A 93783-nucleotide genomic window follows, 5' to 3' on the forward strand; every position below is an offset into this window, starting at 1 on the left:
CATCCCCGCATTTCCTAAGAAACTTCAGAGCGAGTTCGTCGGTCGCCAGCAGCGCCGCCGCCCTCGTTGGTGAGCGGGTTATAGTCCCCCACCAACGAAATAGTCAACAGGGTTTTTCAGAAAAAATGACAGTTTTCTGACAAGGCCCGGATTTCCAGGGATTTGAGGGGCAAAAAAGTTTCGAGGCCCTCTGCTTGGATAATTTACCCCCCTCCCCTCTTATATAGGGGCTTCTCTGCCCTCAGTTTTTCACAATCACCGCCTCTAAGCAGAAGGGTACAGTGAACGACCGCTTCATTTCCCCTATGCCGAGCCGCAAGTTTGACTCGCCGGGCCGAAAGATGCACAAGTTTGCGACAACCGACAGAGACCATAATAAAAAACGGCTGCAATAGGGACCCTGCTTTATTGGCATGACCACGGATAGGAACACGATCCGGTCGCTCGGCAACGAGCCTCCGATCCTGGCGGATGGCCGCAAGGCACCTGACCGGCGCGAGATTTCATTGCGCTGGCTGTCGGGTACGTTCCTGACCGGCATCACCTCCAGCCTTCTTATGGGTGTCGCTCTTTTTGCCGCCCTCGACGGCCGCCAGCAGCTCGCCATTCCGGCTGAAGCCTATGCCGCCCTCGATCCGGGTGTTCGCGGTAGCCAGCCGGCCGCCTCCGCCAAGCGCGGCAACCGCATTCTCTCTCCCAGCATCGTTGCCAAGCCTTCGGATCGCACAATCCTCGAAGTCTCGACGATGATCCACGACGGCGAGAAGGAAGTGGTGCGCCGCCAGCCCTTCTCCCATGTGAAGATGACGCTGGCCGCCAATCATCAGCCGTCCGAGAATTATCCGAGCTTCGATCCCCTGGCGATCTTCTCTTCGGACGAAGCCGAAGCCGCCCCGCCGGTCAGCCGTACCGGCACGATCTATGGTTCGGACGTCGAATCCGAAGTGGCGCTCAAGACCCTCGATTTCCCGCTGAAGGGAACGAAGCTCGCCTTTGCTCCCTCCATGACGCTCGATGAAGTCGAGGAAAATGTCCGGACCAACGGTTCGGTCCTGACCGAGGGCAACACCCAGGTCGCCTCCCTCTTCTATGTCGACCCTCGCCGTTTCGCTTCGGATGCGTCGGATCTCGATCTGCTGCAGGGGCTTTCGGCGCGCGTCGTTGAAGAGAATATGTCGGTTTCTCCATCCGAGACGATCACCGACCAGACGACCGAATACGCCGACGACGTCATTCCCGTGCGCCGCACCACCCCGATCGCGGCTGTCATGATCAATGCCGGCTATGCCAAGGCTCAGGCCGAGGATATCGCCGGTTACCTGCGCCCGGCGCTCGGTGCCACCGACCTGCAGGAAGGCGACGTGTTGCGCATCGGCGTCATCCAGAAAGGCGAGAACGGCGAGGCCAAGGTCGTGCGCGCCACCGTCTATTCCGGCGGCCGCCACGTCTTCACCATGGCGCTCGACGATAGCGGCAGTTTCGTCAAGGCTTACGAGCCGCCTGCACTCGATGCGGTTGCGACCGCCTTCGACGACAGCGGCATGCCGACCGTGAGCGCCGGCCGCGATCTGCCCCGCGTCTATGACGGCGTCTATCGCGCCGCGCTCTCCTACGGCATGAATTCGTCGATGATTGCGCAGATGATCCGGCTGCTCGCCAGCAACGTCGATTTCCAGGCGCAACTGAAGCCAACCGACAGCCTCGAAGCCTTCTTCTCCGTCGCCGACGAAAGCGGTCAGGCAACGGACGAATCCGAGCTGCTCTATGTGAACGCGAAATTCGGCGACACGCAGACCCGCTTCTATCGCTTCCAGGACCCGGACGACAATTCCGTCGACTACTACAACGAGGAAGGCAAGAGCATCCGGCAGTTCCTGCTGCGCAACCCGGTCCCGAACGGCACCTTCCGTTCCGGCTTCGGCATGCGCCGCCACCCGATCCTCGGTTTTTCCCGCATGCACACCGGCGTCGACTGGGCAGCCCCCCGCGGCACGCCGATCATCGCGGCCGGTAACGGCACGGTCGAAAAGGCCGGCTGGGATTCCGGCGGCTACGGCAACCAGACCCTGATCCGCCACGCCAACGGCTATGTCTCCTCCTACAACCACCAGAGCGCGATCGCCAAGGGTGTGAAGGTCGGTTCGAAAGTGGTTCAGGGCCAGGTGATCGGCTGGGTCGGCACCACAGGCCTCTCGACCGGCCCGCACCTGCACTACGAACTGCTCGTCAACGGCAACCGTGTCGATCCCCTGCGCATCCGCCTGCCCGGCGGCAAGACGCTGGACGGCGGGGCGCTCGCCCAGTTCGAAAAGGAACGAAGCCGCATCGACGCGCTCCTGAGCAAGGACAACGGCAACGAAGTGGCTGCCGCGCAGTAAGGCGCCAATTGCCCATCCAAACTCCAGATACAAAAAGGGCCGCTCCGAAGAGCGGCCCTTTCTTTTTCATCGCAAGCCTTAAGCCGCTTCCTTCGCGGCACCATCCCGCAGCTTGAAATTCAGTCGGTCCGAACCGGCCAGCACCTTGATGTGCGACCCGTCCGGGAAATCGCCCTGCAGGATCTTTTCGGCAAGCGGGTCCTGCAGATACTTCTGGATCGCCCGCTTCAGCGGCCGCGCGCCATAGGCCGGGTCGTAACCCTTGTCGGCCAGGAAGGTGCGGGCCTCGTCTTCGAGTTCCAGCGTGATCTTGCGATCGGCGAGCAGCTTGCGCAGCCGCTCCAGCTGGATTTCGACGATCGCCCCCATCTCGTTCCGCTTCAGGCGGTGGAAGAGGATGATCTCATCGACACGGTTCAGGAATTCGGGGCGGAAATGACCGCGCACGACTTCCATCACCTGATCGCGCACCACATCGCTGTCATCGTTCTCGCCAAGCTGGGTCAGATATTCAGCCCCGAGATTGGAGGTCATGATGATCATCGTGTTGCGGAAGTCGACGGTGCGACCCTGACCATCGGTCAGGCGACCGTCGTCGAGAACCTGCAACAGAACGTTGAACACGTCCGGATGCGCCTTCTCGATCTCGTCGAACAGCACGACCTGATAGGGCCGGCGCCGAACGGCTTCCGTAAGAGCCCCGCCTTCCTCATAGCCGACATAGCCGGGAGGCGCACCGATCAGCCGGGCCACGGAGTGCTTCTCCATGTACTCGGACATATCCATGCGGACCATCGCCGTTTCGTCGTCGAACAGGAAGCGGGCGAGCGCCTTGGTCAGCTCCGTCTTGCCCACCCCGGTCGGCCCGAGGAAGATGAACGAGCCGATCGGCCGGTTCGGGTCCTGCAGACCAGCGCGCGAACGGCGAACCGCACGCGAAACGGCCTGAACCGCATCCCCCTGCCCGACGACCCACTTCGCCAGTTCGTCTTCCATGCGCAGCAGCTTGTCGCGTTCGCCTTCCAGCATCTTATCGACCGGAATACCGGTCCAGCGGGAAACGACGTGGGCAATTGCATCCGGCGTCACGACTTCCTGAACCATGGAATTCGTGGACGAATCCTGCGCTTCGGCTTCTTCGATTTCCTTCTCAAGCTTCGGGATCACCCCATAGGCAAGTTCCCCTGCCCGCTGGAATTCACCCTTGCGCTGTGCGATCGCCAGCTCGTTGCGGGCTTCGTCCAACTGCTTCTTCAAGTCTGCGGCCAAGCCGAGCTTCTGCTTTTCCGCCTGCCAGCGGGCCGTCAGCGCATCGGCTTCTTCCTCGATCGAGGTCAGGTCGAGTTCGAGCTTTTCCAGACGATCCCTGGACGCACGATCGGTTTCCCGCTTCAGGGCCTCGCGCTCGATCTTCAACTGCATGATGCGGCGATCAAGCTCGTCAAGCTCTTCGGGCTTGGAATCCACCTGCATGCGCAGACGCGACGCCGCCTCGTCCATCAGGTCGATCGCCTTGTCCGGCAGGAACCGGTCGGTGATGTAGCGGTTGGAAAGCGTCGCAGCCGCAACCAGCGCGGAATCGGAGATCCGCACCTTGTGATGCTGCTCGTATTTTTCCTTCAGTCCGCGCAGGATCGAGATCGTATCCTCGACCGTCGGCTCCTCGACCATGACCGGCTGGAAACGCCGGGCAAGGGCCGCATCCTTCTCGACATGCTTGCGGTATTCCTCAAGCGTGGTCGCGCCGACGCAGTGCAATTCGCCGCGGGCAAGCGCCGGCTTCAAGAGGTTCGATGCATCCATCGCCCCATCCGCCTTGCCGGCCCCGACCAGCGTGTGCATCTCGTCGATGAACAGGATGATCTCGCCAGCTTCCGCCTGCACCTCGTTCAAAATGGCCTTCAGCCGCTCTTCGAACTCGCCGCGATACTTCGCACCGGCAATCAAGGCACCCATGTCGAGCGCCATTAGCTTCTTGTCCTTCAGGCTTTCCGGCACATCGCCATTGACAATGCGCAGCGCCAGACCTTCGGCGATCGCCGTCTTGCCGACGCCGGGTTCACCGATCAGGACAGGATTGTTCTTGGTGCGGCGCGAGAGTACCTGGATCGTGCGGCGAATTTCATCGTCGCGGCCGATCACCGGGTCGAGCTTGCCTTCGCGGGCATCCGCCGTCAGGTCGCGCGCATATTTCTTCAGCGCGTCAAAACCGGCTTCGGCATTGGCGCTGTCGGCCGTGCGTCCCTTACGGATCTCGTTGATCACCTGATTGAGCTTGGTCGGCGTCACACCCGCCTGCGCAAGGATCTTGGCCGTCGGCGAAGAGCTTTCGACAGCCAGCGCCAGCAGAAGCCGTTCGACGGTAACAAAGCTATCTCCCGCCTTCTTCGCCGCCTCTTCAGCCGTGGTGAAAACTTTGGCCAGCGGCTGCGCCAGCGAAATCGAGCCGTTCGAGCCCGTCACCTTGGGCAGCTTGGAAAGCGCCAGATTATTGGCCGTGCGCGCCGCCTTGGGATCGCCGCCGGCCCGTTCAATCAACGAGGACGCCATGCCCTGATCGTCGTCGAGCAGCACTTTCAGCACATGCTCGGCCGTGAACTGGGGATTGCCCTCGGAGAGCGCATGGGTTTGCGCGGATTGCAGAAAACCGCGAACACGCTCGGAATATTTTTCGATATTCATCAATTTACCTCCGTGGATCGGAGAGCCCTGATTGCGGCGCTCACCGATGGTTCAGGATCAGGCTCCCAGAAGAGGCAAGCCTGTCATATCGACCGACATTCGCATTGCGCGAGGTCAATCGCTTGGTGAGAATATGGGAGGGGCAAGAAGGAAATTAAAGGGATGAATAGCGGGTCCGATAACGAAATCGTGAGCGACGTTTCCATCCTCAGCCACGACCCATGATCGAACAGAAGAACCACGTAAAACACCCATCAGCTTTGGCTTTGCGCAGTCTTCATTTCCATCGGTGTTTTCCGTAAACCTGAAACTCGCGACATACAGGATACGAAACGGAATGGCACGAAGAAATCAGTTCAAGGGGATTTGTCACGATCTCCTCGAGACATTTGTCAGCAGGTACAACGATCTGAATGGATACTGGGCGCTCGGTCAGTATCAGGCGTATGTGTTGGACAAGAAGCTTGAACAGCTTGACTTCGACCTCATTGGCGGCACGAAAGATATGGATGCTTCCCCATTCGCCGACACCATCACCTATTACAGAGGTGCCGTCTTTCGATTGATGCGCGCAAACGCGATGGCAGACGCGTGGATGAAAAAAGCCAGCATAACATTCAAATCCACCGGACCGGAACAGGCCCTTTGTGCCACCCACCTGACATGCGATCTCGACAAGGTCTTCCGACACGAGCAATTGGTCGAAGTGAGGCGCCACGATCCGCTGATGGAGTATCGAAGAGGGGCATACGGACCATCCAATCAGAAAGGACAGTGAGCCCGAAAGAGTGCCTGTTTCGAAAAGCAAAAGGCCCGGAACACCGTCCGGGCCTTTCGAAAACCAAGCAGAGAAAGCTTACTCGGAAACCTCGGCCATTGCCGGAGCTTCGCCACCCTCAGGCGCTGCACCCTCTTCCGCATTCGCTTCGCCGCGACGCGGCTGGCGGCGGGGGCGCGGGGCACTGCGGCGGCGCGTGGGGGCCCGGCCTGCGGGGGCAGCGGCTTCCTCTTCCAGTGCCACTTCGGCCGGAACGCCTTCGATCACCGGCTGCGGGCCGGAACCATCGACGACGGGCTGCGGCTGCGGCTGAGCTTGCGGTTGGGGCTGCTGCTGGCGAACCTTCGGCTGCGGTGCGGGCTGGACCGGCTGAACAACGGCAGGTGCCTCTTCGGTGTAACCCTGATCCTGATCGTCCTGATCGTTCGTGTCCCGATCCGAGTTGTCACGCTCGTCGAAGCTGTTGCGGTCGTCGCGCTGGAAGCGCTCCTGCATCTGCGCCTGAGCGGCGGCAATGATGCGGTTGTAGTGCTCTGCATGCTGCAGATAATTCTCGGCCATGACCCGGTCGCCGGAGCTTTGCGCGTCACGGGCAAGGTTCATGTATTTTTCGGCGATATGCTGGGCAGTGCCACGAATCTTCACATCCGGGCCTGAGCTGTCATAGGTCCGCGTCAGCGGATTCTGGCCCTTCCGGTTGTGATTGTTGTTGTTACCGCCGCCACCGCCGCCGCCATTGTTGTTGTTATTGTTGTTACGCCCACGGCCGCGCTTGTTTTGCTGTCCTGGCCTCATCGTGTTATTCACCTGGATTCTCTTGATAAGTGATGATCATGTGGCTTCGTGGCCTGATCGGTCAATGCCGGATCAGGCAAACACGCGCCGCGAACCAGCCGCTTCATGGCGGCACCTTCGCCGGTTAAAGTCAAAATAACAGGTACCCGCACAAGGCACTGTCGAACCTTAGCAACTCTTTTGTGAGAGCAATCTCTGCGGCCAGGTCAAACCGGAACGAATCTTGGTCGAAGACCTTCTGCCCAGTGCGTGGCCGCAACCTAACCGTCTTCCCTCGCGATTCCAAGCTTTTTCTTGCAAGTGCTAACAGAAGACGGCCTTTCCGCCCCCTGCTGATGCCTTATTGCATCATCCCGTCGTGAACAGAATAGCCCTGTCGTTTCCACTAAGATCGCGAATGCTCTCAAGCACCGTAAAACCATGTTCCTCAAACACAGCCCCGACAATCACCAGTTGGTCATAGCCGATTTCGACGCCGACAAGCCCGCCCTCCTTGAGGTGGCTCCGCGCTCCCGCGGCAATCCTGCGATAGGCGTCAAGCCCGTCCACACCACCATCGAGCGCGATATCCGGATCGTGATCACGCACTTCCGGCGCAAGCGACAAGACGACATCGCTGCGGATATAGGGCGGGTTGGAAACAATAATGTCGAAGCGGCCATCGACGGCTTCGAACCAGTCGCTCTCCAGGGTCTCAAAGCGCGACCCGAGACCATTGAGATCGGCATTGGCGCGCGCCGTTTCAAGGGCCTCCGCCGAAATATCCGTCCCGACCCCGTGCGCGCCTTCGACCGCGCTCAGGATGCCCAAGCAGATCGCCCCGGTCCCCGTGCCGAGATCGATGATCCGGCACTCGCCTTTTTCCATCATTCTCCGCCGCGCAAAGGGCACCAGCCCCTCGACGATCATCTCGCTGTCCGGCCGCGGCTCCAGCGTCGCTTTCGACATGGTCAGCGTCAGCCCATAGAATTCCCGCCGACCGAGAATCCGGTAGACCGGCTCATGCGCCGCCCGCCGCTCGATCGCCGCGCGGACCCGTGCTGCATCCTCCGCCGAAACGGCCACATCGCCGCGCACCATCAGATCGGTTGCGGAAAGCCCGAGCAGCCCGGAAACCAGCACCCGCGCATCGAGCGCCGCCTCGCCGATATGGGCCTCAAAAAAACGTTTCTTCGCTTCGGCAAGCAGGCTTTCGCGCGTGTCGCTCATCCCTTCATCTCGCCAAGCTGCGCCAGCTGGTCGGCCTGATAGTCGGCCAGCAGCGCGTCCACCACCTCGTCGATTTCACCCATCATCATCCGGTCGATCTTGTAGAGCGTCAGGTTGATGCGGTGGTCGGTCACCCGCCCTTGAGGGAAATTATAGGTGCGGATACGCTCGGAACGGTCCCCCGAGCCGACCTGGCTCTTGCGTGAGGCGGAACGTTCGCTATCGGCCTTCTGTCGCTCCATGTCATAGAGCCGCGAACGCAGCACCTGCATCGCCTTGGCGCGGTTCTGGTGCTGGGATTTTTCCGAGCTGGTGACGACGATGCCGGTTGGCAGGTGAGTGATGCGCACCGCCGAGTCCGTCGTATTGACGTGCTGACCGCCGGCGCCCGAGGAGCGCATCGTATCGATGCGGATATCCTCGTTGCGGATTTCGATATCGATATCCTCGGCCTCCGGCAAAACCGCAACCGTCGCCGCCGAGGTATGGATGCGTCCCTGCGTTTCCGTATCAGGCACCCGCTGCACCCGATGCACACCGGATTCGAACTTCAGCTTGGAAAACACCCCGCGCCCGGTGACGTTGGCGATGATTTCCTTGAACCCGCCGGCATCGCCTTCGCTGGCGGAAAGAACTTCCACCTTCCAGCCCTTGTCGGCAGCATAGCGCTCATACATGCGAAACAGATCGCCCGCAAAAAGCGCCGCCTCGGAACCGCCCGTTCCGGCGCGGATTTCAAGGATCGCGCTCTTCTCGTCGGCCGCGTCCTTCGGCAGGAGCAGGATTTGCATATCCTTCTCCAACGCCTCGATCCGCTCTTCGATCTCGGGCTTTTCCATTTCGGCCAGATCGCGCATCTCGCGATCGGTGGCCTTGTCGGACAAGAGCGCCTCGATCTCGGCCAGTTCCTTCTCGGCCTTTTCATAGGCGCGTATCTTGGTCACGACCGGCTGCAGCTCGGAATATTCCGAAGCGAGCTTCACATAGACATCCGCTGCCGGCCCTTCGGCCATGCGCGCTTCGATCTCTGCGAACCGACGCTCAAGCTCGCGCATTTTTTCGACGGGAAGTGTAGCCAAGATTTACTCCGCAGGTGCCAGTTCATCGGGCAGCGGCGACCTTTGAGCCGGAATGAATGTGAGGTCAAGCGACCTGACCTCGTGAACCAGCCGATTTTCGACAATTGCGACGATGGTTTCGAGAACGCACGTGCGTTGTTGCAAAACACAGGTGTTCCAGAAGCGCGCGACGCTCCAGCCATCCGCGCTCATATAAGCATCACGCCTTGCATCATGCTGGCTGCCGTCCACCTCAATGACGAGACGACCGTGCCGGCAGGCGAAATCAGCAAAATAAGGCCCGATCGGCAATTGCCGGACGAATTTGTAACCATTCAACCGGCGCCCTCGCAATTCGGCCCAAAGAGCAGCTTCCGCATCGTTGTCTATCTTTCGCAGAGTGCGGGCGCGTTCGGTCTTTCGCTCGTCGGGTCCTCGCACGGTGACACCTCCCAATGCCCCTCACCCTAGCCCTCTCCCCGCACGCGGGGAGAGGGGACGACGAAATATGCCGCTCCTTGAGCGTAGCACAACTTAGAGGGGAGTGAAAAAGCGAGAGTTGGCCATTTGTCCCTTCTCCCCGCAAGCGGGGAGAAGGTGCCCGACAGGGCGGATGAAGGGCAGCGTTTATAAAGGAACCCCATTCTCGGCAGCAAATTCGACCAGCATCTCCCGCACCGGCCGCAATCCCTTGTGCTCGTCCAGCGCCGCATGCAGCATGCTGGCCAGTTTATCGACATCGAGCGCCAAGAGCATGGCCTTCACAGGGCCGACCGCCGTCGGCGACATCGAAACAGAGCGGAAACCGATCCCCATCAAGGCCATGGCCGAAAGCGGTTTGCTCGCCATCTCGCCGCACAGCGTGACGCTCGTGTCGTTGCGCTCTCCGGCCCTGACGATATCGCGCAGCATCCGCAGAAACGGCCGCCCGAGCACGTCGAAACGATCCGAAACCCGCGCATTGCCGCGATCGACCGCCATGGCGAACTGGAAGAGATCGTTCGAGCCGACGGAAACGAAATCAACCTCGCTCATCAGTTCGTCGAGCTGCCACAGCAAGGCCGGCACTTCCAGCATCGCGCCGAACTGCAGCTTGCGCGGCAGTTGCTCGCCGGTCTTGGATTGCCGCTGGATTTCTTTCTGCAACAGCTCGCGCACCTGCCGAAGCTCCGAAACCTCGGTCACCATCGGCAGCATCAGCTTCAGCTCTTCGCCCGCCGAAGCGCGCAACATGGCCCGAAGCTGGGTGCGCAACAACCCCGGACGATCGAGCGAAAGGCGGATCGCCCGCCAGCCCAAAGCCGGGTTTTCTTCCTCGGCCGCGCGGAAATACGGCACCACCTTGTCGCCGCCGATATCGAGCGTACGGAAGGTCACGGGCTTGCCGCCCGCCTGCTTCATCACATTGCGATAGAAGGCTTCCTGCTCTTCCATCTTCGGCATGGTGGAGGCGATCATGAATTGCAGTTCGGTGCGGAACAGCCCGATACCCTCGGCACCGGATTCCGCCAGTTGCGGCAGATCGACCAAAAGGCCGGCATTCATCTGCAGCCTGATGCGCTTGCCGTCCCTGGTCACCGGCTCGACATCGCGCAGCGCCCGGAATTGCTCCTGCCGGCGTGCCCTGAGCCGTACCTTCTCCGCGTAAGCCCGCTGCAGATCGGCCATCGGCCGCAAATGCACCTTGCCATCGTCGCCATCGATGATGATGGCGTCGCGATTTTCCGCCAGCGCCACGGCACCCGCCGCCTGGCCGACGACCGGGATGCCCATTGCCCGCGCCACGATGACGACGTGGCTCGTGACGGCGCCCTCTTCCAGCACCAGCCCGCGAATGTTTTCGCGCGGATAGTCGAGCAGCTCGGCCGCACCCATGGCCCGCGCCACGACGACGGCATCCGACGGGAAATCGGATGCCGAAAGCTTGGCGCCATACCCCGTCAGCTGCCGCAGCAGCCGGTTCGCCAGATCGTCGAAATCGTGCATGCGTTCGCGCAGATAGGGGTCCGTCAGCCGGATCATCCGCGCCTTGGTCTCGCTCTGCACCCGCTCGACCGCCGCTTCCGCGGTGAGGCCGTTGCGGATCGCCTCTTCAAGCTTCCTCACCCAGCCGCGGTCATGGGCGAACATCCGGTAGGCTTCCAGCACCGCCCGGTGCTCGCCTTCCATTGAAACGTCGCGCCGCGACAGCATGTCGTCGATGGAGATGCGCAGCGACCCCAGCGCCTCGGCCAGCCGACCGAGTTCGTGCTCGGTGTCGTCGTTGAGCAGATTGGTCACGACGATGCGCGGCTCGTGCAGCACGACGTAACCGAGGCCGACGCCTTCGTTGAAGCTCGAACCCTCGATCGTCACCGGCCGCGACAGGTCGAGTTCGAGGCCCGGCCGGGTGATTTTCTTCAGCTCGCCCGTCGCCACCATCTCGGCGAGCACCATCGCCGTGGTTTCCATCGCCTCGACTTCGTCGTCGCGATAGGTGCGGCTCGCCTTGTTCTGAACGACGAGAACGCCGAGCGAGCGGCCAGTGCGCAGGATCGGCACGCCGAGGAAGGAGTGGTAGATCTCTTCGCCGGTCTCCGGCAGGTAGGTGAAGGCGGGATGCGATTGCGCGTCGGAAAGATTGAGCGGTCGCGCCGAAGCGGCAATGGTGCCGACGAGGCCCTGCCCCATCTGCAGCTGCGCCAGGTGCACGGCGTCCTTGTTCAGACCTTCCGTCGCATAAAGTTCGAGAATGCCGTCGGAGCGCAGCACATAGACGGAGCACACTTCCGCGACCATGTTCTGCGCGATCTGGCGAACGATCTGGTCAAGGCGCTCCTGCGGCTCGAGCGGCTCCGCCATCAATTCGCGCAGCCGCTTGAGAAGAACGCGTGGACCCGCCGAGAGGTCTCTCATCGCGTAACGTCTCCCGAATGTTGATCATCGACTGCCGGTATCCGGCAGCGGCATGGTTTGGATGCCGCCACCTTACGCAATCGCTTCGATCAACTCTTATCGAGACCGTAGACAGAATGCAAAGTACGAACGGCCAATTCGGCATAAGCACCGTCGATCAGGATGGAAATCTTGATTTCCGAGGTGGTGATCGCCTTGATGTTGATGCCTTTTTCGGCAAGTGCCCGGAAAGCGGACGCAGCCACGCCGGCGTGGCTGCGCATGCCGATGCCGATGACCGAGACTTTGACGAGGCCCGATTCGTTCTGGATAACGTCGAAACCGATCTTGTCCTTGGCTTCGCCGAGCACCTTCATCGCCTTGTCGACGTCGGTTGACGGCACGGTGAAGGTCATGTCGGTCTTGGAGCCGTCTTCCGAAATGTTCTGGACGATCATGTCGACATTGATGTGCGCTTCGGCCAGCGGTCCGAAGATCGCGGCCGAGACGCCCGGCCGGTCGGCGACGCGCCGCAGCGAAATCTGCGCTTCATCCTTGGCATAGGCGATGCCGGTCACGACTTCCTGTTCCACGATCTCATCCTCATCACAAATCAGCGTACCGGGGGGATTGAAGAAATCGCCCATGCCCGGCGCATCGGGGTCTTCGAAACTGGAGCGCACGAAGGTACGAACCTTGTGCACCATTGCAAGCTCGACCGAGCGGACCTGCAGGACCTTGGCGCCGAGGGAGGCCATTTCGAGCATTTCCTCGAAGGCAATCTTCTTCATGCGCCGCGCCTTGGGCTCGATGCGCGGATCGGTCGTGTAGACGCCATCGACGTCGGTATAGATGTCGCAGCGATCAGCCTTGACGGCCGCCGCAATCGCAACCGCCGAGGTATCGGAACCGCCGCGGCCCAGCGTCGCGATGCGGTTGTCCGGGCCGAGCCCCTGGAAGCCGGCGATGACAGCCACCTGGCCTTCCTTGAATCGGCGGATGAGGTCCGTGCCGTCGATATCGAGGATGCGGGCGGCGCCGTGGGCGTTGTCGGTGCGGATCGGGATCTGCCAGCCCTGCCAGGAGCGGGCATTAATGCCGATATGCTGCAGCGCGATGGCGAGGAGACCGGAGGTCACCTGCTCGCCGGAAGCGACGACCGCGTCGTATTCACGGGCGTCATGCATCGGGGAAGCGTCGCGCGTCCAGGCAACGAGTTCATTGGTCTTGCCGGACATGGCCGAGACGACGACGGCAACTTCGTGGCCGGCATCGACCTCACGTTTCACATGGCGGGCGACGTTGCGAATGCGATCCATATCCGCGACGGACGTTCCGCCGAATTTCATGACGATGCGTGCCATATGCCTCTACCAGTAGAATACCGCGGGCGCCCGCGCCTGCGAGGAAGTTGGCGGTCTCTTAGCGAAATTGTCCGGCAGGCGCAACGGCTGAAAAGAAGAGAGGTGGCGGAAGGATTTTTTGTGATGGATTTTACCGCGGCCGCGCAATAAACCGTCACATTGCTCGCCCCACAAAAGACCGACCATGTTGGCAACCGGCCTGCGGGATCATAAGCTCTGCCTGCCGGTTTTCGAGGAAGACGCATTTCACGCAACCGGAGAGGAGGTTTGGCATGCATGAAGCCCTGCTGTCGCTTGGCGTTGCGATTGCGCTTTGCGTCGCGTCCATAGGCTCGCTGCTTCTTTATCCGAAGCTTCATGTGCGGCATCGGGATGAGGAAACCAACCTCGTCGTCCGTCTCGTCGCCAATCTTTTCGTGGTCATGGCATCGCTTGCCTTCGGGCTGATGATCAACTCCTCGAAAAACACCTTCGAGAATATCGATGCCAATGTGCATTCCTACGCGACCAACCTGATCCTGCTCGATCAAAGCCTCAGAAGTTATGGGCTGGGAGGAGATGCGGGTCGCCAGAGCCTGATCGCCTATGTCGAGGAGGCCATTCGCAACCCGATCCGCGCTGACAACGATCCGCTGGCGCCCGATTCCGCCCAGATCCGGCTGGACAATCTCGGCCAGACGCTGTTTGCCCTGACGGCGCAGGAGCCCTTCCACCAGTCGCTGCTGACGGAAATCCGGGCGCAATACAACAGAATCGTCGAACAGCGATGGGCGCTCGCCGAGCAATCCGAGGGCGTCATCCCCTCGCCGGTGATCGCGCTGCTGATTGCGTGGCTCGTGCTGATTTTCGGCAGCTACGGATATCGCGCGCCCAGAAACGGCATCGTCATCGTGATGTTCCTGGGCTCGGCAGCCCTCATCGGCCTGTCGATCTATGTGGTTCTCGACATGGATATCCCGTTCGAAGGCATCATCCAGATATCCGATGCGCCTTTGCACCGCGCCCTTGCCGAAATGTCCCGATAGCCGCCGCAATCCCGTCCTCAGTTCGTCAGGTCATACGGGATCCGGTAGCCGTTCGCTTCCAGCCACTTGATCGCCGCTGCCGGTTCGTCGGTCTGGAGGATGGTGACGCCGCGGTCGATCCAGAAGCCGTAGCTGTCTTCCGGGCGGTTGTCGCGCACCGCGAGTTCATCGCCGCGGCCGCCGGCGAGCATGCCGGGCGGGCGGTTGACGATCGGATAGGTGTTTGCCCACATGTGCCAGTTGCCGTTGATGGCGGCTGCATGGGCCTTGGCGCTGAAGAGCGGGCCGCCCTTGTCGGTCAGCGGTGCGTCGTCCTTGTGCCAGTTGATCAACTCGGCGGCCGGCGCGGAAAAGGCCGATGTCGCGCGATCCATGAAGCCGGCATTGTCGATGGCATCATCCGCCAGGATCGGCATGAAGGTCACGTCGTCGCCGACGGTGTTCATGACGGCGCGCACCTCGTCGATGCGCTTGGCGCTCCAGAGGTTTTCCTTCATCACGATCTGATGGGCGGCACCGATGGCGCGGGCTTCGGCTGCGACGTCGGGCAGGATCTCCGGTCCGAGCTTGTTGTCGATATTGACGAGGATCTGGTCCTTGGCGACGGCCAGCAGTTCCGAAAGGGTCGGTACGACCTCGTCGCTGATCTCGCCGGTGCCTTCGGTGACCAGATGGCATTTGCGCAGTTCGGCGAGCGTATAGGTATCGGCTTCGCCGCGGCAGGTGGTGGTGCGGTCGAGCCAGCTGTCGTGCATGACGATAAGCTTGCCATCGGCGGATTTGCGCACGTCCAGCTCCACCATTTCCGCCCCCAAGGCAATCGAGCGCCGGATGGCGGCGCGGGAATTTTCCGGCAGGATGGTAACGCCGTTTTCCTTCCACCCGGTGCGGTGGGCGACGACCATCACGTGCTGGCGCCAATTGTTAGCATGCTTGAAGCGGTCGAGGATCAAGCGCGCCCGGCTCGTATCGGCCGCCTGGACCGAAAGCGCGTGGGCGGCGAGCCCACAGGCGGCAAAAAGCGTCACGGTGGCGATTGCAAGCATCCGGCGCATCAGCGGTTTCCCTGGCCATCAACGATGCCAAGGCGGATAGATGACTCGGATGACATGCCGGTGAAGCGGCGATGACACCTTGATGAAGGCGGCCTATTTGAACATGCCCTCCCGCAGGTTGATGCCATGTTCCAGCCAGGCCTTCAGGCAGCACAGCATCTGCATCCAGCCCTGGCAGTTGCCGTAGGAGGCTTTGAGGCCACCGGGCGTTTCGCGCCAGCCCTCCTCCGTGATGGTGACTAGTGTGCGCCCATCCTCCAGCGCCTCGAACCCGATGGTGACGGTGGTATCGTAAGGTGCCCCGGCATCCGGGCCTTCGTTCGCGCCCCATTGGAAGGCGAGTTTTTCGTTTGGCACGGCGTCGATGATACGGACGGGGAATTCACCGGGGAAATCATGGAACGACCAAGTGACGGTCGTTCCCTTTTCCATGCGGCCGCGCGCGCCGCCGGTGGTGAAGTAGCGTGACAGTTTCGCGGGATCGGCCACCGCCTCGAAGACTTCGGCCACGGGTTTTGCAATGCGGCCGGATACGTTGAATGTCAGTTCCATGATCCATTCCTCCCTGCTTTCAGTTGGTTTTTTCGCCCGAATGCCGGGCGACGACGGCGAGATAGGCGGCCTGCAACTCCGCCAGCACCGAGCGCGCGGGGCGTTCCGTACCGAGATGGATGAAGCGCAACTCGTCCATGAAGGCATCCCACATATCAGGCCCGCCTTTTTCCAGAAGCTCGGCGCGGATCGACAGCGCTTCGGAAGGCTTCGTATGCCGCCGGCCCCAAGCGCCCATATGGGCGAGCAGCGGCAGAAGCTCGATGGAGGCTTCGGTGAGGCTGTAGATCGCCTTTTGCTTATGGCTGGGATCATCGACGCGCGACAGCAGGCCGTTCTGCACCAGCCGCTTCAGGCGGTCTGCGAGAACGTTGGAGGCGATGCCCTCCTCCGAACGGCTGAGCAATTCGCGGAAGTGGCGGCGGTTGCCGAACATCACGTCGCGGATCACAATCAGGCTCCAGCGGTCGCCGAGCATTTCCAGCGTCAGGTTGATCGGGCATCCCGAACGGTGGCCGTGGCTCGCATCCATGGGGCATCTCCTTATCCGGTTGCATTTTAGGAGCAGGCAGGCTACAAAACAACCGGTTGCATTTTAAAATCAGTTTGGAGGAAACGATGACATTGCAGCTTTTCGCCCATCCTTTCTCGTCCTATTGCCAGAAGGCGCTGGTCGCCTTTTACGAAAACGACATTCCCTTCGAATGGCGCACGCTTTCGCCCGACCAGCCGGAAAACGGCGCCGAATGGAGCGCCGCGTGGCCGGTCAAGCGCATGCCGATGCTGAAGGATGGCGACAGGACCGTGCTGGAGGCGACCGTCATCATCGAATACCTGCAGCTTGCCCATCCCGGCCCGGTGCGGCTTTTGCCCAAGAACGCCATGGATGCGCTGGAAACGCGGATGATGGACCGCTTCTTCGACTGCTACATCATGACCCCGATGCAGAAGATCGTCTTCAACGCCATCCGCCCGGAAGAGGACCGCGACCCCTACGGCGTCGAGGAGGCCAGACGGCTGATGGACGATGCCTATGGCTGGCTGGACGGCGTGATGGCGGAGCGCACCTGGGCGGCGGGCGAAGATTATAGCCTTGCCGATTGTGCCGCGTCTCCCTCGCTGTTCTATGCCGACTGGGTGCATGAGATCGATCCGCGTTTCGAGCATGTGCGCGCCTATCGCGCCCGGCTGCTGGAGCGGCCCTCCTTCGCCCGCGCCGTCGAGGAAGCCCGGCCCTATCGCAGCTTCTTTCCGCTCGGTGCGCCGGATCGGGATTGAGCATAGCCTGAAGGCGAAGGCCGGGGATTGTGGGGGATGCCACGAGGGGGTCTCTTCGCGATTCCGGCGCCAGCCGCCCCCTCATCCGGCCCTGCGGGCCACCATCTCCCCGCTGGGGAGAAGGGAAAAAGGTCGGCCCTAGCCCGACTTGGTTCTGCTGCAGGCTTTTGCGATCAGCCGCCGCAGATCGGCGACTTCGGCTTCGGTGAGCGGCCGGACGGCACCCTTTTCCAGTTCGCCAAGAGCGAGATTGCCGATGGCGACGCGAACCAGACGCAGGCAGGCGATATCCAGCGCCTCCAGCATGCGGCGGATCTGGCGGTTCTTGCCTTCGTCGAGCACGATTTCGAGCCAGGAATTGCGGCCGCCCTCGCGCAGCTTGACGGCGCGGGTGGCGCGCAGGAATTCGCCGTTATCCTCCACGCCTTCGGTGAGGGCGGCGAGCATCGGCGCGTCGGCGATGGCGTCCATCTGCACGTGGTAGGTCTTGGAGACGTGGGTTTCGGGATCGAGCAGCGCCTGGGCGAATTCGGTATCGTTGGTGAAGAGCAGCAGGCCTTCGCTCGCCTTGTCGAGGCGGCCGACCGGGGAGAGATGGGCGTGGCCGGTGTCCTTGAGGCAATCGAACACCGTCGGGCGGCCTTCGGGATCATGGCGGGTGGTGACCAGGCCGCGCGGCTTGTTCAGCATCAGATAGACGGGCGCTTCGGCGACGACCTGCTTGCCATCGACGGCGATGGTCGCCTGGGTGAGGTCGATCCAGCTTTCGGGATCGCGGATGACGCGGCCGGCGACGGTGACGCGGCCGGCGCGGATCAGTTCCTCGGCCTGGGTGCGCGAGCAGAAGCCGAGCTTGGACAGCGCTCGCGGCAGGGTGACCCGCTTGCCGGCGGGGGCGGCCTCGCGTTTGCGGGCCGGGGTCTGCCGCTTGCGGCCGTCTCTCATGGGGTCAGGCCTGCAGCGGCCGCTTGGCGACGATCATGTAGTTGACGTCCATGTCCTTCGACAGGTTCCACTGGTTCGACAACGGGTTGAAGAAGACGCCGGTGCGGTCGGTGACCTCCATGCCGTTGGCCGTGATCGGCTTTTCCAGCTCTTCCGGGCGCACCAGTTTTTCATATTGATGGGTGCCGCGTGGCAGCCAGCGCAGCACGTTTTCCGCCGCGAAGATGGCGAGCGCCGCCGCCTTGACCGTGCGGTTGATGGTAGCGACGAACATCAGGCCGCCGGGGCGCACCATCGAGGCGCAGGTGGTCATGAAGAACTCGACATCGGCGACGTGTTCGACCACTTCCATGTTCAACACGACATCGAAGGTTTCGCCGGCTTCCGCGAGCGATTCCGCCGTCACCGCGCGGTAATCGACCTGGACGCCGCTGCCACTCGCATGGGTTTGCGCGATGCGGATGTTCTTTTCCGAGGCATCGGCGCCGACGACTTCGGCGCCCATGCGGGCCATCGGCTCCGACAACAGGCCGCCACCGCAGCCGATATCGAGCAGGCGCAAGCCTTCGAGCGGTTTCGGGGCCTTCGGGTCGCGGCCGAAATTTGCCGCGACGCGGTCGCGGATATAGGCGAGGCGCACCGGATTGAATTTGTGCAGCGGCTTGAATTTTCCGCGCGGGTCCCACCATTCGGCGGCCATGGCAGAGAAACGGTCGACTTCCGCCTGATCGATGGTGCTGCGTTCGCTCATGGGTCTTCTCCGTGATGGGACGAGGGTGAAGTCGGACGATCGGCTTAGAAAGTCAAGGGTCTGGCGCATCCGGGCGACAGCGATCGAGACGCAGGAGGCGAAAGCCGGTGCCGTCGATCAGGCCTTGGCGGAAGGTGTCCATCAGGCTTTCCAGTTCGGCAAAGTCCGCAGGCGAGGCGTTCGCGACGCAGAGCGGCAGTTTGGCGCAGGCTCGACCGGAAAGGCCGAGGGCCTGCTGGACCTTCAACTGGGCGGCAAGGCAGGGAGCATTCAGCATCGGGCCGGTGCAGACGCCGTCGCGCCGGCACTTGCGCCGCCAGCAAACGATATCGAGATGGCTGAGCAAAGCGCGCCAATGGCGTTCATGATCGATGGCGCGGCGTTTTTCGTATGCGGTGAACTCGGTCATGACGGTCTCCGTTCGGGCAGCCGCATGCCTTCACGCGGCGGGTTTCGCCCGTGGTTTGGGGATCAATCGGCCGGGACACATCGGGTGCCTCAGGGATTGGTAAAATGGTGACACGCGATGTGTCCCGTCTCGGCGGTTTTTACCTGCAACTCCGGTTTCTCTGCGAAAGCGGCTGTTTGGCCGTTTTCCTGTGTGCCCCACAGGCCTGCAGGCCCCTCCGATCGTGTCTGCGTTTCAAACACAGACCGAAGGCACCGGCCCCGCCTCGCCGGCAACGCTCTCCGGTGTATCCGATGGCGGGACGAGAGGAGTGTGGCACGGGCGGATGGGGCGGGGATTTGCGGGGAAAAAAATTTGGGGCGAACCTCTAATCCGCCTGCATCAGCTCGATGCGATTGCCGAAGGGATCGCTGACATATCGCCGGGCGTAGCCTTCGAGCGGCTGACCCGACACTGTTTCAAAACCAGCCGCTTCCAAGGCGGAGCAGAGGCGCGCGAGATCATCGACAAGGAGGCCGGGATGGGCCTTGCGGGCAGGCGTGAAATTCGGGTCGATGCCGAGGTGGATTTTGATGCCGCCGTGCCCGAACCAGCAGCCGCCCCGCACGACAAGATGGGGCGGCTTTTCCACTTCCTGCATTCCGAGAAGATCGCGATAGAACGTCCGGGCCGTGTCTTCCTGTCCGGCCGGCATGGCCAGCTGGATATGGTCAAGGCCGAGGATCGTCATCGTGTCGCTCCTCTTACTCCACCCCAAGCGCTTCGGCGGAAATCCAGAAGACCGAATCGTCCGCTTCCGTCGTTTCCAGCCAGAGGAAGTCGAGGTGGGGGAATTCGGCTTCGAGGATTTCGCGGCCGCGGCCGATTTCGCAGATCATGCCGCCGCCGGGATTGAGGTGCTTGGGGGCTTCGGCGAGGATGATGCGGACGAGATCGAGGCCGTCGACGCCGCCGTCATGGGCCATGGCCGGTTCGGCCAGGAATTCCGGCGGATATTCGTCCATCGCGACGTGATCGACATAGGGCGGGTTGGTGATGATCAGGTCGTAGGTCTTGCCCTGAAGCGGCGTGAAGAGATCGCCGTGGTAGAGGGTGACCTGCTGTTCGACGTCGTGTTCGTCGACATTGATCTTTGCGACTTCCAGCGCATCTTCCGAGAGATCGACGGCATCGACTTCGGCGTAGGGGAAGAATTTGGCCGCCAGAACGGCGAGGCAACCGGAGCCAGTGCAGATATCGACGGCGCTTTCGACGATCGACGGATCGGGCAGGAAGGACGAGCCTTCGGGATTGCCGTATTCGGCAAACAGGATTTCGCCGATATGGGAGCGCGGTACGATGACCCGCTCATCCACATGGAAGCGCACGCCCTGGATATAGGCGCGCCCGGTGAGATAGGACGACGGTTTGCGGGTGGTGACACGGGCTTCGATGCGCTCCGCGAGCAGCTTGCGCTCTTCCGGCAGAAGGCGGGCGTCGAGGAAGGGATCGAGCGTGTCGATCGGCAGTTCGAGACTGTCGAGCAGGAGATAGGCGGCGTCGTCCGTGGCGGTAGAGGTGCCGTGGCCGTAGCTGAGGTCGGCCGCGTTGAAACGGGAGATCGCGTAGCGCCAGTAATCGCGCAGGGTGACGAGTTCGCTGGTGATGTCGGTCAAGGTCGTCTCGCTTCGGGTTGTTGCGGCCTGGGTTTGCTGTAGGCGACCCCCGTTCGCAAGGCAAGCGGGGTGGCGGCAATCCCTTCTCCCCCGCGGGGAGAAGGTGCCCGAAGGGCGGATGAGGGGGTTTCTCCGCTTGCTCAGAGCCAGCCGGCCCCCTCATCCGGCCTTTCAGGCCACCTTCTCCCCGCGGGGGAGAAGGGAAAACCCGGCCGCACGTAAGGGAGAGGGGACGACGGAGTGCGGCTCCGCGTCCGTGAGCCTAATTGATATCGTCCGGCAGCACCGGCAGCGGCGCGACTTCGATGCCTTCCTCCAGAAGCGACTCGACTTCCTTCAGCGAGGCCTGGCCGATCAGGCCGCGTTGTTCGGCTTCGCCGTAGTGGATCTTGCGGGCTTCCTCGGGGAATTTTTCGCCGACGTCCTCGGAGTTCTCGCGGATGGTCTTGACCATGTCCCTGCTCTTCGAAACGGCCTCGCGGTGGGCTTCGTTGACCATCAGGGTGCGGGTCTCTTCCTTCTTGCGGGCGGTGGCGACGGAGGGGGCCATCAGCTGCTTGGAGATGGCGGCCGAGTTGCAGGTGGGACAGGTCAGGAGACCGCGCGCCACCTGGCCGTCGAAATCGGCCGAGGAGGAAAACCAGCCTTCGAAGGCATGGCCGTTGTCGCAGACGAGCGGGTACTTGATCACGCCGCGAAATCTCCCGACGCGGGTGCTGCGTCTTCCAGCGTGAAGGCGCGGCCGTTCTTGAGGTTCGGGATTTTGGCGCGGGTGGCGGAGACCATGGTCGGGTCGATATCGGCGAGCACGATGGCTTCGCCCTCGCCGCCGGCTTCGCCCAAAATCTTGCCCCAGGGGTCGACGATCATCGAATGGCCGTAGGTGGTGCGTCCGTCCTCATGAAGCCCCCCTTGAGCGGCCGCGATGACGAACATGCCGTTTTCGATGGCGCGGGCGCGCAGGAGGATTTCCCAATGGGCCTCGCCGGTCTGTTTGGTGAAGGCGGCGGGGACGGACATGATCTCGGCGCCGGCCATCGCCTGACGGCGGAAAAGATCGGGGAAGCGCACGTCGTAGCAGATGGAAAAGCCGAGCGTGGCGAAGGGGAGTTCGGCCATCCTCGCCGTCTCGCCGGGGGAATAGGCTGAGCTTTCGCGGAAACTCTCGCCATTGTCGAGATCGACGTCGAACATATGGATCTTGTCGTAGTGCAGGATCTTCTTGCCGTCCGGGGCGAAGAGGAAGCCGCGGTTGGCGATCTTGCCGTCGCCGATACCGATGGCAGTCGAGCCGATATGGAGGTGGATGCTAAGGGTCGCCGCAAGCTCCGAAGCGCGGCGGACGATCAGGTCTTCTTGCTCGGTCTTCAGCATGGCGCGCAACGCCGGGCGGTCGCGCTGCATGGCGCCGGTCATTTCCGGGGTCTGGATATAGGTCGCGCCGTGGCCGGCCGCCTCGCGCACCAGCCGCGTCATCGCCTCGGCATTGGCCGCCGGGTCGATGCCGGAGCACATCTGGATGGCGGCAGCCTTGAAGACCATGTTCGGGTGTCCTTATGCGGCGAGCAGGGCGTCGAGCTTGCCGGCGCGTTCCAGCGCGTGCAGGTCGTCGCAGCCGCCGACATGGGTGTTGTTGATGAAAATCTGCGGGAAGGTCGTGCCACCGTTGGAGCGCGCGACCATCTCCTGGCGGATGTCCGGCGCATAGGTGGCGTCGTGTTCTTCGTATTCGACGCCCTTGGTTTCGAGCAGCTTCTTGGCGGCCGAGCAATAGCCGCAGAATTGACGCGTGTAGATCACAACCGATGCCATCTGAAAATCCATCCTGTCGCCGGCCCGGTGCGACCTCTCCTGCCATGGGCCTTTCTTCGTCATATAAGACCGGTCACGGCTCTTGCAAAGGTCAAAACCGTGACTTCCGTGGCCCCTGCCCGCTTCAGCGCCCGCGTGGCGGCGCTGACGGTCGCGCCGGTGGTGTAGACATCGTCGACGAGGATGAGGCGGCGGCCGAAAATCGCCGGACGCTGGGCTTCGGGCACGGAGAAGGCGCCCTGGACGTTGTCGTGGCGAGCGGCTTTTCCGAGCCCCACCTGCTGGCGTGTGCGGCGGGTGCGCAGGAGGGCGGTGGCGAGGAAGGGTTTTCCCGACAGACGAGCGATGGTGCGGGCGAGTTCGGCGGACTGGTTGTAGCGGCGGCCCCAGAGGCGGAAGGCATGCAGGGGGACGGCGACGATGGCTTCCGAGCGGGCGACTTCACCATCGCCGGCGCGGATCATCCACTCGGCCATCATGACCGCGAGATCGGTGCGGTCACGGTATTTCAGCGCGTGAACGAGGTTGCGGGCGATGCCGTCGTGGATGGCGACGGAGCGCAGGCGATCGAAGACCGGGGGATCGGCGATGGCATCGGCCGAGAGGATGCCGCGGCCGAGATCGTGGGTGAAGGGTAGCCCCAACACCTCGCAATAGGGGCGCTCGATCAGCCGCAGGCGCGACCAGCAGGCGGGGCAGACGCCGCCGTGGCGGGCGACGACGACGCCGCAGCCGGAGCAGATGGGCGGATAGACGAAATCAAGCGTGGCGTTTCCGAGGCGGCGCAGGCCGTCCGTCCAGCGGAGACGCCGGCGGTGCGGTGTCGAGCCCGGAATTTGCCCCTCGTCCCCATCCATGCGGTTGACATTAGGGGCGTGCGGGTCTTTTTGCGAGCCTCAAAGTTGGAGTTCGATGCCGTGGATATCGTTTTCGATCAGGACCTCATCGCTGCCCGGCGCAAGCGCGCCTTGAGACATGGTGACGGCAAGGCAGGCTTTCTTCTCGACATCGCAGCACGGGAACTAGCCGAGCGGCTGAATGTCGTCGAGCGGCGGTTCGATGCAGCTGTGGAGCTGCACGGCTATACCGGGGCGGCGGCGCGGGAAATCCTGGCGACGGGCAAGGTCGGGACGCTGGAGCGGGTGGAAACGGATGCGGGTTTTGCCGGGCCGCATGAGACGATCAAGGTCTCCTCGCTTGAGGTCGTGCCCGTGTCGCCGGAGAGCGTCAATCTCGTGGTTTCGCCGCTGTCGTTGCATCTGACCAACGATACGCCGGGCGTGTTTATCCAGATTCGGCGGGCGCTGAAGCCGGACGGGCTGTTTCTGGCGGCCATTCCCGGCAGCGGCACGTTGCAGGAACTGCGCGAAGTGCTGCTGGCGACCGAGGCGGAGATGAGCGGCGGGGCGAGCCCGCGGGTCATTCCCTTTGCCGATGTGCGCGATATGGGCGGGCTGTTGCAGCGGGCGGGCTTTACGCTGCCGGTTGCCGACACCGAGAACTATACCGTTCGTTACGGCTCGCTGTTTTCGCTGCTCAAGGATTTGCGGGCGATGGGGATGACCAATCCGCTGGCGGCCCGCAGCCGCAAGCCGCTGTCAAAGGCGTTTTTCCTGCGGGCGGCGGAGATTTACGCGGAACGGTTTGCCGATGCGGACGGACGCATCCGCGCCACCTTCTCGATCATCTATGTTTCCGGCTGGGCGCCGCATGAGAGCCAGCAGAAGCCGCTCGCACCGGGTTCGGCCCGCACGCGGCTTGCCGATGCGCTCGGCGTGAAGGAAGGCAAACTGAAGGACGAGGGGCAATGAGCCTGTAAACGGCTCAACTCTTGCCTGCGCCGTCCATGGCCGCGACGATCCGGTCGAAAACGGCCGTCAACGAGTCGGCGAACGCGCCCAGGCCGGCGATCAGCGCAACGGAAATGAGGGCGGCAATCAGGCCGTATTCGATCGCCGTCGCGGCGGTCTCGTCCTGCATAAAACGGATGAACGTCTGCATGGGTCCTGGAGCCTCTCGGTACGAGCAAGGGTCTTCAGTGCCCAAGCTTCCTGTCTAAAAATCCTTAGGCATAGCGGCTCCGCGCGGACGTTCCCGCGTCAGCAGCCGCTCTTGCCGCCGTTGGCGTCGATGATGCAGACGGCTCCGGGCATTTCCTGCAGCACGCTGCGGCGCACGGTGTAGCGCTTGGTCGAGCCGCCCGAGGGAATGGAACCGGTGGAGATATTGTCGTAATCGATCGGCGCGTTGGCGAGCACCTTGCCCGTCGTCTTCGACGACAGCATCGGCGTCAGGATCAGCGTCAGCGCGATGACCGCCGTGCCGAAGAGGAGCGACAGATTGAGAACGCCGGTACGCCGGGACGGGCCTGGGGCCAGTTCCTTGTCCTGTACGGTTCTCCAGAATTCGTCGTCTGCCATTGCCTGCCTCTTTCGATGTATGCGCGATCCGCCGCCTGGGAAGCGACTGCCATGTCCGCACCGACATTCACCCGATGGACGGGAGGGAATCATCCCGCCACCCAAAACCATCGACATTTTCTCAGGCTGGATTTTGCAACAAGGGTGCTAAACGTTCGATTAACGAAGGCAGAAAATCGGGTGATTTTCAGAGCAGATCCATCAGATAAGGGATCAGCGGCTCGTCGGCCGGGGGCATCGGATATTCGCGCAGGGATTGCGGACGCACCCACTTCACCGCCTGCCCCTCGCGGCCATGGGCAACACCCTCGTAGCGGCGGCAGACATAGAGCGGCATCAAGAGGTGGAAATCGTCGTAGCTGTGGCTGGCGAAGGTGAGCGGCGCGAGGCAGGCGACCTTGGTCTTGATGCCGAGTTCCTCGTCAAGCTCGCGGATCAGTGTTTCTTCCGGGGTTTCGCCGGCTTCCACCTTGCCCCCCGGAAACTCCCAGAGGCCGGCGAGCGATTTGCCCTCAGGGCGTTGCGCCAGCAGGACGCGGCCGTCGCTATCGACGAGCGCGCAGGCCGCAACGAGGAGGATTTTCTGGCCGGCGGCGCTCATGGTCATTCTCCAGCGCGACGATAGAGGTAGCGGTAGACGTCGCGGAAACCGAATTTCTTGTAGAGGGCGATCGCGGCATGGTTGTCGGCCTCGACCGCAAGCCAGGCCTGACGGGCACCGCGCAGCCGCGCCCAGCGCAGGGACGCCTGGACGATAGAGGTTGCCACGCCTTTGCGGCGTTCGCTCGGGGCGACGGCGAGCTGTAGCAGCCCGGCGAGATCATTGTCGTGCACGACGAGGGAGACGGCGGTGGGGCCGGTTTCGGCGGTCTCGAACACGAAGAGGCCGGTTTCCGGCTTGATGGCGGCGATAATGTCGGCGAGGCCGGTCTTTTTCGAGGCATCGTCGCCGGTGACATCAAGGCGGGCATCGACGAAGCGGGCGATATCGCGGGTCGGCAGGTGCTCGAGGCCGTCATTGCTTTCGAGCGACTGGATGTCTGATATCATGACGCGGGTTTCGGCGATGCGCGACCAGCCCTTCTCGTCCATGTAATCGATCAGGGCCTGCGGGGTGAGCGGGGTCTGGCGCACGGTCAGCGCACGGCCGCCTTCGGAAAAGCGGCGGGCGGCCTTTTCCAGGCGGGCGACGATATCGCGGCTGTCGGAAGGATCGAGCGGGTTGACGGAGTTCAGCCGGCGCGAATCGTGGTTGGCGGTCAGGCGGATCAGCCAGCTGCCGTCATAGGCGACGGCATCGGCCGGCCAGGCGCGGAAGCCGACCGCTTCCAGACGCCGCACCAGGGGAAGTTCCGGGCCTGTCGTCACGTCGGGAATGCTCATCAGCTGCGGTAGTCCCCGTTGATCTCGACATATTCCTTGGTGAGATCGCAGGTGTAGACCGTCGCGGTGCCGGAGCCGAGGCCGATCTCGACGCGGATGGTGATGTCCTGTTCCTTCATGACGGCGGTCGCGGCGGCTTCCGAATAGGCGGGATCGCGCTCGCCTTCGACGGCGACGCGGACATCGCCGAACCAGATGGCGAGACGGTCGCGATCAGCCAGTTCGCCGGACTTGCCGACAGCCATGACGACGCGGCCCCAATTGGCGTCTTCGCCGGCAACCGCGGTCTTCACCAGCGGCGAATTGGCGATCGACAGGCCGATGCGCTTGGCCGCAGCATCGCTTTCGGCACCTTCGACGACGACTGACACCATCTTGCGGGCACCTTCGCCGTCGCGCACGACCTGAAGCGCAAGGTCCTTCAGGAGATCGTTGAGGGCGGCCCGGAAGCCGGCAAGGGTCGGGCTTGCGGCATCCGAGATCGGGATCTGGCCGTCATGGGCGGCGGCACCGGTGGCAAACAGCATCAGCGTGTCGGAGGTGGAGGTGTCGCTGTCGACGGTGACGGAGTTGAAGGTCGGGCCGACGCCGTCGCTCAAAAGGGCTTGAAGCGCGGCGGGGGCGATGGCGGCATCGGTGACGACGAAGGAGAGCATGGTGGCCATATCCGGCGCGATCATGCCGGCGCCCTTGGCGATGCCGTTGATCGTGACGGTGGTGCCGCCGATCTCGGCGGTTCGGGTCGCGACCTTCGGATAGGTGTCCGTTGTCATGATCGCCTTGGCGGCTTCGAGCCAGAAATCGCCGGTGCCGCGTTCGTTCATCGCGCCGAGCACGCCGGCAAACTTGGTGGCATCGAGCGGTTCGCCGATGACCCCGGTGGAGGCGAGGAAGACTTCGGTCGGCTCGCAGCCGACGGCCTCGGCGGCGGACTGTGCGGTAAGTTCCGTGGCGGCTTTGCCCTTCTTGCCGGTAAAGGCATTGGCATTGCCGGAATTGACGACGACGGCGCGGGCCGCACCGCCGGACAGATGCGCACGGCAGAGATCGACCGGAGCTGACGGGCAGCGCGAGCGGGTGAAGACGCCGGCAACGGCGGCGGGCTCGTCGAACACCATCAGCAGGACGTCGGTGCGGTTCTTGTACTTGATGCCCGCTTCGGCGGTCGCCATGCGCACGCCCCGGATGGACGGCATGGCCGGATAGGATTTCGGAGCGAGAGGAGAAACGGAACCGGACATGATCAATCCCTGCTTGAGCGCCTGCAAACGAAATCCCGAAAAGCGGCGGGCTCTCGGGATCGGTCGGATTCGGAAACGTCTTACACCAGAAAGGCATGACCGTTCAAAGACGAATGGGGCCTGCTGGATCGTGGTTACAACAGAGGTCGGAGTATTCTTGCTCTGTCGTCCCCTCTCCCCGCGTGCGGGGAGAGGGCTAGGGTGAGGGGCCGAAGCTTCGACAAATACGGAGGGAGCGGTGCTGCCCCTCATCCGGCCTGTCGGCCACCTTCTCCCCGCTCGCGGGGAGAAGGGAGATACCGCACCTTCCGCAACCTCCTCGCCTGCTTGGGAAAGAGGCCGCTCTCAGTCTTAGTTGGCCTGTTCAGCCTTGTTGGCTTCATCATAAGCCTTCTTCAGCGCCGGATCGGTGATATCGACGGCCGATTCCTTCTTGGCGGCTTCCAGCAGCGCGACGTACTTGTCGCGCATGACCAGCTGCTTGACCTGCGGCTCGACCTGATCCAGCGTCGGCGGGGCCTGGGTGCGCTTGTCTTCCAGCAGGATGACGTGATAGCCGAACTGGGTCTTGACCGGGGCTTCGGTGTACTTGCCCTTCTCCAGCTTGAAGGCGGCTTCGGAGAATTCCGGAACCATGCGGTCCTTGGTGAAATAGCCGAGATCGCCGCCATCGGCCTTGTTCGGGTCGGTCGACTTTTCCTTGGCGAGTTCGGCGAAATCCTTGCCGCCGTCGAGTTCCTTGATGACGGCCTTGGCTTCGTCTTCAGTCTTCAGAAGGATATGGCGGGCCTTCACTTCTTCCGGCGGGGTGATCTTGGAGATTTCGGCGTCGTAGCGGGCCTTGACCTCCTCGGCGGTGACGGCATCGACGACGTGCTTCTTGAAATAGGCGTTGTGCAGCTCGCGCTCGGTCAGATAGGCGATGCGCTTCTTGAAGGCTTCGTCGTTCTGCAGGCCTTCCTTGTCGGCATCCTTGGCGAGCAGCTTGACGTCGATCAGGCCGGAAAGAGCTGCAGCGCGCTTCTGGTCGTCCGGCAGCTGGGCGAGCTGCGGATCAAGGCCGGAGACGGCGAGATCGACTTCCGACTTGGTGATTTCGGCGGCGCCGACCTTCGCCACGACCGGATCGGCCGCATCTTCAGCAAGCACCGGGGCCTTGCCGGCCATCAATGCAACGAGAGCGACGGCAGCAAGCAACTTGTATTTCGACATTCTCAAACCTTTCGAGAGTGGTCATCCGAAACCGCGATCGGCGGTCGGCATACAGGCTCCACATCACCAGAATGTGGCGGTTCTGTAGCCTTTGCGCACGTCAAGTCCCGTTGACATAATTCGACCCCCCTCTTATCTGTCACGCAACCTCGCGTCCAGAACACATCCGGGCGTTTCGTCTTATTTCGCGGCTTTTGGACGCGGCAATACATGCCGGCTTGCCGGCCAGTAACAAGAAAGGACCATTCATATGGTCAGCTTCGGCGGTCTCGCCCGCAAAATCTTCGGCTCGTCCAACGACCGCCGCGTCAAGGGCTACAAGGCTCGGGTCGATGCCATAAACGCTCTCGAACCCGAGATCAAAGCGCTTTCGGATGACGCGCTGAAGGCGAAGACGGCGGAATTTCGCGCCCAGCTCGCCGAAGGCAAGACGCTGGACGACCTGCTCGTGCCGGCCTTCGCCGTCGCCCGCGAGGCGGCGCGCCGTGTTCTGGGGCTGCGCCCCTTCGACGTGCAGCTGATCGGCGGCATGATCCTGCATGAGCGCGCCATCGCCGAAATGAAGACCGGCGAAGGCAAGACGCTGGTGGCAACGTTGCCGGTCTATCTGAACGCGCTCGCCTCCAAGGGGGTGCATGTCGTGACCGTCAACGACTACCTCGCCACCCGCGACTCGGCGACCATGGGCCGTATCTACGGCTTCCTCGGGCTGACGACAGGCGTCATCGTGCATGGCCTGACCGACGAGCAGCGCCGCGACGCCTATGCCTGCGACATCACCTACGCCACCAACAACGAGCTTGGCTTCGACTATCTGCGCGACAACATGAAGTATGAGCGCAACCAGATGGTCCAGCGCGGCCACTTCTTCGCTATCGTCGACGAAGTCGACTCGATCCTGGTCGACGAAGCCCGCACGCCGCTGATCATTTCCGGTCCGCTCGACGACCGCTCCGATCTCTACAACAAGATCGACAGCTTCATTCCGCTGCTTTCGCCGGAAGATTACGAAATCGACGAGAAGCAGCGCTCGGCCAACTTCTCCGAAGACGGCACCGAGAAGCTCGAAAACCTGCTGCGCGACGCGGGCCTGCTGAAGGGTGAATCGCTCTACGACGTCGAGAACGTCGCGATCGTCCACCACGTCAACAACGCGCTGAAGGCCCACAAGCTGTTCCAGCGCGACAAGGACTACATCGTCCGCGGCGACGAGATCGTCATCATCGACGAATTCACCGGCCGTATGATGCCGGGCCGTCGCTACTCCGAAGGCCAGCATCAGGCGCTGGAAGCCAAGGAAAAGGTGACCATCCAGCCGGAAAACCAGACGCTGGCCTCGATCACATTCCAGAACTATTTCCGCATGTACAAGAAGCTCGGCGGCATGACCGGCACGGCTTCGACGGAAGCGGAAGAATTCGGCAACATCTACGGCCTCGAAGTCATCGAAGTGCCGACCAACCTGCCGATCAAGCGTATCGACGAGGACGACGAGGTCTACCGGACCGCCGACGAGAAATACAAGGCGATCCTGGCCGAGATCAAGGACGCCCACGACCGCGGCCAGCCGGTTCTGGTCGGCACCACCTCGATCGAAAAATCCGAACTGCTGGCCGAGCTTCTGAAACGGACCGGCTTTACCAAATTCCAGGTTCTGAACGCCCGTTATCACGAGCAGGAAGCCTATATCGTCAGCCAGGCCGGCGTGCCCGGCGCCGTCACCATCGCCACCAACATGGCTGGCCGTGGTACCGACATCCAGCTCGGCGGCAATGTCGACATGCGCATCGAGGCCGAACTCGCCGAAGTCGAGCCGGGTCCGGAGCGCGACGCCCGCGAGGCGGCGATTCGGCAGGAAATCGGCAAGCTCAAGGAACAGGCGCTGGCCGCCGGCGGCCTTTATGTTCTGGCCACCGAACGCCACGAAAGCCGTCGTATCGACAACCAGCTGCGCGGCCGTTCCGGCCGTCAGGGCGACCCCGGCCGCTCGAAATTCTTCCTGTCTCTGCAGGACGACCTGATGCGCATCTTCGGCTCCGACCGCATGGATTCGATGCTGCAAAAGCTGGGTCTGAAGGAAGGCGAGGCCATCGTCCATCCCTGGATCAACAAGGCGCTGGAACGTGCCCAGAAGAAGGTCGAAGCCCGCAACTTCGACACGCGCAAGAACCTTCTGAAGTATGACGACGTGCTGAACGACCAGCGCAAGGTGATCTTCGAGCAGCGCATCGAGATGATGGATGCGACCGATCTCGAAGAGACGATCGCCGACATGCGCCATGAGGTCATCGAAGACATCGTTTCCCGCCGCATCCCGGAAAAGGCCTATGCCGAACAATGGGATACCGAGGGGCTGAAGACGGACGTGCAGACCCAGCTGAACCTCGACCTGCCGGTCGTCGAGTGGGCCGGCGAGGAAGGCATCGACGATGCCGATATCCGCGAGCGCATCACGGCGGCTGCCGATGCCGCCGCGACCGACCGCGCCGAGCGGTTCGGGCCGGAAATCATGCGCTATGTCGAGCGTTCGGTGCTGCTGCAGACGCTCGATCATCTGTGGCGCGAGCATATCGTCAACCTCGACCACCTGCGTTCGGTCATCGGTTTCCGCGGCTATGCCCAGCGTGACCCGCTGCAGGAATACAAGGCGGAAGCCTTCGAGCTGTTCCAGGCGCTGCTGGCCAACCTGCGCCAGGCTGTGACCTCGCAGATGATGCGCGTCGAACTGGTGCGCGAAGCGGCTGAAGCGCCGCAGCCGGTGCCGCCGGCGATGGAAGGCCATCATATCGACCCGGTCACCGGCGAGGACGACTTCAGCGAGGGCGCCCTGCCGGTCGTAGCGCCGGAAAACCGCGATCCGAAGAACCCGCTGAGCTGGGGCCGCGTCTCGCGCAACGAGGCCTGCCCCTGTGGTTCGGGCAAGAAGTACAAGCACTGCCACGGGGCTTACGAGGCCTGATACGGGGCTTTGATTGGAATGCGAGATGCCGCCTTCGGGCGGCATTTTCGTTTGTATATGCGGGCGCCCGCGGCGCCGCCACACGCTTTGTTAACGCTGATCTGCCAAAACTCTGATCCTGTTTTGCGTTCTATGCGGGTACGGCTTGTGTTCACGGCGGCATGTCAGACGGCTGGGCGAATTCTTCCGCCGGCGGCCAGGGAGCGGCTGGCAGCGCTTGGCGTCACCCTCCGCACCATCCTGACCGCCAGCGACCCCAGGCACATCGCCCAGCGCATGGCGCTCGTCGCCTTCGCCATCCGCATCGTCAGCGCGGCCATCGCCTTCGCCTCGCAGATCATCCTCGCCCGGCTGATGGGCGAGTTCGAATACGGCATCTATGTCTTTGTCTGGGTGCTGGTGGTGCTGTTCGGCAATCTGTCCTGCCTCGGCTTCCACACCGCGATCATCCGCTTTTTGCCGCAGTATCATGCGCAGGACGCACTGCCGGAAATCCGCGGGCTCACGACGACGGTGCGGGTCTTCGCGCTGGTTTCAGCGAGCGTTCTGGCCTTCGTCGGGATCGTCGGGCTCTGGCTCTTCGGGCACCTGATCGAGGGCTATTATCTGGTGCCGCTTTACCTCGGCATCTTCACGCTGCCGATGATCGCGCTGAACGACGTGATGGACGGTACCTCGCGCGCCCATAGCTGGGCGATCTCGGCCTTGAGCCCGACCTATCTCATCCGGCCGCTGCTGATGCTGGCGCTGATGGTGCTTGCCGTGGTCGGCGGGGCGGAGCCGACGGCGAAGACCGGCATGATCACCGCGATGGCGGCGACCTATCTCACCAGCATCACCCAGTTCTTCATCCTGACCTGGCGGCTGCGGCGGCGCTATGTCGCCGGGCCGCGACGGATCGAGTTCGGCACCTGGATCAGGGTGGCGCTGCCGATCTTCCTGATCGAGGGGTTCGGCTTCATGCTGACCAATTCGGACGTCGTCATCGTCGGGCTCTATCTCGACCCGGAAAGCGTGGCGATCTATTTTGCGGCGGCCAAGACCATGGCGCTGGTGCATTTCGTCAGCTTTTCGGTGAAGGCGGCGGCCGGCCCCCGCTTTTCGTCCGCCATGGCAAGCCCGGATCGCCTGCAGCTCGCCCATATCGCCATCGAGAGCGCCAAATGGACCTTCTGGCCGTCGTTGGCCGTCGGAGGGCTGGTCTTGCTGTTCGGCACCTTCCTACTCTCGCTGTTCGGGCCGGCCTTCGTTGCCGGCTGGCCGCTCATGGCGATCCTCTATGCAGGGGCGATGGCCAAGGCGGTGGTCGGGCCTGCCGAAGCCTTTCTCACCATGGCGGGGCGGCAGAAGCTCTGCGTCGTGCTCTACGCGCTGGCGCTGACGTCGAACCTCCTTCTCAACGTGACCCTCATCCCGCTTTTCGGGCTGACCGGGGCTGCCTTTGCGACTGCGGGCGCCATGGTCGCCGAGGCGATCCTTCTCCATCTGGCGGTGCGCCGCACCTTCGGCTTCAGCCTGTTTGCTTTTGCCGATCCACACGCCAGCAACATCCGTGCGGAGGCAGCATCATGATCGGCAATCCCAACTTTCCCGACGACGCCAACAGCCATGGCGCAAGGCTTCTCGGCGGCCTGATACCGCCCGCGCCGGAGCGGCCGAATGCCGACCGGTCCATCACCGTCGGCAGGCCGGGGCGCGAACTGTGCCTCTACCCCGCCAAGGCGGGATACGACCTGCAGGAGGAACTCGATTTCCTCTCCAACCGGGCGATGGAGCCGAACGTGTTCTTCACCGGCCGTTTCCTCGCACCGGCCATGCCGCGGCTGGAAGACCGCGTCGTGCGCCTCGCGCTGATCCGCGACAATGATGCGCGCCGCAGCCGGCTGCGCTTCCTGATGCCCTATTCCATCGACAAGCCCGGCTTTTCCATCGGCAGCCCGATCATTCGCGCCTGGTCGAACCCGTTCGGGCCGCTCGGCGTGCCGCTGCTCGATGCCGAGGAAGCCGCCGAGACCATCGACAACCTGCTCGAAGGCCTGGCGCTGCCCGCTGCCGGACTGCCGCCGGTGCTGGTGCTGCCGGATATCCGGCTGAAGGGCAAGTTCGCCCAGTTGCTGCGCGCCGTCGCCATCGGCCGCAACCTGCCGCTGACCGTCACCGACACGTTCGAGCGACCGATGCTGGAGAGCTTGCTCGACGGCGATGCCTATCTGCGCAAGTCGATCACCGGCCCGCGGCTGAAGGAGTTGCGGCGGCTGTGGAAGAAGCTGGAGGAACAGGGCAACCTCACCTACACCGTCGCCCGCCAGCCGGAGGAAATCCGCCTGCGCATGGAGGAGTTTCTGGCGCTGGAGGCGGCGGGCTGGAAGGGCAAGGGCCGCACCGCCATGGTGCAGGACCGCTACCACGCCGCCTTTGCCCGCGAAGCCATCACCAATCTTGCCGAGGCCGACAGCGTGCGCATCCACACGCTCGATCTCAATGGCGTCGCGATCGCTTCGATGGTCGTGTTCATGATGGCCGGCGATGCCTATACGTGGAAGACGGCGTATGACGAGACTTTCGCCCGTTTCTCGCCGGGCAAGCTGCTGCTCGCCCAGCTCACCGAATGGCACCTCGACGATGCCAATATCCTGCGCTCGGACAGCTGCGCCGTGCCGGACCATCCGATGATCGGCCGCATGTGGGACGAGCGCGAGGAAATGGGCACGCTGATCATCGGCCTGCAGGAAAACCGGGACCGGGAAGTGCGGCAGGTGGGCGCGCAGCTGCATCTCTATCGCAACACGCGGAACATGGCGAAGCTGCTGCGGGACAAGATAAGGCATCTGGCGGCGCGGTAAGGGCGGCCAGATGCGGGAATGGATGGCAGGCGGCTCAGCCCCTGCGTTTCGCCATGTAAGGCAGGGCAAACAGGTAAAGCCCGCTGAACAGCAGCAGAAACAGCGGCAACAGTGGCGAATAGACGATCCATGCCGGCGGCTGGCCGAAGGCCATGGTGGCGAAATTGGCGGCGACTGTCAGGGTGAAGATGATCGATATCCATCGATGGGCCGGCCGGATGGATTTGTTCCAGCTCATGAATGTGGTCTCCAAATGGGGCACTGGTGCGGAACAGGGTGGGCTCTCACGCTTTTGCGCCCACCATGTTCCGCGTGAGGGTGTCGTTCAATTAAGGGTGGCTGCGAGCCTATCGAGCTTTTCCAGGAAGCCCTGCCAACCGTGGCGAGCGCCGTGGAAGGCCTGCGTCTGATCCGGCAGGAAGCCGGTCTGCTCCATGCGCAGATGGGTGCCTTTGGCGGTCGGTGTCAGGGTCAGCGTCACCACGCTTCTGAGGTTATAGGCCCTGTCTTCGTGGACATGGTTCCAGGTGTAGGACAGCCGCTGGCCGGGCTCGACGACCAGCACTTCACAGTCCAAGACACCGCCCCATTCGCCACGCAGGTTGAAGCGATGGCCGACAATGGGGGCGAAGTCGTTGCTCATCAGCCATTCCGCGATCAGGTGCGGCTGGGTCAGAGCGCGCCAGAGTTTTTCGGGCGGATGCGGCATCTCGCGCTCGACGGTTACGGTTCGGGTTTCGGTCAGCATCTCGGTCATTGATCCATCCTGTTCAGCAAATCTTCGAGGGCGTCGAACTTTTTCTCCCAGAAGCCGGTCATCTCCTGCGCCCAGTCGATGAGGGGAGCCAGCGCGGCATAGTCGGCGCTGTAATGGGTCTGGCGGCCTTCGTGGCGGTCGCGCACGAGGCCGGCGCGCTTGAGGGAGGCAAGGTGCTTGGAGACGACGGGTTGGGACACCCCGGCTCCGGCCGTCAGGACGCCGACCGTCCTCTCCCCTTCCCGGCACAGGCGTTCGAAGATCGCCCGCCGTGTGGGATCGGCCAATGTCCTAAAAATTTCATCGCGCGCGGTGGCCATCGAAATTCATACCCATTCAGCTATGAATTGATATATAGCTGAATGGCTATGAATTTGTCAAGCGACGTTTTGGATGGAAAGAGGGTCTGCTGGTGGTGCCGTATCCGCGAAAACGGAGGCAATGTTCCGGTTCGTCGTCCCATTGACGAGAGCATTTTTCATCGCGATAGGGGCGAGCCGAAAAATGTGCTAAGCGCCAGCGAATAACAACAGGAGTGCAATCGTGAGCGAACCGACCGTAGCAGAGGCAACAAACCGCATTTATGAATCGCTTCAGGCGGACAATGCCGACATCGATGCGCATATCGCGGTTCTCAAGGCAGCATTGACGCGGGCGGGTTTGAAAGAGGCCGTATTCGACCCGGCCAGGCTCGTGCAGAACAATCGCTCTGGCAGAAAGCTGATGCAGGCCTACTTTCGGCAGCGCGGCGTCGTGGTGACATTCTCGGCTTCGTGAAGCCCTGCGATGACGTCGGGTGCCGGTTGAAGTGCCGCATCCATCCCGAGGCGTGAGCTGCCGAAGTCATTCGGCGGCTTTCGGCCTAAATCGGCCTCACCCCGCCAAAAGCCCCTCGCCCGCGCCCTCTGCCGCCGCCTTCTCGCGCAGGAAGCGGCGGATGATCTTGCCGGAGGTGGTCATCGGCAGGTCGGCGACGAATTCGATTTCGCGGGGATATTCGTGCATCGACAACCGGGTCTTCACCCAGTCGCGGATATCTTCCGCCAAAGCCCGTGACGGCGCCTGCCCTTCCCTCAAAACCACGTAGGCCTTGACGATTTCGGTGCGCAGCGCGTCGGTTTTGCCGATGGCGGCGGCCATGCGGATGGCGGGGTGGCCGGTCAGGCAATCCTCGATCTCGCTCGGGCCGATGCGGTAACCCGACGAGGTGATGACGTCGTCGTCGCGGCCGATGAAGGTGACGTAGCCCTCCGCATCCATCGTACCCTGGTCGCCGGTGGTCATCCACTCGCCGATGAACTTGGCGGCGGTAGCCGGCTCGTTCTGCCAGTAGCCGAGAAACATCACCGGATCGGGACGACGCACGGCGACCTGACCGACGGAACCGGGTGGAAGCACCCTGCCCTCGGCATCGATGATTGCAACGTCGTGGCCGGGGGCGGCCTTGCCCATCGAGCCGGGCTTCAGCACGCCGAGATGGGCGGCTGAGGAGAGCACGATGTTGCACTCTGTCTGGCCGTAAAACTCGTTGACGGGAACGCCAAGGGCTTTCGAGGAGGCTTCCCAGGTCTGGCGGCCCAGGGATTCGCCGGCGGAACCGACGGTGCGCAGATCGAAGGCGTAGGATGCGCGCGGGTTTTCCACCGCCTGCATCAGCCGCAGCGCCGTCGGCGGGATGAAGGCATTGCGCACCTTCATTTCTGAGAGAATACGGAAAGCCACGTGCGGATCGAATTTCTGCGCCGGCGAGGAGACGACGGGAACGCCAAGCAGCAGGGACGGCAGGAGTGCGTTCAACAGGCCACCGGCCCAGGCCCAGTCGGCGGGCGTCCACATACGGTCTCCCGGCTGCGGCAGGTCGGCGTGGTGGAACTGGAAGCCGGGGATATGGCCGAGCAGCACCCGGTGGCCGTGCAGCGCGCCCTTGGGCGGGCCTGTGGTGCCCGACGTGTAGATCATCATCGCCGGATCGTTCGGGCCGGTATCGCAGGGAACGAAGGAGCCGGGATGGCCTTCCGACAGAGCCTCGAAGGCGGTCTCGCCCTGTCCTGCGACGAGGATGACGTGGCGAAGGCCGGGCAGGCGATCGCGCACCGCGGCGATCTTTTCCAGGCCGAAGCTGTTGGTGACGACGGCAACGGCACCGGCGTCGCGCAGGCGGTATTCCAGCGCCTCGACGCCGAAGAGCAGCGCCAGCGGCAGGGCGACGGCACCGGCCTTGTAGATGCCGGCATGGGCGATCGCGGCTTCGAAGCCCTGCGGCAGCAGGATCGCCACGCGATCGACGCGGGTTACGCCAAGCGCAGCCAAGCCTGCGGCGAAGGACGAGGATTTGCGGGCATAATCGCCATAGGTCAGCGATTGGTGCGCGCCATCCGGACTGAAATGCTGAAGGCAGATGCGATCCGGTTCGCGCACCGCCCAAGCGTCGCTGACGGCGACGCCGATGTTGAAGCGGTCAGGGATCTGCCAGCGGAAATCGCGCCGGACGTCGTCGTAGGAGCTGCGGACAGGAAGCATGGCACGCTCATCTGGTTTTGCTGCGATGCAGCTAACACGGAGCGGCGCACAAATTCAATGTCCCGAATTCTGGCCCGTCCCTCAGGACTGGAAGACGATGTCGGTGCAATCGCGGTCGCTGAGCGCCCCGAGAAGTTCGTCCTGCGTTTCGTAGCCCGCGAGGAAGAGATCGATGATGGCGCCGGCGGCCTTGACGCCCTCATGGCTGCGCAGGCGGATGCTGCGCTCGGCGCACCAGGAGAACAAGGCACCCGAAAGCGCATCCATATCGTCGAAAGCGGCTGTATGAACCTGAGACATGAGCAACCCCCTTTTTTTGCGGCCGTTCGAAAAACCGTGACGCAAGCCTGACGCAGGATGGCGCATTTTGGCAAATGGCTTGCGTTATGGCGGTTAACACCGCGCTGAAATCCCGTAGGAAAGGAGGGGAAATGGATAGGACCGTGCCGAAACGGGACATTCGGCCCCACGCGCCGCCCGCGAGTTGCCGCCTCCGGGGAAACCTGTCTCGAATCGGCCGGGCCGAGATTGAGGTTTCCGAATTCCGTCCGGCTGGACGGTTTCGTATAAAAGGCATGAAAAAGCCTCCCGCCGGGTCCGGCGGGAGGCTTCGGTTCGTTCGTATCGGCCTTTCGGCGTCTTTCTTAGACGTCGTAGTAGGCGGCGATGATGGCGTCGAGCTGCGGAGTGCTCATCGCCTGCATCTGGGCCGAGGTGAAGGCATCGAGCTGGGTGTTGGTCAGCGTGTTGATGTCGGCAGTCGACAGACCGGCGAGCGCCGAGGTGCCGATCGCCGCGATTTCGGTCGCGTCGAAGGTTGCGAGGTCTTCGGTTTCGAGCGCTCCGATGCCGGTCGCCGTCAGCGAGGCGATCTGCGCCGTGCCCCAGGCAGCAACCTGTGTGGACGACAGCGAGGTGACCTGCGTCGAGCTGAGGCCGGCGACCTGACCCGTGGTCATCATGCCCACCTGCGCGGCAGACAGGGCGCTCATGGCGAGAGCGGTCATCTGCTTGGCCGAGAGGGCGGCGATCTGGGTGCTATCCCAGCCGGAGATCTCGTCGGAGGTCAGCGCACCGATCTGGGTGCTGCTCAGCCCGGCGATCTGGCCGGTGGTGAGGCCGGCGCCCTGGGTGCTGCCGAGTGCCAGCAGGTTGGCGGTCGAGAGGCCTGCAAGCGCCTTGTTGCTGATCGCGGCGATATCGGCGGCGTCGAAGGTCGCCATGTCGGCGGTTTCGAGGCCGGAGATGCCAGCGGCCGAGAGAGCGGCGATCTGTGTGCTGCTCCAGGCGGCGATCTGGTCGGTCGAGAGCGAGGCGACCTGGGCGGAACCGAGCGAAGCGATCTGCGTCGTCGTCAGCATGCCGAACTGGGTCGAGGACAGCTGAGTGATGTCCATCGCAGCGATCTGCTTGACCGAGAGCGCTGCAACCTGGGTGCTGCCCCAGCCGGCGATCTCGTCCGAGGTCAGGGCTGCGACCTGGCTCGTGCCGAGCACCGCGATCTGGCCTGTGGTGAGGCCTGCACCCTGAACGCTGCCGAGGGCGCCGATATTGGCGGCCGACAGGCCGGCGAGACCCTTGTTGCTGATGGCGGCGATGTCGGCAGCGTCGAAGGTCGCCATGTCGGCGGTTTCGAGGCCGGCGACGCCGGCAGCCGAGAGCGCGGCAATCTGGGCCGTCGAGAAGGCAGCGAGCTGGTCGGTCGAGAGCGACGTGACCTGGGTGCTGGTGAGGCTGGCGATCTGCGTCGAGGTCAGCATGCCGGCCTGGGTCGAGGACAGCTGCGTCAGGTCGAGCGCGGCGATCTGCTTGGCGGAAAGGGCGCCGACCTGGGCGCTGGTCCAGCCGGAGATTTCATCCGAGGTGAGCGAACCGATCTGGGTGGAGCTGAGCGCTGCGATCTGACCGCTGGTGAGGCCGGCACCCTGGGCGCTGCCGAGAGCGGCGATGTTGGTGGTCGTCAGACCGGCGATCGCCTTGGTGCCGATGGCGGCGATATCCGCTGCATCGAAGGTGGCGATGTCGTCGGTACCGAGAGCGGCAAGCGCCGTCGAGGTGAGCGAGCCAATCTGCGCCGTCGAAAGCGAGGCAACCTGATCGGTCGAGAGCGCGCCGGCTTGCGTCGAACTCAGGACTGCGATCTGGGCGGAGGTCAGCATGCCGGCCTGAGCCGAGGACAGCTGGGTAACGTCGACCGATGCGAACTGCTTGGCCGTCAGCGCGCCGACCTGGGTGCTGTCCCAGCCGACCATCTGCGCGGTGGTGAGACCGGCAACCTGGGTGTTGCTGAGGGCGCTGATCTGGCCCGTGGTCAGCATGGCGGCCTGGGTCGAGGACAGCTGGGCAAGAGCAAGCGAGGTGACCTGCTTGGTCGAGAGGGCCTGGATCTGGCCGCTGGTCCAGCCGCTGATCTCATCCGAGGTCAACGAGCCGACCTGGGCCGTGCTGAGGGCTGCGATCTGGCCGGTGGTGAAGCCGACGCCCTGGGCGCTGCCGAGGGCAGCGATGTTGGCGGTGGCAAGACCGGCGAGAGCCTTGGTGCTCAGCGCAGCGATATCGGCCGAGTCGAAGGTCGCCATATCGGCGGTTTCGAGACCGGCGACACCGGCAGACGAGAGCGCGCCGATCTGGGCGGTGCTCCACGAGGCGATCTGGTCGGTCGACAGCGCCGAGACCTGGGTGCTGGTGAGACCGGCGACCTGTGCGGTCGTCAGCATGCCGGCCTGGGTCGAGGACAGCTGCGTCAGGTCGAGGGCGGCGATCTGCTTGGCAGAAAGAGCACCGACCTGGGCGCTGTTCCAGCCGGAGATCTCATCCGAGGTCAGCGCACCGATCTGGGTGGAGCTGAGGGCGGCGATCTGGCCCGTGGTGAGGCCGGCGCCCTGGGCGCTGCCGAGAGCGGTGATGTTGGCGGTCGTCAGACCGGCGATCGCCTTGGTGTTGATGGCGGCGATATCGGCGGCATCGAAGGTGGCGATATCGTCGGTGCCGAGGGCGCCGAGCGCGGTCGAGGTGAGCGCTGCAATCTGCGTCGTCGAGAAGGCGGCGAGCTGGTCGGTGGAGAGCGCGCCGGCCTGGGTGGAATTGAGGACGGCAACCTGGCCGGCCGTCAGCATGCCGGCCTGGGCCGAGGACAGCTGGGTGACGTCGAGCGACGGGACCTGCTTGGTTGTGAGCGCTGCGACCTGGGTGCTATCCCAGCCGCCGAGCTGTGCGGTGGTGAGGCCTGCGACCTGGGTGGTGCTGAGCGCGCCGATTTGGCCCGTGGTCAGCATGGCGGCCTGGGCCGAGGAGAGCTGGGCAAGAGCGAGCGAGGTGACCTGCTTGGTCGAAAGTGCCTGGATCTGGGCGCTGGTCCAGCCGCTGATCTCATCCGAGGTCAGCGTGCCGACCTGGGCGGTGCTGAGCACGGCGATCTGGCCGGTGGTGAGGCCGGCGCCCTGGGCGCTGCCGAGAGCGGCGATGTTGGCGGTGGCGAGACCTGCCAGAGCCTTCGTGGCGAGGGCGGCGATATCGGCGGCATCGAAGGTCGCCATGTCTTCCGTCTGAAGACCGGCAACGCCGGAAGACGACAGGGCGCCGATCTGCGCCGTCGAGAAGGCGGCGATCTGGTCCGTCGACAGGGCTGCGACCTGGGCGCTGGTAAGACCGGCGACCTGGGCGGTCGTCAGCATGCCGGCCTGGGCCGAAGAAAGCTGCGTGAGATCGAGGGCGGCGACCTGCTTGACCGACAGCGCGCCGACCTGGGCGCTGCTCCAGCCGCTGATCTCATCCGAGGTCAGGACGGCGACCTGGGCGAGGCTCAGGGCACCGATCTGGCCGGTGGTGAGGCCGGCGCCCTGGGCGCTGCCGAGAGCCTGGAGGTTTGCGGTCGAAAGGCCGGCAAGGGCCTTGCTGCTGATGGCGGCGATATCGGCGGCATCGAATGTGGCGATGTCTTCGGAGGCGAGCGCACCGAGGGCGGCCGACGACAGGGCGCCGATCTGCGCCGTCGAGAAGGCGGCGACCTGATCCGAGGAGAGCGAGGTGATCTGGGTACCCGTCAGGCCTGCGACCTGCGAGGTCGTCAGCATGCCGGCCTGGGTCGAGGAAAGCTGGGTAAGGTCGAGGGCGGCGATCTGCTTGGCCGAGAGGGCGGCGATCTGGGTGCTGGACCAGCTGCTGATGTCGGCGGAGGTCAGAGCGGCGATCTGGGTGGACCCCATGGCGGCGATCTGGGTGCTGGAGAGCATGCCGAACTGGGCGCTGGATAGCTGCGTGACATCCATGGCGGCGATCTGCTTGGCCGAGATGACGCCGATCTGGGCGCTGTTCCAGTTGTCGATGTCAGCGGAGGTCAGCTGGGCCATGACGCCGGTGGTGAGAGTCTTGATCTGGTCGGTCGTGATGTTGTCGAGCCAGGACGAAAGCACGGCGATCTGGTCGGTGCGCAGGCCGGTGATGGCGCTGGCGGAAACCGCGCTCATCGTCAGGGCCGCGATATCCTGGGTCTCCATCGCATTGATCTGCGTGGAGGTGAGAGCGCCGACCTGAGCGGTGCTCATCGCCGCCATGTCGTCGGTCGTCAATGCGCGGATCGACGTGGTGGACAGCGACCGGATCTGGGCGGTGGTAAGGGAGGAAATGATAGACGTCATGGACTCGGGCCCCCAAGTTCTGAACTGAAAAACGTCGTTCTTCCGCCGACCCGTCCCGGATGACGAGGCCTTCAAGCCCAGGCGCGCCTGTCGCGCCAGATCGCCGCGACGCATCATTGCGCCGGGGCTGCAAAAGAACAGTGATGTTGCAGAGAACATGGCTCGAGCGAGCCGGCGCGTGGGAAGGCATCATGCATTCAAAGCCGCTGGCGGCCCTGATCCTTACGCAGGTCGCTGTCGGTTCGTTATCCGGTGTCCCGCCCTCTTCATCGAGGCATCGAACCACCAGGGCATGAGCAGACGCTATTGACCTGTGATACACTTAGGACCTCGCTTTTAATTTTAAGTTAATGGTGGCCCCCGACTTCTTCCAAAAGGTGTCGTTTCGAGGCGACGCCCCTACCGCCGGATGTCGAATCGCTCCTTCAGGGCGGCCCCCTCGTACCAGCCCATGGCCTCATTTAATTTTCAAATACAATGAAACCGGGTTATGACACCCGCATCCAGACGGAGCATCGCTGCCGTTTTGCCCTTGCCCTGCGCCTGCTGCTCCGGGGCCGGGTTTCCACGATCACCAAGGAGAACGACATGACCGACAGCCGGCGCCTTCCGTGCGAAGCCACCGAGCTTGCGCGGGAGAAGGGGAAAAGCGGGACAATCCGCCTTGAGCCGCTGCGGCTCGAAAACGGCCCCGCCCTCCATGAAGCGTGGAAAGAGCGGGCGTGATCCGATGATGGTGGAGAAGCGTGATGTTTCCCAGGCGGCGCTGATCGCCGTGGTGATCCTCGTGGGGTTGAACCTGCGGGCGTTTTTGACGGCGGTCGGGCCGCTTGCGCCCGTCATCGCCGAGGCGACGGGCTTGAGCCTGCAGGGCATGTCGCTGTTCACGCTCGCGCCGATGATCCTGATGGGTGCGTGCGCCTTTGCCGGCCCGTGGCTGCAATCGACCTTCGGAGCGCGGGCGGCGGTGCTGGGAGCGCTGCTGATTCTCGGCGTTGCCTGCGGACTGCGCATGGTGGTTTCGGACGGCATGGCGCTGATTGGCACGGCCGCCCTTTGCGGGCTTGGCGTGGCGATCGTCCAGGCGGTTTTTCCGGGCGTCATCAAGACGTATTTTCCGACGCGCTTCGCCATCATGATGGGGCTTTACTCCTCCATGCTGATGGCTGGCGGGGCGCTTGGAGCGCAGATTTCGCCAGCGGTCGCAGCGGCCACCGGCAGCTGGCAGTTGGGGCTTGGCTGGACCGTCATTCCGGCGGCTGTCGCCTTCATCGCCGGGGTGATCGCGCTGCCGCACGGACGGGCGGCAACGATGGGCGGCATGGGGCCGGGCACGCTTTTGCGCCGGCCGCGCACATGGCTGCTGATGGCCTGTTTCGGCCTCGTCAACGGCGGCTACTCGTCGTGCGTCGCGTGGCTTGCGGCCTATTACCAGTCGCTGGGATGGACGAGCACGGAGAGCGGCCGGCTGCTCGCGGTAATGGCCGTCGCGCAGGCGACGGCGGCGCTGGGCTTCCCGATCCTTGCCTCGCGGCGGCGCGACAGGCGCTTGTGGATATGGATCACGCTGCTTCTTCAAATCACCGGTTTTGCCGGGCTGGCTCTGGCGCCGCTGGCGGCACCGGCCTTTCTCGCGGCTGCCGTGGGCGCCGGGCTCGGGGGTTGTTTTGCGCTGTCCATGGTGGTGGCGCTCGATCATCTCGATCATCCGGCCCATGCCGGCGCGCTTTCGGCGCTGATGCAGGGCGGCGGCTTCCTGATCGCGGCGGTGCCGCCCTGGATCGTCGCCGTGCTGCACGATATCAGCGGCAGCTTTACCACGGGATGGTTGATGCACCTCGGCTGTATCGCGGTCGTGCTGGTGCTGAGCTTTCGGCTGGTGCCGGGTGGTTATGCCGTCGCGATGGGGCGGGATGTTGCGGTTTAAGGGCGTTGGCTTGCAGTCTGGCGGCTACGCGGCTGTGCCGGAAGGGCGGATGTGGGGCAATTCCGCGACATCCGCTTTCGCGGCATTGCCCCTTTGCCGGTTCCTGCCGTCTCAAACGATGATAAAATCGGCGTTTGTAATGGCCGGCTTGGTATCGAGGGTCGCAAACAGGACTGCTGCGGCACTGCCGGTACCATCCTTGTCGTAGAATAGCTTGCCGGTATCGGTCTCGTAGATGATCCGGTCCGACGCATCATGCGCGGTGCCGGATGTGCTGGCGTAGAAGGCGGCCGCCGCCAGCGTTCCCGCAGCCGAGATCGCTGCAAAGACGGAATTGCCGAGATAGATCGTATCATCCGCGACCACGAAGTCGGTGATGTGATCGACGTTGGTGGCGCCGAGCGTCGTGTTGAAGTGGAACTTGTCGGCGCCTGCGCCGCCGGTCAGCGTATCGTTGCCGAGACCGCCGTTCAGCGCATCGCCGCCGTCTCCACCGGATATCCTGTTTGCGCCGCCATTGCCGTCGATGGTATTGGCGAGCGTATTACCGGTACCGTTGATGTTGCCGCTGCCGGTCAGCACCAGTTTTTCGACATTGGCCGCGAGCGTGAAGCTTGCGGACGCCTTGACCGTATCGGTGCCGGCGGCCGAGGCCTCGGAAACCACGTCGCTGCTGTTGTCGACGATATAGGTATCGTCACCGGCCCCGCCGGAAAGCGAATCCGCACCCGCTCCGCCATCCAACGTGTTCTTGCCCGACGTGCCGACGATCGTATTGGCAAGCGCATTGCCGGTGCCGTTCAGATTGCCCGTTCCGGTCAACGTCAGTTTTTCGATATTGGCGGAGAGCGTGTAGCTGACGGACGAGAACACCGCGTCGCTGCCGGCATTGCTTGCCTCGACGAGCACATCTCTGGCGTTATCGACATAATAGGTATCGTTGCCTTTGCCGCCTTCCATCCTGTCGGCCCCAGCGCCGCCGTTGAGCCTGTCGTTTCCGGCATCGCCGTAGATCGTATCGATCCCGTCGCCGCCCGAAATGTCGTCATTGCCGTCACCGCCGAAGATATCGTCATCCCCCGCGCCACCGGAAAGCCTGTCGAAACCGGCTCCCCCGTCGACGAGGTCATTGCCGTCGCCGCCGGAGACAGTGTCGTCGCCATCGTCGCCGCTGAGATTGTCGCTGCCTGCATCCCCGGAAATGGTGTCGTCGCCAAGACCGCCGCTCAGGAAATCATCGCCATCGCCGCCGCGTAGCCCGTCGTCGCCGTCGCCGCCACTGCCGCTGTCATCGCCCACCGCGCCGACGATCAGATCATCACCGGTGCCGCCGAACAGCAGATCGTCGCCGCCGCCGCCGTCAAGGCTGTCGCTTCCGCTGCCGCCGGAAAGCATATCGTCCCCGAGATAACCGCGGATGACGTCGTTTCCGCCGTAGCCTTTCAGGGTGTCGGCCTGACTGCTGGCGCCAATGCTGTCATCACCGTATAGCCAGATGCTGGCAGCATTTGCCGTATAATACCAACTCAGTCTGTTCTGATAATAGTTGAACCCGGTGTAATCCGACCATGACACGGAATATCCGGGTGAAAATGCTAACACGGCACCCTCGCTCGAGCCGCTCGTTACCCGTATACTCGAAATAGAGCCACTGTAACTGTATGTATTCGCTCCGGTTCCGGTGAAATTGACCTGGACCTGATTATCGGCGTTGCCGAAATTCCAGACAGATGTTCCATAACTGATAAAAGACAGGGTGCCGGCGCCGAAAAAGTCATCCGTATTGACGGCAATATTGCTATTGGAAGTATAGATACTAACCATGCGTGCCTCCCACCAAGGAAATTTTCTGGCGGGAAGATATCACAGTCGGCCGCCGAAGCTGTATTTTTCCGAGAAATCCGGCGGTCGCGTTTCGGATCGTGGAAACACCGGCGCGGCATCGGGCAGAAAATTGCGAAAACCCGCCGCTGTTCAATCCCGCATCAGCTTTGACAAATGTCAAAGACATCCCCGTGAAGGCCGGTAACCTTTTCCGATCGAAACAGGGAGGTTCCCACCATGCCTATTCGCACAGTCCTATGCATTCTGAACTCCAGGGATTTCCAGGAAGATCTGGAAGCCGCCGTGGATTTCTGCTCGGCGTCCGGCGCGCATCTGACAGCAGCCGTGATATGCCTCGGCTTCGCGGTGATGGATGGCGCATACGGCGCGACATCGGTCGTCTGGCTCGAGGAACGGCAGCGCGAGGTCGATGAGCTTGGCCAGAAGACGGAGAAGGTTCGTGAATTTCTGTCCCGGACCGATCTCTCCTATGACGTGCAGGAAATTTATACCGAATACGCCTTCGCCCAGGACGATATCGCACAACGGGCGCTTTACGCCGACATCGTGCTCATAGGCCGGCAAGCCGCCAGCGATGACGATCTCAGGAAGCGTATCATCGGCGGGACCCTGTTCCAGACCCCGACACCCATCATCATCAATCGGGGACAGCAACCGCTCCAGGCGACCTCGAAATCCGTTCTTCTGGCATGGGATTCGAGCGACGAGGCATCGCGCGCGGCCCGTCAGGCGCTCGACATCCTGAAGGCGGCCGACTGCGTGTATGTCACCATGATCGATCCGGACGCGCACGAAAGCGTCAACGGCGAAGAACCGGGCGCCGATATCGCCACCTTCCTGGCCCGTCACGGCGTCAAGGTCCAGGTGGATCGGGTGGCCAGCGGCGGCAACAGGTCCGATGACGTCATAAGGCAGCATGCCATGGACGTGAACGCCGATCTGATCGTGATGGGCGCCTACAATCATCCTCGCTGGCAGCAGACGCTGTTTGGCGGCGTGACCCGCAGCATGATCGAAAACGGCAGGACAACGCTTTTCCTGTCGCATTGAAGGATGTCCCGACCGGGCAAGACACCTTCGGCACGATCGCTGGTGGAGACGACGGCGGTCGTGTGGTCTCAGCACCCTCGAATCGCTCGAAAGCCGCGACAACCATGAGGCGATTGAACTGGAGCGCGAACAGGGTTTTATCGCCGTTTCCTATCCGGACGATCCGACATTGGTCCTCATAAGCAAGGACCTTCGCGGGACCTGAGGCGCGGCAGCGCCGTGCGGATCATACGCGGGCTAAAGCTCGAATTCCCGGTCGAGAGATACGCCCGCAGGGTAACATTATCTGCGGTCCGCGGTCATGACGCCGCTCATCTCAGCGCTCTCAGGGCATTCAGGATCACCGCAACGTCGATGATCTCCTGCAGGACGGCGCCCTCGACAGGCTTGAGATAACCAAATGCGGCAGCAACCATTGCGCCGAGCGAAAGGGCAAGGCCAACGGATACGCTCTGAAGGGCGATACCCCTGCTGCGACGGGCGATGGCCATGGCCTTGGCCAGGGGGCCAAGCTCATCGACCAGAAGCACGATGCCGGCAGCCTCCGAAGACGAGGCCGTGCCGCGCGCACCCATGGCTACACCGATGTCGGCCGCCGCGAGCGCCGGCGCATCGTTGACACCGTCGCCCACCATCATGACCGCGCCATTGCGCGCCTCCGCCCTGACAACCGCCACCTTTCCCTCCGGCGTCAAATCGCCGAGCACGGCATCCATCCCCAGCTCGGCGCCAACGGCCTGTGCGATATCCGTGCGATCGCCAGATGCAAGAACGATCCTGCGGATGCCAGCCATGCGCAACTGTGCAAGCACGGAGACGGCATCTGCCCGAATTCCGTCCTTCAGCAGGATCACCCCGGCAAGGGCTCCGTCGATGGCCACGGCGACCGTGAGCGCGGATCGCGCCGCAGGCGAGAGCAAGGATCGAGGATTTTCGCATCCGGACAGCCGCTGCACGAAGCCGCTTCCGCCGACGACGACGCTTTTTCCATCCACCTGGCCCGCGATACCGGTGCCCGGTGTCTCCTCGACGTGCTCCGGTTTTGCAAGGAGCATGCCTCTCCCGTTTGCGGCATGAACCAGCGCGGCGGCCACCACATGGCCGGATGCCTGATCGAGGCTTGCCGCCGCCTGCAGAACCTGATCGGCGGAAAAACCGGGAGCCGTCACGACATCGATGACTGTTGCCTGACCGTGGGTGAGCGTACCGGTCTTGTCGAGGATTGCGGTGCGGATGCGAGCCAGCATCTCGAGCATCCCGCCATTCTTCACGAGAACGCCGATCTTCGCCGCGCGCGACATGCCCGAAATGATCGCGACGGGAACCGCAAGGATAAGAGGACAGGGCGTGGCAACGACAAGGACGGAGAGCGCGCGGACCGGCTCGCCGGAGAAAAACCACGCACCGGACGCCATGGCCACGGTCAGCAGCAGAAAACCCATCGCAAATCGATCGGCCAGGCGCACCATCGGCGCCTTGGCCGACTGCGCCGCCTCGACCAGCCGGACAATGCCCGCATAGGTGCTTTCCGCCGCGCTCCGGCTGGCAACGAGATCGAAAGGCGCACCCACGCAGGTCGAACCGCTCAGGACTTCCTCATCGCGCGGGATGCGCCGCGGCATCGACTCGCCCGTCAGCGCCGACATATCCAGGCTCGCGGCGTCACCGGACACGAGACCGTCGACAGGCACGACCTCACCCTGGCGAATGAGCAAACGGTCGCCGGGGCGGACCAGGCCGATCGCGACCTCTTCAAGCCCCGATGGCGTATACCGCATCGCCGAGTGCGAGACGCGGGCCATCAGCGCCGTCATTTCCCTGCGGGCACGCCCTTCGGCATAATCTTCAAGAAGCTGGCCGCCCGCATACATCAGGCCGACGACATTGCCGGCCAGCGGTTCGCCGAACGCGATCGCTGCCGACATCGAAAGGGCAGCAACGATATCGAGCCCGACATCGCCCCGGCGCAAGGCACTGAAAATCTCATGGAGCAGGCTGAGGAGGACCATCAGCGTCGACATACTCCAGACCAGGCTCGACTGACGCGGATATTGCCACGACAACCCCAATCCGACCAAAAGCCCCGCCAACGCCACGCCGACGAGAAACATACTGAACCGCCGCTGTCCGACCGCTTCCGGCATCTGCTCTTAACTCAACGGGCCATGAACACCGGTATGGGGCAGTCCTCGAGGATCGAGGCGGTCACGCCGCCGAAGATCCGCTCCCGCAGGCGCGAGTGGCCATAGGCGCCCATGACGATCATGTCGCAACCAAGCTCTTGCGCAATCTGCCGAAGAATGTGCCCCACATCACGCTCACCGCTCGAAAACTGCCGCACGACGACCTTGCAGCCATGCCGGGACAGATAGGCCGCCATGTCGGCGCCCGGCTCTTCGCCATTCTTGAAATAAGAGGCATCCGGATCGACGACGACGAGATGCACCATATCAGCCGCAACCAGCATGTCGAGCGCCGCCTTTGCAGCATTGGCCGCCTGCGGTCGTGAGTTCCACGCCAACAGCACATTGCCGGGCTTCGCGCCAACCATGCCCGTCCTTGGCATCAGAAGAAGCGGCGTTTCCGCATCGAAGGCCGTGGCCGCGACCGCTGCCCTCCGCAACCCGCTGTCGGAACGGATACCTTGGCCCAGGACGACGAGATCGACATACATGGCCCGTGCGCCGATATTGCTCTCCAGAATGAAAAGGTCGTCGTAGATCGAGCCGATGTCGAACGACAGACCACTCTTGCGGCACTGCTCTTCCACCCGGCGCTGGACCTCCACCAGTTCATCGATTTCCCTTTGGCGCTCTTGGAGCCAGCTTGCCGCGACTGGATAGTCGGCGCCAAGCGGCGATATCGCCGGCCGCACCGCGATCACCGAAAGATGCGCCTCAAGCTCGGCTGAAAGGGTAAGGGCCTTGTCCATATCCGCCTCGGCCCCCTCGGTTCCGATCAGCGCCAATACTGTTTTGAACGGCATGTTCAAGGCTCCCTTTCAGGTTTTCGCGATCAATGAAACGAAGCCTAACCGCCGTCGGAGATCGCGGCCATGATCTGGGTCAATCCCGTCCTGCAAACAGGAAAGTATCCAACATGAACCCGTAGCGAGGAGATTGCTCACTTGCGCTTAGCGGGGAGAGCAAAAAGACAAGGGTTGCTGGAAAGGGGAAACCCACCGCCCCCGAACAGTCCACAAGTCGTTGTTACTGCAGAAGTACTTTGGCCGGCCGGCTGTCGCCGGGCTTTGCATCAGTGGCCGAAACGTCGCGTGGAGGCGGCGTTTGTTCGCTGCCTCCAGAGCCTCGAGAAAGTTGCGATGGTAACCGCCAATGAACGCCTTCTTGTCAGTCCCGTGACGATACGCCGTGCGCCTTCAGCATCGTCCGTGGAAGCATCGAAATAGCTCTCCAACTTCTTGCCAGTGAACATCCCTTGGATCATGCCGTCAAACAGCGAGCGGATAGCGATCGGCATGGTGAGCAACTGGCCGAGACGAGTGGCGCCGAACTTCCGGTGGTTGACCTCCCAAGCGGCCTGCACGAGGCTTCTGCCAAACCAAGGATAGTATTTATTGGAGCGAAGGTATTTTCGCCGCCAGCGGCTTCATCTTGCCGTCGGTTCATGAAAGGCCGTGGCGAGCATATAAGCCAGCCATCGCTTATCCAGCCGCGCTTTTCCCATCCGGTTAGTATCGCGCTCATCCCGTCGATCTGGGATTGTGTCAGCCGACCGCCAACGGAGCGCAGCGAACATAGGCAAAGAAGGTGGTCACATTCATAGGCTATTCTTCCAAGGTGAGCGAAAGCGCCACCGCGGCGATGCGTCGTGTCATGGTGTGTCCTTTTTAGCTAAGCTAAACGTGGCTGAAAAGCCGACAGATGAAAGAATGAATCTTACCGCAATGCGGAAAGCGGGTTTTCAATAAACAGATGTACGGTTAAAGGTGTCCGCCGAACGCGATCCACTATGGAGCAATGAATGTCTCTCGCAATCAGCCCGGTAGCATTTGAGCGCATACAAGCGGCAGGACCGATTGAGCCAAGCCAAGATACGGTTGATATCTTTTCGCGTCAGATGAGAGGTATATCCGTTATACTGCGGTCACGCTCGCCTCGATCTTGAAGAACTATACGGGTGACAAACCAATCCGTGTTTTCGTCCTGATTGACCGATTGCTCCCCGATGAAGAACTAGAGAAAATTGAGGGCCTAAATGCCATTCATTCTTTCTCACTGCATCTTATCCCCGTAGACGCAAGCCTGTTCGAAAACATAAAAACATCAGATGGCATTTCCATAGCGACCTATTATAGGCTGCTAATGCACAAGTTGCTCCCTGACGACGCCAAGAAGGTCATATATCTCGATAGCGATCTTATTATTCGCAAGTCGATCCACGAACTCTTCTCTATGCCTTTTGACGGCGCCTTGTTCGCCGGGGTAGAAGATACGATCTCGCGCGCATATAATACAAAATTCGGCCTTCCCGAAAATGCAGCTCACCCGAATGCCGGTGTCCTGCTCGTCAATGTCGAGCTTATGAGGGCTATCGGTTTTAGCGAACTAGTGGAGCGATATCTAGACGCGAACCGATACCGCCTCGTGCTCGGCGATCAGCAGATTATTTCAGAGATATTCTACCCATCGATAAAGTATGTTCCGGTGAAGTGGAACGTGCACGGCTCCATGTTCCAATCTGGCTGGGTCGATGACGCTGCCGGAACACAAAACTTCATGGACAAGAAAGAAGCCGCCGCTGCCATAGCTGATCCTGCTATCATCCATTACACGCTGAAGCGAAAGCCTTGGATTTCTCTTGAACACCCAAAGTCTTTGGAGTGGTTGACTTATCTGCAGATAACGCCCTACGCGGAAGAAATAGGCGTACCCCCTCTGCCCAAAGCACCAGCCAAGCCTGCTACACAGGTCGCAAAACCACCGGCTGACAGGAGTTGGCGCCATTTCTTCTCAATTATCGTCCCGGCGACAATATTTAGCTTTGCTAACATCCGCAAAACACGCATCGCGGTTGGCAAGCTTGAGAAGAGGCTGACCGCCGTCGAGAAAAAGGCTCCGGAACCCAAGCCAATCGTCGCAAACCCAAGTGTCACGCTGAAAAACATTCTTGTCTCGCGGTCAATTAACCTGCCAGTCGATTTCAATGCGCGTTCGATGATTGAGGGCCTGACGCCGAACTCTGTTGTCATGTCCAACGTGAACAAGAAGGACATGGAGGGCGGCTATGCTGAGAACATTAAAACGATAACGAAAACACCTAACTTTTCGTATTTTACGGACAAGTTGCCGGATTCCGTGTTTCTCCTGTCTCAACGTATTGAGCAGGAAATGTTTTGGCGCTGCGTGCAAACAGCGTACCTGTACGACATCCCCATGTATTTTGTTGAGGTGGCGTTGTTCGGGGCGTTTGCTTCATACTTCGACCCGGAGGCAACGCTAAACGAGCGGCGCGCCCTTGGATTCATGATCGATGATATGGGCTATTACTTCGATGCCCGCCAGCCTTCCCGCATTGAACGGACCCTTAACGATCCATCGTTTTCGCTGTCGGAAGAGGAGCGTGAGCGAGCACGCACTGTGATTGACCGCATCTGCGCCGAAAAACTCACAAAATATAACAAATACGTCGACAGCCCGGATTGTGACATCGAGCCAGGCGCTGTCCTCGTCATAGACCAAAAGAAGGGAGACGCGTCGATCGAATTTGCTGGAGCGAACGACGAATCGTTCCAAAGAATGCTTGACGACGCGGTCAAGGAGAACCCTGGTCGGCCAGTCTATTTTAAGCGTCACCCCGACAGTATCCAGCGGAATATGAACTCTTATCGGAACCGAAACATTTTGGAGATCATCGTTCTCCCAGATGACGTAACGATCGGGTCGGTCATCGATCGATGCGATAAGATTTACACGGTTTCCTCTCAGGTAGGGTTCGAAGGTCTGATGCGCGGGAAAGAAGTGGTGACACTTGGGGCGCCATTCTATTCTGGCTGGGGATTGACTGATGACCGCGGCTCGGTGCAGCGGCGCACACAGAAGAGAACAATTGAAGAGATATTCCACGTCGCATGCATCAAGCAGTCAGTTTATCTAGATCCGAACACAGGAAAGCTGATCGAGATTGAAGACCTGATCGAGATCATCCTCCAGATGCGGTTGGACAATGCGGCTCGCAGAACTTAAAGCGCTCGCTGCATCAGAAACCAGGTTCGCAGCATTGCTGCGTAGAACGGGTTGGAGGGTGGAAAACCCCCTATCCGGTCTCGCCGCAGCCGCCGTCCTGCGCCCGCGCCTCACCTACAAGAACCTTTCTGCGGCATATTACCAGCAACTTCATGATGAGGACGCCGGATATCTCGAAAACAATTGGCTGGTCCCTGAGATCGAGGCTATTCTCTCGAAAAAGCCAGATGTTGTCGTTGAGATCGGCTGCGGCAACGGCGCATTCTCGAAGGAGATCGCTCAATCTGTTTGTGAGGTTCACGCCGTTGATTGGGCGCTTTCCCCGAATTTTGCAGACCGACCCGATAATGTCTTCTTCCACAGCGCCGACTTGACGAAAGACCCAATACCGAAGGGTAGCATTGCTTGCTCTTCGGATGTGCTTGAACATTTCAGCCCCAGCGACCTCCCTCGGGTGATCGCGAAATGCGTGACGTCATCACCTCTACAATATCATGTGATCGCATGCTATGACGACGGTCATAGCCATCTAACTGTTATGCCGCCCGGGGCATGGTTGGCTCATTTTTGGCGCTACTGCCCGAGCGCGCGTATAGAGCGGGTGGAATGCAGACGAAGCAATCCCGACCAAGTTATCTGCGTTATTTCGAATTGAAGGACATCTAATTGCTACCACCCACACTGCCTCCCCGCATCGATATTGATCTTCCTGTCGTGCAGAGGCTTGTGGATGAACTGCTGCAAGGCCATCTGGACGGGACCCTATATCGTCAAGTTGAGCAAATTTCTGGGCGTCCCAGACGGTAACCTGGATCAGTTGTCCCCCTTCCTTTTGCTCCCTACGGCCGGATGCCTATGGTTGATGAGGAAGAACGCTGCCTCGTATGCCAACCAAGTGCGCTTGGAACCGGAAGATTGGATACTTGATCCAGCCGATGTGTGCGGCGAGCTTTCCGGCATTGGACGCCAGAGCGTGATCCGGAATCTGCGACATGAGGCGAAGCTTCTTTAAAACTCCGCTTCCCTGGTTATACGTGGCTGCGTGTTCGTACCGTTCGAGACCCTGAATTGACGTTGGCGATGAAGTATGTAGGGGTTCTATCTGCGATCGCGAGAAACGCCAGTTCTTCCGCAGAAAGCGGCGTGCCTGCTTTGACTTCCCAACCCCACCACATTCTAATTCCGCCAAAACCATAAGCTCATCTCGACCGCACGCCAAAAGGTGGGTTGGGGATCACATAGATCCATTAAAAATTGAACTTTTTTGAAAATAATGGTGCCCCATGCCGGCATTGAATGCGTGTCGCATAGGAAAGCACGTTCTAACAATGGGGCGCCTACCGCCTTATTGGCGCGACAGGTTCTTGTTTCATTCTCATACTTTCAGTAGCATCTTGTCGCGGTGCGTCGCAAAGACATAGGTGGTTAGAAAGGTGGGTAGATGGCGAGGGGCTTAAACAAGCTTTCGGCGCTAGCTGTTAAAGGCGCCGGCCCTGGCAAGTATTCGGACGGTGGTGGCCTCTGGCTCCAGAAACGCGAGGCAGGAGCGGGACAATGGTTCTTCCGTTTTACGATTTACGGCCGGCGTCGCGAGATGGGGCTTGGTTCCATCCATGATGTGACCCTCAAAGCGGCACGCGAAGCAGCCGAGAAATGGCGCGGTGTAGCTGCGCGGGGACTGGACCCGATCAAAGAGAGAGAGCGGGAAAAGCGAGAGGCTGAAAAGCGCCTACATATCCTTCGTGAAGTTGCAGAAGACGCCTATGAGAGCCGAAAGGCTGAATTGAAAGGCGATGGCAAAGCGGGGCGGTGGTTTAGTCCTCTTGAAATCCATATTCTTCCGAAGCTCGGCAAAACGCCTGTTTCCGAGCTGGATCAAACCGCCATTCGCGATACCCTGTCGCCAATCTGGCACTCAAAGGCCGAAACCGCACGAAAGGCGCTAAACCGCCTCGCCATCTGCTTGCGCCACGCTGCGGCGCTCGGGCTGGACGTGGATCTTCAGGCGACCGACAAAGCGCGCGCACTTCTCGGACAGCAGCGACATAAGGCAGAGAATATCCCTGCTCTTCCGTGGGCGGAGGTTCCTGCCTTCTATGCCTCGCTTTCGGATAGGACAGTTACCCACCTCGCACTGCGGCTACTGATCCTGACAGGCGTGCGCTCCGGCCCTCTGCGCTTCATCCATGAAGATCAGATTGACGGCGACGTGTGGACTATTCCCGGCGAGGCGCAGAAGGGCCGCAAGGATAGGACCCCTGACTTTCGTGTGCCGCTTGTTCCCGAAGCCCTTGCGCTCATCGAGCAAGCCAGACCTCTCGCGCGTGACGGCTTTCTCTTCCCCAGTGTTCGCAAGGGTGTGATATCGGACGCCACCATGGCCCGCCTTATGGAGCGGCGAAAGATGCTGGCAAGGCCGCACGGCTTTCGCTCCAGTTTGCGCGACTGGATCGCAGAGACCACCAGCACTCCCTACGATGTTGCTGAAACCACGCTAGGCCACACGGTCGGCGGAAAGGTCGAACGGGCGTACAGGCGAACGGATTTTCTTGAGCAGCGAAGGAAGCTTCTTGAGCGATGGGCCAACTACATCACCGGCAAACATGCTCAGGTCACCCAATTGGCGAGGAATTCGTGATGCGAAAGATATTCATCGAAGCGTATATTCCTGAGACCTGCTGGATTGAAGATGCGGCCCTTTGGGTTGCCTTTGGGACACTTCCCGAGGCCATCACTATTGGCGATGTAGATGCACGGCAAGACCCTGCATATTTTCTCGATAGAGAAGCGGATATGGACACCATCTATTCGCAAGGAGATTTCGAGGCGGCCGGTGTTAACATCGATTACGATCGATATTTGGAGTTTCGACTGCATTACACCCAGGAGCAGGCTGAAAAATTTCTAAGAGAAGCGCGGCTTCCATTTGATTCAGCGGCGATCAATGAGGGGCTAACCGGTGTCCGCTCAATCTTTGAAGGACACGAAGACCTCGAGGAACAAGTTGAATTCTTTGAACGCCATGCGCTGGAGAGCAACCAGCATACCAGTGAAGCTATAGAAGATTTTCGCTCCAATTTTACCTACGCGATGGAGGCCGAAGACGCCCTGTTGCCCTACCTTGACCGCGCTCGATCATTAGTTTTTCAGAAGTTATCCGCAGGCGCACTAAAGGCGCGCGGTTGGATCGACAAGGAACCGGCCGATGCTCCCTATCCTATCCCGGCGGAAGAGTACGGCGCGTTTGAAGACATCCCGGCTACGTCGTGGACCCTCACAAGGCTCAATTGGCCGGCCAGCTCCCTAGGCACGCGCGGCAAGACCTTTAATCACGTCCAAATGCGCACGGACAACCTGTTCGAAATTTTCCCTAATCCAATGGTGCTTGAAGGTTCTCAGGTTGCCGGTACTGCGTATGGCGGTTGCCTAATTCTGGATAATGGGACCTCCCCAGGCATTTCCACGATGCCCCGCGCGGGCCGTGGTCGTCCCTCTATGGGCGGAGGCGATATAAGGACGGCAGTTATCAATAATTTCAAGGGAAAATTCCAATGCGGGGAGTTGCCGGGGACGTCAGCAGAGGCCGCAGTTGCAGAGATTCAGGAGTGGGTTGCGAAGCTTTTCAATAAGCGGCCCGCGCGAGCGACGATCCAAGATTGGATAAAACTCATTGAGGCTGAGGCGCTTAAGGATCATTCGCGACCTTTTGCCGGAAATTCTGCCGGAAAATAACTGCGAATTCATGCCGGAAATAGTGCGTTCGATGCGGGTTAATTCCCGGCTCTTTTATCCCTATTTCTGGCCGCTATCTATTTGAACCGGTTCGATATTTTCAGCATCGTTGCTTCCGTGAACAAATCACGGAAAGGCAACACAATGGAACGCATCCTGTCGCAATCCCTCCCTGTTGATCGTCTGCTGACCGACAAGGAAGTTGCTGAAATTTTCCAAGTCCATCGGGCAACCATTTGGCGCCGCGTCAAGGATGGCACGCTCCCCCGCCCTATCCGCATGGGAACGATTTCGCGGTTTCCCCAATCGGAAATTATTGCAGCACTTGAAGCCGCCAAGCACAAGCGCGCGGCATAAGGGGCGTGCGATGAAAAAGCAAAACCCGGCGGCGCGGGAAGGCGCCAACCGGGTTCCTGAAATCGCAGCAATCACCAAACCGCTCGATATCAAGAACCCTACCGAAATCCACCCTGAAATTCAATCTGAAATGCTGGCGGTTCGCTCCGTCATGCGTCGCTGCTGCGTGAGCTTCTATCACGCCAAGGCCATCTGCCAGCTTTCCGGCCTCGGAGGCTATGCAGCATGAAAAAGCTCACTATCACCGCTCGTATCCTCCCCGATGGGGCAACAATCACGGTCATCGGCCGAGACGCCTGGGCGCTCCGCAACCTCGTCAGGGCCGGCGCTGCCGGATGCACCTCAATTGACCACCCCGGCCCCCGTTGGAGCCACTATGTCTTCAAGCTTCGGGGTTTTGGTTTCCTGATCGATACCATCAACGAGAACCATGGCGGCCCGTTCGCCGGCACGCATGCCCGGTATGTGCTGCGCTCGGCAGTGCAGATCCTGCGCGATTCCGACAAGCAGGAGGCGGCGTAATGGTGAGGCCTGAATTCGTAACAAAGGCGCGGTTCGTTGGCGTCGTGGAGATCAAGGGCAAGCCTGTTTCGTTCTTTTCCCCGCCGCACGAGGAGGCCGATTTTCTCTGGGTTGATCTCGAGCAGTTGGCTCAGGTCTTTGTGCCCGAGGATGCGGCAAAGCGGCTGGTGAAGCACTCCCACAATTTCGGGGTGGCGAGCCGGCCTACTGAAGCGGCAGTGCGGGACGGGAAGATTGTAACCATCGTTCCTCACCCAATGGCGCAGGGTTTCTGCGCGTTCATCGACCAGCAGGAGGGGCACATTGAACTGCAGGAAGACGAATGGAGCCTCGGGCCGGCCAACTTGGAATATGTGAAGGCCTTTGCTGACGCTCATTCCAAATTCATGCCGCTCAGTTTCGAAGCCCTGGCGGCGGCGTACCGCAATCAAGGCGGGCCGCATATACGAGGTGCCGAATGAATATCTCCACACTCGCAAACGCTCTGGGCGGTGAGGTTTCGGGTCGGGACCGTGTTCTTTGCCCCGGCCCTGGCCACTCCGCCAAGGATCGCAGCCTGTCCGTTATCGTTGTTGGTGACGGTTATCTTGTTCATTCCTTCGCGGCCGACGACTGGAAGGATTGTCGGGACCACGTTGCCGACCTGCTTGGGCTTGGGGCCAGCCGCTTCCCGCGTCCTTCCGAAGAGGAGTTGGAGAAGCTTCGCAAGGCGGAAGAGGAGCAGGCGAAGAAGGTTGAGGCCCTGGCTCTCTCCTGCTGGCGTGAGGCGCTACCGATCGGTGGAACCATCGGAGAGACCTATCTGCGAGAGGCGCGGGGTATTACCTGCGCCTTGCCTGAAACCCTGCGCTATCACCCGGCTTGCCGTCATCCATCCACACGACGCCTGCCGGCATTGGTGGCGCTGGTAGAGGGTGCGGAGCGTCTTGCCATTCACCGCACATACCTGCGCCACGATGGCGCGGGGAAAGCCGATATCGAGCCGGCAAAGGCCATGCTCGGCGCCGTGGCAGGCGGTGCCGTCCGCCTTACCCAAAGCGGATATCGTCTTGTAGTCTGCGAGGGCATCGAAACCGGCCTGTCTCTCGCCTCGGGATTGGTCAACGGCACTCCGGCCATCTGGGCGGCTTTGTCCACCAGCGGCATGAAGCGTCTCGTTCTGCCGCCCGATCCCGGCAACCTCCTGATCGCCACCGATGGCGACGATGCCGGCCGAGCTGCAGGCAATGCGCTGGGCGAGCGCGCTTCCGCCCTCGGCTGGAAGGTCTCCCTTCTCCCGGCGCCCGCGGGGCGCGACTGGAACGATGTTCTTTGCATGAAAGGACACGCGGCATGAGCGTGATCGAAATCCCCTTCAAGGCCGATTGGCCAATACCTGATCCGCGCTATCTGCGTGAAGAACTGCCCCAGCCTCCTCGGCTTCCACTTCGGGAGGTGTTCTCGCCGGCTTGGGCGCGATGGATCGAGGAAGCCGCCGAAGCTAAGGCCGCGCCGCCCGATTATGTCGTTGCCGCCATCCTGGCCGCTGCCGGGTCGCTCGTTGGAAACTCACGGTGGTCAACACCATGGCAGGGATGGGCAGAACCGCCGATCCTTTGGGCCGTCGCCATCGGCAACCCGAGCATGAACAAGTCGCCCGGTCTCGATGCTGTGCTTATCCCTATTCGCAAGATCGAAAAGGGGCTCCGCAAGGAAGCCGATGCGAAGGTTGCCGAATGGAAGGCTCGGGCGGAAATCGCAAAGCTGGCTGATAGCGCATGGAAGGAAGCCACAAAGGCGGCAATGAAGGCCGGCGACGACGAGCCTCCGCGCCCCGACGCCTGCGATGCTGGCCCGGCCCCGAACATCCCGCGCCTGGCAGTATCCGACAGCACCGTTGAAAAGCTTGCCGTCATCGTCGCAAGCCAGCCCCGAGGAACCCTGTTGTACCGTGACGAACTGGCCGGATGGCTGCAGGGCATGACCCGCTATTCCGGGGGCGGTTCTGATCGTCCTTTCTGGCTGGAGGCCTATGGCGGCCGTGGGTACAGCGTCGAACGCATGGGCCGCGATCCTGTCTATATCGAGCGCCTGTCGGTGGGAGTGGTCGGCGGTATCCAGCCCGACCGCCTGAAATCCCTGCTGATGAAAACCGACGATGACGGCCTTTTGGCGCGGTTCCTCCCGATCTGGCCTAACGCCGCCCCCATCAAACGGCCCTCTGTCATCTTCGACGATATCTTCATGGAGAATGCTGTCTCCCGGCTGATGGGGCTGGAAATGGTCTCCGACGAGAACGGCGACAAGCGGCCTTGGTTCGTGCCGTTCTCGTCAGACGCTCGGGACCTGCTGGACGAGTTCCGCAAGACGGCTCGGGAATGGGAACAGACTTCGGAAGGATTGCTGCTTTCCTTCATCGGCAAACTTCCGGGCATCTGTGTCCGCCTCTCGCTCTTGCTGGCCCTTCTTGATTTCGCGTCGGGCGAACGCGACGAACCGCGAGAGATTGGATTGGAGCACTTCGGCCGGGCCGCACACTTGGCAGAGGCCTATTTTCTTCCCATGGCTCGGCGGGCCTATTCCGATGGGGCGGCCTCTCCTGCAGAACGTACCGCGCGCCGTATGGTCGGCCTCATCAGGGAAAAAGGCTGGTCGCAGTTTACATCCCGCGATGTACTGCGTGCTGAACGCTCAGGCCTTGCGACTTCCGAGGAAGTGGACCCGGCCTCCAAGCTTTTGATTGATGCTGACGTGATCCGCCTCGTTGACCAGCGCTCCGGGGCGAAGGGCGGGCGTCCACAAAAGCTTTTCACGGTCAATCCGGCGATCCATGGGAGGCGAGTATGACACGGTGGCTGCAGGCGGCCCTTCATCAGGACCCTACCGACAAAACCGACGAAACCGACAAAACCTCTAACCATTTGATTTTGAACGACGAGATGGAGCGGGTATCGAATTTTGAGGTTTCCGACAAAACCGACAAAACCCGACAAAACCCCCTTGAAGCAGCCCGCAGGCCAAATCCGGTGCATGAAATCTGGGGGAAGCTCGAAGGTGACATGGCCTCGTATGCGAGAGCTTTGGGGGCTCACGGCCCTTGTGGCTACGGCGCGATTGCCAAGGCTCTCGGATGGGACGCCACGCGCGCCGGCAGCGCGGAGGAGCAACTGAGGCGGCAAGGTCTCATCGCGTACGACGATGCCGGCCGGGGTACGCTCACCAATGGAAGCAATCCCGATGGATGAACTTTCTCGGGCCGTCGCCGAGGCCGCCGAATGGCTTGCCGCGCAACCCGGCCCGCTCCCACACGCGGTGCCGATGCTGAAAGAGAGATTTGGCCTTTCCGGCCTTCAGGCCTGTCAGGCAATCGCGCTCGCGCGGAACGGACAAATCACGAAGGACGAACCCAATGGACGCAGCTAATGAAGAAGCCATGGAATTCGGCACACCGACCGGCGCCCGCATCGAGGTCATTGCCGGGGTAATTCATGGCTTTGTTCGTGAGGACAAGGCCGGCAACTTCGAATTGGTCGATTGTGTAGCCGGGACGCCCTGTGTCTTTGTCGAATGGGTGGATGCCGAGGGATATCGGCAGGGCCTGTATCATGGCGCGGAAATGCACGAGGCTTACCGACAGGCCGCAATCTGGCAATCAATCATCGGACTGCCGATCTACGTTCCGAACACCGGGGGGCAGAATTGACCGCTGCCCGACCGCTGCCAATCCTGATGCGCTCTGGCGATGTGGTTTCGCTTCAGCAGGCCATAGCCCACGCAGGCAAGTCAGACCGGACCTTGCGCGGATGGTGCCACAAATACGGCATTGGCCGGCAGACCTCGCCCGGCGCTCCTCTGGAAATCTCCATCATAGCACTCGAAATGGTGCTGCACGGTGATTTTGACGCGCTGGAGCAGTTGAGGGCCGGCCAGCGAACATCGTTGCCGGTGCGCCGATATTTCGAGCATCTGGGCGTGCCGGTGTAGACCGAACTGCAGTCGGTTGCCGCACATTGCCGAACTCTTCAAATGCACAGGCGATTCCGGCTGTGCTCTACTCCATTCGATCGAACAGGATGGAGAAGCCGCCATGGGAAAAGTTGCCATAGCCTCAACGGATCAGGAACACCTTGTGCCCGTCCTCCTCCGCGGAGCCACGGTAACAGAAGGTTTTCGAGAAAACCTCTTCGACGCTGCGAACCGTGCGGGCGTCACGCCGAACGAATTTTGCCTGTTGGCTGCGGCCGAAAAGCTGAAAGCATCCGGCCGGCGCTTTTCCGGCCTGTTCCGACCGGGCGACGTGTCCCGGCTCGCTGGGGAGGTATGACGATGGCGCTTACACCGACTTTCGGGGGGCAGTTGATGCCCTGGCTGCGCAACAATAGCGACATGCTGCTGCAGGCAAGTGCCGGGCTTCTCGGCGGCTCCAACCCGCAGGAGCAGATGGCCGGCATGGTGCAGGGCGTGGCCGCAGCGAAGCGGAAGAACCGCACCGTGGAATACCTGCGAAAAAGCGAGCCCGAATTGGCTCAGGCCATTGAGAATGGCGATTTGTCGGGCGCCGACGCCTACCGAATCTATCTTGGAAAGAAGATGGAGGCGGAAAGCCCCGGTAAGCTGTCGTTCGAAACGCTGCCTGACGGCAGCTTTGGCACGTTCAACGACAAATCCGGTCAGTTCAATTCTCTTGGCACGGCGCCGAAACCGGTTACCCCGGAAAAGAGGTCTTTCCAGACACTCGGCAACGGTGACTATGGCTTTGCCGATCCCAATACCGGAAGCTTCACAAAGCTCGGCTCTGCCCCGAAACCTCTCGATGGCGCGAAAGCCCCATCTGGCTATCGTTGGGCGGATGACAGTCAGACGCGGCTAGAAGCAATCCCCGGAGGCCCCGGAACGCAGGTGCCGGGGGAATTGGCTGCGCGCATCGGCATGGCGGAAAACTGGCTTACGAATGACCTACCCACCATCCGCAAGGGGGTGACGGACGGGGATTCCACCGGCTGGTACGACCGGGCGCAAGCTTCCTACGGCGTCGGAAAGCCGGGTGAGCTTGAGCGGAAGTTTCAATCCGGCGTCGAAGTCCTTTCCCGCCTCCTCTCCGGCGCCGGCATGACGCAGGTGGAAATCGACGAGAAGGCAGCCCGCTACATGCCGTCCAAATTTGACACGCCGGATTCTCTGCAAACCAAGATCAACCAGCTTGAAGCTGAAATTCGAGCGGCCGGCAACGCCGCGATGCGAGGTCGCGGCAGCCTGCCCCCGAGCGCCGGAGGAAACGACCTCGACGCCCTGGTGAACAAATACGGGGGTATGTGATCATGGCGACGATGGAGCAGCTTTCCCGCGCCCTGGTAAACGCCGACAAGGCCGGTGATGTCGAAGCGGCAAAGACGCTGGCGAAAGAAATCATCAGGCTTCGCAGCGCGCCCGCCGCCGAGAAGGCGCCTGCGGCGGCTCAGGAGCAAGGCGATGGTATCGCGCTCAATACGACCGCAGGCCTGAACAACGCGATTTACTCGACCGCTGGCGCTCCGGTCGATCTTTCTCGCTGGCTGATCAATAAGGGCATTCAGGGCGCGAACTACGTCACCGGCTCCGAAATGTCGGAAATCCCCTGGGATAGCTTCGGTGGATCGGAGAGCATTTCGCGCATGTTCGGCTCGGTTGGTGTGCCGGAGCCCGAGAACGTTCGTGCTGTTACGCCTGAAGAGCGAATTGCTCGAGGCGTTGGCGAGGGCGTGGGATACGCCGTCGCGCCGCAAGCCGCAGTGGCTGGCATGGCTCGGGCCGGTGCTCTTTCGCCTAGTGTCGCTGAAATGGGCGGCCGGCTCTTCGGTCGGGGCGAGAGTGTCGGCGAGGTCGCAGCTAACGCCGTCACCGGCGGCGCGTCAGGCCTCGGCGCGTCCGCAGCGATGGAAGCGGCCCCGGATGATCTGAAGCCCGTTGCCGGCCTTTTGGGTGGCCTTGCTGGCGGCGGTGTGGGCGCCGTCGCCGCCACTACGCCGCGGATCATACAGGGCGCAGGGCGGGCGGTGGCCGACTATGCCGCGCCGTTGACCAAGAGCGGCCGTCAGCAGCTCGCAGGCAAACAGCTTGCCGAGAACGCTACCGACCTGCCGGCCGTCAAGTATGTGCTCACCCACATGCCCGATGAGCTTGTTGAAGGCTCGCAGCCGACCACGTTTCAGGTAACTGGCGATATGGGCCTCGGTGGCCTGGAGCGCGCCGCCCAGACGCGCAAGCCCGAGCAGTTCCAGCAGCGCCGCGCCGACCAGAATAGCGCGCGGGTGTCCGCTTTGGACAGCGTGCAGCCGAATGGAGCGCCAGAGAAGGTTGCAGAAGCCGCCCGCTCGTTCATCAACGGCGTGGAAGAGCAGTCTGCACGAGCCTACGAGGCTGCTTCGGCCCGCGCGCAGGCCAGAGCGCAGGAAGTTGGCCGGGGCAGGCCTGCCGATCTTGTCGGCGCGGATCTCCGTTCGTCGATCGAGGACGCCCGCGCCGCCGCCAAGGAGACGGAACGGCAGCTTTGGGGCGCCGTCGATCCTGACGGCACGCTCGCGCTTCCGGCCACCAACATCCGCAAGGAAATGCAGACGATTGTCGAGAAAACCCCGAGGTCAGCCAAGCCGCCGCAGGGCGAGGAAGCGGCCATCATGGGCGTTGTCGGCCAGTACGGCGAGGTCATGCCGTTCTCGGAAATCACGGCGCTGCAAAGCCGGATCAAGACCGAAATGCGGACGGAACGTATTGCCAACGGCGAAAGTGCTGCCTATCGTCGCCTCTCGCAACTGAACTCTGCACTACACGCTGACATCGAGGCCGCCATTACCGGCAAGATGCGGCAGGAGGCGCAAGCGGTTGCCCGTGGTGAGATGGAGGTGGAAAACACGCTCGCTGCCGCGATGGAACGTCAACAGCGAGAATGGTATGAGCAACGAGCCCAAGCAACGGGAATGGGGCAAGGAGCTGCAGAAGCTTCTGGAGCCAATGCCGTTGGCCGACCGGGCCGAATTCCTCCAGTATTTGGAACGGCGCAACAGGGCGGAAGGCAATTTCGAAATCCTGCGGGAAATTCAGGAGTACAAGAAACTGGCCTCCTCCCAAACTTCGACGCCGCCGCCGCCGGCCGGCTGAACGAAGCCCGCGAAGCCACCGTTTCCCGCGCCAATATCTTCGACAACAAGGTTATCGGGCCGATGCGCAAGCGTCCGGCCACCAATGCGCCCTATGACATGCCCGCGGCATCGATCCCCGGCCGCATCTTCTCGCCGGGACCGCAGAGCCGGGAAGCTATGCAGGCGTTGCGCGCCGCCGTTGGCGACAAGCAGGCCGTCGAGCAGATCGAAAGGTACGCCGTAGAGCGCCTCCGCAAGACGGCGTTGCGCGAAGACGGCACATTAGACCCGGTAAGGCTCGAGGTCTTCCGCCGCATCCACCAAGAAGCCCTCTCCACGCTGCCGGGGCTCGATGGTCGCATTAAAGATGCTGGGAAGGCTTCCGACTTCATGGCGGCGGTGGTCAAGCGCGACAAGGAAAGGGTGGACCAGCTCTACCGCTCCCGTCTCGGCGCCGTCATGGGCCTTTCGGACCCCGAGGACGTGACGCGGGTTATCGGTGGCATCTTCCAGCGCCAAGACCGCAACGCCGAAATGATGAAACTCCGGTCGGCCATCGCCAGCAACGCGGAAGCGCAACAGGGATTGCGCAAGGCCGTTGTCGACCACCTGATGAACCGGTTTATCGGCAACGTCGAGGGCGCCACCAGCGGACAGGCCCTATTACGGTCGGACGCATATCAATCCTTCGTCAAGCAGCATAAGGGCGCGCTTCGGGCGGCAGGATTTTCCGACGACGAGGTGGACCTGTTGCAGCGTGTCGCAGACGACCTACAGCGGTCCAATCGCTCTTTGAACGCGGTTCGCGTTCCGGGTCAGTCGAATACTGCTCAAGATGTCTTCAAGGTGCAGGAGACTGACGCACCGACGACGGTTCTCGGGCGCATCCTGCTTGCTGCTGGCGGTGCTGGCGGAGCGGCGGGCGGCGGCTTGTCTGGTGGCCTTATCGGTGTTCTCGGCGCGAAGGCTGCGAATGTGCTGCGTGAGCGCGGTATGGAGACGGTCAACGACCTTGTTGCCGACGCGATGCTGAACCCCGGCCGCGCCCGACTGCTGCTGACGGCTTACAAACCCCGCACGGCTCCGCAAATTGGTTCGATGCTGGCGCGCACCTATCGCCATTCCGCCGTCCCGTCGTCCGCGGTCTCCACCGACGACGGCGAAGCGGCTCAGGGCAAAGGGCGCCGGCTCCGTGAAACCACCAATCCCACGGCGATGAAATAGGAGGGCTGCCGATGCCCCGCGCACAATCTGTCATTGATGTCATGTTGGGTGAAGGCGCCTACGGCAACCCGACCCAGCGCTATGCCGATCTAAGGGCGATTGCTTCGACGATTCAGAACCGCGCCCGCGCGCTCGGCGTCACCCCCGAACAGGTGATAGCCAACAGCCGGGAGTTTAACGCCTATGGTCGGAGCCTCCCGGCCGGCGTCGGCAACTGGCGAGGCCTCGCGCAGCGGGCTTGGGATGACGTGCAGACTAACGGCCCGAGCCACACCGGCATGTTTTATGCAACGCCCAATGCGGCCGCAAATCTGCCCCGCGGGCTTGAGCGTGTCACCTCAACGACCGGGCACGTTTATTACAGCGACCCCCAGAACCGCGCTATCGGGACTTCCTTGGGTTATCGTCAGCCTATCCCTCTTTCTGCCGGGCAGCAGGCAATTGAAGGGCTTCTTTCGACCCCCGCCAGCCGGCGGCAGGAAGCCCATGGGCTGCTTGTACCCGCTGGCGCCGACGCCGGCCTGTCTCCTGGCTTTCCCGCGCCCCTGACGCCCGTCGAGCGCGCGCCAATCCCGCAGGTCGAACCGGCGGCGGCGCTGTCCTTTGATATGGCCCGCTTTGGCGAGCCGGCGCCTCAATCCCTGTTCGATACGTCCCGGTTCGGCCCCAGCACGAACACCGCTACGGGGATGAACGAGCTTCGCCGTGGGCTCCTCGATCAGCAGCTATCGACAGGCCTTCTTCCATCACTCGATCAGCCGGCCTATGCGGCGATGAAGCCGCAGCAACCGCAGCCTTCCGCCTACGTTGACCCCATGGTGACGACACAGCAGCCGGCGGCATTCGAAGCGCAGCCGACGGGAATTCAGCCGGTAGAGGAGGCCCAAACCGGACTCTTCCCCGCCGCGCCCGTATCCGGTCCGGTCATGCTCGCCGCTGACCCATACGACCCCGCCAAGCGCAAGGGCATCAAGACAGGCAAGAAGGTTGCCGGCGCTCTCGGCGGCGCGGTGATCGGCGGTCTTCTGGCCGGCCCGCTCGGTGGCCTCCTTGGCGGCTGGGCCGGTCCCAAGCTCGTCGAGAAAAGTCAGCTTCTCAATGGCCGCGATTATTTCCCCGCCGCACCGCAGGCTCAAAACAACTACGTCCAGCGCAACGGGTACGGCGGGCTCAGCGAATACGGCCGGGAAGCCTACGACCGCAGCCAGCAGGTTCGCGATGCGGTCGATAACAACTCGGTCGGTCTCTTTTAGACCTACGCCCGGCCGGCTTATCGAAACATTTCAGAAGTTGGAAATTTCCTCCGCCGCTTCTGAAACGGAAAGCCCGTCTTCCGCTTCAGCGAAAGGGAGAACGCATGTGTGAACTGCCCCACCGTTAATTGGAGTTCGCCTTCATTGGGCGATGCCAGAAAAGAACCCCATCGGGGTAGCGCACGTGCACTGACTTCCCGAAGGAATTGCCATTCCCATCGGACAGAATTGCCCTGGGCCATAAACGCAAATTTGCGCCGGCGGTGGAGTAAATGACATTGCAAGACGGGATCTGTTTTCGCGTTCCCACTGGTAGGCGGAATGCTCCATAGGATGACGGTCGTCTTGGCACCCACCACACTCTGTGAATTGCCTGCTGTAGTCGCAGGCAAAAGCGCCAGCCCTCGACCCCCTGTGCTGCCGAATGTGAACCATTTCATGGCCAAGTAAGCTTGCGAGATCCGCAAGGCTAGCATTCATCATGCCTGTGTTTAAATAGATTCGGCCTCCCTCCGGAGCAATGCCTTGAGCATTTTGTAAGGGACAAAACCGAATTTGGACGCCGTTAAACTCTTGAGCGGCGAAAAGCCCCGTCCCTACTAGCAGGCCTTTCGCTTCTTCAATGCGATTCTGTCCGTCCAGGCGCCCGTTCCAGTTCGAGCACTGTGCAATCACTGAATTGACTATCCCGTAGTAGATGCTGCCACATGCAGCATCACCAAACACCTCGACCTGCTCCCGTGGAGTAATCGGTATTGTCGGTATGGACTGCCCCATCGCACACGCAGCTTTTTTCGCGATTTCACATTTTGCATGACATGTCGGTTCGACAAAATTCACCGGTGGAAAGTCCGTCTTAACCCTGCACTGATCGTGGCAATTTGTGTCGCACGACTCGGCTAAAGCCGTCCCTGTTGGCAACAACAAGCACCACATAATGAACAGTATCATTTTCGCGGACTGTACCACACGCCCCTCCGATCAATTCACAATTACCGCCCCATTCTACCCAAGGTCCATATGCGGGTATTAGTTTACTTCCGAGGGAATTGTTGTCGAGGGCTTGCCGATAGTCCATTTGATGTAGAGTTGACCCAGATCGACCTCAATGCCACGCAGGCGGCGAGACCGAGCCGCATGGTTGACATTTCAACAGCTTAGGTGAATTCAATAGCCGGGCGGCGCGGCTGTGTCATGAAAGGTCTGCGCTCGGCGATCGGGATGAAGAAAAATATTCCGGTTCCCGCTTTTGAGCGTTTTTGCGCTGAAATCGCCCCTAATCCCCTGAAATTTATCACTAAATCGGGTTCCCCTTTGGAGGTGGTTATGCCCCATGGCAACACGGCGGAATTTGCGCGCCCGAATTTGGTCATCTCCCGGCATCTGCACCCCCCTTAAGGTATGCGCAGCGTCTAAATACGGAAAATCCCGTCCAACGCTTGGAGGCTATATGGCCGCACATATAATAGTTAGAATGGCACTGCGCGGTGAATAGACGGCGGGAACGTATCGAAATCATAGTCGACCGGGAGTTCTAGGACACTCCGACGCATGGCGTGGCCAACGTATGCAAGGTTGTCAGGCCCGTGGGCCATCCCTTTAATGCTCGCGAAGGTCGCGCCTCAATATGCTTCGTGGTTCATCTGCCGTTGTGGTCCTTGTATCAGCCAACAACTAAGCCATCGCCATATCCCGGCGCGGATAGCTTTGAATCCGAAGGGCCTCCTTCGGTTCGGTTATCGCGTTTGCGAAACACCGTCAGAACGGCCGCCTACATGTTCTCCAAATAGATAGGTTGTACACCTAATTGGATGAGTTAATATTCGAGTACGGAGATATGTGGGGACAGGTGCCATGAAGTGTCTTATTCCCTTGCTGATTTCGCTTGCTTGCTCTTCCAGTTCTTTTGCATCCGATTTCCCGAATGTCGAGCACCTCGCCTCGCAGAGCCAGATCGAAGATTTCTCTGGCCAGTATCAAGCCGCCCCCGGACTGCAGGCAAGGGAGATTACTGATTTGGCGCTGAGCCTGATCATGGATTTTGAGGGGTGGGAGCCTAAACCATATAATGACCCATCGCGGTACTGTACAATCGGCTACGGGCATTTGATCGCTCTAAAGCCTTGCGAATCTCTCGACCTGGGGGAGCTGGCATCGGGCATCACGCCTGAAAAAGGCAAGCAAATGCTGGAAAAGGATACACGGTCCGCTCGTATTGCCGTAAATGACATGGTGACAGTCGAACTCAACGATGATGAGTTCAGTGCCTTATCATCGCTCGTCTTCAATATCGGGAAGAAAAACTTCTCGGATTCGACCTTACTCGTCTTCCTCAACGACAACCTCAAAAGTGAGGCCGCGGACCAATTCAAGCGCTGGATACGGTCAAAAAAGGTTATATTGCCAGGGCTCGTTTCCCGTCGCTCCTGTGAAAAGAAGCACTTCGAAGGGCAGCTTACATTTGGTAACAATGAACAATTTCAGAGATCGACCTGCCAAGACTATAACGCCGGCGGCGATGTAACGGACCCCATAGACATTGAAGCCGGAGAATAAGGTGACGCTATGTACAGGAGAACTCTTCTGCAAACGATAGCATGCCTCCTTGGTTTTGCCGGCATGCTTATGGCATTCGATGCAAGAGCTTATTCCGCCGTGGCGCGAAGTTGTATTAGAGCTGAACTGAAACACGGGCTAAAAACGGGCATTACGCAAAGCGAAGCCGAGTCGAGAATATATGAGATAGCAAACTCTATCGGCTTGGCTCCCTCTGGGATTGTCGTTGTAGATTGCGGATCGTTACACGACGGCGAGGCGCTCTACTCTGACGGGCAGGACGGGTTTCCTCAAGGTGAGTACATCGTCTACAATGAAAGCTGGGTAAGACTGGCAGCAGGCACAGACCCCACTCAACTGTATTTTATTTTGGGCCATGAGTTTGGTCACCTCGTAAACCGCCATGCGTTAAAGCCCAATGTGAGCCAGCACGACAAGGAACTGCAGGCGGACGCCTTTGGCGCTTGCGCCGTCGCGCGAATGAATGGAAACTGGGATGCGCTCGAAGAGCTGGTAAGAAAATTACGCGGTGATTTCCCGACGAATTATCCAAGTGCGGATGAAAGCGTCGAGGCGGCAAAGCGAAGCTATGCAAGTTGCGGCGGTGTCTTGACTGCGGAGGCAGGCGAACCGCAGGAAGCAAGCGGCTGGATTTACGTCGGGGTCTACGACAATGGCTGGAGCAGCAGCAGTACGCTGAGCGGCCTGGACGCCTACTCGCCAGAAGACCTTGAGGGCCAATACCTCAAACTTAATCGTGGCGCGAATTTGCGAGATGGTCCGTTTAAAGCAACCGCCCAACTCGCGAATGGCGGATGCAAAAATAGTGAAAGCAACATCATCGGTGGGCTCTCGGCGAAAAGTACAGTTAGGATCGATCAGGTTTACAGGCTGGAGGGGGACTGGTGCAGCCACTTTATCTGGGCTCAGGTTTCTCCTGTTCCCTGAGAGGCGCACCAGGTACGTTTCCGCCTGATAGAAGCCGCTTAGTTGCGTCAATGCTAGACGAAGACATTGAGCATTCGCCAAGCTGGCGAACACTTCAGTAGGCTGAGACAAGTCAGATCGGCAACCGATTGAAAATAGGCGAGTATCCGCTTGTGTGGCTCTACGGGATCTCGGCCTCCTCTGCTCTTGCCTGAAAGTTTCTAATCGGGGCGAGTTCAAAGTCCTCCTTCGATGGTATCGCCGAAGGTAGTATTTCCATCATCGTTGCGGTTCGGGGCATCGAGCGAAATTGTTTGTTTCCACTCGCGTTGCCGATAATGATCTCGTGCGTAGCAGTTCACTTTTACTTCGATCTCCGACAGCGGGATGTCTCCCTGCATGAGCGAGAGGATCATCTCGGATGCAATGTCGTCTTGCACATCTGGCGGATAGCCTCGCTTCGAAATCGCACGGATTACACGGCGATAAACTTCGAGCGGCTCTTTCGAGAGTGCTCGTTGATTTTGGGCAATCCATTTATCCCGCTGGGATTCCCTAGCAGCCTGGTCCGCCGCTGCTGCCTCGACTCTGGCACGTTTTAATTTGTCGTAGTGGCGTCTTTTTGCCTCTTTTACTTTTTCGGGATTTCGTTTCACCCAAATCCGCTTGTACTCGCGGTGCCACTCCCAGTTCGATAAGCGGTCGATAGACCAATTTCGAATGCGGGACCTTTTCCTCCACCCCAAGGCCGACCACTCTTCCGAAGAGTAACCCCATTCATTCAGCTCGCAGATTTTCGACACCCGATTAGCCCCCTACGTTGACATGCGCATGCTATGCGGCTCATCGTCGCCGACACACTTCGCTGACACAGGCCTTTTTCGATAATGATCATAAGAAGTTGGCGATTTTAATATGCCCTCGCAGACGAGGCGAAAACAGCGGAAAAGAACCTGCACGACAACTGCGGCAACAACCGATCCCGCTTTTCGGGCGCTGCGCTTCGTGAGCTGAAGAACTACCCCGATGAAGGCGGGGCAGTTAAGTTACGGGCCAAGGCTTTGCATCCAAAGACAAGGCATAGTGGAGACCGAGCCGCATGAATGAAATTTCACAGCTTAGGCGAATTTAATGGCCGGCCGCCGCTACTAGGGAAAACTAGGGATGCCGAGGCGATTTCATCGTTGCTTCCCGTCCCCCGATTTTGGGGAGTGGGTACGCCACGCAGGCAGCGATCCGCGCCGGCTACAGCGAAAAGACGGCAGGTCAGGTAGGGACGGAGAACCTTAAAAAACCTGAAATCGCCGCTGCAATTTCCGCGGCTATGAATTCGCGGGCCGCGCGCACCGAAATAACCGCTGATCGCGTCCTGAAGGAACTTGCAAAAATCGGGTTTGCTTGCCCGACTATTCCGCCCACACTGCACTCCGGCATCGATGACATTCAGACGGCAGCCAGTTGCCTGCACGCCTTGCTTGATGCTGTCTATGCAGCCTCCACGGAAATCCAATATCGCCTTCCAGATGGCGGCAAAGACCGCGCTGCGGAACGCCTCAGTTCGCTTCTCATCATTGCGCGCGACGAAGCCGAGCGAATTGAGCAAAGGATTGAAGCCTATATCGACGCCGCCAGGGCGGAAGGGGCCGGCAAATGAGAAGCCCTGCCATTTACCGCTTCCGTCGAGCGGAGCTTGAGCGCCGGATAGAGGAAATGATTGCGCTCCTCGACCTCATGGACGGCGACCCGGATCTTGAAGACAGCGGCGACGACGAACCGTCGATCGGCGGCCGCGCCATCCGGCTCGGCTGCAACATTGAAGACGATGTCGAGATGGTCGAGAAAGTGGCCAGCAAATGAAAATCATCGCCCTTATGACCGCCATAGCGATGTTGAAAGCCGCCAAGGGGATCGCCTGGGCAGCCGAAATTGTTGCCGATGGCGGGGTATGGATCATCGACCAATACGACCCGAGGACGCCGGCCAATAGGACATCTCATGAGGATTGACATTGAACGGTGCCGCCGACCGGGTGCGCCTGGCGCCGGCTCGTTGCGCCAAGCTCATTCGGTGGGGCTTGTGGAAACGTCGAACAGCGGGGAAACCCGAGCCGAGATGCGCGGATGCTGGCGAGTCGGTGGTCGGCCCTTATCCCCTTCAGCTCGCTCACCTTGCGAGCATCAATTCTTATCCAAGGTGGACGCCGAAGCTCGGCGAGCGCCGATTACTGCATCGATCCTTTCCGTTTGCACTTCCATCAATGTCGAAGGCAACTTGAACGACAAAATAAAAGCCGTCGTAGCAAAGCCAAAATACGCCCGCTCTAGCCAGACAGCGACTTCCGGAAACCGTACTTTCAGAAGGGTGTCCAGAAAAATTAGGCTGAGGGTGACAAGGTATAAGTAGAATAGCCACTTCTGCCTGATCAGCTTTGCTCGAATCGACTCCCGCTTCTCTTGCGCGATGCGCCAGGAACCTGGGATTACCGACTGATCTCCAAGCAAGGTCATTATCGCGATGAGGAAGCCCGCAAGGATCGAAAAAACCGTGACGATGACATCACGCGCATCATCGTTGCCATGAACCAAGTCTTGTCCGAGCCATCCCGCCGCAAAGCCAAGGACAACAGCACACGTCGTATACGCAATTGGTAAAATGCGTGGGTTATTAGTCTTCATTGGCGGTGTCCGCAGGCTGCGTCAGCTCGCGATAGTACACCAACATTTCATTGAAGACCTCAAGGAAAGCAACCGACTTCCCGTATTTCCGAACGCGGACCTTCTTGTTGAGTAGGACGTCATCGGGTCGAATTTTCTGGCCCTTGAGTGTCAGAATTTCAAACCCTTCATCAGCATCGGCGATTGCTTCGGCAACATCTGTGATTTCCGCCTGATCGATTTCGGTGCCGGAACGCTTGTCAAACTTCAGATAGACCTCAACCTTGAGGTTTTCAGTTGCCCGAGCTGGAACCTTTTCCCCGTGAGTAAGTGCGTTGACCTCCTCCATCACAGACGCGATTAACCTCGACACGACCGGCTTCGGTTTTTCAGCCGCCGCATGCTCTGCAGAAGCGGCATTCGCAACGCCGTCGAATTTGATGCAAGCTACACCGTCATTTTGAATTGTACGGAGCTTATCGATGTCCGTTCTGTTCTTAAATACAAATGCAGCATCTTCAGCGTTCAGGCCGGCTCCCGAACCGAGCAGTTGCACATAGGTGTTCAATGAATTTTCGAACAGCCCCAACCGACAAACAATGACTGTCTCGGAAGAGATTAGCGCGATCAACTCGCCGTCAAGGAAATCCGCCTGTTCAGGCGGAGGTAATAGCGAAAGCTCTTCCACGGTATGGGGCACAATGCCTACAGCGTCATTCGGGACGTATCCAACAAGATAGAGACCAATCACGCCGTCTTGTTCACGATAGCCCCGGCATTCAATAGCTTTTGCCCCAGAAATGGCACGTCGCTGAGCAGGCGCCGTAAAGGTCGTGTTGATAGCCTTCACAGCTTCGTAAATGGACAGCCTGGATGGATTGCCATCTCTCAACGCCCTCACTGAGAGTGCCAGCTTCGTCTGAAGAATCTTATCAACTGTTTCCTTCGCCATTCACGCCTCCCGCCCGAATCCCTTGGTGCGACCCCAAGACGAAGAAACATGCGCTTAGGTTGAATGTAAACTCCGCTGTACGCCTTTTCTTAGAATTCTAGCGTTTATCGAAGGTTGCAGTCTTTGGATCTTGTGATGTCTTGCGACGGCGCTCGTCTTTCTCGCTGGGTGCTTTAGAGTCGCTTGCGATTCTTTTCACACGAGAGGCGAATATGGAGAGAGCGTTTGAAAGTCACCTTGATATGGCGAAAGCGGAAATAGCGTCCGCGGACGGGATATCGTTGCCGATGGTGGCGGCTAACCTCAAAGCTTGCTTAGCGAACGCATTCCACTTCGTGAAGCCCAGCAACGTGGCCCTCGCGGCGGCGGAAGACGTTGAAGTGGCATTCCGAAGTTTGGTCATTGAGATTGGCAAGACCCCGTTAGGGATGGGTCGATCAGCCGGCGTGGATAATGCAAAACGGCTGGTCACGCAACGACTCGATATTCTACGCGCGGATCTTTCAAACTGCCCGCCCTCTGAGGAAGCTCGGGCCTTAGGCATAGACTAGGCGTGATCGGTGGATGAAAATTTGCGCGTCTGGAAACCGTCGGTAGCGCCGGCGCTCGCCGGACGGCCGGCTTTCATGATTGTGCCGGAATGTCGTCCTGGGCGACATTTGCCGTCCCACGGTTGCTAATGGGTTTCAGCAGTTCGCACTTTGCGCCACGGTGGCTGGCTTAGTTCGAATATGCCCGTGGGGCATATTTCGTGATCAACCTGTGCAGGGGTGACACCGCTCTTACGTCAGCAGAGGAAGGTTAAGGTGTCCGAAATCCCGCCTAAAAAAGTAATTCCATCAAAATCATCAACGAGAGAACAAATACGACAAAAGCGAAGAAGCAAGTTGCTGCTCGCCATTTAAGATTGTCTCGAAGGAAAGCTATCGGACCGATCAAGCCGAACACCGAAAGTATAAGCACCACCCAAGCAAATTTGCTTGACTGCAGCACGCCTCCAAGCGTGAAGCACGCCGTGGCGAGCGAAAACAGCGACATTGCGACGCCGATCCACTGGATGACGGCATCGGGGATATTAGGATTGTGCTTTTCAAGCCACGACTGTTTTCTTTCAACGTCCAATTTAGTGCCCTTTATGAGTTCGCTTTGAAGGCATGCGGTAGCAGCAAAGCGTGTGCAATTTCCTAACCGCTTGGTACGAGGACGGAGAGCCTGCCGTGCGAATTTAGAGGACAGGTTGCACTTGACTCTATCATGCAATTCAGCATTCTCGCTCGCAGGGCGTGGGGACGTCCTGTCGGGGGAAATTTATGCAGATCCGAATTTTGATGCTGGCGCTTGCGTTCGGCATATCTTCAATACTGTCCGGCTGTTCGACCACGCAGGCTGAATTCCAACGAAATCCAAAAGCTGTCAGCAAGGCCGCTCTATGTAGAGCATTCCTTGAATCCGGTGATCCGTATTTCCGCAAGGATCTGGCGGCAGAACTCTTTCGCCGCGGTTTGAATCCCTATGATTGCGCAGCGATGGTCCAGCAGCAAAATCAAGCTGCGGCCGCGCTTGTGGCAGTGGCGCTGATAGGGACGGCCGTCGCGGTGTGCGCCAACAATAACTGCGGCGGCTCGTCCTATCCCGCCTATCGCGGCAACTGCCAATACGACTGGCAATATGATGCCGCCGGCCGGCGATGTGGCGGCCGCAGCGCCTACTCTCGTCCAGGGGGATATTGATTTGGCGATATTCAACAGCCGCCAGCTATACCATTTGAATTCGGACCGAGAAAAAACCATGCGATTTTTGAAAGTAATGATTACGATGACTTTGATCGCTGGCGCCGCAAACGAGTCTTTTGCGCACGGTGGCGGATGCCGTAAAAGTTCGCCGCCGGGCCAATGCTGTCATATGGATCGCAGCACCGGCAGCGTGCATTGCCACTAGATCGGAGGTGTCTTGCCCCAAGAGAGTGAGAGGTTGGAATGAACCATCCATCTGACAAATCAGGACGCATAGTAGGCAGCATGCTCGTGCTTCAAGCCATGGTGGCGCAGCTATTGGCCCGCCATCCTGATGGTGAAGCTATATTCAGAAGGCTTGAAAACTTCCCGACCGGACTAGAGCCATCGGTAGATCAGTCGAAAGAAACATTCGACTACCTCGCCGATATGTCGGCCGGCGCCCAGGATACAATTGATGAAATCCAGCGAATGATCAACTTGGCGGGCGGTTTCGAGAAGTAGAGTTGTCTTCGTTGCTCACTCGTTAAGGGACGAGGGCATGTTCTGCCACAATTCCTGAAGCAGGCTATGGCACTCTCACCCGATTCGACTTTCCACCAGCGCACCAAGCGTCACATTCCGCTCACGAGGAGTCATCTCGATTGGCTGCTGAGCGTGCCGTGTTGCTTTCTTCCATTCCCGGCTCGCTGCGGGACAATACTCCTTAGTCCTATGCCATCGTCGTCACCGTCACAGACCAGGTACGAGCTGCCGGCGTTTTGGCTGATCCGGTTGCGTTGAAGAAATAGACCGTAACTGTATCAGCAGCGGTCACGGAAGCTTCGATATTAACGCCAGTAATCCTGGCGCCGTTGTAGGTGGCTTGCACAAAAACCTTAGTACTGGGGTTTACGCCTGGCACTGTCACGATGAAGGACTTTTCCACGCCGCCGTTGACCGTGCCTACGTCATAGACCGCCGTCGCGGTGAGCACGGAAAGGACGAGCGATCCAGAACCCCGCAGGTTGTAAAAGCCATCTGCAGAGGCGAGGTTATTCATCTCCGACTTTATCCGCGCCGCTGACCCATATAAGCCCCGCGCTCTCTGGTTCCCTGCCGGCCGGGCAAGTACGCTGATATCTGCGTTGTTGTATGCGAAGTTGGTTCCGATAATAGTGGTTGCTGCATAGTCAATGATGAATTTAAGATTCATCGAGAGACCAGCAGGATCGATGTTGGAGCTGCCGATCCCACGCTGCCAAACTAAGCCGTTTGCTGGTTGAACGCCAATGTGGGCGATTTCCATGTCCAGGTTGAAGACGTTTTTGGGTACGCCAGTCGGACCGGCGTCATCACCCATAGCTCTAGCTCTATCCACATTGTAGAGCGCATCACATTTGAAAGCGGTCGAAACGCCCGGTTCCGGCGGCGCCTTCACACCGCTATCAGTATGTCGAGCACGAATGCTTCCGTTATTCCCCCATCCCTGGATCACCGCGCCGATACCCCCGGACAACCCAGCACCCGCAAACCAAGCCGACACCCCAGATGCGGTTGGCCAAACAGGATTGAAGTCAAAGTCGGTAACGCTATCTAAATCGATGCTGAAATTGGAGGCCTCTGCCAAGACAATGACGCCCGACTTGACATCTCGATTTGAGCTCAGCGGGCGAGAGGTGGCATGGCCGCAATTGCGAGATTGGACTCTTGCGTAAAGAAAGCTGTCATCGCCATAACCGGACGGGTCCATATCTGACGTAATGCCATAAATTCCGAGAGCGCATTCACAGTCCTTTGCGTAGACGCTCAAGCGAATATCTCTCGACCATTCACGGTTGTTCCCTTTAGCTTGGTTCTCTGGGCTGTAGTCCGGGAACGTGCCAGGCGTACCCTGCACGAAAGCCGCCCAGCCGCATCGCTCGCCCTGAACAGTAATATCGAAATTCCGGCAACCCCTCTCCATATTCACCGCCTTGCCGCCGCTACCCCCTAGAAGCCAAGTGGCAGGAAAGTCATATGCTCGAACACGACCAATGATATCGTACGCGCCGCGTGCGAAACCAACAGCATTGTCATTTCCTCCCTCACCAACGAGATATGTGGGGCCGGGTATATTGTCCCAAACACCATTTATCGTTGCAGTTCGCGTCCCCGCATTCCACGTCAGAATGCGGCGATCCTGCCGCGAAATCCCCGTCGGCCCAAAGACGGTAAGCTGCGATACACCCGGTCTGATTTTCCCATCGAAGGCAGCCGGGAGTGTGATCGTATTGCTGGTGGCTGAAACGGGGATGCCGAAGGTTGCTCGCGGGATCAGAGAACCGTCAATTTCGATATCAAAACGGATGCCAGATTGAACCTGCAGGTTCGGATCACCGTCGGTAAACACGTTGCCCAAAAACTGGCCATCACCTGAGGCATACGCGCTCCACTCGGTGGGTCTTAGAACAGCACCGGGCTCGCTTTCAAGCCAAAGGTTGGATCGGGTTACCAACGGCCCGTCCAGTCGGTAGAGGCCGCCGGCAGACATATGGACGATTGTCCTTTCGCGTGCTGCAAAATCCAGAAGCCGTTGCATATTCTGATAGGCACCAACGCGACCTATATCGTCACCTATTACGCCTGCCATTTCAGGGTAAACCCGAGCGAGCTTAAGACTGCGTCGCCAAGCGCCAGTGCTTCCGGTTGGATCTACGGTAGGAGCAACAAAACCGATCTGCAGCGGATCGGCAGTTACCTTTGCTGTTAGGTTGCTGGCATCCCAAAGAAAATGTCCTTCTCTTCCTGTTTCGGTAAGTAGCGCCGATACGGTTGATGAAGTGGCAAGCGCGGCCATGGCTAACCGAGTGGAAACGCTTTCTACCGGTGAAGTCATGATCGGGCCTCGAGCGCTGAAGACGAACGACTAGTAATGAGCAAAGGCGGGATACTGGGAGTGACGGCAATCGCGTATGCGAATGGGAAATAAAAGCCGACCCAGGCGGCTGGGGCGGTTAGATTTCGGTAGGAAAATGTGTAGGCGGCTATGCGGCAGCTTCTTCTTCGTCGCAGTCCAACATCTGATGTTTGGACTGCTCGACCACCATTTCTAACAGATAACACAAGAACGCGCAGTCGGGGTGATCTGCTATCAGTTTACGCAACTCTACCGCTTGGAAGGCGATGTATTGGAGCTTTGAGTAGAGCATGGCGATGGCCTTTCATTAGCGAATACACGCATACGGTGTATTCACCAAGCCTAAAGTTCAACTGCTCTTTCTTGCCGACCATTTCTCACAGATTGAATTATACAAGTGTATCAACCAGTATGCGCGCGTTACCGATTCGAATTGCTATTCTGCATTCGCAGCCTGGTCTTTCGCCCGGCGCGCAAGAATATTACTGGCTTCATTCCTGGCGTCTTTGAGCATATCGGCAAGATGCTCCAAGCCCGGCTCGGTATCTGCCAGTTTGGTAAGCTCTTCTAACCGCTCAGCAATCACTTTAATGTCATCCATGACTTTCCCCCATGCATAAAATCATGACGGAGTCCTAGCGCGCAGATAGCCGACTGGAAATCCCTACTTCTGGTGAAGGCTGAACCGCAACAACGAAGCCTTTCGGTACTTAGGGGGTGGCAAGGCCCCAGCGATTGTGGCGCTGGAACCTTGCCGGCGCTCAGAGTTCCGCCAATGAGCGAGGCTACGTTATCGCGCCCAGTTCCAACGGCAATCGTAACATTCTAGGGGTGTTGAGCCCGTCCATTTGATGTGAGAGTGGCAACACTCGGATATCGACCGTCAGGCGGCGCGTAACCCTGAAAACTACTACGACGCTTTAAAGCGGTGTAACGAACTTATGGCTGGCGGTGGACCGTATCCGTCAGTCGCACCAGTTGACCTTGTGGTGGGGGCGCCACTCGCGGGCGAAACCTTCCTTCAGCAGGATCGAACCCACCTCGCGGCCGTCCGACAGATAGATGTTCACCAGCGGGCGCTTGTCGGGTGTCTTGTCGAAGCCTTCGGCAACGATCCTGACTTGCTCGCCGGCCAGCAACTGCTTCAGCCGAGCCCGCGCGATCCGCGCCAGCCGTCGCTCTTTCTCGCATTTCCATGTTCGCAGCTCGGGCGTATCGATCCCGCGGACATCGACAATCCCCTGCCCCAGCAAGCGCAGTTTCTGGCCATCGCATTTTACGGTGTCGCCATCAATGACGGTGAGCGTGGCGCAGACCATGAGCATCGACAGCATGCGGGGGCATCTTTCATCTGGATTGTGAAGTGACAGGGCTTGGTGCAGATTAGGAACCGAAGCCCTGCCGTTGCCCGCTGGCTTCCGCCGAGGACGGCCTCACGATAATGCCTGCAGATCAAAAGAAAAGCCCCCGGCTGGACGGGGGCTGAGACTGGCGCTCCGCGCCGGGAGGATAGTGCGGTCTTGCTGAACAGAGGAAGAGAAGCAAGTTGTGCCGGGCCAATGTCGCCCGGCACAACTCTATGAGCAATCGTATCATTTTAGGGGTATGGAATAGCAATAGGCCCCGGTGCGCTAAACCTTTGCGGCGGGCGGTTCCCATTCTTCGGCGCGCTTCCCAATCTCCCGCTCTTCGCTGCATTCCGCGTGGTCGGTCTCGGGTGTGTCAATATCCAGCAGGCGCCAATTCACACGCGCTTGGCAACCGGTGTCCCCGTCCACAATGCACGTTACCTTCCGCTCTGCCCGATTGCCGCCGGAGCACATTTCGAGTGCCGGCGCGGGACTGGCGGCCAAGACGGTAAAGAGGCCTGCGGCCAGTGTGGCGGGATAGTGGGGCATGGTTCAATCTCGATGCTGGCTTACGCGAACCTGATAAAACCTGAATCCGTCTCAGGTTTTCCCGACATGCTCACCCAAATGTCCGGGTAGCAAAGGTAGCAGGCGGGGTAGCAGCGAAAGTGCCAGCAAGCCTTTGATTTTGCAACATAGTAGCAAAGTAGCAGAAGTAGCGGGGGTGGCAAAGCCGTGGATTTTGGACGCCCGCGCTGTATTCCTGACAAAACCCCAAAAACGGAGGTTTTGTCAGGGTTTTGTCGGGGTTTTGTCGGAAGCCGAAAACACACGATTTCCTTTTTAATTTCAGTTATTTATTCAGAATTTCCGGGGTTTTGTCGATTTTGTCGGGTTACTCTGCGCCTTTGGGCTTGGAGAGCCGCACCCCTGCGCCGCCGCCGTTCTCGGGGATGAACGTCACGCCAGCGGCTTCCAAGACTGCACGGATAGCTGCGAGGTTATTGGCAACGGGCACTGAGCGACCAGCTTCAAAGTTTCTCACTGTCGATAAGCCTACGTTGGCGCTTGCGGCTAGGTCACTCTGCGAAAGGTCTATTAGGCCCCTTGCGGCCCTGCATTGTTCCGGCGTCATGCTTTCTCCATACCGTATTTCGTCAACTATAACGAAAATCGTTTGACTTATCTAGTTGCAACGCATTAAGTTCAGGTTAACGAAAATCGTTATGCATAGGAATTGACCAATGCCGAACACACCCGTTCCGGCCGCCGCCGGAGGCATGCCTAAATTCTACCGCTCGCAGATCATGCGGGACGCGTGGGCTCTGTATCGCCAGGACAAGGCGTATATCGCCAACAATACCTATCTGGCCGGCGCCGTCGCCAGCTTCTCGGCCAGCCTGAAGGAAGCATGGCGCCGGGCCAAGGCCGCAGCAGCAAAGCGCGCCGTATCTGCCGCCGTCGCCGCTCGGATCGACGAGTTGAAATCGCAGCTCGTCACTCTCGAAAGCAAATCGTTTCGCTACCGTATCGGTTTCGAGCGAGGCGCGCTTGTCTCTCAACTGATGAAGCTGGAAAGGGAGGCCGCGTGATGCTTACGACCCGGCGCACCTTCCTCGGCGGCATGGCCGCAGCCTCCGTCCCGGTCGCCATCCTCTCGGCGCCCGAACCGGTCATGACCCCGCACGAACGGGCTGACTTCCATGCCAAGGAGCTTGCCGCGGCAATGGCCGAGATCAGCCCTAACCGGAAATGGCGGACGGCGGTTGATGAAAAGCACTTCTTCGCACTGGTCGTTGGCGACCCCATCGAAACCGAAGGCGGTGCGGCATGACCGAACAGCGCTCCATTTACCTCCTCCTCGCCGGCTACTGGCAGAGCATGCACGACATAACCGTGGCCATGAACCACACAGACGCAACCGAAACAGGAACCGCCGAGCATGACGCGGGATTCGCTGCGCAGGCCACGATTGGCGAGCGCGTCACCGAAACGGAAGTTGCCGTCGCGGGCTTCGTTCCAGCCCATCGCTACGAGGCTCGATTGAAAACCACCTTCCTGCAGCAATTGGCGGCAGCAAACTACGGCAGGCTTGAGGACGACGTGACGGCCGCATTGCTATCGTCTCTTTCGGATCTCGTCGAATGGAGGGCATCGGCATGACCACTTTGAGCCCTATCGAGCCGGATACGACATTCCACGACTTGGAAACGCTGATCTGCGATGCCGTCAGCATGACTGATCTGCTGACGAACGAAGTATCGAGGCATTTCAGCAAAGCCACTCCGAAAGGAGGCTTTGTCATCGATGCCGAGGACGCCGACCGGCTTTTCTTCCTCGCCGGCATGGTAGCCGACATGAGCAAGAAGACCAGAGAGGCCTACTATGTCGCGTGGAACAACGAGTTCAGGGCAAACCGTGAGCGGGAGGGGCGGGAATGAGCAGTTTCACTGTCGAAACTTTCCGCCGCTCCGAGCTTGAACGCCGTATAGAGGAGATGATTGCTCTTCTCGACATGCTCGATGGTGACCCCGACCTTGAAGACGGGGGCGACACCGAAGCCAATGGCGATGAATTGGACGAGAACGGGGACGAGCGCGATTTCTCCGGTGCGGTGGAGGAACTACCGACCCACCTTTGGACCGGAGAAGGGGTGCAAGACGCTGAGGCCATGATAGAGGCCAATGGCGGGGCAAGGCAAAAGATGCTCCGATTTGCGAACGGGCCGTGTGTACCGCTGGTCTATGATTTTCGGCGTCGATGAAGATGAAAGGGGTTTTGCGAGAAAGTCGTAAAACTGCCTGAGTCCTCAAGCGCTTCTGGGCGTCTTTCACTTAGTGAAACCGTTCATTCTCAAGGTTTTGCCGGCGAGAGTCCGAAACCCGATTTTGGAGTTTTCGGACCAAGCGCGCGCGCACGCGGATTTTCAGTAATTAGAATTTGTGACCTCTCAGCTGCAGAGCTCAACGCAAGCCATTCGTTCGGCCTGCGTCTTCCAGTAAAGTAGTGGAATTTGCTGAGAACGGTATTTGAGCAGCGGTGGCGAGAACTTGAAAAAACTTGAAATAGCCGCCGTAATTTCCCCGGCCGCTGTCCTCAGATAGCCGGCAATTTTCCGTTTCGGGTTAATCGCCACGCCGCGTGGCGCTACATGGTGCGCTCTCGATCTGCACGGCTGCTATTCCCTTGCATATCCCCGGTCGATGAGACACGCCGAGAACCTGTCAAAACCTGACACCAGAGCAAGGATTTTGCGACCTTTACGCGCGAGCGCGCGAGGGAGCCTAAAATAGGCGAAAATAGGGGAATTGGCCGCGCGGCATGGCAACCGGAGGCGAACGCTACGAATAAAATACAGGAGATTTATTGAGCCCTCCGGCCTCCGCGAGCGGCCAACTTGGCGACACGCGGTGCGGTAAAGAGGTGCTGCCCGCAGGTCATTCTATTGTTGGCGCTCTAAAGTGTGCGAGGTACTGGCCGGAAATTATCGGATCGAGTTCATCAGCTGCTCTTAACGCCCATTCCTCCCACTCCGACAGCGCACATTGGTCGATGTTCGCGGAGCCCTCGACAATTGCCCGTCGCACCCTATCGACAAGATTTCGAATATCCTGGGATTGTCTTAGAAGCTCGCCTGATGCTTTCAGCGCTTCCAACCTTTGCAGGTTCAGCCTCTCCAAGCGCTCTCGCCGTCGCTTTTCTTCCTCAAGCTTGAGCTGGGCTGTGAGGATCTCGTCTTCCGCTAACCGCTCGCGAAACCTACTCTCGCCCGCAACAATCAACGATACAGCTATGAGGGAAATTTTGTCCTCGAGTATACCCTCCCCGTCATCTTTCCAGGATTTGGCACCGGGCTTATTGAAGCCAGGAACAAACTTGAGGGTAAGCGGAGTCGTCGCAGGTACGTCTAGCGGATAAGTTCGTCTGTATGAGTGAGATGCATATGCCGGCTCATTTGACAGGCAAATCTCTAGCGACAAAGGCGTATCGCCAATCCGTGCAGTGATCTGGAGCTGGCCGTCACGTTCATGTGCGTATCCGCTATGTCCGCGTTTTGAAAGAACGGAAAACAGAGTGCTTAGTATTCGCAGTTGCCGTCTGGCCGCTGGCGTTTCGAAGAGTGGTTGATCGATTGTCCAGCCCGTTTTCTCGTATTTGTGCCGCCGCTTCTCGTCACGCTTCAAAAGCTCTTGTAAGCCGGGGTGGACGGCGCTCAACGTTTTTGGGACCCTAACACTTCCTATGGCCTTCGATTCAATCTCATAGAGAGCATCAAGATTTTCGGGTGTAGCGCCCGATGCAAATGGCCCCCGAGAAGAGATAGGATCTGCCGCTCTGAGAACTTTACCGAAAGTTTCATCTACGCTTATTCGGCCATGTGCTCCCGGTTTCCGCGCGGGCATGGCGGGCATGCGAGGGACGGGCTTTCCGGCGTGAACCTTATTCCAGTAGCCTTGAGGTGGAAGCGGGATCCCGTAGCTCACAAATCTCTTTTTTAAGCCAACGTCAGAGATGTTGAGCATCGTTGCCAAATCTCGGAGCGGCGCAGACCACGCGAAACGAATTAGCTCGTCGGGCTCTACCAAGATAGAACGCCAGTAGGTATTCGCCATACAGATTCGCTCCTCCGGCTCTGAGCGGTTTCCTTTATTTCTCCACCAGAAATCCACAAATTTGGGCGGCGTCAAGCAGACGCCTAAAGGTGGATAAAAAGGGGGATTAAGCCAGCCGCATTCTAATAAAAAATGAAGAATTTCAATATCTTAATTAGAAATTTTGGTGCCCCATGCCGGAATCGAACCAGCACTCCTTTCGGAACTCGATTTTGAGTCGAGCGCGTCTACCAGTTCCGCCAATGGGGCACATTCGGTAGTCATCCGCGTGTACACGAAGCCTTTCAGGCGGGTCAACCGGGATTTTGCGTTTCCGCCTCAGGATGATCACGAAAGCGTGCGAAGGGGCGTCGCGACGGCCGTTTACACCGGCGGCTTTCCTGCCTACAAACGCAACCAATTCACACGGGACTTTCGAATGCTTCGACGCCTTTACGACTGGACCATGTCGCTCGCCGCCCGCAAATCGGCAGAAGCATGGCTCGCCATTATCGCCTTCGTCGAAAGCTCCGTCTTTCTCGTGCCCGCCGACGTTCTCTTCCTGCCCATGGCGCTTGCCCGGCCTGAACGGGCCTGGCGCTATGCGCTCGTCGCAACCGTCGCCTCCGTGCTCGGCGGCATTGCCGGCTGGTATATCGGACATTATGCCTTCGAGACGCTGGCAAAACCGATCCTGCATTTCTACGGCAAGCTCGAAGCCTTCGAGGCCCTGAAGGCGTCCGTGGGCTATGAGACGCTGATACTGCTTCTGGTGACCTCGGGCCTTGCGCATCTGCCGCCGATCAAGGTGGTGACGATCCTTTCCGGCGCGGCCAATATCAATCTCGGCCTGTTCATCATTTCCGCCATCATCGCCCGTGGCGCGCGCTTCTTCCTGCTCGCCTGGCTGCTGCAGCGTTACGGCGAGGAAATCCGCCATTTCATCGAAAAGCGTCTCGGCATGCTTGCCGCGGCCGTGGCCGGCGTGCTGATCGCCCTCTTCGCGGCCTATCGTTTCCTTACCTGACCGTTCTACGAGGTTTTCCGTGAGTCTTTCGCCGGTCCAGTCTTCCTCCCGCCTGGCATCTTCCGTCGTCGCCACGCTCGGCATGGCCGCAACCGTGGGCACGGCGCTCGCCTTCGAGCATCTCGGCGGCTATATCCCCTGCGCGCTCTGCCTCATGCAGCGCGATCCCTATTATTACGGCATTCCGGTCGGGATCGTCGCGGTTCTCAACGCGATGTTCGGCGGACCGGGCTGGGTGACGCGGACGCTGCTCGTCATCGTCGGCGTCCTCATGCTGGTGGGGGCCGGCATCGGTGTCTATCACGCCGGCGCCGAATGGCACTTCTGGGAAGGGCCGGCCACCTGCGCAACGACGGCGCAGGGCGTTTCCTCCAACGTCGGCGACCTGCTCGGCGATCTCGACAGCAAGCACGGCCCCTCCTGCACGGAAGCCGCGCTGCGCGTGCTCGGCCTGTCCTTTGCAGGATGGAACGTGATTGCCAGCCTGATCCTCGGCGCGATCGCGCTTCGGGGTGCCGCGAAGGCCTGATCCAGAGCATTTCCAGCAAAAGTGCGAAGCGGTTTTGCTGGAAATGCGTGAAAACAAGGAATCGGAGCGTTTTCGCGTTTCGAAGAAAAGCGGAAACGCTCCAGCCTCAGCCCTCAGGGCTGAAGTTCGACATCCCAGTAGAGATAATCCATCCAGCTTTCATGCAGATGGTTCGGCGGGAACAGGCGGCCGTTGTTGTGCAGGTCCTGCACGGTCGGGTGATACGGCTTCTGGTGCGGAAACATGCCGGCCTTGCGGGGCATCTTGCCGCCCTTGCGCAGATTGCAGGGCGAGCAGGCGGCCACGACGTTTTCCCAGGTTGTCTGCCCGCCGCAGCAGCGGGGAACGACGTGGTCGAAGGTCAGATCGTCCGGCGAGCCGCAATACTGGCACTCGAATTTGTCCCGCAGGAAGACGTTGAAGCGGGTGAAGGCCGGATGGCGCGACGGCTGAACATAGCTCTTCAGGCACACGACGCTCGGCAGACGCATCGCGAAGCTGGGTGACGAAACCTGGTGGTCGTATTCTGCAAGGATATGCACGCGGTCAAGAAAGACGGCCTTGATCGCGTCCTGCCAGGACCAGAGCGACAAGGGGTAATAACTCAAAGGCCTGTAATCAGCGTTCAGCACGAGCGCCGGAAGGGCCTGCGGTGAGACTGCAATCGTCAAGTACGTGTACTCCTGATCGATTCGGCATCTGCAATGTCTATATTAGGCGTGTTGCGTCAGGATTGTGAAGTCGAAAGCAAAAACGTGCACGAATTCACTTTTTTGCCACCGGCGCCACCGGCGTCGCATCCCGATGCATCACATGCGCATAATACGCCCAGAACAGCCGGGCCGCTACACTGCGCCACGGCGCCCAGACCGCCGTCAGGTCATCGAGTTCGCGGGCAGACGGGCGAAGCGGCAGCGACAGCGCGTGGCCGACGGCATTTTGCAGCGCGACATCACCAACCGGAAAGACATCCGGATGGCCGGCGCAGAACAGCAGATAGACCTCCGCCGTCCAGCGACCGACGCCTCTGATGGCGCTCAACTCGCGGATGGCGATGCGGCCTTCGATCTGGCAGATCGCCTGAAGATCGATATCGCCGGCAAGCTCGGCGCGGGCGACGGCGCGAAGCGCCTCGGCCTTGGCGCGGGAAAGGCCGAAATGGCGGCAATCGTCATCGGTGGCGGCGATCATGGCCGCCGAAGAGATCACTTTCAGCCGCTCTTCCATGCGCCGCCAGATGGCGTTGGCGCTCGCCTTGGAAACCATCTGCGAGACGATGATGTTGGCAAGGCCGGAATAACCGGGATCGCTGCGCCTTAAGGGCACCGGCCCCGCCCGCTCGACCACCGGCTCCAGCCGGGCATCCAGCATGATCAGGCCTTCGAGGCCGGCCGTTATATCCTCATGCGTTCGAATGATCCGCATTGCTGCAATCCATCAGTCACTCCCGATGCTTTGACTTGGCGGGAGGCGTCCTGCATGGCAAGAGAAAAAACCATGACCGGGATTTTGTCAAAACAAGCTGTCTTTCGTTTCGCTCCGAGCCCCAATGGGCTCCTGCATCTCGGCCACGCGCTTTCGGCTCTCATCAACCACGGCATGGCGAAGGATGCCGGAGGACGTTTCCTGCTGCGCATCGAGGACATTGACACGACCCGCTGCCGGCTGGAATTCGAGGCTGCCATTTATGAGGATCTCGGCTGGCTGGGGCTTGACTGGGAAAGGCCGGTGCGGCGGCAATCGGAGCATTTTGGGCTTTACAGTGAGATGCTGGAGCGGCTGATTGCGCGGGGGCTCGCCTATCCATCCTTCATGAGCCGCAGCGAGATCAAGGCGGCGGTGGCGGAACATGAGGCATCGGGAAGGCGCTGGCCGCGCGATCCGGATGGGGCGCCGCATTATCCCGGCGAGGAGCGGGATTGGGGGCTCGGAAAACGTCAGGCGATGCTGGCGAGCGGCCGGCAGCACGCGTGGCGGCTGGATATGCAGAGGGCGCTGAAGGAGCTTGATGGGCCGCTGTTTTGGCGGGAAACGGGGTATGAAGTGCCGACAAATGCGGCTGCTTCCCCCTTCTCCGCGGCGGGGAGAAGATCGGGGCGGCGCATGCGAGGCGATGAGGGGGTCTTTGCCGCGAACTCGGAGCCAGCCGGCCCCCTCATCCGGCCCTTCGGGCCACCTTCTCCCCGCGGGGGAGAAGGGAAAACAGGAGGCACCCTCGCGTCCGACAACGCAGATTCCGCGATCGGCATCGTTCCCGCCGATCCGGCGGCCTGGGGGGATATCGTGCTGTCGCGTTCGGATGCGCCGTCGAGCTATCACCTCGCCGTCACCGTCGACGATGCGCTGCAGGGTATTACCCACGTGGTGCGGGGGCGCGATCTCTTCCATGCGACATCCGTGCACCGGCTGCTGCAACAGTTGCTGGGACTGCCGGAGCCGGTTTATCACCACCACCGCCTGGTGCTCGATGCGGAGGGCAAGAAGCTTTCGAAGAGCGACGGTGCGACGGGGATTGCCGCCTACCGCGCGGCCGGGCGATCAGCGGCGGATATCCGCGCGCTTCTCCTTTAGCGGCTCCTCTGCCTCCACCATCGGCTCGCCACGGAAATGGCGGATGACCATGCGCTTGACCTTGTATTTCATGATCGCCGCGTTGATCTCCGCGCCGATGATGAAGATCGCGCCTATCATGTAGAGAAAGACCAGCACGATCATGATCGACGCCAGGCCGGCATAGGTCGAGACGTAATTGGCGAAGGTCGCGAGATAGGAGGCGAAGGCATAGGCGCCGATCGACCACGCGATCAGCGTCAGCACGATGCCGGGCAAGACATCCATGATCTTGCGGTGGCCATCCGGCAGCCAGAGATGGGAGATGATCAGGCCCGCCGTCAGCGTCACCAGCGCCAGCGCCAGACCCCAGTTGTCGACGGTCGCGAGTTGCTCCGTGAGCCACGGCACCCAGCGGTCGGCATGGCGAAGGGCGAGCGGCACCGCCACCAGCAAAAGGCTGACGAAGGCGAGGATCACCACCCCGGCGAGCACGAAGCCGAGACTGGCAAGGCGGGTGATGTACCACCGGCGGCTTTCGGTGACACGGTAGGCACGGTTGAGCGAAACGCGCAGCGCTTCCACGCCATTCGAGGCGAAATAGGCTGCTGCCAGCACCGAAACCGTCAAAAGGCCGCCGCGCGGGATGGTGAGGACCTGGACGATCTCGTCGGCCACCGGCTTGGCGATCGATTCGGGCCAGGCATCGAAGATCAGGTGCACGGCGGTTTCGGCGAAACGGTCGGCGCCGAGAAAGCTGCCGAGCGCGGTGCCGAAGATCAGGAACGGGAAGACGGCAAGCAGCGACGACAGCGCCACGTGGCTTGCCATGGCCCAGCCGTCATCCTCGCTGAAATGCCAGAGCGCATCGAAAACGACCTTCCAGGCTATATGTATGAAGGCCGGCATTCTTTCTCCAACGGTCCCATCGTATTTCCTGCATCTTATGCGCCCCTCCCTGCAATGTCTTCCGTCTCGATCGCGAAGCCACAGACATCAGCGGGGAAAGCCGCCGGGAACTCGTGCCGAAACGCCGCATGGGCTCTTCGGGCAATTGTCACCCGTTCGCGAATATGGGAAACCGGGCGGCAATTTCCACCGGGAACGACAAACAATGACGGACGGCAGGCCCAGCATCATCGTGACAGGATGCTCTTCCGGCATCGGCGCATGGTGCGCAAGGGCGCTGAGGCAGGACGGCTGGCGGGTGTTCGCCACCGTGCGGCGCGAGGAAGATCGCGGCTCGCTGGAGGCCGAAGGCATCGAGACCTTCCTCATGGATTATACCAGGAGCGACACTATATCGACTCTGGTGGAGGAGGTTCTTGCCCGCACCGGCGGGAGGCTCGATGCGCTCTTCAACAACGGCGCCTATGGACAGGCCGGCGCTGTGGAAGACCTGCCGACGGAAGCGCTCAGGCTGCAGCTGGAAACCAATGTGATCGGCTGGCACGACCTGACGCGGCGCGTCATCCCGGCAATGCGGGCTCAAGGGCACGGACGGATCGTGCAATGCTCGTCTATCCTCGGCATCGTGCCCTACAAGTGGCGCGGCGCCTACAATGCCTCGAAATTCGCGCTGGAGGGGCTGTCGCTGACCCTGCGCATGGAGCTTGAAGGCAGCGGTGTGCATGTGAGCCTGATCGAGCCCGGACCGATCGCCTCGCACTTCACCGCCAATGCGCTGACGCAGATCGAGCGGTTCATAGACCTTAAGGGTTCGGTCCATGCGGTGGAATACGAGCGGCAGCTCAAGCGTCTCAGGGGCGAGAGCAAGCCGGCGCGCGGCAAGCTGGAGCCGGATGCCGTCTACCGTGTGCTGAAGCATGCCTTGACCGCGCAGAGGCCGAAGCCGCATTACATCGTCACCACGCCCGCCCGGCAGGGAGCGCTTCTGAAAAAGCTGCTGCCGGCAGGCCTCTTCTATCGCATTATCGGCCGGCTTGGCTGATCGGAAAGGCAAGGCAATGCACAGTTTCCTCACCGGATTGACCCTGTTCGTCATGGGTCTCGTGGTCATCGTTCTCCTGCGCGGCCTGATCAACATGGCCAGAGGCGGCAGCGGCAACACCTCCAACAAGCTGATGCAGGCCCGCGTCGTGCTGCAGGCGATCGCCATCGCGCTGATCATGCTCACCCTGTGGCTCACCGGCGGCGGACGCCCTTCCTGAGGAACCGGCATGGTCAAGCTCAACAAGATTTATACCAAGACCGGCGACAACGGCACGACGGGGCTGGCGGCCGGTCCGCGCCGGCTGAAAAGCGACCTGCGCGTCGAGGCCTACGGCACGATCGACGAGGCGAATTCGGCGATCGGGCTGGCGCGGCTGCACACCGCAAGCAATGCCGATCTCGACGCCATGCTGATGCGCATCCAGAACGACCTTTTCGATCTCGGCGCCGATCTTTCGACGCCCGAAACCGGCGAGCCGCTGGGGTATGAGGCGCTGCGCATTCTTGACGGTCAGGTCGAGCGGCTGGAGACGGAAATCGACCGGCTGAACGCCGATCTTTCCCCCCTGAGCTCCTTCGTGCTGCCCGGCGGCAGCCCGGCGGCGGCGGCGCTGCATCTTGCCCGCACCATCACCCGGCGAGCGGAGCGGCTGATGGTGGCGCTTTCCCGGATCGAGGGCGAAGTCGTCAGCCCGGAGGCCATCGCCTATGCCAACCGGCTCTCCGATTTCCTCTTCGTCGCCGCCCGCTGGATGAACGACAAGGGCGCTTCGGACGTGCTTTGGGTTCCGGGGAAGAACAGATAAGCTTGCCTGATCGAAACGCCTCCGGGAGACGCCATGTTCATACCCCTGCATGACACGAACTCCCTGAAGCATATCAAGGTGCAATATGTCACGATCGGGCTGATCGTCATCAATTGCGTGGTCTGGCTGATCACCGGGCCGCTTGCCTCGCAGAATTTCGCCAACGCCACGGTCCTGGGGCTCGGCTATATCCCGGCGCTCGCCTTCGACTACGCGCATCTGGAGCCGAACCTCGTGCTGGTGCCGGAGGGGGCGACCTATGTCACCTATGCTTTCCTGCATACGGACTTCTGGCATCTCGCCTCGAACATGCTGTTTCTCTGGGTGTTCGGCGACAATGTCGAGGATGCGCTGGGGCATCTGCGGTATCTGATCTTCTATCTGCTTTGCGCCGCGGCCGGGGCGCTGGTCCATGGGCTGGTCGAGACCTCCTCGCAGGCGCCGCTGATCGGGGCGTCGGGGGCGATTTCCGGTGTGGTGGCGGCCTATCTGCTGCTGCATCCGAAGGTCCGGGTCTGGGTGCTGGTGTTTTTTCGCATTCCGCTGCCCCTGCCCGCCTTCGTACCGCTGATCCTGTGGATATTGCAGCAATTCGTGATGCTGGCGCTCGATCCGCGCGGCGCGATCTCCTGGGGCGCACATGTTGGCGGCATCATCGCCGGGCTGGTGCTTGTGGTCGTTTTGCGACGCCGGGATGTGCCGTTGTTCGATCGCACCATCGTTACGCCCAAGGCCGTCGTTCCCGCGACCGCAGCGGTGGCGGGTGCGGAGGATGTCAATGCCGCTTCGCCGCGACGCCAGACGCCATGGGGACGCCCCTCCTGAGCCGAAGGCTGTGGATATCCTTGGAAAGTCGGCTCCGCCCGGTTTTCAGATCGTTGCGACAGTCCGAAGGAAAGGCAGGCGGATGAACCGATTTAGGTCGGATTTTTAAGCCCGGAAATATTGACTTGTACGTAAACGTAAGACAACGTCGCGCCACGCGGTGGCCGCCCGGAGGACAAGGCGGCGATTGTATTTGGGGAAAAAACGCGTATCGATGTCGCCAATCGACCATCAGGGCGCTTCGTTAAAGCGCATTTTCTCGGCAAAAGTCTGGAAGGAAGGATTTCCATGAAAATCTTGGTCACGGTCAAACGTGTTGTCGACTACAACGTGAAGATCCGGGTTAAGCCGGATGGTTCGGGCGTCGAGCTTGCCAATGTGAAGATGTCGATGAACCCGTTCGACGAGATTTCGGTCGAGGAAGCGCTGCGGCTGAAGGAAACCGGCAAGGCCTCGGAAGTGGTGGTCGTCTCGGTCGGTCCGGCCAAGGCCGAAGAGACGCTGAGGACCGCCCTTGCCATGGGCGCCGACCGCGCCATCCTCGTCGAGACCGACGATCAGGTCGAGCCGCTGGCGGTCGCCAAGATCGTCAAGGGCGTGGCCGAAGCCGAACAGCCGGGCCTGATCATCGTCGGCAAGCAGGCGATCGA

Annotated in this window: 98 protein-coding genes, 1 tRNA gene and 1 pseudogene; 52 read left to right on the plus strand and 48 right to left on the minus strand. The window is 60.6% G+C overall.

Annotated elements, in window-relative coordinates; genetic code table 11:
* Positions 1–413 precede the first annotated feature (413 nt).
* Positions 414–2378 carry a M23 family metallopeptidase gene (locus tag ASC86_RS11345; RefSeq protein ID WP_056320688.1) on the plus strand — a complete coding sequence of 655 codons (1965 nt, stop codon included), beginning with the start codon at positions 414–416 and terminating at the stop codon, positions 2376–2378.
* A gap of 78 nt (positions 2379–2456) precedes the next feature.
* On the opposite strand, the gene clpB is transcribed toward ASC86_RS11345, so the two are convergent.
* Positions 2457–5060 (minus strand): ATP-dependent chaperone ClpB, encoded by a 2604-nt coding sequence (clpB, locus tag ASC86_RS11350; protein WP_056320690.1) that lies wholly within the window; start codon positions 5058–5060, stop codon positions 2457–2459.
* A 337-nt stretch (positions 5061–5397) separates the two neighbouring features.
* Here clpB and ASC86_RS11355 point away from each other — a divergent pair, with 337 nt between their 5' ends.
* Positions 5398–5838, plus strand: coding sequence for a hypothetical protein (locus ASC86_RS11355; protein ID WP_056320691.1), 441 nt, complete (start codon positions 5398–5400; stop codon positions 5836–5838).
* Between the two features lie 78 nt (positions 5839–5916).
* Here ASC86_RS11355 and ASC86_RS11360 read toward each other — a convergent pair whose 3' ends face one another.
* The 6 genes from ASC86_RS11360 to ASC86_RS11385 all read right to left on the minus strand — a co-directional run bounded on the left by ASC86_RS11360 (position 5917) and on the right by ASC86_RS11385 (position 13138).
* A complete protein-coding gene (locus ASC86_RS11360) occupies positions 5917–6633 on the minus strand; it encodes a DUF4167 domain-containing protein (protein ID WP_056320694.1) in 717 nt (238 codons plus the stop codon).
* 348 nt (positions 6634–6981) lie between these two features.
* Positions 6982–7842 carry a peptide chain release factor N(5)-glutamine methyltransferase gene (gene prmC, locus ASC86_RS11365; protein WP_056320697.1) on the minus strand — a complete coding sequence of 287 codons (861 nt, stop codon included), beginning with the start codon at positions 7840–7842 and terminating at the stop codon, positions 6982–6984.
* Complete coding sequence (gene prfA, locus ASC86_RS11370) at positions 7839–8921, minus strand: peptide chain release factor 1 (RefSeq protein ID WP_056320698.1); 1083 nt, start codon at positions 8919–8921, stop codon at positions 7839–7841. The genes prmC and prfA overlap by 4 nt, the downstream gene beginning before the upstream one ends.
* Positions 8922–8924: 3 nt before the next feature.
* Entirely contained in the window at positions 8925–9341 is a 417-nt protein-coding gene (locus ASC86_RS11375; protein ID WP_056320919.1) for a DUF559 domain-containing protein, read from the minus strand.
* A 186-nt stretch (positions 9342–9527) separates the two neighbouring features.
* The gene (gene ptsP, locus ASC86_RS11380) at positions 9528–11795 is read right to left on the minus strand and encodes a phosphoenolpyruvate--protein phosphotransferase (RefSeq protein ID WP_056320701.1); all 2268 of its coding nucleotides are present in this window, start codon (positions 11793–11795) and stop codon (positions 9528–9530) included.
* Between the two features lie 89 nt (positions 11796–11884).
* Positions 11885–13138, minus strand: coding sequence for an aspartate kinase (locus tag ASC86_RS11385; protein ID WP_056320704.1), 1254 nt, complete (start codon positions 13136–13138; stop codon positions 11885–11887).
* A gap of 272 nt (positions 13139–13410) precedes the next feature.
* On the opposite strand from ASC86_RS11385, the gene ASC86_RS11390 reads away from it, so the two are divergent.
* Entirely contained in the window at positions 13411–14163 is a 753-nt protein-coding gene (locus ASC86_RS11390) for a DUF4239 domain-containing protein (protein ID WP_056320707.1), read from the plus strand.
* 17 nt (positions 14164–14180) lie between these two features.
* On the opposite strand, the gene ASC86_RS11395 is transcribed toward ASC86_RS11390, so the two are convergent.
* From ASC86_RS11395 to ASC86_RS11405, 3 genes are all read right to left on the minus strand, one after another.
* A complete protein-coding gene (locus ASC86_RS11395) occupies positions 14181–15218 on the minus strand; it encodes a glycerophosphodiester phosphodiesterase family protein (RefSeq protein WP_244477597.1) in 1038 nt (345 codons plus the stop codon).
* A 93-nt stretch (positions 15219–15311) separates the two neighbouring features.
* Entirely contained in the window at positions 15312–15770 is a 459-nt protein-coding gene (locus ASC86_RS11400; protein WP_056320708.1) for an SRPBCC family protein, read from the minus strand.
* Between the two features lie 19 nt (positions 15771–15789).
* Entirely contained in the window at positions 15790–16302 is a 513-nt protein-coding gene (locus ASC86_RS11405) for a helix-turn-helix domain-containing protein (RefSeq protein WP_056320711.1), read from the minus strand.
* A gap of 86 nt (positions 16303–16388) precedes the next feature.
* On the opposite strand from ASC86_RS11405, the gene ASC86_RS11410 reads away from it, so the two are divergent.
* Positions 16389–17048, plus strand: a complete 660-nt coding sequence (locus ASC86_RS11410; RefSeq protein WP_056320714.1) for a glutathione S-transferase family protein — start codon at positions 16389–16391, stop codon at positions 17046–17048.
* A 138-nt stretch (positions 17049–17186) separates the two neighbouring features.
* Here ASC86_RS11410 and ASC86_RS11415 read toward each other — a convergent pair whose 3' ends face one another.
* The 9 genes from ASC86_RS11415 to ASC86_RS11455 form a co-directional block, all read right to left on the minus strand.
* Positions 17187–17993 (minus strand): pseudouridine synthase, encoded by an 807-nt coding sequence (locus tag ASC86_RS11415; RefSeq protein ID WP_056320717.1) that lies wholly within the window; start codon positions 17991–17993, stop codon positions 17187–17189.
* 4 nt (positions 17994–17997) lie between these two features.
* Positions 17998–18744, minus strand: coding sequence for a bifunctional 2-polyprenyl-6-hydroxyphenol methylase/3-demethylubiquinol 3-O-methyltransferase UbiG (gene ubiG / locus ASC86_RS11420; protein ID WP_056320719.1), 747 nt, complete (start codon positions 18742–18744; stop codon positions 17998–18000).
* Positions 18745–18796: 52 nt separating this feature from the next.
* Positions 18797–19153, minus strand: coding sequence for a hypothetical protein (locus ASC86_RS11425; protein ID WP_056320722.1), 357 nt, complete (start codon positions 19151–19153; stop codon positions 18797–18799).
* A gap of 367 nt (positions 19154–19520) precedes the next feature.
* Positions 19521–19883 (minus strand): VOC family protein, encoded by a 363-nt coding sequence (locus tag ASC86_RS11430; protein ID WP_056320724.1) that lies wholly within the window; start codon positions 19881–19883, stop codon positions 19521–19523.
* 13 nt (positions 19884–19896) lie between these two features.
* Positions 19897–20808 carry a 50S ribosomal protein L3 N(5)-glutamine methyltransferase gene (prmB, locus tag ASC86_RS11435; RefSeq protein ID WP_056320727.1) on the minus strand — a complete coding sequence of 304 codons (912 nt, stop codon included), beginning with the start codon at positions 20806–20808 and terminating at the stop codon, positions 19897–19899.
* Between the two features lie 262 nt (positions 20809–21070).
* Positions 21071–21499, minus strand: a complete 429-nt coding sequence (locus tag ASC86_RS11440; protein WP_056320730.1) for a DUF1178 family protein — start codon at positions 21497–21499, stop codon at positions 21071–21073.
* The gene (locus ASC86_RS11445) at positions 21496–22350 is read right to left on the minus strand and encodes a carbon-nitrogen hydrolase family protein (protein ID WP_056320733.1); all 855 of its coding nucleotides are present in this window, start codon (positions 22348–22350) and stop codon (positions 21496–21498) included. The genes ASC86_RS11440 and ASC86_RS11445 overlap by 4 nt, the downstream gene beginning before the upstream one ends.
* Before the next feature lie 12 nt (positions 22351–22362).
* Complete coding sequence (gene grxC, locus ASC86_RS11450; protein ID WP_056320924.1) at positions 22363–22620, minus strand: glutaredoxin 3; 258 nt, start codon at positions 22618–22620, stop codon at positions 22363–22365.
* Between the two features lie 59 nt (positions 22621–22679).
* A complete protein-coding gene (locus ASC86_RS11455; RefSeq protein WP_082510091.1) occupies positions 22680–23477 on the minus strand; it encodes a ComF family protein in 798 nt (265 codons plus the stop codon).
* Between the two features lie 60 nt (positions 23478–23537).
* Between ASC86_RS11455 and ASC86_RS11460 the strand changes: the two genes are divergently transcribed.
* Positions 23538–24431, plus strand: coding sequence for a methyltransferase domain-containing protein (locus tag ASC86_RS11460; RefSeq protein ID WP_056320928.1), 894 nt, complete (start codon positions 23538–23540; stop codon positions 24429–24431).
* Positions 24432–24444: 13 nt separating this feature from the next.
* Here ASC86_RS11460 and ASC86_RS25170 read toward each other — a convergent pair whose 3' ends face one another.
* The 6 genes from ASC86_RS25170 to ASC86_RS11485 form a co-directional block, all read right to left on the minus strand.
* A complete protein-coding gene (locus ASC86_RS25170) occupies positions 24445–24621 on the minus strand; it encodes a Flp family type IVb pilin (RefSeq protein ID WP_082510093.1) in 177 nt (58 codons plus the stop codon).
* A 98-nt stretch (positions 24622–24719) separates the two neighbouring features.
* Complete coding sequence (locus ASC86_RS11465; protein ID WP_056320736.1) at positions 24720–25040, minus strand: hypothetical protein; 321 nt, start codon at positions 25038–25040, stop codon at positions 24720–24722.
* A gap of 187 nt (positions 25041–25227) precedes the next feature.
* Complete coding sequence (gene mutT / locus ASC86_RS11470) at positions 25228–25641, minus strand: 8-oxo-dGTP diphosphatase MutT (protein ID WP_056320740.1); 414 nt, start codon at positions 25639–25641, stop codon at positions 25228–25230.
* 2 nt (positions 25642–25643) lie between these two features.
* A complete protein-coding gene (locus ASC86_RS11475) occupies positions 25644–26423 on the minus strand; it encodes a GNAT family N-acetyltransferase (RefSeq protein ID WP_056320743.1) in 780 nt (259 codons plus the stop codon).
* Positions 26423–27664, minus strand: a complete 1242-nt coding sequence (gene argJ, locus ASC86_RS11480) for a bifunctional glutamate N-acetyltransferase/amino-acid acetyltransferase ArgJ (protein ID WP_056320930.1) — start codon at positions 27662–27664, stop codon at positions 26423–26425. Before argJ ends, ASC86_RS11475 begins: the two co-directional genes overlap by 1 nt.
* A 351-nt stretch (positions 27665–28015) precedes the next feature.
* A complete protein-coding gene (locus ASC86_RS11485; RefSeq protein WP_056320747.1) occupies positions 28016–28876 on the minus strand; it encodes a peptidylprolyl isomerase in 861 nt (286 codons plus the stop codon).
* A 250-nt stretch (positions 28877–29126) separates the two neighbouring features.
* On the opposite strand from ASC86_RS11485, the gene secA reads away from it, so the two are divergent.
* From secA to ASC86_RS11500, 3 genes are all read left to right on the plus strand, one after another.
* A complete protein-coding gene (secA, locus tag ASC86_RS11490) occupies positions 29127–31835 on the plus strand; it encodes a preprotein translocase subunit SecA (protein WP_056320749.1) in 2709 nt (902 codons plus the stop codon).
* Positions 31836–31967: 132 nt separating this feature from the next.
* On the plus strand, positions 31968–33407 hold the full coding sequence (locus ASC86_RS11495; protein WP_156387011.1) for a lipopolysaccharide biosynthesis protein: 1440 nt from the start codon (positions 31968–31970) through the stop codon (positions 33405–33407).
* Positions 33404–34678 (plus strand): GNAT family N-acetyltransferase, encoded by a 1275-nt coding sequence (locus tag ASC86_RS11500; RefSeq protein WP_056320751.1) that lies wholly within the window; start codon positions 33404–33406, stop codon positions 34676–34678. The genes ASC86_RS11495 and ASC86_RS11500 overlap by 4 nt, the downstream gene beginning before the upstream one ends.
* Positions 34679–34712: 34 nt before the next feature.
* On the opposite strand, the gene ASC86_RS11505 is transcribed toward ASC86_RS11500, so the two are convergent.
* From ASC86_RS11505 to ASC86_RS11515, 3 genes are all read right to left on the minus strand, one after another.
* On the minus strand, positions 34713–34916 hold the full coding sequence (locus ASC86_RS11505; protein ID WP_056320754.1) for a hypothetical protein: 204 nt from the start codon (positions 34914–34916) through the stop codon (positions 34713–34715).
* Positions 34917–35003: 87 nt separating this feature from the next.
* Entirely contained in the window at positions 35004–35435 is a 432-nt protein-coding gene (locus ASC86_RS11510) for an SRPBCC domain-containing protein (RefSeq protein ID WP_056320756.1), read from the minus strand.
* On the minus strand, positions 35432–35755 hold the full coding sequence (locus tag ASC86_RS11515; RefSeq protein WP_056320758.1) for a metalloregulator ArsR/SmtB family transcription factor: 324 nt from the start codon (positions 35753–35755) through the stop codon (positions 35432–35434). Before ASC86_RS11515 ends, ASC86_RS11510 begins: the two co-directional genes overlap by 4 nt.
* Positions 35756–35975: 220 nt before the next feature.
* Between ASC86_RS11515 and ASC86_RS11520 the strand changes: the two genes are divergently transcribed.
* On the plus strand, positions 35976–36212 hold the full coding sequence (locus ASC86_RS11520; protein WP_082510095.1) for a hypothetical protein: 237 nt from the start codon (positions 35976–35978) through the stop codon (positions 36210–36212).
* Positions 36213–36308: 96 nt separating this feature from the next.
* Here the strand turns inward: ASC86_RS11520 and ASC86_RS11525 are convergent, their stop codons facing one another.
* The 3 genes from ASC86_RS11525 to ASC86_RS11535 form a co-directional block, all read right to left on the minus strand.
* Positions 36309–37955 (minus strand): AMP-binding protein, encoded by a 1647-nt coding sequence (locus ASC86_RS11525; protein WP_056320764.1) that lies wholly within the window; start codon positions 37953–37955, stop codon positions 36309–36311.
* 81 nt (positions 37956–38036) lie between these two features.
* Complete coding sequence (locus ASC86_RS11530; RefSeq protein ID WP_056320767.1) at positions 38037–38255, minus strand: hypothetical protein; 219 nt, start codon at positions 38253–38255, stop codon at positions 38037–38039.
* A 344-nt stretch (positions 38256–38599) separates the two neighbouring features.
* Positions 38600–42592 carry a hypothetical protein gene (locus tag ASC86_RS11535; RefSeq protein ID WP_156387012.1) on the minus strand — a complete coding sequence of 1331 codons (3993 nt, stop codon included), beginning with the start codon at positions 42590–42592 and terminating at the stop codon, positions 38600–38602.
* A gap of 477 nt (positions 42593–43069) precedes the next feature.
* On the opposite strand from ASC86_RS11535, the gene ASC86_RS11540 reads away from it, so the two are divergent.
* Together ASC86_RS11540 and ASC86_RS11545 are read left to right on the plus strand one after the other, a co-directional pair.
* A complete protein-coding gene (locus tag ASC86_RS11540) occupies positions 43070–43318 on the plus strand; it encodes a hypothetical protein (RefSeq protein WP_056320773.1) in 249 nt (82 codons plus the stop codon).
* The gene (locus ASC86_RS11545; protein ID WP_244477598.1) at positions 43293–44519 is read left to right on the plus strand and encodes a cyanate transporter; all 1227 of its coding nucleotides are present in this window, start codon (positions 43293–43295) and stop codon (positions 44517–44519) included. Before ASC86_RS11540 ends, ASC86_RS11545 begins: the two co-directional genes overlap by 26 nt.
* 111 nt (positions 44520–44630) lie before the next feature.
* Here ASC86_RS11545 and ASC86_RS26910 read toward each other — a convergent pair whose 3' ends face one another.
* On the minus strand, positions 44631–46094 hold the full coding sequence (locus ASC86_RS26910; protein ID WP_056320780.1) for a calcium-binding protein: 1464 nt from the start codon (positions 46092–46094) through the stop codon (positions 44631–44633).
* A gap of 486 nt (positions 46095–46580) precedes the next feature.
* Between ASC86_RS26910 and ASC86_RS11555 the strand changes: the two genes are divergently transcribed.
* Positions 46581–47414: a universal stress protein gene (locus ASC86_RS11555; RefSeq protein ID WP_056320783.1), complete on the plus strand. Its 834-nt coding sequence runs from the start codon at positions 46581–46583 to the stop codon at positions 47412–47414.
* Between the two features lie 311 nt (positions 47415–47725).
* Here the strand turns inward: ASC86_RS11555 and ASC86_RS11560 are convergent, their stop codons facing one another.
* From ASC86_RS11560 to ASC86_RS11570, 3 genes are all read right to left on the minus strand, one after another.
* The gene (locus ASC86_RS11560) at positions 47726–49525 is read right to left on the minus strand and encodes a heavy metal translocating P-type ATPase (protein WP_082510099.1); all 1800 of its coding nucleotides are present in this window, start codon (positions 49523–49525) and stop codon (positions 47726–47728) included.
* 44 nt (positions 49526–49569) lie between these two features.
* Positions 49570–50400 (minus strand): universal stress protein, encoded by an 831-nt coding sequence (locus ASC86_RS11565; RefSeq protein WP_244477599.1) that lies wholly within the window; start codon positions 50398–50400, stop codon positions 49570–49572.
* Positions 50401–50669: 269 nt separating this feature from the next.
* The gene (locus ASC86_RS11570) at positions 50670–50960 is read right to left on the minus strand and encodes a hypothetical protein (protein ID WP_056320791.1); all 291 of its coding nucleotides are present in this window, start codon (positions 50958–50960) and stop codon (positions 50670–50672) included.
* 536 nt (positions 50961–51496) lie between these two features.
* Between ASC86_RS11570 and ASC86_RS26915 the strand changes: the two are divergent.
* From ASC86_RS26915 to ASC86_RS11675, 22 genes and pseudogenes are all read left to right on the plus strand, one after another.
* A pseudogene (locus tag ASC86_RS26915) lies at positions 51497–52222 on the plus strand (glycosyltransferase family 8 protein); the annotation flags it as partial.
* Between the two features lie 690 nt (positions 52223–52912).
* A complete protein-coding gene (locus tag ASC86_RS26920) occupies positions 52913–53620 on the plus strand; it encodes a hypothetical protein (RefSeq protein WP_280136979.1) in 708 nt (235 codons plus the stop codon).
* On the plus strand, positions 53601–54275 hold the full coding sequence (locus tag ASC86_RS25175; RefSeq protein ID WP_082510103.1) for a class I SAM-dependent methyltransferase: 675 nt from the start codon (positions 53601–53603) through the stop codon (positions 54273–54275). Before ASC86_RS26920 ends, ASC86_RS25175 begins: the two co-directional genes overlap by 20 nt.
* 786 nt (positions 54276–55061) lie before the next feature.
* Positions 55062–56258 (plus strand): site-specific integrase, encoded by a 1197-nt coding sequence (locus tag ASC86_RS11590; RefSeq protein ID WP_056320802.1) that lies wholly within the window; start codon positions 55062–55064, stop codon positions 56256–56258.
* Entirely contained in the window at positions 56258–57352 is a 1095-nt protein-coding gene (locus tag ASC86_RS11595; RefSeq protein ID WP_056320804.1) for a hypothetical protein, read from the plus strand. Before ASC86_RS11590 ends, ASC86_RS11595 begins: the two co-directional genes overlap by 1 nt.
* A gap of 144 nt (positions 57353–57496) precedes the next feature.
* Positions 57497–57709 (plus strand): helix-turn-helix domain-containing protein, encoded by a 213-nt coding sequence (locus ASC86_RS11600; RefSeq protein WP_056320807.1) that lies wholly within the window; start codon positions 57497–57499, stop codon positions 57707–57709.
* Positions 57710–57719: 10 nt separating this feature from the next.
* Complete coding sequence (locus tag ASC86_RS11605; protein WP_056320809.1) at positions 57720–57938, plus strand: hypothetical protein; 219 nt, start codon at positions 57720–57722, stop codon at positions 57936–57938.
* Entirely contained in the window at positions 57935–58231 is a 297-nt protein-coding gene (locus ASC86_RS11610) for a hypothetical protein (RefSeq protein ID WP_056320811.1), read from the plus strand. Before ASC86_RS11605 ends, ASC86_RS11610 begins: the two co-directional genes overlap by 4 nt.
* Positions 58231–58692, plus strand: a complete 462-nt coding sequence (locus ASC86_RS11615) for a hypothetical protein (protein ID WP_056320814.1) — start codon at positions 58231–58233, stop codon at positions 58690–58692. The genes ASC86_RS11610 and ASC86_RS11615 overlap by 1 nt, the downstream gene beginning before the upstream one ends.
* Positions 58689–59567, plus strand: a complete 879-nt coding sequence (locus ASC86_RS11620) for a toprim domain-containing protein (protein ID WP_056320816.1) — start codon at positions 58689–58691, stop codon at positions 59565–59567. Before ASC86_RS11615 ends, ASC86_RS11620 begins: the two co-directional genes overlap by 4 nt.
* On the plus strand, positions 59564–61057 hold the full coding sequence (locus tag ASC86_RS11625; protein WP_056320820.1) for a DUF3987 domain-containing protein: 1494 nt from the start codon (positions 59564–59566) through the stop codon (positions 61055–61057). The genes ASC86_RS11620 and ASC86_RS11625 overlap by 4 nt, the downstream gene beginning before the upstream one ends.
* Positions 61054–61455 carry a hypothetical protein gene (locus tag ASC86_RS11630; RefSeq protein WP_056320823.1) on the plus strand — a complete coding sequence of 134 codons (402 nt, stop codon included), beginning with the start codon at positions 61054–61056 and terminating at the stop codon, positions 61453–61455. The genes ASC86_RS11625 and ASC86_RS11630 overlap by 4 nt, the downstream gene beginning before the upstream one ends.
* Positions 61448–61633 carry a hypothetical protein gene (locus ASC86_RS11635; protein WP_056320826.1) on the plus strand — a complete coding sequence of 62 codons (186 nt, stop codon included), beginning with the start codon at positions 61448–61450 and terminating at the stop codon, positions 61631–61633. Before ASC86_RS11630 ends, ASC86_RS11635 begins: the two co-directional genes overlap by 8 nt.
* The gene (locus ASC86_RS11640; protein ID WP_156387014.1) at positions 61620–61913 is read left to right on the plus strand and encodes a hypothetical protein; all 294 of its coding nucleotides are present in this window, start codon (positions 61620–61622) and stop codon (positions 61911–61913) included. Before ASC86_RS11635 ends, ASC86_RS11640 begins: the two co-directional genes overlap by 14 nt.
* Complete coding sequence (locus ASC86_RS11645) at positions 61910–62194, plus strand: hypothetical protein (RefSeq protein ID WP_156387015.1); 285 nt, start codon at positions 61910–61912, stop codon at positions 62192–62194. The genes ASC86_RS11640 and ASC86_RS11645 overlap by 4 nt, the downstream gene beginning before the upstream one ends.
* A 103-nt stretch (positions 62195–62297) precedes the next feature.
* On the plus strand, positions 62298–62534 hold the full coding sequence (locus ASC86_RS11650; RefSeq protein ID WP_056320835.1) for a hypothetical protein: 237 nt from the start codon (positions 62298–62300) through the stop codon (positions 62532–62534).
* A gap of 2 nt (positions 62535–62536) precedes the next feature.
* On the plus strand, positions 62537–63526 hold the full coding sequence (locus ASC86_RS11655; RefSeq protein ID WP_056320836.1) for a hypothetical protein: 990 nt from the start codon (positions 62537–62539) through the stop codon (positions 63524–63526).
* A 2-nt stretch (positions 63527–63528) separates the two neighbouring features.
* Positions 63529–66549, plus strand: a complete 3021-nt coding sequence (locus tag ASC86_RS11660) for a hypothetical protein (RefSeq protein ID WP_056320839.1) — start codon at positions 63529–63531, stop codon at positions 66547–66549.
* A gap of 11 nt (positions 66550–66560) precedes the next feature.
* Positions 66561–67802 (plus strand): hypothetical protein, encoded by a 1242-nt coding sequence (locus ASC86_RS11665; RefSeq protein ID WP_056320841.1) that lies wholly within the window; start codon positions 66561–66563, stop codon positions 67800–67802.
* 1194 nt (positions 67803–68996) lie between these two features.
* The gene (locus ASC86_RS25760) at positions 68997–69200 is read left to right on the plus strand and encodes a hypothetical protein (RefSeq protein WP_156387016.1); all 204 of its coding nucleotides are present in this window, start codon (positions 68997–68999) and stop codon (positions 69198–69200) included.
* Between the two features lie 456 nt (positions 69201–69656).
* Positions 69657–70358 (plus strand): lysozyme, encoded by a 702-nt coding sequence (locus ASC86_RS11670; protein ID WP_056320844.1) that lies wholly within the window; start codon positions 69657–69659, stop codon positions 70356–70358.
* 69 nt (positions 70359–70427) lie between these two features.
* Positions 70428–71306 (plus strand): M48 family metalloprotease, encoded by an 879-nt coding sequence (locus ASC86_RS11675; protein WP_162244998.1) that lies wholly within the window; start codon positions 70428–70430, stop codon positions 71304–71306.
* A gap of 215 nt (positions 71307–71521) precedes the next feature.
* Here ASC86_RS11675 and ASC86_RS25765 read toward each other — a convergent pair whose 3' ends face one another.
* Positions 71522–72088: a hypothetical protein gene (locus ASC86_RS25765; RefSeq protein ID WP_156387017.1), complete on the minus strand. Its 567-nt coding sequence runs from the start codon at positions 72086–72088 to the stop codon at positions 71522–71524.
* A 401-nt stretch (positions 72089–72489) separates the two neighbouring features.
* Between ASC86_RS25765 and ASC86_RS11680 the strand changes: the two genes are divergently transcribed.
* From ASC86_RS11680 to ASC86_RS25770, 3 genes are read left to right on the plus strand one after another with little or no spacing between them, the layout of a single operon-like run.
* Complete coding sequence (locus tag ASC86_RS11680) at positions 72490–72939, plus strand: terminase small subunit (protein ID WP_200943807.1); 450 nt, start codon at positions 72490–72492, stop codon at positions 72937–72939.
* A 56-nt stretch (positions 72940–72995) separates the two neighbouring features.
* Positions 72996–73142, plus strand: coding sequence for a hypothetical protein (locus tag ASC86_RS25180; RefSeq protein ID WP_162244997.1), 147 nt, complete (start codon positions 72996–72998; stop codon positions 73140–73142).
* Positions 73139–73291, plus strand: coding sequence for a hypothetical protein (locus tag ASC86_RS25770; protein WP_156387018.1), 153 nt, complete (start codon positions 73139–73141; stop codon positions 73289–73291). The genes ASC86_RS25180 and ASC86_RS25770 overlap by 4 nt, the downstream gene beginning before the upstream one ends.
* Before the next feature lie 171 nt (positions 73292–73462).
* Here the strand turns inward: ASC86_RS25770 and ASC86_RS11685 are convergent, their stop codons facing one another.
* The 3 genes from ASC86_RS11685 to ASC86_RS11700 form a co-directional block, all read right to left on the minus strand.
* Positions 73463–73960 carry a hypothetical protein gene (locus ASC86_RS11685; protein ID WP_056320853.1) on the minus strand — a complete coding sequence of 166 codons (498 nt, stop codon included), beginning with the start codon at positions 73958–73960 and terminating at the stop codon, positions 73463–73465.
* Positions 73950–74891, minus strand: coding sequence for a hypothetical protein (locus ASC86_RS11690; RefSeq protein ID WP_056320856.1), 942 nt, complete (start codon positions 74889–74891; stop codon positions 73950–73952). The genes ASC86_RS11685 and ASC86_RS11690 overlap by 11 nt, the downstream gene beginning before the upstream one ends.
* An 822-nt stretch (positions 74892–75713) precedes the next feature.
* Complete coding sequence (locus ASC86_RS11700) at positions 75714–76013, minus strand: hypothetical protein (RefSeq protein WP_056320861.1); 300 nt, start codon at positions 76011–76013, stop codon at positions 75714–75716.
* A 188-nt stretch (positions 76014–76201) separates the two neighbouring features.
* Here ASC86_RS11700 and ASC86_RS26245 point away from each other — a divergent pair, with 188 nt between their 5' ends.
* A complete protein-coding gene (locus ASC86_RS26245) occupies positions 76202–76621 on the plus strand; it encodes a hypothetical protein (RefSeq protein ID WP_082510109.1) in 420 nt (139 codons plus the stop codon).
* A 246-nt stretch (positions 76622–76867) separates the two neighbouring features.
* Positions 76868–77128 carry a hypothetical protein gene (locus ASC86_RS11705; protein WP_056320864.1) on the plus strand — a complete coding sequence of 87 codons (261 nt, stop codon included), beginning with the start codon at positions 76868–76870 and terminating at the stop codon, positions 77126–77128.
* A 208-nt stretch (positions 77129–77336) separates the two neighbouring features.
* Here ASC86_RS11705 and ASC86_RS11710 read toward each other — a convergent pair whose 3' ends face one another.
* From ASC86_RS11710 to ASC86_RS11730, 4 genes are all read right to left on the minus strand, one after another.
* Positions 77337–79481 carry a hypothetical protein gene (locus ASC86_RS11710; RefSeq protein WP_156387019.1) on the minus strand — a complete coding sequence of 715 codons (2145 nt, stop codon included), beginning with the start codon at positions 79479–79481 and terminating at the stop codon, positions 77337–77339.
* A gap of 457 nt (positions 79482–79938) precedes the next feature.
* Positions 79939–80103: a hypothetical protein gene (locus tag ASC86_RS25780; RefSeq protein ID WP_156387020.1), complete on the minus strand. Its 165-nt coding sequence runs from the start codon at positions 80101–80103 to the stop codon at positions 79939–79941.
* Positions 80104–80467: 364 nt separating this feature from the next.
* Positions 80468–80836 (minus strand): thermonuclease family protein, encoded by a 369-nt coding sequence (locus ASC86_RS11720; RefSeq protein WP_056320873.1) that lies wholly within the window; start codon positions 80834–80836, stop codon positions 80468–80470.
* A gap of 910 nt (positions 80837–81746) precedes the next feature.
* The gene (locus tag ASC86_RS11730; protein ID WP_056320879.1) at positions 81747–81986 is read right to left on the minus strand and encodes a helix-turn-helix domain-containing protein; all 240 of its coding nucleotides are present in this window, start codon (positions 81984–81986) and stop codon (positions 81747–81749) included.
* A 109-nt stretch (positions 81987–82095) separates the two neighbouring features.
* Between ASC86_RS11730 and ASC86_RS11735 the strand changes: the two genes are divergently transcribed.
* From ASC86_RS11735 to ASC86_RS11755, 5 genes are read left to right on the plus strand one after another with little or no spacing between them, the layout of a single operon-like run.
* On the plus strand, positions 82096–82443 hold the full coding sequence (locus tag ASC86_RS11735) for a hypothetical protein (RefSeq protein ID WP_056320883.1): 348 nt from the start codon (positions 82096–82098) through the stop codon (positions 82441–82443).
* A complete protein-coding gene (locus tag ASC86_RS11740) occupies positions 82440–82685 on the plus strand; it encodes a hypothetical protein (protein WP_156387021.1) in 246 nt (81 codons plus the stop codon). The genes ASC86_RS11735 and ASC86_RS11740 overlap by 4 nt, the downstream gene beginning before the upstream one ends.
* On the plus strand, positions 82682–83014 hold the full coding sequence (locus tag ASC86_RS11745) for a hypothetical protein (protein ID WP_056320888.1): 333 nt from the start codon (positions 82682–82684) through the stop codon (positions 83012–83014). The genes ASC86_RS11740 and ASC86_RS11745 overlap by 4 nt, the downstream gene beginning before the upstream one ends.
* Entirely contained in the window at positions 82996–83292 is a 297-nt protein-coding gene (locus ASC86_RS11750) for a hypothetical protein (protein ID WP_156387022.1), read from the plus strand. The genes ASC86_RS11745 and ASC86_RS11750 overlap by 19 nt, the downstream gene beginning before the upstream one ends.
* Entirely contained in the window at positions 83289–83615 is a 327-nt protein-coding gene (locus ASC86_RS11755; protein ID WP_056320892.1) for a hypothetical protein, read from the plus strand. Before ASC86_RS11750 ends, ASC86_RS11755 begins: the two co-directional genes overlap by 4 nt.
* 673 nt (positions 83616–84288) lie before the next feature.
* Here the strand turns inward: ASC86_RS11755 and ASC86_RS11760 are convergent.
* A complete protein-coding gene (locus ASC86_RS11760; protein WP_056320895.1) occupies positions 84289–85464 on the minus strand; it encodes a hypothetical protein in 1176 nt (391 codons plus the stop codon).
* 164 nt (positions 85465–85628) lie between these two features.
* Positions 85629–85713: transfer RNA gene (locus ASC86_RS11765), tRNA-Leu, on the minus strand.
* Between the two features lie 169 nt (positions 85714–85882).
* Between ASC86_RS11765 and ASC86_RS11770 the strand changes: the two genes are divergently transcribed.
* Positions 85883–86470, plus strand: coding sequence for a YqaA family protein (locus ASC86_RS11770; protein WP_056320936.1), 588 nt, complete (start codon positions 85883–85885; stop codon positions 86468–86470).
* A gap of 19 nt (positions 86471–86489) precedes the next feature.
* Positions 86490–86999 (plus strand): disulfide bond formation protein B, encoded by a 510-nt coding sequence (locus ASC86_RS11775; RefSeq protein WP_280136978.1) that lies wholly within the window; start codon positions 86490–86492, stop codon positions 86997–86999.
* A 113-nt stretch (positions 87000–87112) separates the two neighbouring features.
* Here ASC86_RS11775 and ASC86_RS11780 read toward each other — a convergent pair whose 3' ends face one another.
* Complete coding sequence (locus ASC86_RS11780; protein ID WP_056320898.1) at positions 87113–87670, minus strand: HNH endonuclease; 558 nt, start codon at positions 87668–87670, stop codon at positions 87113–87115.
* A 94-nt stretch (positions 87671–87764) separates the two neighbouring features.
* Positions 87765–88424: a DNA-3-methyladenine glycosylase gene (locus ASC86_RS11785; protein WP_056320901.1), complete on the minus strand. Its 660-nt coding sequence runs from the start codon at positions 88422–88424 to the stop codon at positions 87765–87767.
* 54 nt (positions 88425–88478) lie between these two features.
* Between ASC86_RS11785 and ASC86_RS26630 the strand changes: the two genes are divergently transcribed.
* Positions 88479–89570: a glutamyl-Q tRNA(Asp) synthetase gene (locus ASC86_RS26630; protein ID WP_244477600.1), complete on the plus strand. Its 1092-nt coding sequence runs from the start codon at positions 88479–88481 to the stop codon at positions 89568–89570.
* On the opposite strand, the gene ASC86_RS11795 is transcribed toward ASC86_RS26630, so the two are convergent.
* Positions 89538–90458 (minus strand): YihY/virulence factor BrkB family protein, encoded by a 921-nt coding sequence (locus tag ASC86_RS11795; protein WP_056320903.1) that lies wholly within the window; start codon positions 90456–90458, stop codon positions 89538–89540. The genes ASC86_RS26630 and ASC86_RS11795 overlap by 33 nt on opposite strands.
* 205 nt (positions 90459–90663) lie before the next feature.
* On the opposite strand from ASC86_RS11795, the gene ASC86_RS11800 reads away from it, so the two are divergent.
* From ASC86_RS11800 to ASC86_RS11820, 5 genes are all read left to right on the plus strand, one after another.
* Complete coding sequence (locus ASC86_RS11800; protein ID WP_056320906.1) at positions 90664–91500, plus strand: SDR family oxidoreductase; 837 nt, start codon at positions 90664–90666, stop codon at positions 91498–91500.
* 16 nt (positions 91501–91516) lie between these two features.
* Positions 91517–91720: a twin transmembrane helix small protein gene (locus ASC86_RS11805; protein ID WP_056320909.1), complete on the plus strand. Its 204-nt coding sequence runs from the start codon at positions 91517–91519 to the stop codon at positions 91718–91720.
* Between the two features lie 9 nt (positions 91721–91729).
* Entirely contained in the window at positions 91730–92308 is a 579-nt protein-coding gene (locus ASC86_RS11810; protein WP_056320912.1) for a cob(I)yrinic acid a,c-diamide adenosyltransferase, read from the plus strand.
* A 33-nt stretch (positions 92309–92341) separates the two neighbouring features.
* Positions 92342–93133 carry a rhomboid family intramembrane serine protease gene (locus ASC86_RS11815; protein ID WP_056320916.1) on the plus strand — a complete coding sequence of 264 codons (792 nt, stop codon included), beginning with the start codon at positions 92342–92344 and terminating at the stop codon, positions 93131–93133.
* 288 nt (positions 93134–93421) lie between these two features.
* A partial coding sequence (locus tag ASC86_RS11820; protein WP_162244999.1) for an electron transfer flavoprotein subunit beta/FixA family protein occupies positions 93422–93783 on the plus strand: 362 nt, incomplete at its 3' end.

Source organism: Rhizobium sp. Root1212, from assembly GCF_001424985.1.
Classification (GTDB): Bacteria; Pseudomonadota; Alphaproteobacteria; order Rhizobiales; family Rhizobiaceae; genus Pararhizobium.

Bases quoted from the DNA above. Each gene is read 5' to 3' on its own strand.
- ASC86_RS11620 (WP_056320816.1), top strand. From the start codon at position 58,689: ATGAATATCTCCACACTCGCAAACGCTCTGGGCGGTGAGGTTTCGGGT.
- ASC86_RS11720 (WP_056320873.1), bottom strand. From the start codon at position 80,836: ATGCTGTCGATGCTCATGGTCTGCGCCACGCTCACCGTCATTGATGGC.
- ASC86_RS11805 (WP_056320909.1), top strand. From the start codon at position 91,517: ATGCACAGTTTCCTCACCGGATTGACCCTGTTCGTCATGGGTCTCGTG.
- ASC86_RS11355 (WP_056320691.1), top strand. From the start codon at position 5,398: ATGGCACGAAGAAATCAGTTCAAGGGGATTTGTCACGATCTCCTCGAG.
- clpB (WP_056320690.1), bottom strand. From the start codon at position 5,060: ATGAATATCGAAAAATATTCCGAGCGTGTTCGCGGTTTTCTGCAATCC.
- ASC86_RS11675 (WP_162244998.1), top strand. From the start codon at position 70,428: ATGGCATTCGATGCAAGAGCTTATTCCGCCGTGGCGCGAAGTTGTATT.
- ASC86_RS11745 (WP_056320888.1), top strand. From the start codon at position 82,682: ATGACCGAACAGCGCTCCATTTACCTCCTCCTCGCCGGCTACTGGCAG.
- ASC86_RS26245 (WP_082510109.1), top strand. From the start codon at position 76,202: ATGCAGATCCGAATTTTGATGCTGGCGCTTGCGTTCGGCATATCTTCA.
- ASC86_RS11565 (WP_244477599.1), bottom strand. From the start codon at position 50,400: ATGCCGTTCAAAACAGTATTGGCGCTGATCGGAACCGAGGGGGCCGAG.
- ASC86_RS25170 (WP_082510093.1), bottom strand. From the start codon at position 24,621: ATGCAGACGTTCATCCGTTTTATGCAGGACGAGACCGCCGCGACGGCG.
- ASC86_RS11710 (WP_156387019.1), bottom strand. From the start codon at position 79,481: ATGACTTCACCGGTAGAAAGCGTTTCCACTCGGTTAGCCATGGCCGCG.
- ASC86_RS11525 (WP_056320764.1), bottom strand. From the start codon at position 37,955: ATGCTTCCTGTCCGCAGCTCCTACGACGACGTCCGGCGCGATTTCCGC.
- ASC86_RS11555 (WP_056320783.1), top strand. From the start codon at position 46,581: ATGCCTATTCGCACAGTCCTATGCATTCTGAACTCCAGGGATTTCCAG.
- ptsP (WP_056320701.1), bottom strand. From the start codon at position 11,795: ATGAGAGACCTCTCGGCGGGTCCACGCGTTCTTCTCAAGCGGCTGCGC.
- ASC86_RS11735 (WP_056320883.1), top strand. From the start codon at position 82,096: ATGCCGAACACACCCGTTCCGGCCGCCGCCGGAGGCATGCCTAAATTC.
- ASC86_RS25760 (WP_156387016.1), top strand. From the start codon at position 68,997: ATGAAAGGTCTGCGCTCGGCGATCGGGATGAAGAAAAATATTCCGGTT.
- ASC86_RS11800 (WP_056320906.1), top strand. From the start codon at position 90,664: ATGACGGACGGCAGGCCCAGCATCATCGTGACAGGATGCTCTTCCGGC.
- ASC86_RS11540 (WP_056320773.1), top strand. From the start codon at position 43,070: ATGAAACCGGGTTATGACACCCGCATCCAGACGGAGCATCGCTGCCGT.
- ASC86_RS11655 (WP_056320836.1), top strand. From the start codon at position 62,537: ATGGCGCTTACACCGACTTTCGGGGGGCAGTTGATGCCCTGGCTGCGC.
- ASC86_RS11475 (WP_056320743.1), bottom strand. From the start codon at position 26,423: ATGAGCATTCCCGACGTGACGACAGGCCCGGAACTTCCCCTGGTGCGG.
- ASC86_RS11465 (WP_056320736.1), bottom strand. From the start codon at position 25,040: ATGGCAGACGACGAATTCTGGAGAACCGTACAGGACAAGGAACTGGCC.
- ASC86_RS11515 (WP_056320758.1), bottom strand. From the start codon at position 35,755: ATGGCCACCGCGCGCGATGAAATTTTTAGGACATTGGCCGATCCCACA.
- ASC86_RS11395 (WP_244477597.1), bottom strand. From the start codon at position 15,218: ATGCGCCGGATGCTTGCAATCGCCACCGTGACGCTTTTTGCCGCCTGT.
- ASC86_RS11445 (WP_056320733.1), bottom strand. From the start codon at position 22,350: ATGGTCTTCAAGGCTGCCGCCATCCAGATGTGCTCCGGCATCGACCCG.
- ASC86_RS11770 (WP_056320936.1), top strand. From the start codon at position 85,883: ATGCTTCGACGCCTTTACGACTGGACCATGTCGCTCGCCGCCCGCAAA.
- ASC86_RS11455 (WP_082510091.1), bottom strand. From the start codon at position 23,477: ATGGATGGGGACGAGGGGCAAATTCCGGGCTCGACACCGCACCGCCGG.
- ASC86_RS11615 (WP_056320814.1), top strand. From the start codon at position 58,231: ATGGTGAGGCCTGAATTCGTAACAAAGGCGCGGTTCGTTGGCGTCGTG.
- ASC86_RS11405 (WP_056320711.1), bottom strand. From the start codon at position 16,302: ATGGATGCGAGCCACGGCCACCGTTCGGGATGCCCGATCAACCTGACG.
- ASC86_RS25180 (WP_162244997.1), top strand. From the start codon at position 72,996: ATGATTGCGCTCCTCGACCTCATGGACGGCGACCCGGATCTTGAAGAC.
- ASC86_RS11690 (WP_056320856.1), bottom strand. From the start codon at position 74,891: ATGGCGAAGGAAACAGTTGATAAGATTCTTCAGACGAAGCTGGCACTC.
- ASC86_RS25175 (WP_082510103.1), top strand. From the start codon at position 53,601: ATGCGGCTCGCAGAACTTAAAGCGCTCGCTGCATCAGAAACCAGGTTC.
- ASC86_RS11755 (WP_056320892.1), top strand. From the start codon at position 83,289: ATGAGCAGTTTCACTGTCGAAACTTTCCGCCGCTCCGAGCTTGAACGC.
- ASC86_RS11665 (WP_056320841.1), top strand. From the start codon at position 66,561: ATGCCCCGCGCACAATCTGTCATTGATGTCATGTTGGGTGAAGGCGCC.
- ASC86_RS11505 (WP_056320754.1), bottom strand. From the start codon at position 34,916: ATGAGCTGGAACAAATCCATCCGGCCGGCCCATCGATGGATATCGATC.
- ASC86_RS11750 (WP_156387022.1), top strand. From the start codon at position 82,996: ATGGAGGGCATCGGCATGACCACTTTGAGCCCTATCGAGCCGGATACG.
- ASC86_RS11400 (WP_056320708.1), bottom strand. From the start codon at position 15,770: ATGGAACTGACATTCAACGTATCCGGCCGCATTGCAAAACCCGTGGCC.
- ASC86_RS11390 (WP_056320707.1), top strand. From the start codon at position 13,411: ATGCATGAAGCCCTGCTGTCGCTTGGCGTTGCGATTGCGCTTTGCGTC.
- ASC86_RS11640 (WP_156387014.1), top strand. From the start codon at position 61,620: ATGGACGCAGCTAATGAAGAAGCCATGGAATTCGGCACACCGACCGGC.
- ASC86_RS11560 (WP_082510099.1), bottom strand. From the start codon at position 49,525: ATGTTTCTCGTCGGCGTGGCGTTGGCGGGGCTTTTGGTCGGATTGGGG.
- ASC86_RS11500 (WP_056320751.1), top strand. From the start codon at position 33,404: ATGATCGGCAATCCCAACTTTCCCGACGACGCCAACAGCCATGGCGCA.
- argJ (WP_056320930.1), bottom strand. From the start codon at position 27,664: ATGTCCGGTTCCGTTTCTCCTCTCGCTCCGAAATCCTATCCGGCCATG.
- secA (WP_056320749.1), top strand. From the start codon at position 29,127: ATGGTCAGCTTCGGCGGTCTCGCCCGCAAAATCTTCGGCTCGTCCAAC.
- ASC86_RS11730 (WP_056320879.1), bottom strand. From the start codon at position 81,986: ATGACGCCGGAACAATGCAGGGCCGCAAGGGGCCTAATAGACCTTTCG.
- ASC86_RS11415 (WP_056320717.1), bottom strand. From the start codon at position 17,993: ATGAGAGACGGCCGCAAGCGGCAGACCCCGGCCCGCAAACGCGAGGCC.
- ASC86_RS11510 (WP_056320756.1), bottom strand. From the start codon at position 35,435: ATGACCGAGATGCTGACCGAAACCCGAACCGTAACCGTCGAGCGCGAG.
- grxC (WP_056320924.1), bottom strand. From the start codon at position 22,620: ATGGCATCGGTTGTGATCTACACGCGTCAATTCTGCGGCTATTGCTCG.
- ASC86_RS11430 (WP_056320724.1), bottom strand. From the start codon at position 19,883: ATGACGATCCTCGGCCTTGACCATATCCAGCTGGCCATGCCGGCCGGA.
- ASC86_RS11705 (WP_056320864.1), top strand. From the start codon at position 76,868: ATGAACCATCCATCTGACAAATCAGGACGCATAGTAGGCAGCATGCTC.
- ASC86_RS11385 (WP_056320704.1), bottom strand. From the start codon at position 13,138: ATGGCACGCATCGTCATGAAATTCGGCGGAACGTCCGTCGCGGATATG.
- ASC86_RS11360 (WP_056320694.1), bottom strand. From the start codon at position 6,633: ATGAGGCCAGGACAGCAAAACAAGCGCGGCCGTGGGCGTAACAACAAT.
- ASC86_RS26920 (WP_280136979.1), top strand. From the start codon at position 52,913: ATGGGCTATTACTTCGATGCCCGCCAGCCTTCCCGCATTGAACGGACC.
- ASC86_RS11600 (WP_056320807.1), top strand. From the start codon at position 57,497: ATGGAACGCATCCTGTCGCAATCCCTCCCTGTTGATCGTCTGCTGACC.
- ASC86_RS11810 (WP_056320912.1), top strand. From the start codon at position 91,730: ATGGTCAAGCTCAACAAGATTTATACCAAGACCGGCGACAACGGCACG.
- ASC86_RS11535 (WP_156387012.1), bottom strand. From the start codon at position 42,592: ATGACGTCTATCATTTCCTCCCTTACCACCGCCCAGATCCGGTCGCTG.
- ASC86_RS11650 (WP_056320835.1), top strand. From the start codon at position 62,298: ATGGGAAAAGTTGCCATAGCCTCAACGGATCAGGAACACCTTGTGCCC.
- ASC86_RS11410 (WP_056320714.1), top strand. From the start codon at position 16,389: ATGACATTGCAGCTTTTCGCCCATCCTTTCTCGTCCTATTGCCAGAAG.
- prmC (WP_056320697.1), bottom strand. From the start codon at position 7,842: ATGAGCGACACGCGCGAAAGCCTGCTTGCCGAAGCGAAGAAACGTTTT.
- ASC86_RS11530 (WP_056320767.1), bottom strand. From the start codon at position 38,255: ATGTCTCAGGTTCATACAGCCGCTTTCGACGATATGGATGCGCTTTCG.
- ASC86_RS25770 (WP_156387018.1), top strand. From the start codon at position 73,139: ATGAAAATCATCGCCCTTATGACCGCCATAGCGATGTTGAAAGCCGCC.
- ASC86_RS11485 (WP_056320747.1), bottom strand. From the start codon at position 28,876: ATGTCGAAATACAAGTTGCTTGCTGCCGTCGCTCTCGTTGCATTGATG.
- ASC86_RS11760 (WP_056320895.1), bottom strand. From the start codon at position 85,464: ATGGCGAATACCTACTGGCGTTCTATCTTGGTAGAGCCCGACGAGCTA.
- ASC86_RS11625 (WP_056320820.1), top strand. From the start codon at position 59,564: ATGAGCGTGATCGAAATCCCCTTCAAGGCCGATTGGCCAATACCTGAT.
- ASC86_RS11590 (WP_056320802.1), top strand. From the start codon at position 55,062: ATGGCGAGGGGCTTAAACAAGCTTTCGGCGCTAGCTGTTAAAGGCGCC.
- ASC86_RS11630 (WP_056320823.1), top strand. From the start codon at position 61,054: ATGACACGGTGGCTGCAGGCGGCCCTTCATCAGGACCCTACCGACAAA.
- ASC86_RS11345 (WP_056320688.1), top strand. From the start codon at position 414: ATGACCACGGATAGGAACACGATCCGGTCGCTCGGCAACGAGCCTCCG.
- ASC86_RS11795 (WP_056320903.1), bottom strand. From the start codon at position 90,458: ATGCCGGCCTTCATACATATAGCCTGGAAGGTCGTTTTCGATGCGCTC.
- ubiG (WP_056320719.1), bottom strand. From the start codon at position 18,744: ATGAGCGAACGCAGCACCATCGATCAGGCGGAAGTCGACCGTTTCTCT.
- ASC86_RS11610 (WP_056320811.1), top strand. From the start codon at position 57,935: ATGAAAAAGCTCACTATCACCGCTCGTATCCTCCCCGATGGGGCAACA.
- ASC86_RS11670 (WP_056320844.1), top strand. From the start codon at position 69,657: ATGAAGTGTCTTATTCCCTTGCTGATTTCGCTTGCTTGCTCTTCCAGT.
- ASC86_RS11595 (WP_056320804.1), top strand. From the start codon at position 56,258: ATGCGAAAGATATTCATCGAAGCGTATATTCCTGAGACCTGCTGGATT.
- ASC86_RS11785 (WP_056320901.1), bottom strand. From the start codon at position 88,424: ATGCGGATCATTCGAACGCATGAGGATATAACGGCCGGCCTCGAAGGC.
- ASC86_RS11635 (WP_056320826.1), top strand. From the start codon at position 61,448: ATGGATGAACTTTCTCGGGCCGTCGCCGAGGCCGCCGAATGGCTTGCC.
- ASC86_RS11685 (WP_056320853.1), bottom strand. From the start codon at position 73,960: ATGAAGACTAATAACCCACGCATTTTACCAATTGCGTATACGACGTGT.
- ASC86_RS11545 (WP_244477598.1), top strand. From the start codon at position 43,293: ATGAAGCGTGGAAAGAGCGGGCGTGATCCGATGATGGTGGAGAAGCGT.
- ASC86_RS11660 (WP_056320839.1), top strand. From the start codon at position 63,529: ATGGCGACGATGGAGCAGCTTTCCCGCGCCCTGGTAAACGCCGACAAG.
- ASC86_RS26630 (WP_244477600.1), top strand. From the start codon at position 88,479: ATGGCAAGAGAAAAAACCATGACCGGGATTTTGTCAAAACAAGCTGTC.
- ASC86_RS25780 (WP_156387020.1), bottom strand. From the start codon at position 80,103: ATGGATGACATTAAAGTGATTGCTGAGCGGTTAGAAGAGCTTACCAAA.
- ASC86_RS11605 (WP_056320809.1), top strand. From the start codon at position 57,720: ATGAAAAAGCAAAACCCGGCGGCGCGGGAAGGCGCCAACCGGGTTCCT.
- ASC86_RS11815 (WP_056320916.1), top strand. From the start codon at position 92,342: ATGTTCATACCCCTGCATGACACGAACTCCCTGAAGCATATCAAGGTG.
- mutT (WP_056320740.1), bottom strand. From the start codon at position 25,641: ATGAGCGCCGCCGGCCAGAAAATCCTCCTCGTTGCGGCCTGCGCGCTC.
- ASC86_RS11425 (WP_056320722.1), bottom strand. From the start codon at position 19,153: ATGACCGAGTTCACCGCATACGAAAAACGCCGCGCCATCGATCATGAA.
- ASC86_RS11495 (WP_156387011.1), top strand. From the start codon at position 31,968: ATGCGGGTACGGCTTGTGTTCACGGCGGCATGTCAGACGGCTGGGCGA.